Source organism: Actinacidiphila epipremni, from assembly GCF_012034175.1.
In the GTDB taxonomy this organism is placed as follows: Bacteria; Actinomycetota; Actinomycetes; order Streptomycetales; family Streptomycetaceae; genus Actinacidiphila; species Actinacidiphila epipremni.
Window position 1 is genome coordinate 56,945 of record NZ_JAATEJ010000024.1, and the last position, 102,747, is coordinate 159,691.

Annotated in this window: 67 protein-coding genes, 2 pseudogenes and 1 riboswitch (1 of these 70 running past the window's edge); of the genes and pseudogenes, 42 read left to right on the top strand and 27 right to left on the bottom strand. The window is 72.8% G+C overall.

The window, feature by feature from the left end:
* A protein-coding gene (locus HCN08_RS25740) for a P-loop NTPase family protein (RefSeq protein WP_167985632.1) crosses the window boundary here: on the bottom strand, positions 1 to 3,311 show its 5' portion. 268 nt of this gene lie to the left of the window's left edge; 3,311 of the gene's 3,579 nt are visible here — the first part of the coding sequence; the start codon lies at positions 3,309 to 3,311; the stop codon falls past the left edge of the window.
* A 134-nt stretch (positions 3,312 to 3,445) separates the two neighbouring features.
* Here HCN08_RS25740 and HCN08_RS25745 point away from each other — a divergent pair, with 134 nt between their 5' ends.
* The 7 genes from HCN08_RS25745 (at position 3,446) to HCN08_RS25775 (ending at position 12,424) form a co-directional block, all read left to right on the top strand.
* On the top strand, positions 3,446 to 4,285 hold the full coding sequence (locus HCN08_RS25745) for a YhjD/YihY/BrkB family envelope integrity protein (RefSeq protein ID WP_322974677.1): 840 nt from the start codon (positions 3,446 to 3,448) through the stop codon (positions 4,283 to 4,285).
* Positions 4,286 to 4,416: 131 nt separating this feature from the next.
* Entirely contained in the window at positions 4,417 to 5,376 is a 960-nt protein-coding gene (locus HCN08_RS25750) for a zinc-binding dehydrogenase (protein WP_167985633.1), read from the top strand.
* Between the two features lie 141 nt (positions 5,377 to 5,517).
* Entirely contained in the window at positions 5,518 to 6,432 is a 915-nt protein-coding gene (locus tag HCN08_RS25755; RefSeq protein ID WP_167985634.1) for a chlororespiratory reduction 6 domain-containing protein, read from the top strand.
* Complete coding sequence (locus HCN08_RS25760; RefSeq protein ID WP_167985635.1) at positions 6,422 to 9,220, top strand: CHAT domain-containing protein; 2,799 nt, start codon at positions 6,422 to 6,424, stop codon at positions 9,218 to 9,220. The genes HCN08_RS25755 and HCN08_RS25760 overlap by 11 nt, the downstream gene beginning before the upstream one ends.
* Positions 9,220 to 10,065, top strand: a complete 846-nt coding sequence (locus tag HCN08_RS25765) for a hypothetical protein (protein ID WP_167985636.1) — start codon at positions 9,220 to 9,222, stop codon at positions 10,063 to 10,065. The genes HCN08_RS25760 and HCN08_RS25765 overlap by 1 nt, the downstream gene beginning before the upstream one ends.
* Positions 10,066 to 10,409: 344 nt before the next feature.
* Positions 10,410 to 11,678, top strand: a complete 1,269-nt coding sequence (gene eno / locus HCN08_RS25770) for a phosphopyruvate hydratase (RefSeq protein WP_167985637.1) — start codon at positions 10,410 to 10,412, stop codon at positions 11,676 to 11,678.
* Positions 11,675 to 12,424, top strand: coding sequence for a 2,3-bisphosphoglycerate-dependent phosphoglycerate mutase (locus HCN08_RS25775; RefSeq protein ID WP_167985638.1), 750 nt, complete (start codon positions 11,675 to 11,677; stop codon positions 12,422 to 12,424). The genes eno and HCN08_RS25775 overlap by 4 nt, the downstream gene beginning before the upstream one ends.
* Positions 12,425 to 12,433: 9 nt before the next feature.
* Here the strand turns inward: HCN08_RS25775 and HCN08_RS25780 are convergent, their stop codons facing one another.
* The 6 genes from HCN08_RS25780 to HCN08_RS25805 all read right to left on the bottom strand — a co-directional run bounded on the left by HCN08_RS25780 (position 12,434) and on the right by HCN08_RS25805 (position 16,959).
* A complete protein-coding gene (locus HCN08_RS25780) occupies positions 12,434 to 12,619 on the bottom strand; it encodes a hypothetical protein (RefSeq protein ID WP_167985639.1) in 186 nt (61 codons plus the stop codon).
* Between the two features lie 2 nt (positions 12,620 to 12,621).
* On the bottom strand, positions 12,622 to 14,145 hold the full coding sequence (locus tag HCN08_RS25785) for a MutS-related protein (protein WP_167985640.1): 1,524 nt from the start codon (positions 14,143 to 14,145) through the stop codon (positions 12,622 to 12,624).
* Complete coding sequence (locus HCN08_RS25790; protein WP_167985641.1) at positions 14,142 to 15,680, bottom strand: MutS-related protein; 1,539 nt, start codon at positions 15,678 to 15,680, stop codon at positions 14,142 to 14,144. Before HCN08_RS25790 ends, HCN08_RS25785 begins: the two co-directional genes overlap by 4 nt.
* On the bottom strand, positions 15,677 to 15,907 hold the full coding sequence (locus tag HCN08_RS25795; protein ID WP_167985642.1) for a hypothetical protein: 231 nt from the start codon (positions 15,905 to 15,907) through the stop codon (positions 15,677 to 15,679). Before HCN08_RS25795 ends, HCN08_RS25790 begins: the two co-directional genes overlap by 4 nt.
* A gap of 43 nt (positions 15,908 to 15,950) precedes the next feature.
* A riboswitch (Fluoride riboswitch) is annotated at positions 15,951 to 16,016 on the bottom strand.
* Positions 16,017 to 16,132: 116 nt separating this feature from the next.
* Positions 16,133 to 16,678 (bottom strand): hypothetical protein, encoded by a 546-nt coding sequence (locus tag HCN08_RS25800; protein ID WP_206319243.1) that lies wholly within the window; start codon positions 16,676 to 16,678, stop codon positions 16,133 to 16,135.
* Entirely contained in the window at positions 16,675 to 16,959 is a 285-nt protein-coding gene (locus HCN08_RS25805; RefSeq protein ID WP_167985643.1) for a DUF211 domain-containing protein, read from the bottom strand. Before HCN08_RS25805 ends, HCN08_RS25800 begins: the two co-directional genes overlap by 4 nt.
* 369 nt (positions 16,960 to 17,328) lie before the next feature.
* Between HCN08_RS25805 and HCN08_RS25810 the strand changes: the two genes are divergently transcribed.
* The 10 genes from HCN08_RS25810 (at position 17,329) to HCN08_RS25855 (ending at position 37,264) form a co-directional block, all read left to right on the top strand.
* Entirely contained in the window at positions 17,329 to 18,123 is a 795-nt protein-coding gene (locus HCN08_RS25810) for a 2,3-dihydro-2,3-dihydroxybenzoate dehydrogenase (protein ID WP_167985644.1), read from the top strand.
* 92 nt (positions 18,124 to 18,215) lie between these two features.
* A complete protein-coding gene (locus HCN08_RS25815; RefSeq protein ID WP_167985699.1) occupies positions 18,216 to 19,877 on the top strand; it encodes a (2,3-dihydroxybenzoyl)adenylate synthase in 1,662 nt (553 codons plus the stop codon).
* Positions 19,878 to 19,892: 15 nt separating this feature from the next.
* Positions 19,893 to 20,525, top strand: coding sequence for an isochorismatase family protein (locus tag HCN08_RS25820; protein WP_167985645.1), 633 nt, complete (start codon positions 19,893 to 19,895; stop codon positions 20,523 to 20,525).
* Positions 20,526 to 20,735: 210 nt separating this feature from the next.
* Entirely contained in the window at positions 20,736 to 22,298 is a 1,563-nt protein-coding gene (locus HCN08_RS25825) for a tryptophan 7-halogenase (protein ID WP_167985646.1), read from the top strand.
* Entirely contained in the window at positions 22,295 to 23,506 is a 1,212-nt protein-coding gene (locus HCN08_RS25830; RefSeq protein ID WP_322974678.1) for an isochorismate synthase, read from the top strand. The genes HCN08_RS25825 and HCN08_RS25830 overlap by 4 nt, the downstream gene beginning before the upstream one ends.
* Before the next feature lie 91 nt (positions 23,507 to 23,597).
* On the top strand, positions 23,598 to 23,837 hold the full coding sequence (locus tag HCN08_RS25835) for a phosphopantetheine-binding protein (RefSeq protein ID WP_167985647.1): 240 nt from the start codon (positions 23,598 to 23,600) through the stop codon (positions 23,835 to 23,837).
* Entirely contained in the window at positions 23,834 to 24,694 is an 861-nt protein-coding gene (locus HCN08_RS25840; protein WP_167985648.1) for a siderophore-interacting protein, read from the top strand. The genes HCN08_RS25835 and HCN08_RS25840 overlap by 4 nt, the downstream gene beginning before the upstream one ends.
* Before the next feature lie 108 nt (positions 24,695 to 24,802).
* Complete coding sequence (locus HCN08_RS25845) at positions 24,803 to 25,801, top strand: ABC transporter substrate-binding protein (protein WP_167985649.1); 999 nt, start codon at positions 24,803 to 24,805, stop codon at positions 25,799 to 25,801.
* Between the two features lie 73 nt (positions 25,802 to 25,874).
* Positions 25,875 to 35,864, top strand: coding sequence for a non-ribosomal peptide synthetase (locus HCN08_RS25850; RefSeq protein WP_167985650.1), 9,990 nt, complete (start codon positions 25,875 to 25,877; stop codon positions 35,862 to 35,864).
* The gene (locus HCN08_RS25855; protein WP_167985651.1) at positions 35,861 to 37,264 is read left to right on the top strand and encodes a DHA2 family efflux MFS transporter permease subunit; all 1,404 of its coding nucleotides are present in this window, start codon (positions 35,861 to 35,863) and stop codon (positions 37,262 to 37,264) included. Before HCN08_RS25850 ends, HCN08_RS25855 begins: the two co-directional genes overlap by 4 nt.
* 16 nt (positions 37,265 to 37,280) lie before the next feature.
* Here the strand turns inward: HCN08_RS25855 and HCN08_RS25860 are convergent, their stop codons facing one another.
* The 12 genes from HCN08_RS25860 to HCN08_RS25915 all read right to left on the bottom strand — a co-directional run bounded on the left by HCN08_RS25860 (position 37,281) and on the right by HCN08_RS25915 (position 48,082).
* Positions 37,281 to 38,111 (bottom strand): amidohydrolase family protein, encoded by an 831-nt coding sequence (locus HCN08_RS25860; RefSeq protein WP_167985652.1) that lies wholly within the window; start codon positions 38,109 to 38,111, stop codon positions 37,281 to 37,283.
* Positions 38,108 to 39,682, bottom strand: coding sequence for an FAD-dependent oxidoreductase (locus HCN08_RS25865; protein WP_167985653.1), 1,575 nt, complete (start codon positions 39,680 to 39,682; stop codon positions 38,108 to 38,110). Before HCN08_RS25865 ends, HCN08_RS25860 begins: the two co-directional genes overlap by 4 nt.
* A 5-nt stretch (positions 39,683 to 39,687) precedes the next feature.
* Entirely contained in the window at positions 39,688 to 40,923 is a 1,236-nt protein-coding gene (locus tag HCN08_RS25870) for an alpha/beta hydrolase family protein (protein WP_167985654.1), read from the bottom strand.
* 45 nt (positions 40,924 to 40,968) lie between these two features.
* A complete protein-coding gene (locus tag HCN08_RS25875; protein WP_167985655.1) occupies positions 40,969 to 41,361 on the bottom strand; it encodes a VOC family protein in 393 nt (130 codons plus the stop codon).
* A 46-nt stretch (positions 41,362 to 41,407) separates the two neighbouring features.
* Positions 41,408 to 41,755, bottom strand: a complete 348-nt coding sequence (locus HCN08_RS25880) for a hypothetical protein (protein WP_167985656.1) — start codon at positions 41,753 to 41,755, stop codon at positions 41,408 to 41,410.
* A complete protein-coding gene (locus HCN08_RS25885; RefSeq protein ID WP_167985657.1) occupies positions 41,752 to 42,528 on the bottom strand; it encodes an ABC transporter permease in 777 nt (258 codons plus the stop codon). The genes HCN08_RS25880 and HCN08_RS25885 overlap by 4 nt, the downstream gene beginning before the upstream one ends.
* Positions 42,525 to 43,373: an ABC transporter permease gene (locus tag HCN08_RS36285; RefSeq protein WP_167985658.1), complete on the bottom strand. Its 849-nt coding sequence runs from the start codon at positions 43,371 to 43,373 to the stop codon at positions 42,525 to 42,527. The genes HCN08_RS25885 and HCN08_RS36285 overlap by 4 nt, the downstream gene beginning before the upstream one ends.
* Positions 43,370 to 44,152 carry an ABC transporter ATP-binding protein gene (locus HCN08_RS25895; protein WP_322974679.1) on the bottom strand — a complete coding sequence of 261 codons (783 nt, stop codon included), beginning with the start codon at positions 44,150 to 44,152 and terminating at the stop codon, positions 43,370 to 43,372. Before HCN08_RS25895 ends, HCN08_RS36285 begins: the two co-directional genes overlap by 4 nt.
* Complete coding sequence (locus HCN08_RS25900; protein WP_167985660.1) at positions 44,149 to 45,018, bottom strand: fumarylacetoacetate hydrolase family protein; 870 nt, start codon at positions 45,016 to 45,018, stop codon at positions 44,149 to 44,151. Before HCN08_RS25900 ends, HCN08_RS25895 begins: the two co-directional genes overlap by 4 nt.
* A gap of 66 nt (positions 45,019 to 45,084) precedes the next feature.
* Entirely contained in the window at positions 45,085 to 46,230 is a 1,146-nt protein-coding gene (locus tag HCN08_RS25905; RefSeq protein ID WP_167985661.1) for an ABC transporter substrate-binding protein, read from the bottom strand.
* Positions 46,227 to 47,111: a BKACE family enzyme gene (locus tag HCN08_RS25910; RefSeq protein WP_167985662.1), complete on the bottom strand. Its 885-nt coding sequence runs from the start codon at positions 47,109 to 47,111 to the stop codon at positions 46,227 to 46,229. Before HCN08_RS25910 ends, HCN08_RS25905 begins: the two co-directional genes overlap by 4 nt.
* 266 nt (positions 47,112 to 47,377) lie before the next feature.
* Complete coding sequence (locus HCN08_RS25915) at positions 47,378 to 48,082, bottom strand: GntR family transcriptional regulator (protein ID WP_167985663.1); 705 nt, start codon at positions 48,080 to 48,082, stop codon at positions 47,378 to 47,380.
* 163 nt (positions 48,083 to 48,245) lie between these two features.
* Here HCN08_RS25915 and HCN08_RS25920 point away from each other — a divergent pair, with 163 nt between their 5' ends.
* The 17 genes from HCN08_RS25920 to HCN08_RS26000 all read left to right on the top strand — a co-directional run bounded on the left by HCN08_RS25920 (position 48,246) and on the right by HCN08_RS26000 (position 65,482).
* On the top strand, positions 48,246 to 48,590 hold the full coding sequence (locus HCN08_RS25920) for a hypothetical protein (RefSeq protein ID WP_167985664.1): 345 nt from the start codon (positions 48,246 to 48,248) through the stop codon (positions 48,588 to 48,590).
* A 199-nt stretch (positions 48,591 to 48,789) separates the two neighbouring features.
* The gene (locus HCN08_RS25925; RefSeq protein ID WP_167985665.1) at positions 48,790 to 49,389 is read left to right on the top strand and encodes a hypothetical protein; all 600 of its coding nucleotides are present in this window, start codon (positions 48,790 to 48,792) and stop codon (positions 49,387 to 49,389) included.
* Between the two features lie 343 nt (positions 49,390 to 49,732).
* A complete protein-coding gene (locus HCN08_RS25930) occupies positions 49,733 to 50,527 on the top strand; it encodes an N-acyl homoserine lactonase family protein (RefSeq protein WP_167985666.1) in 795 nt (264 codons plus the stop codon).
* Complete coding sequence (locus HCN08_RS25935; RefSeq protein WP_167985667.1) at positions 50,524 to 51,393, top strand: SDR family NAD(P)-dependent oxidoreductase; 870 nt, start codon at positions 50,524 to 50,526, stop codon at positions 51,391 to 51,393. Before HCN08_RS25930 ends, HCN08_RS25935 begins: the two co-directional genes overlap by 4 nt.
* A complete protein-coding gene (locus HCN08_RS25940; protein WP_167985668.1) occupies positions 51,390 to 52,301 on the top strand; it encodes an NAD(P)-dependent oxidoreductase in 912 nt (303 codons plus the stop codon). The genes HCN08_RS25935 and HCN08_RS25940 overlap by 4 nt, the downstream gene beginning before the upstream one ends.
* Before the next feature lie 5 nt (positions 52,302 to 52,306).
* The gene (locus HCN08_RS25945; RefSeq protein ID WP_167985701.1) at positions 52,307 to 52,693 is read left to right on the top strand and encodes a cupin domain-containing protein; all 387 of its coding nucleotides are present in this window, start codon (positions 52,307 to 52,309) and stop codon (positions 52,691 to 52,693) included.
* Positions 52,694 to 52,704: 11 nt separating this feature from the next.
* Positions 52,705 to 53,118 (top strand): 4-carboxymuconolactone decarboxylase, encoded by a 414-nt coding sequence (gene pcaC / locus HCN08_RS25950; RefSeq protein WP_167985669.1) that lies wholly within the window; start codon positions 52,705 to 52,707, stop codon positions 53,116 to 53,118.
* Positions 53,111 to 54,058 carry an NAD(P)-dependent oxidoreductase gene (locus tag HCN08_RS25955; RefSeq protein WP_167985670.1) on the top strand — a complete coding sequence of 316 codons (948 nt, stop codon included), beginning with the start codon at positions 53,111 to 53,113 and terminating at the stop codon, positions 54,056 to 54,058. The genes pcaC and HCN08_RS25955 overlap by 8 nt, the downstream gene beginning before the upstream one ends.
* 80 nt (positions 54,059 to 54,138) lie before the next feature.
* The gene (locus HCN08_RS25960) at positions 54,139 to 54,924 is read left to right on the top strand and encodes a carboxymuconolactone decarboxylase family protein (protein WP_167985671.1); all 786 of its coding nucleotides are present in this window, start codon (positions 54,139 to 54,141) and stop codon (positions 54,922 to 54,924) included.
* Complete coding sequence (locus HCN08_RS25965; protein ID WP_167985672.1) at positions 54,921 to 55,802, top strand: enoyl-CoA hydratase/isomerase family protein; 882 nt, start codon at positions 54,921 to 54,923, stop codon at positions 55,800 to 55,802. The genes HCN08_RS25960 and HCN08_RS25965 overlap by 4 nt, the downstream gene beginning before the upstream one ends.
* The gene (locus tag HCN08_RS25970) at positions 55,799 to 58,204 is read left to right on the top strand and encodes a CaiB/BaiF CoA-transferase family protein (protein WP_167985673.1); all 2,406 of its coding nucleotides are present in this window, start codon (positions 55,799 to 55,801) and stop codon (positions 58,202 to 58,204) included. The genes HCN08_RS25965 and HCN08_RS25970 overlap by 4 nt, the downstream gene beginning before the upstream one ends.
* Positions 58,197 to 59,444, top strand: a complete 1,248-nt coding sequence (locus tag HCN08_RS25975) for a PrpF domain-containing protein (protein ID WP_167985674.1) — start codon at positions 58,197 to 58,199, stop codon at positions 59,442 to 59,444. The genes HCN08_RS25970 and HCN08_RS25975 overlap by 8 nt, the downstream gene beginning before the upstream one ends.
* A gap of 171 nt (positions 59,445 to 59,615) precedes the next feature.
* Positions 59,616 to 60,845, top strand: a complete 1,230-nt coding sequence (locus HCN08_RS25980; RefSeq protein ID WP_167985675.1) for an ABC transporter substrate-binding protein — start codon at positions 59,616 to 59,618, stop codon at positions 60,843 to 60,845.
* A gap of 88 nt (positions 60,846 to 60,933) precedes the next feature.
* Positions 60,934 to 61,806, top strand: coding sequence for a branched-chain amino acid ABC transporter permease (locus tag HCN08_RS25985; protein WP_167985676.1), 873 nt, complete (start codon positions 60,934 to 60,936; stop codon positions 61,804 to 61,806).
* Positions 61,807 to 61,849: 43 nt separating this feature from the next.
* Positions 61,850 to 63,730, top strand: a complete 1,881-nt coding sequence (locus tag HCN08_RS25990) for a branched-chain amino acid ABC transporter ATP-binding protein/permease (protein WP_167985677.1) — start codon at positions 61,850 to 61,852, stop codon at positions 63,728 to 63,730.
* Positions 63,727 to 64,452 (top strand): ABC transporter ATP-binding protein, encoded by a 726-nt coding sequence (locus HCN08_RS25995; protein ID WP_167985678.1) that lies wholly within the window; start codon positions 63,727 to 63,729, stop codon positions 64,450 to 64,452. The genes HCN08_RS25990 and HCN08_RS25995 overlap by 4 nt, the downstream gene beginning before the upstream one ends.
* Positions 64,453 to 64,735: 283 nt before the next feature.
* The gene (locus HCN08_RS26000) at positions 64,736 to 65,482 is read left to right on the top strand and encodes a GntR family transcriptional regulator (protein WP_167985679.1); all 747 of its coding nucleotides are present in this window, start codon (positions 64,736 to 64,738) and stop codon (positions 65,480 to 65,482) included.
* 124 nt (positions 65,483 to 65,606) lie between these two features.
* Here the strand turns inward: HCN08_RS26000 and HCN08_RS26005 are convergent, their stop codons facing one another.
* Positions 65,607 to 66,071, bottom strand: a complete 465-nt coding sequence (locus HCN08_RS26005; protein WP_167985680.1) for a Zn-ribbon domain-containing OB-fold protein — start codon at positions 66,069 to 66,071, stop codon at positions 65,607 to 65,609.
* Positions 66,068 to 67,219 carry a thiolase C-terminal domain-containing protein gene (locus HCN08_RS26010; protein WP_206319245.1) on the bottom strand — a complete coding sequence of 384 codons (1,152 nt, stop codon included), beginning with the start codon at positions 67,217 to 67,219 and terminating at the stop codon, positions 66,068 to 66,070. Before HCN08_RS26010 ends, HCN08_RS26005 begins: the two co-directional genes overlap by 4 nt.
* A gap of 156 nt (positions 67,220 to 67,375) precedes the next feature.
* Between HCN08_RS26010 and HCN08_RS26015 the strand changes: the two genes are divergently transcribed.
* The 4 genes from HCN08_RS26015 (at position 67,376) to HCN08_RS26030 (ending at position 80,578) form a co-directional block, all read left to right on the top strand.
* Positions 67,376 to 68,107, top strand: coding sequence for a GntR family transcriptional regulator (locus tag HCN08_RS26015; RefSeq protein ID WP_167985681.1), 732 nt, complete (start codon positions 67,376 to 67,378; stop codon positions 68,105 to 68,107).
* Positions 68,108 to 68,254: 147 nt separating this feature from the next.
* The gene (locus HCN08_RS26020) at positions 68,255 to 68,776 is read left to right on the top strand and encodes a type 1 periplasmic-binding domain-containing protein (RefSeq protein ID WP_167985682.1); all 522 of its coding nucleotides are present in this window, start codon (positions 68,255 to 68,257) and stop codon (positions 68,774 to 68,776) included.
* 262 nt (positions 68,777 to 69,038) lie between these two features.
* Complete coding sequence (locus HCN08_RS26025) at positions 69,039 to 80,027, top strand: LamG-like jellyroll fold domain-containing protein (RefSeq protein ID WP_167985683.1); 10,989 nt, start codon at positions 69,039 to 69,041, stop codon at positions 80,025 to 80,027.
* Positions 80,028 to 80,032: 5 nt separating this feature from the next.
* The gene (locus HCN08_RS26030; protein WP_167985684.1) at positions 80,033 to 80,578 is read left to right on the top strand and encodes an SMI1/KNR4 family protein; all 546 of its coding nucleotides are present in this window, start codon (positions 80,033 to 80,035) and stop codon (positions 80,576 to 80,578) included.
* 102 nt (positions 80,579 to 80,680) lie between these two features.
* Here the strand turns inward: HCN08_RS26030 and HCN08_RS26035 are convergent, their stop codons facing one another.
* Entirely contained in the window at positions 80,681 to 82,891 is a 2,211-nt protein-coding gene (locus HCN08_RS26035; RefSeq protein WP_167985685.1) for a tetratricopeptide repeat protein, read from the bottom strand.
* 13 nt (positions 82,892 to 82,904) lie between these two features.
* Positions 82,905 to 84,239 carry a hypothetical protein gene (locus HCN08_RS26040; protein WP_167985686.1) on the bottom strand — a complete coding sequence of 445 codons (1,335 nt, stop codon included), beginning with the start codon at positions 84,237 to 84,239 and terminating at the stop codon, positions 82,905 to 82,907.
* Positions 84,240 to 85,164: 925 nt separating this feature from the next.
* Between HCN08_RS26040 and HCN08_RS26045 the strand changes: the two genes are divergently transcribed.
* Complete coding sequence (locus tag HCN08_RS26045; RefSeq protein ID WP_167985687.1) at positions 85,165 to 89,181, top strand: carboxypeptidase regulatory-like domain-containing protein; 4,017 nt, start codon at positions 85,165 to 85,167, stop codon at positions 89,179 to 89,181.
* Between the two features lie 667 nt (positions 89,182 to 89,848).
* The gene (locus HCN08_RS36730; RefSeq protein ID WP_407648882.1) at positions 89,849 to 93,229 is read left to right on the top strand and encodes a discoidin domain-containing protein; all 3,381 of its coding nucleotides are present in this window, start codon (positions 89,849 to 89,851) and stop codon (positions 93,227 to 93,229) included.
* Positions 93,230 to 93,859: 630 nt separating this feature from the next.
* Here HCN08_RS36730 and HCN08_RS35730 read toward each other — a convergent pair.
* A pseudogene (locus HCN08_RS35730) lies at positions 93,860 to 94,587 on the bottom strand (transposase).
* Positions 94,588 to 94,841: 254 nt separating this feature from the next.
* Between HCN08_RS35730 and HCN08_RS26065 the strand changes: the two are divergent.
* The gene (locus HCN08_RS26065; protein WP_167985691.1) at positions 94,842 to 99,647 is read left to right on the top strand and encodes a putative T7SS-secreted protein; all 4,806 of its coding nucleotides are present in this window, start codon (positions 94,842 to 94,844) and stop codon (positions 99,645 to 99,647) included.
* 6 nt (positions 99,648 to 99,653) lie between these two features.
* Positions 99,654 to 100,079: a DUF7919 family protein gene (locus tag HCN08_RS26070; protein ID WP_167985692.1), complete on the top strand. Its 426-nt coding sequence runs from the start codon at positions 99,654 to 99,656 to the stop codon at positions 100,077 to 100,079.
* 131 nt (positions 100,080 to 100,210) lie between these two features.
* Here the strand turns inward: HCN08_RS26070 and HCN08_RS26075 are convergent.
* The 3 genes and pseudogenes from HCN08_RS26075 to HCN08_RS26085 all read right to left on the bottom strand — a co-directional run.
* Positions 100,211 to 100,442, bottom strand: a pseudogene (locus HCN08_RS26075) (transposase); the annotation flags it as partial.
* A 138-nt stretch (positions 100,443 to 100,580) separates the two neighbouring features.
* Entirely contained in the window at positions 100,581 to 101,111 is a 531-nt protein-coding gene (locus HCN08_RS36970) for a GP88 family protein (protein WP_167985703.1), read from the bottom strand.
* 167 nt (positions 101,112 to 101,278) lie between these two features.
* Complete coding sequence (locus HCN08_RS26085; RefSeq protein WP_167985693.1) at positions 101,279 to 102,709, bottom strand: hypothetical protein; 1,431 nt, start codon at positions 102,707 to 102,709, stop codon at positions 101,279 to 101,281.
* Between the last annotated feature and the right edge of the window lie 38 nt (positions 102,710 to 102,747).

The following is a 102,747-nucleotide window of genomic DNA, read 5'->3' on the forward strand; positions in this document are numbered from 1 at the left end:
AGGCGGTCGGCCTCCCAGCCGGGCCGGCCGGGGTCCAGCGGGGCCTGCCCGTGCCGGGCCAGGTCGGCGTCGAAGCCCTCGGGCCCGGGCCCGGTGGTGGAGTCCGGCGCGGTCAGCAGCCGCCGGGCGCCGGTCGAGGCCAGGGGCCGGGGGCGGGCGGCCCGGTCCTGCCCCAGCAGCGCCAGGCGTGCCTCGGCCAGCAGGGTCGCCGGATGGTCGCCGCCCAGGCAACCGCGGTGCAGGGCGACCGCCTTGCGCGCCGCCGCCTCGCCGGCACGGTCGCCCGCGCCGCCGGCCAGCGCGTGCGCCGCCCGGGCGTCCCAGGCCGCCGCGGCATGCACGCCCACCCCGCCGAAGGCGCGGACCACGTCCTCGGTGAGGGCGTCGAGGGAGGCCGGTGTCAGCGCGGCCAGGCCGCTGAGCCGGGCCGCGGCCAGCCGCCGGACCGCCAGGAACGGCGAGTGCGGGCCGAGTTCGCCGAGGGCCGCGGCGATCTCCCGGTTCGTGGCGGCCAGCGCCGCCGCGAGGTCGCCGCGGAACTGCCGCAGCCGGGTGAGCGAGGACAGCCGGATACGGGTCTCCCGGTCGTCCTCGCCGAGCCGCTCGGCCAGGGTCCGCCAGGCGCCCTCCACCAGCTGGAGCCCCCGGGTGGTCTCCCCGAGGTCGTAGGCGACCTCGCCGGTGTTGCACTGCTGGATGACCACGTCGGTGTCCTGGTGGTCCAGCCGGTCCCACAGCCTGTCGAGGCAGGCCCGCAACCGCTCGCCCGCCGGGCGCAGCCGCCAGAGCCGGTGGTCGCAGCGGGCGAGGTTGTTCTCGATGTTGTCCAGCATCGCGGCGTCGTCGGAGAGCGTGGAGCGGATGACGCCGGCGGCCCGCGCGAAGTCCGCGCGGCACTGGAGGTACAGGCCGCGCTCCAGCAGGATCAGGGCCCGGTCGTTGAGGAGCTCGCCGTACTTGTGGTCGCCCTCCGCGCCCGGACGCGCCCTGCGCAGCCGCAGGGCGGTGGCGAGCGACCGGTCCGCCCGCGCGAACTCCTCCTGGAGCAGCTGGAGGTAGCCGAGGTTGTCCAGCACCTCCACCCGGACCTCGGTGGTCCACGGCACCTCGCCCAGGCCGCCCACGGTGCCGGCCGACGGGAGGCTGCGGGGGACCAGCTCCAGGGCGCGCTCGGCGTACGCGACGGCCGCGGTGAGGCTGCAGTCGGCGAGCACCGGGGCGTTCTCGTTGATCCACCGCGCCGCGAGCAGCCGCGCCTCGGGGCTCGCGACCCGGCCGAGGTCGGCCGCCGGGACCACTTCGTCCAGGTCCAGGTCGTCGAAGAGCCCGGAGACGACACCCGACCAGCCGCGCACCGCCTTCGCCGCGGCCCGGTCGCCGTACAGCGCCAGGCCCAGCAGCCGGGTGCGGTAGGCGGCGCGCCGCGCCCCCATGTCGGCCAGGTGGCCGGCGGCCGGCCACAGGGCGCGGTCGGCGAGCGCCTGCGGTGCCCGCTCGGGCAGCCCGTCGTAGCCGTCCTCCAGCGCGTGGAAGACCAGGACGCAGGCCATGACCGCGGCGCTGACCAGGGAGGCGACGATCGGCCAGGTCGAGACGTCCTCGGGGTCGTAGTCCTCCATCAGCCAGGATGCCGCGCCGCCGACCCGCATGGCGGTGTCCGCGACGTCCATGCCGGGCTGGTCGCGGACGATCCGCGCCATGAGCGGATGGACCTGGAAGGTCTCGGTGTCCACCCCGGTCCTGATCAGCCCCTGGCGGCGCAGGGTGGCCACGGCGGCGTCCCGGCGGGTGAGGTCGGCGGCGAAGGGCAGCGTGGGCCGCTCGGGGAAGTCGTCGCCGAGCACGGCCAGCAGCCGCGCGGGCAGCGGCGCGGAGCCCGCGCAGGCCAGGACCCGCAGCAGGGCGGCGGCGTCCGGGTCCGCGTCGGCCAGCTGCGCCAGCCGCAGCCGCCATACGCCGGCCAGCCCGGCGGCGCTGTACGACGGGTCCGCCCGGTGCCGCTCCAGCCAGCCCGACATCGACACGCCCTCGGTGATCGCGACCGCGGCCTGTTCGAGGGCGAGCGGGAAACCGTCGAACAGCTCGGCGACGGCGGCGACCAGTTCCTCGGCCCGCGCGCCGGTGCGGGCCAGCAGGTACTCGGTCGCCTCGGACAGCGGCAGCGGGCCGAGCTCGACGACATCGGCGGCGGCCCGCCAGCGCAGCGACTGGGAGGTGACGATCCAGTGCAGGCCGGGCAGTTCCGGGAGCGCGGTGAACTGCTCGGGCCCGGGGGCGTCGTCCACGACGACCAGCGCCGGGGCGCGCTCGGCCAGTTCGGCCCACAGCCGGTCGGGCGCGGCGTCGTCGAGGCCCAACTGGGCCGCGAGCGAGGCGCGCGAGGACTCCCAGGTCGCCGCGTCGGTCGCGGTGAGCCAGCCGACCACCTGGTACTGGGGCGCCAGTTCGCGGCAGATCCGGGCAGCGAAGGAGGACTTGCCCATGCCCGACTCGGCGACCAGCGCCACCCGGGCCGCCCCCGCGGTGTCCGCGAACTGCCCGGCGGCCTGCGCCAGTTCCCGGCGCCGGGTGCCGCGCTCCGCGGGGCCGCCCAGGCCCGGGATGGCGAAGACCCGCCGGGCGGCGCGGCCCGGCGCCGGCTCCAGGGTGAGGTGGGTGAAGGGGTCCGGCCAGCCGGACAGCGCCCGCTCGTACAGGCGCGCGACCTCCTCCTGGTTCTCCACGCCCGGCGCCGGCCGCTCCAGGGCCCGGGCGATCTCCGCCGGCCTGGGTACGTAGATGCGGCGCAGCATGGCGTGCAGGCGTAACCGCCGGGAGGCCGTCGGGTCGCCCTCGTCCAGGTCGGCCAGCAGCTGGCGCGCGACCGCGTGCGTACCGCCCTGCGCGGAGCGCCGGAAGCCGGCGTTCGACGCCCTCAGCACGGCGGCGAGCGCGTCGGGGGTGTCGGCGAGCCGTGCGGCGTCGGTGAGGTCCCGCAGCCCCGGGGCGGTGTCCGGCACGGGCGCCGACAGCGGGGTGACCAGCAGCGCGGCGCCCCCGGGGTCGTCCTGCGGCCCCGCGACGAGCTCCACCGCGGGCCGGTCCAGCGGCGCGGGCAGCAGCCGTACGACCAGCCGCCGCAGGCCGATCGTGCTCAGCGCCGTCTCGACGGCCAGCTCCGGGCCGAGCCCGCCCGGCGCGAGCCCGACCTTGGTGACCGGGCCGCTCAACCCCAGCACCGGCCGGTGCGTGACGGCGCCGGCCAGGGCGACCCGCAGCAGGCCGCAGACCACCTCGTCCGGTCGCGCCCGGTCCTGCCCGCTCCGCGTCACCGCATCCCCTCCCCGCCCCCCAGCCCGCCCCCCGGGGGGCCGGCGTGAGCACACTCTAGAGCCGGCCCGGATTGCGTACTCGGCATTTCGTGTCGGGAGGCGAGCGGATACGGGCGAGGAGATAGGAAGAGGGGGTGAGTCACAAGGCCGAGGCCGCGTCCGGGCGGGGACGCCGATGGGAGCGCTGGAAGAAGCGCTGGGACGCGTCGTCCGCGGCGCTGGTCGTCCGCCGGGGCGTCGAGATGGAGCTGATGTCCCGGGCGCTGAGCTTCGCGGCCCTGAGCCTGCTCACGCTGCTGCCGCTGGTGACCCTCGTCGGCGCCGTCGACCCGCAGAGCGGCCTGGGCGCCGGCCGGTTCCTGGGGCGTGTGCTGGGTCTGTCCCCCTCGTCCCAGGCGCGGGTCACCGAGGCGGTGGTCAGCCCGACGCAGGCGCTGCGCCGTACCACCGCGTTCGGTCTCGCCGTGCTCGCCGCGTTCGGCCTCACCTTCGGGACGGCGCTCCAGACCGGGTACGAGAAGGTCTGGCAGCTCAAGTCGGCCCACTGGCACGCCCTGTGGCGGCATGTCATCTGGCTCGCGCTGTTCGTGGGCTTCCTGCTGATCGCCGTCGCGGCGCTCGGGCACGGCACGAGCCTGGTCCAGCAGGGCGTCGGGGGCCTGGCCACCGTCGCGGTCTCGCTGCTCTTCTTCTGGTGGTCCCAGCGGTTCCTGCTCGTCGAACGGGTGAGCTGGCGCGCCCTGCTGCCCGGGGCGGCGGCCACGACGCTGGGCCTGATCGGCCTGCGGATCTTCTCCGGCCTGGTCTTCTCCCCGCTGATCGCCTCGAACGCCGTGACGTACGGCCCGGTGGGCACGATCCTGGTCGTCCAGTCGTGGCTGACGGGCGTGGGCTTTGTGGTCTACGGCGGCGCCGTGCTCGGCCGGGTCCTGCACCAGCGCCACACCTCCCACGGCCGCGCCGGCCACACCTGAGCCGCCCCTCCCGCCTCACCCGAGCCGCCCTCCGCCACGCCTGACGGCGACTCATCGACCGCCGCACGGGCGGCAGTTGGCAGGGGCTAGGGTGTTGCCGTGGTCGTGGCGCGAAGTGCTCGGGGTGGTCGATGAAGGCGTTCCGGTTCGTGGCGAAGGGCGCCCCGCTGGTGAGTGTCGAGCTGCCGGATCCGGTGGCGGGCCCAGGGTGGGTCGTGGTGGACGTCGAGGCGGCCGGGCTGTGCCACTCGGACCTGCATCTGATCGACGGCACCATCGACCTCTCGCCCCGCCCGCCCTTCACCCTCGGGCACGAGGTGGCCGGCGTGGTGTCCGCCCTGGGCGAGGGGGTGTCCGGCTACGCGGTCGGCGACCGGGTGGCCGTGGCGATCGTCGCGCACCCGGAGGTGCAGGTGCAGTACGCGCCGGGTGTCGGGGTCGACGGCGGCTACGCCGAGCGCCTGGCGGCCCACGCCTCCACCCTGGTGCCGCTGCCCGACGCGGTCTCCGCGGTCCAGGCGGCCGTCGCCACCGACTCCGTCGTCACCGCCTACCACGCGGTCCGCACGGAGGGCCGGGTCGGGCCGGGCGAGGTGGTGGCGGTCGTGGGCCTGGGCGGCCTCGGCCTCAACGGCGTCCGTACGGCCGCCATCGCCGGGGCGGAGGTCTACGGCGTGGACGCCAACCCCGACACCTTCGAGGCCGCACGCGCGGCCGGCGCCCGGGACTGCTTCACCCGGCTGTCCGCGCTCGCCGACCTGCACCCCCATGTCGTCGTCGACTTCGCGGGCATGGGCACGACGACCTCCGACGCCGTCGACGTCGTACGCCGGCTCGGCCGCGTCGTCGTGGTCGGCCTCGGCTCGCAGACCACGACGATCTCCACCGGGGCCCTGGTCGGCAAGAGCGTGGAACTGCGCGGCTCGTACGGCGCGAGCAAGGAGGAGTACCGCGAGGTGCTCGGCCTCATCGCGGACGGCCGGATCACCCCCGCGGTGGAGGAGATCCCCTTCGCCGACCTCAACGACGGCCTCGAACGTATCCGCGCGGGAAAGGTCCGCGGCCGGCTGGTCACCCGGCCGGGAGCCTGACCCGCGGGGCCCGACCGGGAGCGACGGCCCCGGCCGCGTCCGAGCCCGGCGTTGTGGGAGAAAAGCCGCCACAGCCGGCCAGCACGTCTAAACTCCCCTTATCGACAGCGGACTTGACCGCTACGGGGGACGGGGGGACACGTGCCCGTATCACGTGGTGAGCCGGGCGGGGGCGCCGGCTCGCCCACCTTCCAGGAGCAGGTGGACGCGTTGTGCGTGCCGCAGGCCGACGGCACCCGGCGGGTGGACGTCAGCGCCTTGCGGGCCCTCGTGGCGGCCGATCCCGAGCAGACCGCGGCCACCTGCAGGACATGCGTCACCCGCGCCAAGGAGCAGGGCAGGACCTGGCGGGGGTACGCCCAGATGGCGATGACGCTCGCCGCGCTCTACGAGAGCGTCTTCGACGACGACATCCTGGCCGTATGGGTGACCGACGAGTTCGACCGCGCCGGGATCTCGGTGCCGAACCCCGCCGTCCGGGTGGTCGATCCCAGGACCGGCGCCCTGTCCGACCCCGACGAGCGACCCGAGGAGGGTCCGGTCCAGATCGCGGTCGAGCGGCGGTTCATCGACGCGTGCGACATCCGCCCGCTGGTCGTCCACCTCTCCCACCAGCCGGACGGGACCGGCCCGGAGCAGCTGCGACGGCTGCGTGGGCGCCGGGGCCGGGTGCTGATCACCTTCGACATCCCGGCGTCGGACCCCCGCGAGGTGTGGGAAGTCCCGGAGGTGCGCGATTACGTCGGCAGGCTCGCCGAGGCGATGCCTTACCTGCCCTACTACTTCCTGCCCCGCGACTTCGGCACGCTGTTCACCTGGCTGGCCTGCCTGGCCCCGCCCGAAGCCTGGTCGCCGAGCGGCATCCGGCTGCTGCACCCCGACGTCGTCCAGCAGGCCGCGCTGGCGGTGCACTCCGTCCGGAAGTTCGCCGCCTGGCTCGGCGACGATCCCGACGCGGTCGTGGCGACCGTCTTCTCCCCCCTGCCCGGGGAGTTCATGGCCTACGTCCACCGCGTCCAGGCCGAGCTGGACAGACGGCTCGGCGATGCCTCCTGAGGCCGCCGACGCGGTCGAGGCCGCACGGCGGGTGCTGGACGGCCGGTCGTCCATGGCCGAGGCGGCCGGCCTCCTGCGGCGCCCGCTGCCCTCCGCGGCGCACCGGCACGTCCGGCACGGTGAGGTGCAGCAGCTCACGGAGATGATCGACCGGGCCGAGGACGCCGGCCGGGTCGAGATGCTCACCGAACTCGCCGCCGCAGCCGCCGCACCCGTCGCGGACCCGGTTCGCGCGCAGGTCCTGGCCCGCGGCGCGACCCGGCTGATGGCACTGCACGCCCCCGAGCCGGCCGTGGCCCTGCTGGCAGCGGCCCGCCCGCTGCTGTCCGGCGACGAGCTGATGCAACTGGAGACCGACCGGCTCCGGCTGCACGCCCTCTGCGACCTCGACGACCGCGCCGCCTTCGAACGCGACCTGCCGGGCGTGGCCGGGCAGGCCGAGCGGCTCGGCAGCGACTCCCAGCTGTGCATGGTCCTCTACGACCGGGCGGTCCTGGCAGCACGCGCCGGGGACGCCCCGTGCGCGCTGGAGAGCGTGCGGGAAGCCCGCCGGCTGCGCGCCCGTGTGCCGACGGAGGACGCATACGCGCACGCTCCCGACCAGTTCGCCCTCCAGCACGCCAGGATCGCCCGGCAGAACGGCCGGTTGGAGGAGGCGCTCGGCGCCCTGGAGGACATGCGGAAGCTCGCCCTCGCGGCCGGCCGGCACACCGAGGCGGCGTGGGCGCGCAGCGAACTCGGTATCACCTGGGACCTGCTCGGCGACAGCGGGCGGGCCGGGAAGCTGCTGCGGAGCGCCGCGGCCGAGGCGGAGCAGGCCGGGCGGGGCGACCTGGCGAGCCACTGGCGGCATGAGGTCGGCGACGGCGCGGACGGCGCGGACGGCGAGGACGGCCCGTCCCGGTACTGGCAGCGGGCGTCGGCCCTCATGCTCGGCACGACGGGCCGGGCCGAGGAGGCCGTGCCGCTGCTGCGCAAGGCGATCGCCGACGCCCGCGACGCGCACCACGCGGACCTGGAGGCCGACGCCCGCAACATGCTCGCCGCCGCGCTGGAGGAGTGCGGGCAGCCCGAGCAGGCGCAGATGGCGCTGCGGACGGCGATCGCCACCGCCCGCCGGTCCGGCGACGCACTGCGCGAGGTCCGCTACGGCACCAATCTCGCACGCGTCCTGATGTTCGACGGCGGCGTCGAGGAGGCGCAGCAGGAGATCGAGTCCGTGCTCGCCCTGGGGGAGCGGCTGCGGGCGAGCGCCGCGACCGTCGAGCTCAGCCAGAGCGTGGCCATCACGCTGGCCCGCGCGTACGACACCGCGATCCTGATCGCCGCCGGGATGCACAAGACCGCGAGGGAACTGGGCGAGGACGCGAGCCCGCAGTTCGCGGCCTTCGCGCGCACCCGGCCCGACGCGCTGGTGCGGATGGGCCAGCGGGCCCGGGCCGCCACGATGACCGAGGCCCTGCGGATCGGCCGGGTCGTGGAGGCCGACGGGGGCTCGGCCCCGGAGCTGGTCTCGGCGATGCTCGACCTGCGGGCCGGCGAGGCGGCGGTCCAACTGGCCGCCGCGCGCGTGGAGGATCTCTCCCCCGCCCTGGCGGCGCGCGACCGGAGCGCCGCGCGACTGCGGGAGGCGGCCGGCTCGGCCGGGGTGTCCCTGACGGTCGGCTCGGTCCCGGTCGGGCGCGACGACCTGGCGGCTGCCCTCGCGCCCGACGAGGTCCTGGTCGACCTGCTCACCGTCCCCGAGGGCGTGGTCGTCACCATCCTCACGCCGGCCGGGGAGTCCGCGGTCGAGATCGTCCGGTGGCCGGAGGACGACCGGCGCCGCATGGTCAAGCAGATGGAGCGCGCCTGCCGCGAGCGGGTGCGCGCCCACCGCGACGACGTCGTCGAGACCCGGCTGGCGGTCGAGGCCGCCGTGGACGCCCTGGACGCGGTGCTGCTCACCACCGTGGCCGACACCGTACGGGCGGTGATGCCGATAGCGCCCCGGCGGATGCTGGTGAGTCCGGAGAACGAGCTCTTCCACCTGCCGTACTGGCGGCTGTCGGCCCGGCTCGACGACTGCACGGTGAGCATCCTGCCCACCCCGGGAGCGCTGCCGCTGCTGCGCGCCCGGCGCAGGGACGGGCGGCGGCCGTGGATCTCGGTGGGCGATCCGTCCGGGACGCTGCGCCACGCGGCGCAGGACCTCCCCGCCGGGCTCGGCTACCGGCCCTGCGCGCCGGAGACCGGCGCCCTGCTGCGTACGCTGCCGGCCGCCGGCCGGGTCCACTTCGCCTGCCACGGGCACTTCGAGCCGGGCAACTCGCTGCTGTCGGGGCTCGACGTCCGTGCCCCGGCCGGCCCGGCCGATCCGCTCGGGATGCCCCCGCCGGCCGGTCCGGACGCGCCCGGCCGCTTCACCGTGGCGCAGATCTCCGGCCGCCTGTACCTGCCGCACTGCTCGCTGGTGGTCCTGTCGGCCTGCACCTCCGGGCTGCCCCGGGTGCATCCCGCCAGTGAGTTCACCAGCCTGCCCGGGGCGTTCCTGATGTCCGGCGCCCGCAACGTCGTGGCGTCCCTGTGGTTCGCGCAGGACAAGGCGGCGGCGCTGCTGATGCGTGCCTTCTACGACGCGCTCGACGGCAGTCCGTCCGCCGCGCTGGTCGCCGCCCGGCGGCGGCTGGCCGCGACCGGCAGGGCGGAGGCGGCCGAGCTCCTGGGCACCGACGACCTCCCGCCCTTCGACCCGCCGTTCGCGGAGACCGTGTACACCGACTGCTTCCAGCACTACGGAGTCGACTGATGGCCGATCCTTCCCGTGCCTTCATCCGGGCCCTGAGCGGTGTGTGGGGCAGGGACTACTGGGTCACCTGGCATCCCTCGTCCCGCCGGGCCCTCGGCGACGTCGGCACGGTCGGGCCTTCCGGCCTGGTGCAGATCGCGACGCTGCCCGGCGCCGATGCCGTCCCGTCCGGCCCCGGCCCGGGCTCCGGCTCCGACCCCGGCCCCGCGGGACGGGACAGCCTGACCTGGTACACCACGGGGGCCGTCGACGTCACCTACGGCGGTACGGCGCAGGCGGCCGAGCCGACCGGGGCGCTGGCCGGTGCGCACGGGCGCGCGCAGGTGAGGTTCACCCGCAAGAACGCGCTGCTCGTGGCCTACCGGGGGCTGTCCGAGACCCGGCTCGCCGACCAGCCGCGCCTGGCCAGGGACTTGCTCACGCGTTACTGGGCCGGGGACTGGGACGCGGGCTGGTGCGTCGTCAGCCACCTGGTGACCGCGGCGTCCGGCACCGTACTCATGGCGGCCGGCAAAGGCGCCACGGCCGAACTCGCCGCCGGCGCCTCGCTCGCCGCCGGCCCCGCCGGACTCGCCGACCTCGCCGACCTCGCCGCGGAGGTCCGCGTGCACAGGTCGTCGGCCCTGCAATGCGAACTGGTCGGCCGCGGGCTGACCCCCTTCTACCGGGTGCTCCGGCTGCGCCGCCGCTTCCTGCGCGGCATCGAGGTGTCCTACGGGGACGTCCGCGGCCCCTCCGACCGCCCGCCGCAGGTGCCGCCGGACATCCTGGAAGAGGTCGAGGACACCCCGGAGGCGGCCCTGGAGTCGCCGCCGCAACCGGTGCCGCCCGCCGACGACGAGTGACGGCCGGCGGCCGACCCGGCGCCACCCGCCCGGCCCTGCGCGCGGAAGGCCGCCGCGCCGGACACGCCCGTTGACCGAGCCCCCGTACGCCGCGGTCGCCGCGTATTCTTGGTGGTGTCGTACGGCGGAGGGGCTCGCCGTCATCCGCGGCGTCGTGCCGCCAACGGTCCCTACCTTCACAGGTAGGAGAGCCATGCCCCCGTTTCCCACCCGCGCAGCGGCCCCAGCGCCGCGAGGCCCGCGCCTTGGTGCGCCCGGGGCCGGGCGCGGGACGCCGCGGCGCGGTGCGGGCGTGCGATCTTCCCCCGCCGGGTCTGCCCGGCTTCCTCGACGAAAGGCCGACCGTGTCCTTGCAGATCGTTACGCTGCGTGCTGTCGAAATCCTCGATTCCCGGTCGCGTCCGACGCTGTCGGTGACGGTGGGCCTGTCCGGTGGGGCGGTGGCGACCGCGGGGGTGCCGTCCGGGGCGTCGACGGGGTCGGGTGAGGCGGTGGAGTTGCGGGACCTGGACCCGGCGCGTTACGGCGGGCAGGGCGTGCGTACCGCGGTCGGGCATGTCAACGGGGTGATCGCCGACGCCTTGCGCGGGCGGGAGTTCGCCGATCTGGCCGCCGTGGACGGGGCGTTGATCGAGCTGGACGGCACGCCGGACAAGTCCCGGCTGGGTGCCAACGCGGTCATCGGGGTGTCGATGGCGGTGGCGCGGGCCGCGGCGGTCGAGGCGGGGGTGCCGCTGTGGCGGTATCTCGCCCCGGTGGGTGTCGCCCCGCGGCTGCCGGTGCCGCACTTCAATGTGCTCAACGGCGGGGCCCATGCGCCCAACCCGCTCGACTTCCAGGAGTTCATGATCGCCCCGCTGGGCGCTCCGGACATCGCGGAGGCGGTACGGGCCGGCGCCGAGGTCTACGCGGCCCTGCGGAAGAGGCTGCGTGATGCCGGCCATGACACCGGGCTGGGCGACGAGGGGGGCTTCGCGCCCGCGCTGTCCCGGCCGGAGGACGCGCTCGACGTCATCGCGCAGGCCATCGCCGACGCCGGGTACCCGGCCGGCCGGGACGGGGTCGCCATCGCGCTGGACCCGGCGGCCAGCGAGTTCCGGCAGAAGGACGGCCGCTACCGTGTCGACGGTGAGCTGCTGGACAGCGGGGACCTGATCGCCCGCTACCGGAGGATCGTCGAGGACTACCCCGTGTGGAGCATCGAGGACGGCCTCGGCGAGGACGACCGGGAGGGGTGGGCGAGGCTGACCACCGACCTGGGCGGGCACATCCAGCTCGTCGGCGACGACAACTTCGTCACCGACCCGGCGGTCATCTCCGCGGCGGTGTGCGACGGCATCGCCAACGCCTCGCTGATCAAGCCCAACCAGATCGGCACCGTGACCGAGACGCTGCAGGCGGTGGCCGTGTGCCGCGACGTCGGCTACGGGGCCATGGTCTCGCACCGCTCCGGCGAGACGGAGGACTCCTTCATCGCCGACTTCGCGGTCGCCACCGGCTGCGGCCAGCTCAAGTCCGGGGCGCCGGCCCGCGGTGAGCGCGTCGCGAAGTACAACCGCCTCGTCGAGATCGCCGCGGACAACCCGGACCTGCCCTACGGGCTGGGACGGTGACACCGCGGCAGCCGCCCGGCGTCCTCGTCCTGCTGCGCCACGGGCAGTCCACGGCCAACGCCGGCGGGGTCTTCACCGGCTGGATCGACGTGCCGCTGACACCGGACGGCCGGGCCGAGGCGCTCGCCGCCGGGCGACTGCTCGGGGCCGCCGGCCTGCTGCCGGACGTGGCGCACACCTCGGTGCTGCGCCGCTCCATCGTGAGCGCCGACCTGGTCCTCTCCGCGCTCGGCCGGGACTGGATCCCGGTCCGCCGCACCTGGCGGCTCAACGAGCGCCACTACGGCGCCCTGACCGGACGCCGCAAGGCCGAGGTGCGCGCGGAGGCGGGGGAGGAGCGGTACGCCCTGTGGCGGCGGTCCCTCGACGTCGCCCCACCGCCCGCCGTACCCGGCACCGCACCGCCGGCCGGCGACCCGCGCTACGCCGGCCTCCCGCCGGACGCCCGGCCCGCGACCGAGAGCCTCGCCGACGTCCAGGCGCGGCTGCTGCCGTACTGGGCCGACCACCTCGCCCCCGACCTGGCCCGCGGCCGTACCGTCCTGGTCGTCGCCCACGGCAACTCCCTGCGCGCCCTGGTCGCCCACCTCGACGCCCTCCCCCCGGAGCAGGTCGCCGCCCTCAACATCCCCACCGGCATCCCCCTGCGCTACCGCTTCACCCCCGACCTGCGCCCCGCCGAACCCGCCCAGTACCTGGACCCGGAAGCGGCGACCCGCGCGGCCGAGGCGGTCGCCCACCAGTGAACGCCCCGGTCACGCCGTCCGCGTACGCCCCATGCGCCGCACCCTCAGGAGCAGCGGCAGCGCGGCGGCCTGGACGACGACGGAGAAGACGACGGCCCCGCTGACCGACCGGTCGTAGAGCACGCCGCCTCGCCCTCCGATGAGCAGCACGAACCGGAAAGCCGAGCGACGCGCGTGGTCCTGCGGGGACGGCACGGCTACCTCGTCGACGACGGGGAGGCGTCGGGGCCGGGCGCTTCGCCGTAGATCTGGCGGTAGAGGTCGGCGCCGTCGGCGGTGGGTTGCGGGGGGCCTTCGGTGAGGTGGAAGGTGCGGGTGCCGTCGGGGCGGCGTTCGGCGCGCAGGAACAGGGCGTCGGGGCCGTACTGCTCGTGCAGGCTGGAGGCGAGGTCGTACAGGTGGGTGACGCAGACGATCTTCACGCCGGTCTCGCGCAGGGCGCGGAAGACCTGGCGGGCGATCTCGGAGCCCTCGCGTTCGTCGGTCGCGGCGAAGGACTCGTTGGACAGCAGGAGGCTGCCGGGGGTGAGGTGGTCGGCGATGGCGCTCATCCGGGCCAGCTCCTCGTCGAACTTGCCGCTGACCATCGCGGTGTCCTCCTCCCGGCGGAAGTGGGTGAACACCGCGTCGCGCAGGTCCGCGCGGAAGGCGTCGGCGCCGGTGAACATGCCGGCCTGCATCATGAGCTGGGCGAGGCCGACGCTGCGCAGGAAAGTCGACTTGCCTCCCTCGTTGGCGCCGGTGACGACCAGCAGGCCGCGCCCGTCGGCGTCGACGGTGTTGCCGACGACCGGCCCGTCGCGGCGCAGCGCCAGGCACACGTCGTACAGGCCCCGGCAGTTCAGCGCCGGGGTGCCGGCGGGCCGCGGCTGCGGGAAGCACACCGGGGAGTTCCGCGCGGCCAGCTCCTGGTGCAGGTTCAGGCAGGCGACGTAGAAGCCGAGTTCGCGGCGCAGCATGGTGAAGAAGCCGAGGATGTGGTCGGCGGACCGGGCCAGCGCGTCGGCGGCCAGGGCGATGCCGCGCCCGCGCAGCTCGCCGAGGAACTGCGCGCCGGCCTCGTCGCGGTCCGGGACGCGGTAGGTGTACGAGGTGGGGTGGCCGCCGGTGAGGCGTTCGCGCCAGCCGGGCCGGGCGGGCGGTTCGCGCAGGACGTACCCGGTGCCGGCCAGGCCGCGGCCGAGGTGGGCGCTGATGTGGACGCCGCCGCGGAATCTCAGCCGGGTCAGGTGCTCCTCGACGGTGTCGAAGTAGGCGTCGTCGAGGTCGTCGGCGAGCATGGTGAAGAAGCGGCCGAAGCCGGGCGAGGCGAAGTCGGCGGCGTGCTCGTCGCGGATGTGCCGCAGCCGGTGCAGGTGGTCCACGAACAGGTCGAGCACCTGGACCGCGCGGGACAGGACGGAGTCCGCGGTGTGCAGGAAGCTGCCGAAGACCCGCCGCTCGCGGGCGACGGCGCCGGCGGCGACCGCGTAGAGGTCGCGTACGACGTCGGGCCGGGCCAGCGCGTCGGCCAGGACCCCCTGGCGGTGCGCGATGACGCCGGCGTCGGGCACCGAGGTGAGCAGCACCCGGGAGGCGATGTCGCGCAGGTACGCGTCACCGCCGCCCATCGCGTCCAGCAGGGTGTCCAGGTCCAGGTCCCGGGTCAGGTCCGCCAGCTGCACGGGCAGTTCGGCCTGCCAGTCCGCGTCGTGGCCGGGGTGCAGCAGGAGCGTTTTCATGACGCGATCCGTGCCTTGAGCTGCCGGTAGGTCAGCCGGTACTTCTCCGCGACGGACAGGGCGTGGGCGAGGCCGTCGGCGGGCCTGCGCACGACGCGGTACGTACGGTGGCCGGGGTCGTCGGGCGCCACGGTGCTGACCATGCTCACCGTGCTCGGCCCGAGCGAGGCGAGCTCGTCGACGAAGGTGACGCACACGCACAGCAGGTCGCGCGCGACGACGGCGCGCAGGACGCTCGTGCCCAGGAGCACGGCGTCGGCGAGGGTCGTCGAGGTGAAGACCTCGTTCATCACGACGACGCTGGACGGCGTGGCGCGCTGGAGGATCTCGTGGGTACGGACCAGGTCGTCGTACAGCTTGCCGCTGAGGTCGGCGAGGTTCTCGCCCTGCTCGAAGTGGGTGAAGACCTGGTCGCACAGGAAGAGCCGGGCCTGCGTACCGGGGACGGGGCACCCGAGGGCGGCCAGGTGGTGCAGCTGCCCGAAGGCGCGGGCGAAGGTGGTCTTGCCGCCCTGGTTGGGCCCGGAGACCACGATCACCCGCTCCGGGCCGGACAGCTCGACGTCGTTGAGCACCACCGGCGAGCCCTCGCGGACCAGCTTGGCGGCCAGGGCGAGGTCGAAGGTGTCGCGGACCAGGGTCTGCTTGGCGGTGTCGTCGACCTCCGGGAGGCAGAAGGCAAGACCTGCGGCCTTCAGCGGGGCGGTGAAGTCCAGATAGGCGAGATAGAACTGGATCTCCCGGTCGAACGCGGTCACCACCGGGTCCAGGAAGTCCCGGTGCGCCGCGAAGTGCGCGTCCAGCGCGGCGAACGGCTCGGGGAAGAGCCGCGCCACCCGGTCCAGTACGGCCTCCTCGACGTGGTTCATGGCCAGGTTCGGGGCCGGCGGCGCCCGGTGGCCCGCGGTGTCCTCCTGCCCGAACCGCTCGAAGACCGCCACGACCCGGGCGCCGTAGTCGGCCTGCTCCTCGTATCCGCTCACGCGGACCCGGCCCCCGCTGATGTGCAGGCTGTAGCGGATCTCCGCCAGCCGCGCCCGCAGCGCCGCCGTGGACTCGGCCAGCGCGGTGAATCGGGCGTCGCCCGCATACGCGGCCAGGTACTCGTGCACCGCGCGCAGCCCCGCCGAGCGCAGGTCCCGGCCCGCGAGCAGCGCGGTGACCTCGCGGACCGCCGCGCAGTAGGTGCCGATCGCGTCGACGAGCAGGCTCTCGCGCTGGTAGGGGTGGTGCAGCTCGCGCGCCTGCCGGACCTGCTGCCGCATGGCGCGCAGCCCCGCCCCGAAGGCGGCGAGCCCCGCGGCCAACTCCGGGTCCGCCAGGTCGCGGAAGACGTCCTGCCGGTGGGTGACGGTGGCCAGGGTGCGGATCGGGGTGTGGAAGAACGGCGCGAGCGCGTACTCCCCGCGCCCGGACACCAGCGCGCCGACCACCTGGTCCAGATGCAGGTCGGCGAAGAACGCCGGCTCCTGCGTCCGGGGAAGTTCCGCGTCAGCCGCGTCGGTGAACAGCACGCTCGGCGGCGCCGCGGTCATGCCCCGCCCCCGGGCAGCAGGACCCCGACCTCGTCGCAGGCCGCCTGGCCGGCGCCGGTGGGCTCGTCGAGCCGCGGGAGGACGGGCACCGCGATGAGCAGCGGCACGGTGAGGGAGGAGCAGGCCATCGCCGGCACCGGCGCCGCGAGGAAGAAGGGACCGGCAACCACCCGCCGGACGGCGGAAGTCCCGGCCGCGCCGTCGTATGTCGCGCGCAACGCTCTCATCGGGGCCTCCACCGGGACACGGGCACCACGAACTCGGTGCCCTTGATCGGTAGAAGCCATCAGCGGCGCACAACCGCGGTCGAAGGCGGGCCTCATCGCCTGCGTTCCATGCTGGGCGCGGGCCGTGGCACTGTCAACGCCCCCGGGGGCGTGTCGCGCGGATCGGCCGCCGCCGGGCGCTGTCGCCGCCCGGCACCCCGGGCTCCCGTAGGGTCCGGCCCGGCCTCAGGCGATGTCCAGCCAGACGCCGATCCAGGCGATGGCGACGCCGCCGATGCCCATGGCGACGGTCCAGACGGCCACCCGGCCGGCGAACAGCCGCCCCAGCAGACCGCCGAAGGCCGCGAGGGCGAGCACGCCCAGCACCACGACGATCCATGACACGTCCGGCAGCGCGGCCCCGACCAGCAGCGGCACGGCGGCGCCGAGGAAGCTCGCGGCGCAGGCCACGGCGGTGGCGGCCAGGGACCTGGTCGCCGCGATACGGCCGAGCCGGGTGGTGGCCAGGTGCCCGCGGGCGGTGAGGTTCAGCTCGCGCGAGGCGCGTACGAGGTTGGCGCGGCCCTCGGCGTACTCGGCGACGAAGACCGAGAACGCCGCGGTCACCAGCGCGGCCCCGCCGACCCGGAAGGCCAGCCCGTACGTGACGCGCGAGCCGCCGCCGACGAGCGAGCCGGCCGTCAGCGTCAGCGCGTTGAGCAGCCCGTCCACGGTCCCGAGCGTCAGGGGCAGCAGGAAGCGGGCGAGCAGGCGGCGCACCGGCTGGCTCATCGCGAGCGCGGCGTCCCGTTCAGCAGGTAGTCGCCGGCCACGATCTCGTCGAAGCTGTGCACCACCGCGCCGGTGTGCTCGATCGCCCGCACCAGCGCCTCGACCTCGATGTCGTCCCCCTCGACCGTCATGTTCGTGCCCACGGTCTCGATGTCGATCTCCGTCACGGTGATGTTCACCGCGTTCACCCCCGGCAGCGCCTCGACGATCCGCGCGAGGTCCACCAGATCGGGCTCACTGATCGCCTTGTCGACATCCATCACGAGCCGTCGGACCGGCATGCGCGCGCTCCTCTTCTCTCCCGCCCGGGCGAACCCCGGCACGAGCGGCCCATTGTCCGATCGCGCGGCGCCGGCGCCGGCACGACACGCCAGGAAGCACTTAGCAGGGCCGGCGGACGGCAGCCGCGGTCGCGGGCCCCCGCTTGCCCCGGGCCTTGCACCCGCCGCTACGGCGCCGGATCGCGAAGGTGACCCGGCGTCATCGACACGGCACCAAAGTATGGTTAGGCTAACCTAAGTTCCTGACGTGGTGTCGAGCCGGCGGGCCCTGCCCGTCGTGCGATCTGGAGGACTTGACGTCGTGGTGAGCCGCTCTTCGATCCGTTGTGCCCGCCGGCGCGGCAACGCCGGGCGAGAGGCGGTGGCGCCGTGAGCCCCGAGCGGGAACTCTCCGGCCGGGTCGCGCTCGTGACCGGGGCCGCCCGGGGGATCGGGGCCGCCGTCGTCGAGGCGCTGGCCGGCCGGGGCGCGCGGGTGCTCGCCGCCGACGTGGACGCCGAGCGGGTGGCGGCGCTGGCCGGCCGGAGCGAAGGCCGGGTCGTCGCCCGCGCGTTGGACGTGACCGACGCCGCGGCGGTGGAAAGCGCGGTCGCCGAGGCCGAGCGGACCCTGGGGCCTTTGGACATCGCCGTCAACGTGGCGGGCGTGCTGCGTATGTCGCCCGTGGTGGACCTCAACGACGCCGACTGGGCGGCGGTGTTCGCCGTCAACACCGGCGGTGTCCTGCACCTCTCGCGGGCCGCCGCCCGCCGGATGGTCGCCCGGGGCCGCGGCAGCATCGTCACCGTGGCCTCCAACGCGGCCGGCGTGCCGCGCAGCGGTATGGCCGCCTACGCCGCCTCCAAGGCCGCCGCGGTGATGTTCACCAAATGCCTCGGGCTGGAGGTCGCGCCGTACGGAGTGCGCTGCAACACCGTCTGCCCGGGCTCCACGGCCACCGACATGCAGTTCGCCCTGTGGGAGGGGACGCCGGGAGGTGCCGGCAACGGGCGGCGCGCGGTCATCGAGGGGGACCTGGCCTCGTACCGCACGGGCATCCCGCTGGGCCGGATCGCCGAGCCCTCCGACATCGCCGACGCCGTCGCCTTCCTGGCCTCCGACCGGGCCCGGCACATCACCCTGCACGACCTCTACGTGGACGGCGGCGCCACCCTGCGCGCCTGACCGGCGCGCGGCCCAGCCGTCCGCCCCGAGCCGTCCGCCGCCAGCCGTCCGCCACCGAACACCGCGGGAGCTTCGCTGTGACCACAGAACCCATGCCGGCCCGGCCCAGGGCGGTCCCGGCGCTGACCCCTGGCGTGGACGCGCCCACCTGGCCCGAGGAGTTCGCCGAGCGCTACCGCCGGGCGGGCCACTGGCGCGGCGAGACCCTCGGCGGCATGCTCCGCGCGCGGGCCGCCGCCCACCCCGACCGGATCGCCCTGGTCGACCCGCAGCCGGAGCGCCGCAGCTGGACGTACCGGCGGCTGGACGAGGCCGCCGACCGGCTCGCCGCCGGGTTCGCCGGCCGCGGGATCGGCCCTGGCGACCGGGTCGTCGTCCAGCTCCCCAACGTCGGCGAGTTCGTCGAAGTGGTGTTCGCGCTGTCCCGGATCGGCGCGCTGCCCGTCTTCGCGCTGCCGGCCCACCGCGACACCGAGATCGCGCATTTCTGCTCCCTGTCCGGGGCCGTCGCCTATGTGGTCCCGGACGTGCACGCCGGCTTCGACCACCGCGAGCTCGCCGAGCGCGTCCGGCGGCGATCGCCCGCCCTGCGCGAGGTGTTCGTGGCCGGGGAGCCCGGCGCGCACACCGCGCTCGCGGACCTGCCCCGCGACCCGGCGGGGCCGCTGCCCGGCCCGGAGCCGCACGAGCTGGCCTTCCTCCAGCTGTCGGGCGGCACGACGGGCATGTCCAAGCTGATCCCGCGCACGCACGACGACTACCTCTACTCGGTGCGCGGCTCCGCCGGGATCTGCGGCGTCGGCCCGCGGACCCGCTTTCTCGTCGTCCTCCCCGCGGCCCACAACTTCCCCATGAGCAGCCCCGGTTGGCTCGGCACGCTGTACGGCGGCGGCACCGTCGTGCTGTGCCCGCAACCCGACCCGGCCACCGCCTTCGCGCTGATCGGGCAGGAGCGGATCACCATGACCGGGCTGGTGCCGCCGCTCGTCGCGCTGTGGACGGACGCCGCCGCGCGCGGTACGGGCGACCTGGGCAGCCTGGAGCTGGTCCTGGTCGGCGGCGCCAAGTACGGAGAGCAGGCGGCCCGCCGGCTCGAACCGGCGCTCGGGTGCAGGCTGATGCAGGTCTTCGGGATGGCCGAGGGACTGGTCAACTACACCCGGCTCGACGACGATCCGGAGACGGTCGTCACCACGCAGGGCCGGCCGATCTCGCCCGACGACGAGGTCAGGATCGTCGACGACGACGGCCGGGACGTACCCGAGGGCGAGTGCGGGCAGCTGCTCACCCGGGGCCCCTACACCATCCGCGGCTACTGGCGCGCCCCCGAGCACAACGCCGCGGCCTTCACCGCGGACGGCTTCTACCGCACCGGTGACCTCGTGCGCCGTACGCCCAGCGGCCATCTGGTGGTCGAGGGCCGCGCCAAGGACCAGATCAACCGCGGCGGGGAGAAGTTCGCCCCGGGGGAGATCGAGGACATCATCCTGGCCCACCCCGCGGTGCGCGACGTCGCCCTGGTCGCCGTGCCCGACGAGTACCTCGGCGAGCGCACCCTCGCCCATGTGATCCTGCGCCCGGACACCGACCCGCCGACGCCCGCCCAGATCAAGGCGTTCGTACGGGAGCGCGGCGTCGCCGCCTACAAGATCCCCGACCTCGTCCGCTTCGTGGACGTCTTCCCGCACACCGGTGTCGGCAAGGTCAGCAGATCGGGGCTGCGGTCGGCCGCGGCCTCCCGCGAACAGCGCTGAAAGGCCGGTCTCCGCATGGCACTTCCCATCATCGCCTCCTACCCGTTCCCGGACGCCGGCCGGCTGCCGGCCAACCGGGTGTCCTGGACCGTGGACCCGCGCCGCGCGCTGCTGCTCGTGCACGACCTCCAGCAGCACTTCCTCGCGGCCTTCCCCGCCGGCGCGCCGCCGCTGCCCGGCATGCTGGCCAACACCGCCCGGCTGCTGGCGCGGGCCCGCCGCGCCGGGGTTCCGGTGGTCTACTCGGTGCAGCGCGGCGGCCAGACGCCCGAGGAACGCGGGCTCCAGCTCGACTTCTGGGGCCCGGGGGTGGCCGACGACCCCGAGGCGCTCGCGATCCCGGACGCGGTGGCCCCCGGGCCCGGGGACACGCTGCTGACCAAGTGGAAGTACAGCGCCTTCGTCCGTACCGATCTCGCCGAGCGGATGCGGGAGCAGGGACGCGACCAGCTGGTGATCGCCGGGGTGTACGCGCACATCGGCGTGATGACGACGGCGTGCGACGCGTGGATGCGCGACATCCGGGCCTTCGTCGTCGCCGACGCCGTCGCCGACTTCTCCCGCGAGGACCACGAGATGGCGCTGCGCTGGGCGGCCGGCCGCTGCGCCGTGGTGACCACGACCGATGAGGTCGTCGCACGTCTGTGACCCCGGCCGGCCCTGCCGTCCCCTCGGGCGCATTGACCACCCCGTTGCGGATCAACTAAGGTAAGCCTTACCTAAGTTCGATCACGGCTTGTGCGACACCCGGCCTCCCGTGCCGGCGGGCACGGGCCCTGTGCCAGGAACGACGGCCGCCTGCTGGCTCGGGCAGCCCATGAACCATCTGCCCCGGTGTCGACCCCAGGGAGAAACCTCATGCCCACCCCCGAGCACGTCCCCAGCACCACCACGGCCGGCACCGCCGGTTCCTACGACGTCGTCGTGGCCGGCGGCGGACCTGGCGGTTCCACCACCGCCGCGCTGGTCGCGATGGCCGGCCACCGGGTCCTGCTGCTGGAGAAGGAGTCCTTCCCCCGCCACCAGATCGGCGAATCGCTGCTGCCCGCGACGATCCACGGTGTCTGCCGCTTCCTCGGGGTGACCGGCGAACTGGAGAAGGCCGGCTTCATGCCCAAGCGCGGCGGCACCTTCCGCTGGGGCGCCAACCCCGAGCCGTGGAACTTCCTGTTCGCCTACTCCCCGCTCATGTCCGGGCCGACCTCCACCGCCTACCAGGTGGAGCGCATGAAGTTCGACAAGATCCTCCTCGACAACGCCCGCCGGGTCGGCGTCGAGGTGCGCGAGCAGTGCACGGCCGTGGCCGCGCTGCGCGAGGGCGGGCAGGTCGCCGGGCTGCGCTGGACGGACACCGACGGCCGGGCCCACGAGACCCGCGCCCGGTACGTCGTCGACGCCTCCGGCAGCAACAGCAGGCTCGCCCGCACGGTCGCCGACCGCCACTACTCCGACTTCTTCCGCAACGTGGCCCTCTACGGCTACTACGAGGGCGGCAAGCGGCTGCCGGGACCCGACGCCGGCAACATCCTGTGCTGCGCGTGGGACGACGGCTGGTTCTGGTACATCCCGCTCACCGACACCCTCACCAGCGTCGGCGCGGTCGTCAACCGCTCCCAGATCGGCGCCCTGTCGCGCGATCCGGAAGCCGCCATGGCCCGGTTCGTCGAGCGCGCCCCGATGATCAAGGACTACCTGAAGGACGCCGTACGCGTCACCGACGGCCCGTACGGCCGACTGCGCGTCCGCAAGGACTACTCGTACGCCATGGAGCGCTTCTGGCAGCCCGGCATGGTGCTGGTCGGCGACGCCGCCTGCTTCGTCGACCCGGTCTTCTCCACCGGCGTCCACCTGGCCACCTACGGCGGCCTGCTCGCGGCGCGCTCGATCAACAGCGTGCTGGGCGGGGGCCTGGCCGAGGAGCGCGCCTTCGGCGAGTTCGAGCGCCGCTACCGCCGCGAGTACGGGGTGTTCTACGAATTCCTGCTCGCCTTCTACGACATGCAGCACAACGAGGAGTCGTACTTCTGGCAGGCCCGCAAGGTCTCCCGCGCCGAGGCCACCGACCTGCGCGCCTTCGTCGAGCTGATCGGCGGCGTCTCCTCCGGCGAGTCGGCGCTGATCGACCTCGACACGCTCAAGGAGCGCTTCGGCAGCTCGTCGAAGGACCTCGCGGACGCGGTGACCCGCACCGGGCCGGCGCAGAGCGAGAGCGGGGAGCGGATGGGCGAGCTGTTCGGCACCCAGGTGGTCACGGAGGTCATGCAGGGCATGAACGAGATCCAGGCCCGCGCCTCCATGGGCGGCGTGACCACGCTGGAGAAACCGCTGTTCGAGGGCGGCCTGGTGGCCTCTCCCGACGGCCTCGGCTGGGCCCTTCCCACGCCGGCCGGTACCGGGGCCGAGCCCCAGGCCGGTGCGTGAGCCAGGTGCCCGTGTCCACGCTGACCCGCCCCCGCCCCGTGCACCGGCCCGCCGAGCTGCTGGCGGCCTATCTCACCGGCTCGTTCTACTTCTCCTCGCCGTACGGGACGCTGCTCGCCGACGGTGTGCGCACCCGGGTGCACGGCAGTCCCCGGCGGCGGGCCGCCGCCGCGGCCCGCGCCCTCGACGAGGCTGCGGCAGGCGGCGTGCCCGACCCCGTGGTGGTCGGCGCCCTCGGCTTCCGCCCGGACGCCGAGGCCAGCCTGCTGGTGCCCGCGGTCGTACGGCGGGCCGCCGCCCCCTCGGCTGCCGCGGCCCACCCGCCGGGCGGGCAGGCCCCCACCGGATGGACGGTACGGCTGCAGCCCGAACCCGACGGCTACGTCGGCGCGGTGGGCCGGGCACTCGACCTGATCGGGCAGGGGGCGCTGCGCAAAGTCGTGCTGGCCCGCTGCCTGAAGCTCACGGCGGCCGACCCGGTCGCCGTGACGTCCCTGCTGGCCGGGCTGGTGCGGGCCAACCCCGCGGCCTACGCCTTCGCCGCCGATGTCACCGCCCCCGGGGACCGCGCCCCGCGCACCCTGGTCGGGGCCAGCCCCGAACTGCTGGTCGCCCGCAACGGCGTGACCGTCACCGCCAACCCCCTGGCCGGCTCCGCGCCCAGGGCCGGCGAGGCGTCGGTCGACCGCGCCAGGGTCGCCGCGCTGCGCGACTCGGCCAAGGACCTCGGCGAGCACGCCCACACCGCCGGGCATGTCGCCGACGTGCTCGGCCGGTTCTGCACGGACCTCGACGTACCCGAACGCCCCGAGGTGATCGGCACGCCGACCATGTGGCACCTGTCCACCCGGATCAGCGGACGGCTGCGCGATCCGGCGGACCCGGACTGCTCGGCCCTCGGCCTGGCCGAGGCACTGCACCCCACACCGGCCGTCGGCGGGGTGCCGGCCGACCGGGCACTGACCGCCATCGCCGCCCTGGAACCCCAGGACCGCGGCTACTACGCCGGGATGGTCGGCTGGACGGACCGGCACGGCGACGGCGAGTGGGCGCTGTCCATCCGCAGCGCCGAGGTCTGCGACCGGACGGTACGGCTGTTCGCCGGCGCCGGCATCGTCGCCGACTCCGATCCGCGCGCCGAACTGGCCGAGACCGCGGCCAAGTTCCGCACACTGCTGGGCGCCCTCGGCTTCGAGGACCCGGTATGAGCACCCGCCGGGGACCCCGCCCGTCCCGGCACCACCCCTCCCCCCTGCCGCGCCGCCCCACCGCGGCGCCGCCACGAGTAGGAGCCCACTGATGAGCGAGGGCCTGACGCCCGACCGTATCCGCGCGGACGTCGCCGAACTGCTCGGCTGCGACCCCTCCGACCTGGCCCCGGGCGAGAACCTGCGCGATCTCGGCCTGGACTCGGTGCGCCTGATGACCCTGGTCGAGCGGTGGCGCGCGGACGGCGCCGGCGAGCTGGAGCTGCCGGACCTGGCCGAGCGCCCCGAACTGGACCACTGGCTCGCCGTCCTGACGGGCCGTACGGCGTGACGGACACCGGGCAGGGGCAGCGCCACCTGGAGCGGATCGCGCAGGTCCTGGCCGGGCGCCGCCCCGAGAAGGTGCGCTACCCGATCCGCATCCGCCGTACGGAAGTGGTCCGTACCGCGGCGGTCGGCGCCGGCCTGCTGCGCGTCACGCTCGGCGGACCGGGCACCGCGGGGTTCGAGGCGCACTCGCCGATCGACCACGTCAAGCTGCTCTTCCCCGACCCCGACGGCTCGCTGCGCCTGCCGGAACCGGACGGTGACCTGCTGCGCTGGCCGCGCCCCCACCCCACGTCGCGGGAGTACACCGTACGGCGCCACGACCCGGTGGCCGGCGAGATCGACATCGACATCGCCCCGCACGAGGGCGGCCTCGCCTCGGACTGGGCCCAGGCCGTACGGCCCGGAGCGGTCCTGCATGTGGCGGGTCCGCCGGGCGGCCTCATCGTCCCGGCCGCCTACGACCGCTACCTGCTGGCCGGCGACATCACCGCGCTGCCCGCGATCGCACGCTGGCTGGAGGAGCTTCCCCGGGACGCCAAGGGCTGGGCGTTCGTCGAGGTCGCCCGCGCCGCGGAGGAGATCGAGCTCGCGCCGCCCCGGGGCGTCGAGGTGCGCTGGCTGCACCGGGGCGACCGCCCGCCGGGCACCGGCGGCGCGCTGGCCCGGGCGGTCACCGCGCTGACCGTCCCGCCCGGCGAGCGGCTGTACGCCTGGATGGCCGGCGAGGCGGGCCAGGTCAGGCCGCTGCGCCGCTGGGTGCGCGACGAACTGCGCCTGGAGCGCAGCGACTACGAGATCACCGGCTACTGGAAGCGCGGCGTCGCGGACTTCGACGACGACCAGGAGCACGAGCACTGACCAGCGGTGCCCCCGCGCAGATCCCCTCCCGGCGCCCTGCCGGGAGGCCATGGACCACGACGGGACCCGGCCGAGCCGGCCGGCCCCGCCCAGCAGAAGGAGTCGCACATGTTCACGCGCAGATCATCGGGCCTCGTCGGTGCCCTGGCACTGGCCCTGGCCCTCAGCGCGTGCGGGTCGTCGGACAACGGCACCGCGGCAGCGCCCCAGAAGGTCGAGACCCGGGTGTTCACCGCGGACAACGGCAAGGTCACCATCCCCGTCCACCCCGAGCGGGTGGTCGCCACCGGCTACGCGGTGCCCACCCTGATCGAGGCCGGCGCCCCCCTGGTCGGGATCTCCTCATGGCAGCGGGGCGAGGCCATGATGGACGCCGACGAGCTCGCCACCTACAAGAAGCTCGCCAGGGTCGCCGGCGAGCAGGCGTCGGAGACCAACTACGAGGCCATCGCCAAGGCCAAGCCCGACCTCATCGTCCTCGGGGTCCCGCTCCCCGCCCTCGGCGACATCGACGTCAAGCGGCTGACGGCGATCGCACCGGTGGTCGCGGTCGGACCGATGCTGCCCACCCAGTGGCGCGAGGTGTCCCGCAAGCACGCCGACGCCGCCGGGGTGCTCACCAGGTACGAGAGCGCGCAGGCCGCGTACGAGGCCAAGGCCGCGGAGCTGAAGAAGAAATACCAGAACGTCCTGCCGGCGCTGAAGCTGGGCCACGTCGGCGCCTACGGGGACACCTCCAAGGGCACGTTCCAGCGGGAGTTCAACGGCTCGTGGGGCACCAACGTGGCCCAGGACATCGGCGCGAACTACTACGGCAAGGTGAAGAAGCCGGGGCCCGGGTCCAAGTCGGTCAGCGAGTACCCGTCCATGGAGCAGCTCGGCGACTCCCTCGGCGAGGCCGACGCCATCACGTACTCCGTCAACTGCGACGGCAGCCTCCCCGATTCGGTCAAGGCCGTCGTCGGCTCCCGGCTGTGGCAGAACCTGCCGGCGGTCAAGAAGAAGATGACCTTCCCCATCGCCTGCACCGAAGCCGCCACGTACGGGGACGCCCTGAAGACCCTGGACGCGATCGACACCTCGTTCGCGCCGCTGCTGGAGAAGTGACCGGCCCCCGGCATCCCCCGCGCCGCCGGTGACCGTGGCGATCGTCGACCGGAGACATTGCAAGGAGAGTGAGTTGACCACCCCACCCGTCCCCGCGGATCGACTGCTTCCCCTGACCGGTGCCCAGCTGGGCATCTGGCACGCGCAACGCCTGGAGCCGGAATCGCCGTACTACGTCGTCGGCGACGTCGTCGAGATATCCGGCGGCGCGGACCCGATCGACCCGCGGGCGCTGGCCGAGGCGGTCCGGGCGACCACCCAGGAGGCCGAGAGCCTGCGCCTGCGGGTGTACGACACCCCCTCGGGGCCACGGCAGGCGGTGAGCGACGCCCCCGTCGGGCTGCCCCGGATCGTCGACCTCGGCGGCAGCGGCGACCCGGCGGCCGAGGCCGCCGCGCTCGTCGAGGCCGAGCGGGCGCGGGCCGCCGAGACCTGCCGTGCGATGGTGGACCGTCCCCTGTACTCGCCCGTCGTCATCCGGCTGTCCGACCGCGAGGTCTGGTACACCCAGATGGGCCACCACCTGGTCATCGACGGCTACAGCGGGGCCATGCTGGCGCGCCGCACGGCGGCCCACTACACCGCGCTGGTGCGGGGGACCGAGCCGCCACGGCCGCTGTTCGGCACGATCGAGGGCGTCGTCGCGGCCGACCGCGCGTACCGCGACAGCCAGGAGGCGGCCGTCGACCGCGCCTACTGGGTCGACCGCTTCACCCCCCTGCCCGACCTCGGGGAGACGCGCCCCCCGGCCGGCCCCTCCGGCCGCTCCCTGAGCGCCGGCACCGTCCTCGGCCCCGCCGGCACGGCAAGGCTGCGGGCCTTCGCGGACCGGGCGAAGGCCACCTGGGGCGAGGCGCTGATCGCCTGCTACGCCGCCTTCCTGCACCGCATGCTGGGCCGTACCGACGTGGTCTTCGCCCTGCCGCTCATGTGCCGGACCGCCTCCGTCGAACTGCGCACGCCGGCCATGGCCGTCAACGTGCTGCCCCTGCGGATACGCGTGCACCCCGAGGACGGATTCGCGGAGCTGACCGGGCGGGTGGCCGCCGCGCTCCGCGAGACGCGCAGGCACCAGCGCTACCGCGGTGAGGACCTGCCCCGCGACCTCGGCGCTCCCGGGGCGGGCGCGCTGCTGCACGGCCGCGGCATCAACCTCAAGGCGTTCGACCTGGCCATGGACTTCGCCGGCGCGACCGGGCGGATGCGCAACATCGCCGGCGGGCCGCCCGAGGACATGGGCCTGGCCGTGCTGCCCACCCCCGACGGCGGGCTGCACCTCGGCTTCGAGGTGGACGCCCGCGACAACGACCAGGAGTCGGTCGACGGCAAGCTGGCCGGCCTGTGCACACTGCTGGACGGCCTGCTCGACGGACGGCCCGTGGGCCGGATCCCCATGGGCGGCAAGGCGGCGGAGATCCCGGCCCCGTGGGTGCCCGAGGCCCTTCCCGGCACGCCGCTGCTCGTACCGGACGCCTTCGACGCCATGGCCGGCGCGGCCGATCCCGGGCACACCGCCCTGGTGTGCGGCACCGACCGGCTGACCGCCGGGGAACTGGCCGGGCGGGTGCACCGGCTGGCCCGCGCCCTGCGCGCCCGCGGTATCGGCCCCGACGACCTCGTGGCGCTGGCGCTGCCCCGCTCGGCGGACCTGGTGACCGCCCTGCTGGCGGTCCTGGACGCGGGCGCCGCCTTCCTGCCGCTGGACACCGCCCATCCGCCGCGGCGGCTGCACGACATCCTCGACGACGCCCGGCCGGCCCTGGTGATCACCGCGGGCGCGGTCGACGGAGTCCCCTGGGAGACACTGCTGGACGAGGCGGAAGACCTCTGCGCGGCGCCCCTAAACCTCGGTGAACTCGCCGCGCCCCGGCACCCGGAGCACCTGGCCTACGTCATCCACACCTCCGGGTCGGCCGGCCGGCCCAAGGGCGTGCTCGGCCGGGCCGGCGGTCTCGCGGCACTGCTGCACCACCAGCGCGCCACGGTCGTCGCCGAGGCGGAACACGCCGCGGGCCGGCAGCTGCGTGTCGCCCACACCTACTCCTTCGCCTTCGACTCGGCCTTCGACCACCTCGTGTGGCTGCTGTGCGGGCACCGACTGCACCTCTACGACGCCGACACCGTCCGCGACGCCGACGCCCTGCTCACCGCCTACGCCCGCGACGGCATCGACGTCGTCGACACCACACCCTCGATGGCCGCCGCCCTGGTCGACGGGGGCCTGCTGGACCTGCGGCCGACCCTGCTGGTCCTCGGCGGCGAGCCGACGCCCCCCGCGCTGTGGCGCCGTATCGCCGCCTGCGCGGTCACCGCCCGCAACATGTACGGGCCGACCGAGGCGACCGTGGACAGCACCACGGCGGTCGTCGCCGGCGACGAGCCGACCATCGGCGCGCCGCTCGCGGGCACCCGCTGCTACGTCCTGGACCACGCCTTGCAGCCGGTTCCGCGCGGCACGGCGGGCGAACTGTACCTGGCCGGGCCGCACCTGGCCCGCGGCTACCTCGGCGCGCCCGGCGCGACCGCGGAGCGCTTCCCGGCCGACCCCTACGGGCCGCCCGGGTCGCGGATGTACCGCACCGGGGACCTGGCCCGCTGGGTGACCGGACGCGGACTGGACTACCTGGGCCGGGCCGACGGCCAGGTGAAGGTCCGCGGCCACCGGATCGAGCTGGGCGAGGTCGAGGCCGCGCTCGCCGCCGTACCCGGAGTGGCCGCCGCCGCAGCCGCCGTACGGTCGGCCCGGCTGGTCGGCTACGTCGTGTCCGCCACCGTCACCGCCGAGGCGGTGCGCGCGGACCTGGCGGCGCGGGTGCCGGAACACCTGGTGCCCGCCGCCGTGGTCGTGCTCGACACGCTGCCGCTCACACCCAACGGCAAGCTCGACCGCGCCGCGCTTCCGCTGCCGGCGGTCGCGGGCGGCGGAAGGGAGCCCCGCACCGAGCGGGAGCGGCTGCTGTGCGCCGCGATCGCCGAGGCGTTCGAGGTGGAAGAGGTCGGCGTGGACGACGACTTCTACGACCTCGGCGGGGACAGCATCACGGCGATCACGGTCAGCAGCAGGCTGCGGGCAATGGGGCTCGAACTGCGGCCCCGCGATCTGCTGGCCCGCCGCAGCTTCGCCTCGCTGGCCGCTTCCGCCGGCCGGGTCGAGCAGACCGGCGAGGCGCCCGACGACCCCAGCGGGCCGGTCACCGCGCCGCCCATCGTGCGGGGCCTGCTCGACGCGCACCAGGACGTGGACACCGTCGCCGGCTACGCCCAGTGGACGGTCCTGCGCGTGGACGCGCTCTCCCCGGACACCCTCCGCGCGGGCGTACGGACCCTCCTCGACCGGCACGACGCGTTGCGGCTGCGCGTCCACGACGGCGGCCTGGAGATCCTCCCCGAGGGCTCGGTGCCCGCAGTCGTCACGGAGGCCCGGGGCGTGGACGCCGCGACGGCCGCCCGGCGGTCGGCGGGCCGGCTCGACCCGCGGCGCGGCGACCTGCTGCGGGCCGAGCTGATCCGCACCGAGGACGGCGAGCCGGACCAGGTGGTCCTCGTCGTGCACCACCTGGCGATGGACGGCGTCTCCTGGCGCATCCTCGTACCCGACTTGTACGCGGCCTGCACCGGCGGCGCCCTGGAACCGGTCGGCGCCTCCTGGCGGCGGCACACGGCGCTCCTGGCCGAGCAGGGCGCCACGGGGGCACGCCGTGGTGAACTCGCCCACTGGCAGGACGTCCTCGGCTCCGCGACCCGTATCGGACCCCGGCCGCTCGACCCGGCCCTGGACACGGTCGCCACCGCCCGCCGGACGGTCACCCTGGCCTCCCCGGCCGTCACCGAAGCCGTCCTGACCACGCTGCCGTCCGCCTACCGCGCCGGCGTCGACGAAGTGCTGCTGTCCGCGCTCGTCCTGGCCCTGCGCGAGTGGGGCGGCTTCCGTGACGCGGTCACCGTCACCCTGGAGGGCCACGGCCGCGAGCACCTCGACCTGGCCCGTACCGTCGGCTGGTTCACCAGCGAGTACCCGGTGCGCGTACCGGCTGCCGGCGACGTGCGGGAGGTGCTGCGCGCGGCGAAGGAAGCCAAGCGGGCGGTGCCCGGGCAGGGCCTCGGCTACGGCGTCCTGCGCCACCTCGACCCGGCCGGCGCGGGCCTGGCCGCCGTCCCGCCGCCCGACGTCCTGCTCAACTACCTGGGCCGCTTCGCCGCACCGCCCGGCACCGGATGGCGGCTGCCCGAGCAGGACGCCTTCCGGGTGCTCGAACCCGGCGCCAAGGCGCTGGAGCAGGTCCTGGCACTCAACTGCTTCGTCCACGAGGGCGACGCGCCCCGGCTCGCCGTCGAGTGGACGGCCGCGACCGGCGTCGTCACCCCCGAAGCGCTGGCGGCCCTGCACGAGGCATGGGGCCAGGCGCTGGACCTGCTGGCCGGGCACGCCCGGCACGCCACCGGCGGACTGACACCGTCGGACCTCCCGCTGGTCGCGCTCGACCAGGCCGCCATCGACCGCCTGGAGCGCGCCGGCCGGATCCAGGACGTGTGGCCCGCCACCCCGCTCCAGGTGGGGCTGTCCTTCCACACCCTGGTCCGCGACGACCAGGACACCGACGTCTACGTGGTCCAGGCCGTGACGACACTCGAAGGCGCACTCGACCGCGACCGCCTCGCCGAGGCCGCACGGGAGCTGCTGCGCCGCAACCCCTCGCTGCGTGTCCACCTCGCCCAAGCCGGCGACGAGGTCGTACAGGTCGTCCCCGCCGGCGTCACCCTCGAATGGCGTCAGGACGACGACTTCGACACGGCCGCCCGCGCCGAACTGGCCCGCCCCTTCGACCCGTCCCGGCCACCCCTCATCCGCTTCCTGCTCTCCCGCGTCGGCCCGGCCACGCACAAACTGGTGATCACCAACCACCACGCCCTGCTGGACGGCTGGTCCATGCCGCTGGTCGGCCGGACTCTGCTGGGCATCTACGCCGAGCTGGGCGGCGGGCCCGCCGTGCCCGCCGGCCCCGACGTCGCGGAATACCACCGGTGGCTGGCCCGCCGGGACCGCGAGGCGTCCCGGGCCGCATGGCGGCAGGCACTCGACGGCGTCGACGGCGCGACACGGCTGGCACCCGCGACCGCCAGGACCGCCCTCGCCCGGCCCGAACGGGTGGCGGTCGAGCTGGGCGCCGACTTCAGCGGACAGCTGCGCGCCTTCGCCCGCGAGCAGGGCGTCACCTTGACCACGGTGCTCCAGACCGCGTGGGGCCTGCTGCTGAGCCGGCTCACCGGACGCGACGACGTCATCTTCGGCTGCCCGGTCTCCGGCCGTCCCGCCGACGTGGACCGCGTCGAGCTCATGATCGGGCAGCTCGGGACCACCATCCCGGTGCGCGTGCGGTGCACCCCGGGGGAGACGGCGCACGACCTCATGGCGCGCGTGCACGCCCACAGCATCGCGCTGGCCGACCACCACCACGTCGGCCTGCCCGAGATCCAGCGCCTCGCCGGCGCCGGCGAGCTGTTCGACACGATGCTGGTGATGGAGAACTTCCCGCTGTCCGACCGCAGCCGCACCCCGCTCGGCCCCGGCCTCGACCTGGCCGCAGTGGACATCACCGACGCCACGCACTACGCGCTGACCGTCATCGTGCTGCCGGGGCAGGACATCACGATCGGGCTCGGCTACCAGCCCGGCGTCCTCGGCGAGCAGCAGGTGCGCGACTACGGGCGCTGGCTGCACAACCTGCTGCGGGAGATCGTCCGCGACCCGCGGCGGCCCGCCGTCGCACTGCCGGCGCTGGACCCCGCCGAGCGGGAGCGGATGCTGCGGGCCGGCGCCGGCCCGGTGCCCGCCGAGCGGCGCGGCCACTGGCTGGCGGAGTTCGCCTCCTGGGTGCGCCGCAAGCCCGACGGCCAGGCGCTGGTGTGCCGCGACCGCAGCCTGACCTACCGGGAGCTGGACCGGGCGGCCAACCGGCTCGCGCACGCCCTGATCCGGCGCGGCGTCCGGCCCCAGGACCCGGTCGCCGTGCTGCTCGGGCGGGACATCGAGATGACGGTGGCGCTGTTCGCCGTGGCCAAGGCGGGAGCGGTGTACGTGCCGATGGACGCGAGCTACCCGCGCGACCGACTGGCGTACATGCTCGGCGACATCGCCCCGGCCGCGGCGGTGACGACGGACGCGGGACTGCTCGCCGGGCAGGACATCCCGGTGGTGCGGCCGGACGACCCGGCCGCCCTCGCCGGCCTTCCCGACACCGACCCGGCCGGAGCACGCGCCGCGCTCACCGACGACGCGCTCGCCTACGTCATCTACACCTCCGGAACCACCGGACGGCCCAAGGGCGTCGGCATCACCCACCGCGGCGTCCCCGACCTGATCGCCCTCCAGGAGGACGTGGTCGGGATCACCGAGCACGACCGCTACCTGCACTTCGCGTCGACGGGCTTCGACGTGGCCTTCTGGCAGACCATGGTGCCGCTGCTGTCCGGCGGCACCAGCGTGATCGCCCCGGAGGAAGTACGCGTCCCGGGCGACGAACTGCTCGACTACATCGTCGAGCACAAGGTGACCGGGGTGAACCTGCTGCCGTCGTTCCTGGCCGCGATGCCCGACGACCGGACCGTGCACCCCGACGTGCTCTTCGTCGTCGGCGCCGAACGCCTCGACCCGGAGCTCGCACGCCGCTGGGGCGCCGGGCGGCGGGCGCTGTTCAACGCCTACGGGCCCACCGAGGTCACGATCAACTCCGTGACGTGGGCGTACGACCCGGCCGATCCCGGTCCGCTGCCGATCGGCCGCCCCGACCCCGGCGTCCGCGCCTACGTCCTGGACCGCGGCCTCCAGCCGGTCGGCTTCGGCGTGACGGGCGAGCTCTACCTCGCCGGGCCGAGCCTGGCCCGCGGCTACCTCGGCCGGCCGGGCCTGACCTCGGCCGCCTTCGTGGCCGATCCGTTCGGTCCGCCGGGGGAGCGGATGTACCGCACCGGGGACCTGGTGCGGTGGCGGCCGGACGGACAGCTGGTCTTCCTCGGCCGCGCCGACCACCAGATCAAGATCCGCGGCTTCCGCGTCGAGCTCGGCGAGATCGAGTCCGCGCTGACCCGCCACCCCGAGGTGCGTGCCTGCGCGGTGGTCATGCGGGAGGGCCGGCTCGTCGGCTACGTCATCCCGGCCGACGGCGCCCGGCCCGGCCCCGCGACGCTGCGTGCCCACCTGGCCGGGCTGCTTCCCGACCACATGGTGCCCAGCGCCCTGGTGACGCTCGACCGCCTGCCGCTGAGCCCCAGCGGCAAGCTGGACGCCGCGGCCCTGCCCGCCCCGCAGACCGCGGCGGCGCGGCGACGGGATCCCGCGACCCCGGCCGAGACGGTGCTGCTCGGCGTCCTCAAGGACATCCTCGCCCGCGACGACATCGGCCCCGACGACGACTTCTTCGCCCTCGGCGCGGACAGCATCGTCTCCCTCCAGGTGGTCTCCCGAGCCCGCCGCCAGGGCCTCGCGCTGACCGCACGGGACGTCTTCGAAGCAGCGACGGTCGCCGGGATCGCCGCCCGGGCCCGCACCCTCACCGAGACCGACAGCCCGGCCGTGGGCGACGCGCCGCTGACCCCCGTCATGCGGGACATGCTGCGCCGCGCGGGCGCCACCGCCGGCGGGTTCTGCCAGTGGACCGAGGTGTGCGTCCCGCCCGGCGGCGACGAGGACCTCTGGCGGACCGTGCTCGGCAAGATCCTCGCCCGGCACGACATCCTGCGTGCCCACCTGGCCGCGGACGTCCTGCGCATCCCGCCGGCCGGCGCGGTGACCGGCGCCGACGTCCTGACCCGGGTCCCGGTGCCACCGCACCTGCCGGCCGGCGAACTGCGCGCCCTGATCGACCGGCAAACCACCCGGGCGTGCGACGCGATGGACCCGCGCACCGGACCGCTGCTGCGCGCCGTCTGGTACGACGCCGGGCCCGACCGGCCGGGCCGGCTCGTCCTGGTCGCGCACCACCTCGCGGTGGACGGCGTGTCCTGGCGCATCCTGCTGGACGACATACGCGACGCCCACGCCGGCGGAACACCCGCCCGGCACGGCGTCTCCTTCCTGGCCTGGGCGCGCTCGCTGCGCGCGGCCGACCGCAAGGACGAACTGGCGCACTGGCAGCGGATGGTGCCGACCACGGCGCTGGCGGCCCGGCCGCTCGACCCGGACCGGGACACCGCGGCCACCTCCGCGCACCACGAGATCCACCTCGACGCCGCCACCACCCGCGCCCTGATCACCACACTGCCCGCCGCACTGCGCACCTCACCGGACGCCGTACTGCTCAGCGCGCTGGCCCGGGCGGTACGGGACTGGCGCGGTGCCTCCCGGGTGCTGGTGGCCCTGGAGAGCCACGGCCGCCCCGACCACGCCGACCTGTCGCAGACCGTCGGATGGTTCACCGCCGTCCACCCCCTGCTGATCGAGGCGGCCGACGACCCCGCGGCCGTCGCGGAACGGCTGCGGGCCCAGGGCGACGGCCTCGGCCACGGCATCCTCACCTCGGCCGGCCTGCTGGACCCGGTCCGGCCGGAGATCGCCTGGAACTACCTCGGCCGCTACCCGGGCGCCCCGGCCACGGAGACCGCGTGGCAGGCGCCGCCCGACGCCGGCCCGCTCGGCTCCGGCGCCGCGGACACCATGCCGCTGCCGTACGCCCTCATGGTCAACGCCCTGGTGCGCGACGACCGGCTCGGCATCCGGCTGACGTGGCCCGGCACGCTGCTCACGGCCGCCGAGGTCGAGCACCTGGGCGAGTGCCTGCGGACGTCCCTGCTCGCCGTCGCCGCCGCACCCGAGATCAGCGCGCTGGGCGATGGCCGGGCGGTCGCCGGCGTGCAGCCGCTGACGCCGCTGCAGGAGGTGATGCTGCGGCACTCGCGCACCGAACGGCCCGACCCCTACACGGTGCAGTCGGCCTTCTCCTTCACCGGATCGCCGGACGTCGGCGCCCTGCGCGCGGCGGGCGTGGACCTGCTGGCCCGGCACCCGAACCTGGGCGCCGCCTTCCCGGCCGGCTTCGCCGTCATCCCGCCCGCGCCCGAGCCCGGCTTCCGGGTGTGCGACGGGCCGGCCGAGGCGGTCCTCGCAGCAGACCTGGCCGAGCCCTTCGACCTGAGCACCGGCCCGCTGCTGCGCCTGACCGTGATCCGCCACCGCGCCGACCGGTTCGACCTGGTCCTGACCAGCCATCACGTACTGTCCGACGGCTGGTCGGCGCCCCGGATGCTCGGCGAGCTGTTCGCCCTGTACGCGGCGCGGCTGCGCGGCCGGGAGCCGTCCCTGCCCGCGCCGGTGCCGTTCGCCGACTACCTCGCCTGGCGGTCCGCCCACGACCCGGACCTCACGGTGTGGGCCGAGGAGCTGGACGCGCTGCCCGAGGGCGACTACCTGAGCGCCGGCGACCCGGGGCCCGCCTGGCAGGAGCCCGCGGTGATCACCTTCGACGCGGAGCTGGTCGCGGGGCTCACCCGCCTCGCCGCGGAACGGGGCCTGACCCGCAGCACCTTGGTGCAGGGCGCGTGGGCGATCCTGCTCGCCCGGGCCTGCGGCCGTGACGATGTCTGCTTCGGCGCCATGGTCGCCTGCCGGCCCCCGGAGCTGGCGGGCGTCGAGGAGATCATCGGGCTGCTCGCCAACACCGTGCCGGTCCGGGCGCGGCTGACCGGCACCCTCGCCGGCGTCCTCACCGGATTGCAGACCCGGCAGCAGGCCCTCGCCGAGCACCACCACGTGTCCCTCACCGATCTGGAGCGGCTGACGGGACGGCGCAGGCTCTTCGACAGCCTCGTGGTGTTCGAGAACTACCCCGTCGACCGCGACCGGCTGCGCGAGCCCGCCCCGGGGCTCACCCTCGTCGGCACCCGCTTCCGCGAGGCCACCCACCACCCGGTGACCCTGACCGTCATGCCGGACGGCGACACCTGGACCGGCGTGCTCGCCCACCGGGCCGGGGTCCGCGTCGACGGGATCGCCGGGGAACTGCTCGACCTGCTGCGCTCGCTGGGCGACCACCTCGACGGCGACATCCGCACCCTCCTGGAGCGACGATGACCAAGACCACCGCCGCACCGGCCCAGAAGGTCGACGCGGCGCTGCTCCGCGTCGCGTTCATCCTGGTGCTCGGCACGTTCATGGCGTCCGTCGACGCCACGATCGTCAGCGTCGGCATCGACACCCTGGCGCACGAGTTCGACGCCTCCGTCGCCGGGATCCAGTGGGTCAGCACCGCGTACCTGCTGGCCGTCGTCACCGCCGTGCCCGCCTCCGGCTGGCTCGCCGACCGCCTCGGCGGCCGGCGGGTCTGGCTGGTCGCGGTGGGCGTGTTCCTGCTCGGGTCCGCGCTGTGCGCGCTGTCCTGGTCGGTGCCGAGCCTGATCGCCTTCCGCGTCGTCCAGGGCCTCGGCGGCGGTCTGCTGCCGCCGACCGGGCAGGCGCTGCTCGCCCGGATCGCCGGCCCCGCCCGCACCGGCCGGGTGATCAGCGTCGTCGCCGTCGTGCCGCTGCTGTCGCCCGTGCTCGGGCCCATGGTCGGCGGCGGGCTGCTCGCGGTGGCCTCCTGGCAAGTGCTGTTCCTGGTCAACCTCCCGATCGGCGCCGCCGCGGTGCTGCTCGCCCGCCGCCACGTCCCCGTGGTGCCGCCGACGCACCGGCGCACGCCCTTCGACGTCCGCGGCGCGGCGCTGCTGTCCCCGGGCCTGGCCGTCCTCGTCCTCGGCCTGACCGAGGTCGCCCACGGCCGTACGCTGCCGGCCGCCGTGGGAGTGACCGCCGGGCTGCTGATGCTGGCCGGCTTCGTCGCCCACGGCCTGCGGACCGGCGGCACCCCGCTGATCGACCCGCGGATGTTCACCAGGCCGCCCCTGGGCGCGGCGGCCCTGGCCCTGCTCGTCCTGGGCGCGTCGGTGTTCGGCACCACCTTCCTGCTGCCGCTGTACTTCCAGGCCGGGCGCGGCCTGTCGGCATGGCAGACCGGCCTGCTCCTGGTGCCCCAGGGGCTGGGGGCCGCCGCCGGCTCGGTGCTGGTCCACCGCACGATCGACGCGGTGGCCCCGAGGACGCTGGTCATCACCGGCGTCCTGCTGGTCCTGGCCGGGACCGTGCCCTTCACCCAACTCGACCACGGCCTCCCGGACTCCGCGCTCGCCGCGGCGCTCGCCGTCCGCGGGTTCGGGATGGCCATGATCAGCGCCCCGGTGATGAACATCGTCTACAGCCGCATCGAGCCCCAGCAGATCGCCCGCGCCTCCGGAGCGCTCAACCTGCTCAACACCGTGGGCGGCTCCCTCGGAACCGCCGCCCTCGCCCTGGTGCTCCAGACCCGCCTGGACGCCCACCACCAGCACGTCCCCGCCGCCTTCGCCGACACGTTCTGGTGGGTCGTCGCCCTCGCCCTCCTGGCCGCCGCCGGCACCACCCGCCTCCCCAGGACCCGCCCGACGAGCAGGCCCTGACCCCGGACGGCGGCGGCTACCGCGCCGGCCAGCCGAGCCATTCGCTCAGTGCGCCTCCCGTCAGCAGCGCCACCACGTCCTCCGGCAGTCCCAGGGCCTGCGTGAAGAGGTGGACCGACTGCCGGTAGGTGCAGGGCAGCCGGGTGAGGTCGCTGCCCCAGAAGACGCGTCGCGGGCCGAAGGCGTCCAGCAGGCCGTGGACGAAGCCGTGCACGGAGCGGAACGGGTAGCCGTCGTCGGCGTAGCTCGGCAGGCAACTGGCCTTGAGGGCGACGTTGGGCAGGCGGGCCAGCGTACGTACCACGGCCAGCGCCGCGCCGAGGTCCGCGCCGCGGGCCCCGAGTGCGAGCCCGGCGTGGTCGACGGCGACGGGCAGCTGCGGGTGGCGCTCGGCGATCCGGCGGACCGCCGCCAGGCTGCCGGGCGCGTAGAGGGCCAGCGGGGTGCGGCGGGCGGCCAGCAGCGGCCAGAGCCAGTCGGCGGTGCCGTCGTCGAGCCAGGAGCGGGCGGCGCCGCGGGTGAACGTCAGCCGGACGCCCACCACGCCGGGTTGTTCCAGCAGGGCGTCGAGCTGCGCCGGCGGCAGCGGCGCGGCCGGCGGGAGGCGGACCATCACCGCCAGGCGCCCGGGGTGGGCGGCGGCCGAACCGAGCACGTAGTCGTTGCGGTCGCCCTCCCAGCCCGGCGGTACGAGCACCGCCCGGTCCACCCCGGCGGTGTCCATCTCGGCCAGCAGCTCGGCGACGCCGAAGGACCGCCGGTGCGCGTAGCCGGCGCCGCCCGGCGCCCAGGGGCGGGAGGGGGTCTCGGCCGGCCAGATGTGGACCTGGGCGTCGGTGACGGTCATCCGGCCGGCTCCCGCCGGGCCCGTACCGCGGCGGCGGCTGCGGACCCGGCGACCCGCCCCGAATACAGGCACGGCCCGAGCATCGTGCCCTCGATGGCGCCGTGCCCGTTGATGTGCCCGCCGCCCATGCCCGCGACCTCCCCGGACGCGAACAGGCCGGTGATGGTGGAACCGTCCGCGCGGCGCACCGCGCACACCTCGTCGGTGTGCACACCGCCCAGGTTCTTCTGCGCCAGCGGGAAGAACTGCACGACGTGGAAGGGCCCGCGGGCAATCTCCCGCAAGCCGGCCAGCGGGCGGCCGAACGCCGGGTCGTGCGCAGCCCCCTCCGCGATCCGCGCGTTGAACGCCGCCACGGTGGCCTCGACAGCACGGCCCGGCAGCCCGGCGCGGTCCGCGGCCTCACACACGGTGTCACCGGTCGCCGCGTACGGGGACTCCCGCAGGAACTCCGCGGTCCGGTCGCGGTCGACGTCGTCGCCGGAGGCGTAGTAGCGGTCGCCGCGCAGCAGCAGCGTCCGCACCTCGTCCGCGTCGAAAACCGCCCAGCAGGTCTGGCCGGGCTGCCGGAAGATCGCCCGGCCGCCGGAACCGCCGCCGCTGAGCGCCTCGTTGTGGAAGCGCTCGCCCCGCCGGTTGACCCAGATCGCGTTGCCGAGTCCGCGCACCGCCAGGCCCCTGGCGCTGGTGCCGCCGCCCAGCCGGTAGTTGGGGGTGCCGAACGGGTAGAACCAGACCTCGCCCATGGCCGTGAACTGCGCGCCCGCGTCGGCGAGCAGCCGGTGGCCCCGGCCGTCGGCGTGCGGAGCGCCGCCGCTGAGGAACCGGGTGTCCTCGGGCAGGCCGGTGTGCGTGCGCACGGTGTCCGGGTTGTTGACGAACCCGCCGGTCGCGACGATTGCGGCACCGCAGCCGACCGTCTGCTCGGACCCGCCCCAGCGGACGGTCACCGCGCTCAGTTCTCCGCCGGGCCGCCCGCCGCCGTCCGGCCCCCCTGCCAGGACCAGCCCGGTCACCTCCGCTTCCAGGGCCGCACGCACGCCCAGCCGTCCGAGGTGCCCGACCAGGCACGCGGCGACCGCCTTGCCGCCGCCCACCGTACGGTGCCAGCGCGGGACCGAGTTGCCCTCCCGCCAGGACACCTCCGTCCAGTGCAGGCCCAGTTGCTCGAGCCAGCCGTACACCTCGCGGTTGCCGGCCTCCAGATAGCGCCGCGCCCAGCCGGTGTCGACCAGGTCGCCGCCGGCGGACAGCCAGTCCTGGTAGGCCAGTTCGACGCTGTCCTCGATGCCCTTCCTGGCCTGGAGCGGGGTGCCGGCGATGCAGATGCCGCCGCCCGCCACCACCGCGGCGCCGCCGAGGGCCGGCTGCGCGTCGACGAGCAGTACGTCGGCTGGGTCGAGTCCGCCGGTGGTGACCGCCTCGATCGCCGCGCTCAGCCCGGAGGCGCCGCCGCCGACGACCAGCAGCTCGACGTACGCGGGAAGCGGCCTGACGCGCTCGGGAAGTGCCCGGGTGCCGGCGGCGGACCGGCCGTGTCCCGCGGGACCCTGGGGGAGTGGGATGCTCATCGCCGTCAGCCCTCGTACCAGTGCCGCTTGGCCGGCGCGTCCGGGCTGTACGGCCCGGTCCGCCCGCTCTCCAGGTACAGCACCTCGCCGGCGTGCGGCTGCGGCCTGCCGTCGAAGCGGTCGCGCAGCCAGTCGCAGGTGGTGGCGTGGACATCCGCCTCCCACAGCGCGCGCCGGCTGCCGCCCGACATCGAGGTGTGGTGGAACTGGTCGGCGTAGACCCAGAGCTCGGCGGGCGCCCGCATCGCGTCGTACATCTCGTAGACCGCTTCGAGGGGGCTGCGCGGATCGTACTCGCCGCTCACCAGCAGCGTCGGGACGGTGATCCGGCCGACGTGGTCGAGCAGGGTCATGCGGGAGGTGACCGCGTCGAGTTCGGCCTCGTCACGGGCCTGGGTGAGGTAGGCGAAGAGCTGCTTGAAGCGCGGGGACTCCTGCGTCATCAGGTAGTTCAGGTCGCAGTACGTCGCCCAGGGCGCGGCCACCGCGGTGATCCGGTCGTCGAGCGCGGCCAGCCGCAGCGCCCAGAACGAGCCGAAGCTCAGGCCGTAGACGCCGATCCGGCTGATCTCCGGGCGGGCCAGCAGCATGCCGACGGCGGCGGAGGCGGCGTGCTCGTAGCTGTCCGCCTCCAGCTTGATGCCGCGCAGGTTGCTCTCGCCCTGGCCGGGGCCGTCGAAGGAGAACACGTGCATGCCGCGCTGCGCGGCCTGGTTGAACGCGGGGTTGGGCCAGGACTCCTTGGTGACGTCGCAGCCGGGGATGAAGAAGACGCAGGGCGCGGGGCCCTCGGCCGGCGCCAGGTGCAGGTTGCCCGAGACCGTCACGCCGTTCCACTCCACGTCGATGTGCTCGATGCGGTAGGGGGCGTGCGAGCGTACCTGGTCGTAGCAGCGCAGCAGCGAGCCGTGCAGGTGGATCTTCTCCGGGCTGTTGCCGAACACGGTGTGCTGGGCCGCCATGAACGACAGCGCGGCCCGGTAGTAGAGGTCGGCCGCGGTGTGCTGGTGGCCGGCCGCGGACTCCTCGTGCGCCAGCTTCTCCAGCCGCGCGCCGGCCTGGCCGAGGTGCTTGGAGATCATCGCATGGCTGCGCACCGCGCGCGGAAGGTCGCCGCGGCCGTCGGGCTGGAAGTGGTAGACCCGGCCGGTCTCCTTGACCATCCAGTCGAACACCCATTGCTGGTTGTCCCGTTGCAGCGCGATGCGCTCCATCGGTGTGCCGGTGTCGGGGTCGTTCATCTTCGGTCTCTCGCTTTCTGTTCCGGTCGGTGGGCGCCCGGCGGCTCACGCCGGGCGGGACAGCAGCTCCACCCGCACCTGGTCGGGGCCCTGGACGAAGGCCACGAAGACGCCGGGGCGCAACTCGCGCGGCCCACTGCTGATCACGGCGCCGCGGGCCCGCAACTGCGCTACGGCGTCCGGCACGCTTTCCACCCGCAGCCCCATGTGGTCGGAGCCGAACCGGGCCGGCCCCGGCGGGCCGAGCGATTCCCCGGCCAGCCGCGGACGCAGCAGCACCGTGACACCGCCGAGGTCGAGGGCCACCGTCGGCGCGGCCGGCGACCCGCGGCGCTCGGTCACCCGGGCGTCCAGCAGATCGACGAACCAGCGCTCGCTGGCGTGGATGTCCGTGCAGTAGACGTGCACGTGGTCGAACGAGTACCTCAGGGCTGCCATGGGGTTGTCCCTCCCTCGTCGCGCGCCGCCGCCCGGTCCGGCCCGGTCAGCTCTCGCCGATCGTCTTGACCTGCTTCACCCAGTACAGGTCGGCGATCGTGTGCACCTGCGCGGCACCGATGTCGAGCACCTTGACGCTGGTGCCCTTGACGCCGGCCAGCGTGCCCAGTGACTGGAGCTTTTGGATGTTGAAGTACTGCGGGCGCAGCGTGAGTTCCACCTGCACCGAGTAGGAGGGCTGACCCGCCCTGAGCTGCTCGCGCAGCGCCGGGCTGATCCGGGACGAGGACGTCAGGCGCCCGTACAGCGGCAGGGCGCCGAGGACCACCACGATCGCCAGCACCGGCAGCGCCAGCCGGACCAGCAGCCCCGTCACCGCGCGTCTGCGGCTCATACCTGCCTCACCGTCCCCCAGCGCTGCACGGTCCGCCGTTCGATCGGGGCGAGGACGGCCATGTCGATGACGATCCACAGTGCGCCGATGACGATGATCCCGGCCAGGATCTGGTCGCCCCTGGCGTAGTTGCTCGCGTTGTAGATCAGGTAGCCGAGGCCGCTGGTGGCCGCGGTCAGCTCGGCGGCGATCAGCGCCCGCCAGCCGAAGCCGAAGCCGCCGCGGATGCCGGACATGATGAACGGCAGCGCGCCGGGCAGATACACCTGGAGGACCAGTTCGCGGCGCCCGCCGCCCAGCGTCTTCACCGCGTTCTCCAGCACCGCCGGCACCGAGCGGACGCCGAGCACGGTGTTGAAGAAGATCAGGAAGAAGATCGAGTTGACCAGGACGAAGGTGACGGTCACCGTGCCGAGGCCGAACCAGACGATGGCCAGCGGGATCCAGGCGATACCGCTGATGGAGTTGAAGAACGACACCAGCGGCAGCAGGAAGTCCGAGACCGGCCGGTTCAGCCCCGCCAGCAGCCCCAGGCCGACGCCGAGCACCAGGCTGACGGCCATCGCCAGCACCAGCCGCAGCAGGCTGGTGACGATGTCGTCCTGGAGCAGGCCGCGCGAGGCCAGGTCGGTGGTGGCCCGCCACACTTCGGGCGGCCCCGCCAGGACGTTGCGGTGCACCACGCCGGTCGCCGTGACCAGCCACCAGACCAGGCCGAGTACCGCGAACGGCAGCACGCCGAGCAGTTTCTCCGGATTGCGCAGTGACCTCATCGCTGCTCCATCCCCCACCGGACGACGGTCTGCTGCTCGATCGGCCGCAGCAGCGCCCGGTCGATGAACACCCAGATCACGCCCATGAGGATCATTTCGAAGACGATGACCGGAGTGTTCCGGGCACCGCCGGACTGGAAGAGGAGATAGCCGAGCCCGCCGGCGTTGAGCACCATCTCGGCGGCGATCAGCGCCCGCCAGCCGTAGGCCAGGCCGAGCCGCGCGCCGAGCAGGATGCTGGGCAGCGCGCCGGGCAGCCATACATGGGTGAACAGGTAGAACCGGCCCGCGCCCATCGTCCGCAGCGCGTTGCTGTAGGCGATCGGCAGCGTCTGCACGCCGACCATGGTGTTGAAGGCGACCGGGAAGGTCACCGTGTAGAGGATCACCACCAGGACGGTCCGGGAGCCGAACCCCAGCCACCCGTTCACCAGCGGCAGCCAGGCGATGCCGGACAGCCCCTGCATGGTGTTGAGCAGCGGCCGGAAGGTCATGCTGACCAGCCGGTTCGAGCCGAGCAGCAGACCGATCGGGGTGCCCACGGCGATCCCGATGGCACCGCCGAGGGCGATCCGCTCCAGGCTCTGCGTGGTGTAGTCCACGAGGACGCCGCTGCGGATCAGCGGGCCGACCGAGCGCACCGCCTGCGCCGGCGACGGCAGCACCGAGACGCCGAGCCCGAACACTGCCTTGACCGCCCACCACACGGCGACCAGTGCCACGAAGGGCAGCAGCGTCCTGCGCAGCGCGAGGAACGTCACGCGCCAGGCGGTTCGCCGGCGCGGGCCCGCCGGCAGCGCCGCGGTCGCCGACGAGGTGGCCGGCTGCGGCGCGGTCCCGGTCACCACAGCTCCGCCCGCACCGAGTTGGTGATCTCCACCCGCAGCGCGTTGAACGGCTCGTCGTGGGCCAGCGCGTCGTAGTCGCGTTCCTCGCGGGGAATCGGGACGTCGATGATCTCCTTGACCCGGCCGGGTCTGCGGGTCATCACCATGACCCGGTCGCCGAGGAACGCCGCCTCCTCCACACTGTGGGTGACCAGCACGATGGTCTTCCCGGTCTGCATCGAGATCCGCAGCAGGTCCTTCTGCAGCGTCACCCGGGTCTGCGCGTCCACCGCCGCGAACGGCTCGTCCATCAGCATCACCGTCGGATCGGCGGCGAGCGTACGGGCCAGCGCGACCCGCTGCTTCATGCCGCCGGACAGCTCGTGCGGATACCGTTCCTCGAAGCCGCCCAGGCCGATCATGGCCACGAACCGCGCGACCACCTCGTCGCGCCGCGCCCTGGGGACGCGGGCGATCTCCAGACCCTGCCCGATGTTGCCGTTGACGGTGCGCCACGGCATCAGGCCCAGCTCCTGGAAGACCACACCGCGGTCCGCGCCGGGCCCGCGTACGGTGCGGCCGTTCACCAGGACCCGGCCCTGCTGCGGCCTGGCCAGCCCGGCGATGAGGCTGATGAGGCTGGACTTGCCGCAGCCGCTCGGCCCGACGACGCACAGCAGCTCGCCGGCGCGCACCTCGAACGACACGTCGGTGAGCGCCACCACGGGCTCGCGCTCCTGGCTGCGGTAGGCGAAGTGCAGCCCGTCCGCGACGATCTTCGTGTCCGCGGTGCTCACAGCGCCACGCATGCGTTGCGCAGCCGGCCGATGCCGGCCACATGGGTCTCCAGCACGTCGCCGGGCCGCAGATACTCCTGCGGGGTGCGGCCGTTGCCCACTCCGCCCGGCGTGCCGGTGGAGATGATGTCGCCCGGCTGGAGGGTCAGCACCTGGCTGATGTCGGCGATCAGGGTGGGGATGTCGAAGATGAACTGCGAGGTGTCCGAGTCCTGTTTGAGCACGCCGTTGACCGAGCAGGTGATCCGCCGGCCGCCCGGATCGCCGACCTCGTCCGCGGTGACCAGCCAGGGACCCATGGGGGACGAGGCGTCGATGCTCTTGCCCTTGAACCACTGGTCGCCGTAGCGGTGCTGGATGTCGCGGGCGGTCACGTCGTTGAGTACGCAGTAGCTGTGGATGTGCTCCATCGCACGCTCCTTCGGGATGTGCCGGCCGGGTCTGCCGATCACCACGGCGAGTTCGGCTTCCCAGTCGTGCTTGCCGGTGAGGCTCAGATCCAGGCCGATACCGTCGGCCGGCCCGCACAGGCTGGTGACGGCCTTGGTGAACCACGCGGGGTGCTCGGGCATCCGGCCGTCGTTGCGGCCGTGGCTCGCGCCCTCCGCGATGTGCTCGGCGTAGTTGCGGCCGACGCACAGCACGTTGCGGGGCGGCACCGGGATCGGCGCCAGCAGCGTCACGTCGGCGAGGTCGTAGCCGCCGGACCCGGCGGCCACCGCGTCCTGCAGGCGGGCCGTGGTGCCCGCGTCCGCGGTGATCAGGTCCAGCATGGTCGGGCCGAGCGGTGTGACGTCGACGATCCGCTCGCCGACGACGACACCCACCCCCGTAAGGCCCTTGTAGTCGTAAGTTGCCAGGCGCATGGGAATCCTCCGTGATCCCGCCGCGCCGCCCGGTGCGTCAGCCGGCCACCGGGCGGCACGCCGTCGTCACAAGCTGGGGCAGGACGACGGGATCGGGGCCAGATCGGAGAACAGCTCCGGATACTGCTGCTGCGCCTTCTGCATGAAGGACACGTCCATCGTCGACGCCGCGTCGACGTTCGCGGTGACGGCCTTCTGGTCGTAGAGCTTCTTGTTCTCGGCGTTGAAGCCCTGGACCGTGCAGCCGCTCAACCGCGGGTCGAAGTCCAGGGTCTTGATCGACGCCTGGGCGACGGTGACCGGCAGACCGGACACGAAGTCGGTGGCGATCTCGGCGGCGGCGTCGGGGTTCTTGCGGGTCCAGGCGTCGGCGTCGGCGATGGCCGCGGTGAGTTTCTCGATGACGTCCGGGTGCGACTGCACATAGCTGCGCTGCGAGGTCAGGCCGACTCCATAGGCGACGTAACCGCCGCCGCGCGAGATGAGCCGGGCCTGGGCGCCGAGCTGCTGCACGATCTGCGTCCCGTACGGCTCGGCGGTCGATATCGCGTCGACCTCACCCTGCTGGAGCGCCACGAGCTGGTTGCCGAGGGCCAGGTTGATGATCTTGACCTTGCCGAGGTCCACGCCCTTCTTGGCCAGGTACGTCCGCAGGTAGTCGTCACCGGTGCCGCCGACGAAGTCGCCGATCTTCTTGCCGACGAAGCTGGACGGGTCGTCCGCGGTGATGCCGCTCTTGGCGCTCGCCACCAGCGCCACCGACTTGTCGTCGTACGGGATCGTCGCGTCGCCCAGGATCGGCGCGTAGTAGACGACGTCGGTACCGCCGGCCGAGGTCGTGGTGACCGTGGTGTTGGCCGACGAGGTCGCCTGCACCGTGCCGGACTGGAGCGCCTTGCTCACCGCCGCGCCGTTGGCGAAGATCTGCAGCTTGGCGCGGATGCCGTACTTGAGGAACGTGCCGTTCTCGATCGCGGCGTAGAGGGCTACGGTCGACATGTTGCCGACGGCGCCGATATCGACCGGCACCGGTGCGGACGACGCCGCACCGGACGACGTGCCGCCCTTCGAGGCCGCGGCGGACGCACCCGGCGTGCCGTCCGAGCCGTCGGAGCCGCACGCGGCGGCGGTGAGCAGCGCGGCCGTGACCAGGCCGGCGGCGAGTACCCGCGGGAGGTGCGAAAGGTGCCGGAGTCGTGAGGGGGAGGTCATGACGTCGGCACCTCGGCTCTGGCCGGCGACAGCCCCAGGATCTCCCGCGCCTGCGCGGGAGTTGCCACCGGACGGCCGAGGCGGGTGGCCAGATCGGCCATCATGGCGACCAGTTCGGCGTTGGACGAGGCGCGGACCCCGGGCCGGATCTCCGGCCGGTCCTCCTTGCCGGTGCGGACATGACCGCCCTTGAGGATGGCGTAGGTGAGCAACCGGGTGTGCTCGTCCGGCGTGGTGGGCGTCACGACGAACTGCTTCTGCGGGTGGGCGAACGCGGTCAGGTGCCAGAGCGCGCCCTCGGGCAGCAGGTTGATCCGGTAGTCGACCTCGGCCATCGTGCGCGGCGACCAGCCGCCGCCCTCGTGGTAGAGGCAGATGTTCACCCAGTACGGCGCCCGCAGCACGCCTTCCTTGATGAGGTAGTACAGGTTCCAGGCGGCACCGGCGTGGAAGACCTCCACCTCCGGCAGGATGTCGTGCTCCAGGCAGAATCCGGCCATCTCGGTGAACTCCGAGCGCTCCCGGTGGTTGGCCGGGATGCCCTGTGACAGGAACTTGTCGTTGTCGCTCAACGTCATGGACAGCATGTCGATCCCGACCGCGTTCGCCAGCGCGATCCGGCTTTCGTTGGTCGCGGTCGTCTTGCCGACCTGCACGATCGCACCCGGGCACCGCTCGCGCACCCCGCGGATCACCTCGGTGCTGCGCTCGATGTCGAAGGACAGGTACTCACCGGGCCTGGCCGGCTTGAAGATGAGGTGCAGGTGGATGATGGCGGCGCCCGCACGGTACGCTGCTGCCGCCTCTTCTATGATCTGTTCCACCTGGTCGGGGCCTTCCGGCACCTGCGGGTCGTTCGATGTGATGATGAGTGGTCCCATGTGCTGTGCTCCTGACGTCACGGCCCCGCGGCACGGGCATGTGCCGGTACGACGCCGCTGAACCGGCGTCCGGGGGATGTGAACACGGTGGAGGGATAGGCGGATCGGGCATCGCTCCCGCCGGGCATGGCGGGTGACGACCGGGGGGTCGGGCGGCGGCGCGCTGGGAAGGTGGCGTCCGTCCGACTTACTGGGTTGTCGGATTGCTGGGTGGCGGCGGCCCGCTGGGTGACAACTCACCGGGTGGCGGAGCCGCGCGGTCGCGGCTAGCCGGTGGGCTGTGCCGCTTGCGCGGCTTCCCTCGCCCTGGCCCTGACGAGCACGAGCGTCGGCTCCTTGTGCCGGCGGACGGCCGCCTCGATGGCTTCGCGGGGTGCGTTCGAGCGGATCAACCGGATGAGGTCCTGGTGTTCCTGGACCGACTGGTGCGAGCGCCGCTGCACGTCGAAGAACAGCGAGCGGCGGCCGATGTACGCGCGATCTGCCGTTCTGTGCAGCAGGTCGAGCAGCCACGCGTTGGGGCAGCGCTCGTAGCACGCGTGGTGGAAGCGGCGGTTGTGCCGGCTGACCTCGGCCAGGTCCCCGGCCTCGTCGGCGGCGATCATCGCCTCGTTGACGGAGTCGAGGACGGCGAAGTCGTCCTCGGTGAGAAACGGAGCGGCCAGCGCGGTCGCCGAGCCCTCCAGGATCGCCAGTGCTTCGAGGGTCTCACTGAGCAACTGGTAGTCCATGCCGATCACGGTGGCCCCGACATTGGCCTGATACGAGATCAGGCCGTCGGCTTCCAGCCGCCGCATCGCCTCGCGCACCGGGCCGATGCTGATCCCGGCCTCCGACGCGACCTGGCTCGCGGTGACGCGCGCCTGGGGCGGGTAGCGCCCCGACAGGATCGCGGACCGGAGAAAACGCAGGGCCTGGATGTCCTTGCTTTCTTTGCTCTCCCTGCTCATGGTCACCCGGTCGGCGGTCACGCGGCTCACCTCCCGGGGCGGATGTTAGAAGATTTTGTTGAAGGCGACGTTAGGACTGCCCTTCGAACGTGTCAACGGGTCGGTCCGAACAAGGTGTGAAAGCTGACGGGGGAGCCGGGCCACGGGGCCGCACCTTATGTGCCGCTGCGCTCGTTACCCGTGCATGAAGAAGCTCCTCATCGCCTCTGTGCTGACCCTCGCCACTGTCGCCCCGGCGGTCCCCGCGTACGCCGCCTCCGCCGGTGGTTCCGCCCCGAGCAAGAGCCTCAGCAGCGGCGCGGGCAAGGTGCCGAAGTCGACGTCGGTCGCCGGCGAGCTGAACAGCGGCATCCAGGGCGTGAGCGCGGAGATGTTCATCGGCATCAAGGACACCCTCGTCGAGATCTGGGACCAGGCCGGAACGAGCTTCCCCGACGACAATTTCGTCGTGGCGATGGCCAAGGAGTACGTGTGCGGCGTCAAGCGCCACTTCGACCTCGTCCCGAGGGACAGCCGCTGCAACAAGTGAGGCACCCGGTCGCGTCGGCCCCTGCCGACACCCGGCCCACACCTCCAGCCGGCTCGGCTACAAGGATCCCGACGGTCCGTACGGCATCCACCGGCAAGGGCGCCGCGCACCGGCTGTAGGGGCTTGGCCGGGCGCATGACGTCCTGGTGGCGCGGAATCCCATGCCGGGTCTCGCAGGCGTCGTCTAGGGTCGGGGAGCATGCGGCTGGTCGAGACGGAGATAGCCCGGCAGGTCTGGAAGGGCATGTCGTGCGGGTGCGGCGACTCGGCAGAGCACCTGGCCGGGGATCTGCTGCAACTCGCAGGCGGGAGATTCCGTCAAGAGCCGAGCCACGTCGGCTTCGAAGGGCATGTCTGGTCTCCGGCGGTCCTGTGGGAGCCGGCCCCCGCGGTGACGGCCGTCGCCCTCGCCGCCCTCGCGGACGATGTCCCAGCAACGGCACGCGAGTGGTTCCTCGACCTCCTCCAGCGCATGGTGGCGGGCGAGGCCACGGATCACGCGTCCGCCCGACGGGGACTCGACCTTCCGGAGCTGTGCCGGGACCTTGCCGTACGAGGTCTCTGGCTGCTTTACGAGGAGGTGATGTCGAATCGGTCCTCCGGGTCTGCCGGCACCGCCTTCGAGATCCTGACAGTGGTGGAGCCCGACAGGGCTCGCCTGCACCATGTCCGGGAGATCGCGGCCGACTGGCTGCCCCTGTGCTGCCGGACCGGCCAGTGCGACGACGCGTGGCGCCCAGTGGCGGCAGCCGGCCGGGAGGGGGATCCCGGCGCGAAGGCCGGCCCGCCGCCGCTGTGACGTGTCGTGCAGCTGCCTTGACGTGGCCGCCGAACCGTTGGTTTTCCGTGAGCCGTACGGGCAGAGGCCCGAAGCGCGCCGATCGGATGGTCTGACGTTCTCTTCACGCTGCCCTGTCAGCGGCTGACGGCGGTTGCTCGGGTGCGGGGTGACCGGGTCACCCCGTCCTGTCGACGATGACGAACTCGCCCGCACCCCGGCCCGCCCGCGTCCGACCCCTTGGCAGGATTGTCAGACAGTCATATAGTCAGGCAATCGATCGCGGGAGCCGAGCCAAAGGGGGCGATATGGCGATCAGTCATGCCATCCCGTCGGGGTACATCACCGGCGAGCGGAGGCACCCGTGACCGAGTACGAGATCGTCGTCGTCCGCTACGGGACGCGGCAGACGGTCCGCAGTGAGGTCTTCCTCAACTACGGCCTCTACGGCGAGCCGGACGCGCCGATCGGCATGGACTACTTCTTCTGGATCGTCCGCAACGACGAGCACACCTTTGTCGTGGACACCGGCTTCAGCCGGGCCGGCGGGGCGAACCGCAAGCGCACCACGCTCATCGACCCCGTCGAGGCGTTCGGCGCGCTCGGTGTCCAGCCGGCCGACGCGCCCACGGTGATCGTGACGCACGCCCACTACGACCACATCGGCAACCTCGACCACTTCGACCGCTCGCCGGTCGTGCTGGCCCGCGCGGAGGCCGAGTTCTGGGCCGGGCCGCACAGCCGCCGCGTGCAGTTCCACCACTCCGTGGAGGACGCCGAGCTCGCCGGGCTCGCCGCCGTCGTGGACAGCGGCCGGGCCGTCCTCTTCGACGAGCGGACCACCGTGGCCGACGGCATCGAGGTCATCCGCGTCGGCGGCCACACCCCCGGCCAGAGCGTGGTCCGCGTCCGGACCGCCGCCGGCCCCGTGCTGCTCGCCTCCGACGCCGTCCACTACTACGAGGAGAGCGAGAAGGCGATGCCCTTCGTGTCGGTCGCCAACCTGGTCGACATGTACGCCGGCTTCGACACCGTCGAGGCGCTGGCCGCGGGCGGCCAGGTGGTCAGCGGCCACGACCCGGGCACCCTGGACCGCTTCGGCCGCGACGGCGGCCCGCTGGGCGACGCCACCGCCGTGATCGGCAGGGCGCGGATATGAGCGGGGCACGCTTCGAGGGCAAGGTCGCCGTCGTCACCGGCGCCGGGGGCGGCCTCGGCCGGGGCAGCGCGCTGCGGTTGTCGCAGGAGGGCGCCCGTGTCGTCGTCGTCGACATCGACGAGGTCGCGGCCCGCCGCACCGCCGCAGAACTGCCCGGCAAGGCCGTCGCCGTGGCCGCCGACGTGGCCGACGAGGAGGCGACCGCCCGCTGGGACGCCGCCGCCGTCGACGCCTTCGGCCGGGTGGACCTCTACCACCTCAACGCCGGGATCTTCGGCACCTTCGCGCCGCTGCCCGAGCTGAGCGCGGCCGAGTTCGACCGGGTGCAGGCGGTCAACGTGCGCGGCCAGTTCCTCGGGCTGCGGGCCGCCTTCCGGCGCTTCGCCGCCCAGGGCGGCGGCGGGGCGATCGTCCTGACCGCCTCCATCGCGAGCCTGACCGGAAGCGCCGACCTGCTGGCGTACCAGACCTCCAAGCACGCCACGCTCGGCCTGCTGCGCGGGGCCGCCCTGTACGGCGGGCCCATCGGGGTGCGGGTCAACGCGGTCGCCCCCGGCATCGTGCCCACCGACCTGTTCGCCGCGGCGGCCGGCGCGGTCGGCGGCAAGAACGACATGGAGCGGCGGGCGTCCACCACGCCGCTGCGCCGGGCCGGGACCCCGGCGGACATCGCGGCGGTGACCGCGTTCCTGCTCAGCGAGGACGCGGCCTACATCACCGGCCAGGTGGTCTCGGCCGACGGCGGCGCCAGCGTCGTCAACACCGTGCGCCCCTCGGGCGGCGCCGGGGCCTGGCCCACCCACGAACTGGACGAAGCGCTGTACGGCACCGCGGTGCCGGCCGGCGCAGACGGAGGGACGGTATGAGCGGACGGATCGGATTCATCGGCCTGGGCAACATGGGCGGGCGGATGGCCAGGCGGCTCGTGGAGAGCGGGCACGAGGTGCTCGGCTTCGACATCCGGGAGGGCCTTGCCGCCGACGTGGGCGCGCAGCCCGCCGCGAGCGCCGGCGAGGTGGCCGCCGCCTGCCGCACGGTGCTGCTGTCGCTGCCCGACAGCAAGGTGATCGAGAAGGTCGTCGGCGGCAGGGACGGTGTGCTCGCCCACGCCCGCGACGGCCAGGTGGTTGTCGACCTCAGCACCGCGAACCCGGCCTCCACCCGGGAGCTCGCCCGGCAGTTCGCCACCAGGGGCGCCGCCTTCCTCGACGCAGGCATATCCGGCGGCGCGGCTGCCGCCGACAAGGGCGCGCTCACCCTCATGGTGGGCGGCGACCCCGAGGCGCTGGAGGAGGTCCGCCCGGTCCTGGACGCCTTCTCCTCGCAGATCTTCAGCCTCGGCGACAGCGGCGCCGGGCACACCGCCAAGGTCCTCAACAACTTCCTCAACGCCGTCGCGCTCGCCTCCACCGCCGAGGTCATGGTCGCCGGCAAGAAGGCGGGCCTGGACCTCGCGGTCCTGCTCGACGTGCTCAACGCCAGCTCCGGCGTCAACTTCGCCACCCTCAACCGCTTCCCGCGGATCATCACCGGCGACTACCTGGAGGGCGGCCTGACCAACGCCCTGATGATGAAGGACGTCACCCTCTACGCCGACCTCGCCGCCGCCCTCGGCGTCTCCTCGCTCAACGCCGGCGGCCCGCTGGCCAGTTTCGGGCTGGCGAACGGACTCGGCTACGCCGACCGGATCAGCAACACCGTCGTGGACGCGATCGGCGACATCTGCGGCGGGGTGCGGCTGCACACCGCGCCGGCCGAAGGGGGAGCGGCGTGATCATCATGCCCGGCCGCTCGGCCCAGCTGCCCGACTCCGCGCAGAAGTCCGACACCTTCACCGGCACCGTGTGGGCCGACCCGGTGCTGCCCGCCACCGACGGCGTCGTGATCAACACCGTCTTCTTCGCCCCCGGCGCCCGCACCTTCTGGCACCACCACGAGCACGGCCAGATCCTGCACGTCCTCGCCGGCTCCGGCCTGGTCCGCAGCGACGGCGGCCCGGTGCAGCCGCTGCGACCCGGCGACGTGGTGTGGGTGCCGCCCGGCGAGCGGCACTGGCACGGCGCCGGCCCCGGCTCCTATCTCGTCCATCTCGCCATCTCGCTCGGCACCACGGTGTGGGCCGAGGAAGTCGCCGGTGCCCAGGGCGCCGGCCCCTGCCCCATGTGAGGACTCCTTCGATGACGACACAGGCAACGCACGCCGAGACCTACGAGCGCGGGCTCGACCTGCGCCGCGCGGTGCTGGGCGCCGAGCATGTCGACCGGTCGCTCGGCCAGGTCAGCGACTTCACCCGCCCGGTGCAGGAACTCGTCACCGAGTACTGCTGGGGCGCGGTGTGGGGCCGCGAGGGCCTGGACCGCAAGACCCGCAGCCTGCTCAACCTCGGCATGCTCACCGCCCTGAACCGCTCGCACGAACTGGCCGTCCATGTGCGTGGCGCCCGGACCAACGGCGCCTCGGTGGCCGAGATCCAGGAGGCACTGCTGCAGACGGCGATCTACGTCGGCGTGCCCGCGGCCCTGGAGTCCTTCCGTGTCGCGGAGCAGGTGCTCAGGGAACTGGGCGAGGTCGGGGAGGCCGGCGATGAGTGAGGCGCACGAAGAGGCCGGGGGCTCCGCGGGAGCGGGAGCCGCGGGCGCCGGGGGATCCGACGCGGTGGCCTTCGTCGGCCTCGGCAGGATGGGCCTGCCGATGGCCTGCCGGCTGGTCCGGGCGGGCGTGCCGGCGGTCGGCTTCGACGTCGGGCCCGTAGCCCGCGACGCCTTCGCCGCCGCCGGGGGAGCGGTGGCGGACTCCGCGGCTGCCGCGATCGCCGGGGCCGGGACCGTGATCCTGATGCTGCCGGACTCCGGCGTGGTCGAGTCGGTGCTGGGCGACCCGCAGGTGGCCGCGGCGCTGCGGCCGGGCACGACCGTGGTCGACATGAGCTCCTGCGAGCCCGCCCGCACCCGGGCGCTGGCCGAGCGGCTGGCCGCGGCCGGCGTGGCGATGGTCGACGCGCCGGTCTCCGGCGGCGTGGCGCGGGCCGTCACCGGCGAGCTCGCGGTGATGGTCGGCGGGCAGGACGCTGACGTGGCGCGGGTCGAGCCCCTGCTGAAACGTTTCGGCACTCTGTTCCGCTCCGGCGGCATCGGCAGCGGCCACGCCGTCAAGGCGCTCAACAACCTGATGTCGGCCACGCATCTGCTGGTCACCAGCGAGGCCCTGCTCGCCGGCCGGCGGTTCGGCCTGGACCCCGCCCGGGTGCTGGAGATCGTCAACGCCTCCAGCGGACGCAGCGGTTCCACCGAGAACAAGTGGCCCCGCTTCGTGCTGCCCGGCAGCTACGACTCCGGCTTCGGCCTGCGGCTGATGCTCAAGGACATGCGGATCGCCGTGGACCTGGCCGAGCAGGTCGGGCTGCCGAGCCGGCTGGGCGCGGACGCCGTCGCGGTGTGGACCCGGGCCGCACAGGAGCTGCCGGCCGACGCCGACCACACCGAGATCGCCCGCTGGCTCGACGAGCACGCCCCGCCGTCCCCGGCCGCGTGACCACCGTCCCCGTACCGGCAGCCCCGGCGGCCCCCTTCCCGACCGGGCCGGGGCGCCCACCGCACGAGAAAAGGCACACCATGACACTCACCGCCCGCCAGGAAGAGATCAAGGCGCGGTTCATCGAGGTACGCGGGACATGGAGCCCGAGCTGGGAGTCGGTCCTGCGCCTCGACGCCGAGTTCCTCCTCGCCTACCTCGACTTCTCCGCCGTCCCCTGGCGGCAGAACCACCTGACGCCCCAGGTGAAGGAACTGATCTACATAGCCGTCGACGCCAACGCCACCCACATGTACCTGCCCGGGGTGCGCCAGCATGTGCGCGCCGCCCTGGACGCCGGCGTGCCGCCGGCCCAGATCATGGAGGTGCTGGAGCTGTGCGCCACGCTCGGCATCCACGCGATGAACATCGGCGTGCCCGTGCTGGTGCAGGTCCTCCAGGACAAGGGCCTGCGCACCGGGCCCGCCCCGCTCACCGAGCGGCAGGAGCAGATCAAGGCCGACTTCACCGACAACCGCGGCTACTGGAACCCCTTCTGGGACGACATCCTCGAACTCGACCCCGAACTCTTCGCCGCCTACACCGAGTTCTCCTCGGTGCCCTGGCGCAGCGGCTCGCTGGAGCCGAAGGTCAAGGAACTCGTCTACATCGCCTTCGACACCGCGGCCACCCACCTCTACACCCTGGGCCTGAAGGCCCACATCGAGAACGCCCTGGGCTACGGCGCCACCCCCGAGGAGATCCTCGAGGTGATGGAGATCGCCTCCGTCCTCGGCATCCACGCGGTCACCGCCGCGGCGCCTATCCTCGACGAGGTCGTCGACGAGGTACGCACCTCGCAGCGCGGCGGCGGGACCGGGCGATGACGGCGACCCCGACCGGCCCCGCGGCCGGCCCCGCCGACCAGGCCGGACCCGCGCAGCAGGGCAGCGGCAAGAAGCAGCCCCCCGCGGACCTGTCCGGCACCGCCCCGATCCTCCTGACCCGGCATGGCGACCGGATCGCCCGCATCACCCTGAACCGGCCGCACAAGCGCAACGCCCTGGACCGGCAGGCCCGCCAGGCGCTGCGGGACGCGCTGGAGCAGTGCAGGGACGCCAGCGTGGTGGTGCTCACCGGAGCCGGCGGCACCTTCTGCGCCGGCATGGACCTCTCCCAGCTCGCCACCAGGTCCCGCGGCGACGAGGACGAGCTCAACCACAGCTGGCGGATGGTGCAGGAGGACATCCGGCACCACCCCGCCATCGTCATCGCCTCGGTGGCCGGCTACGCCCTGGGCGGCGGCGCCACCCTGATCAACACCTGCGACCTGGCCGTCGTCGCGGAAGACGCGCGGATCGGCACCCCCGAGATCGGCTTCGGCTTCTACCCGGGCCTTGCCGGGCCGGCCGCCCAACTGCGGCTGTCCGCCAAGCGCGCGGCATGGATGGTGCTCACCGCCGAGCGCATCGACGGCCGTACCGCCGAGGCGTGGGGCATGGCCAACCTCGCCGTGCCCGCCGACGAGTTGGACGCGCGGACCCTGGAACTGGCCGAGCGCGTCGCCGGGTTTGACCCGGTCGCCCTGGAGTGGTCGAAGAAGGCGCTCTGGCAGATCCCGATGCAGATCGGCGAGTGGCGCGCGGCCCTGGAGTTCGGCGCGTACGTCAACGCCGAGATCCACGCGCGCACCCGCTCCCACGAGGGCGCCCTGGACGGCTTCCTCGGCGGCGTCCGCCACCCCGGGCAGGGGGCCGACCGATGACCGCGGAACCCACCGCCCCCGCGCCGCCGCGCCCGCTGCGGGTGCTGGAGCTGACCGAGAGCGTCGCCGGCGGCGTGTGCGGGCGGCTGTTCGCCGGCCTCGGCCACGACGTCGTCCGCGGCGCCACCGACCCCGCCGACCCGCTGCGGCACCGCACCCCGGTCAACCCCGACGGCCTGTCGCTGGAGTTCGTCGCCGTCCACGCGGGCAAGCGCGGCCTGACCGCCGTGGACCCGGCGGGCCGGCTGCTCCCGGACGCCCGCGGCCTGCTCGACGACGCGGACGTCCTGGTGCTCGACGCCACCCCGAGCCGGGCCCGCGCGCTCGGCGTGGACCCGCACGAACTCGCCGCCGCCCACCCGGAGCTGGTCGTCGTGTGGATCACCGGCTTCGGCCCCGGCAGCCCGTACAGCGACCTGCCCGCCGACAGCCTGCTCGCCGAGAGCTACGGCGGCCTGGCCACCATGATCGGCGAGGCCGGGCGGCAGCCGCTCGCCCTCGGCGGCGAGCAGGCCGCGCACTGCGGGGCCGTCACCGGCTTCCTCGGCGCGATGCTGGCGCTGCTGCGCCGCGATGCCGGGCAGGGCGGCGACCTCGTCGAGGTGGCGCTGTGCGACGTGGCCGCGTACATGGACTGGAAGGGCGACGTCAACTGGTCGATGACCGGCACCGCCCCGGGCCGCGCGGTGCGCGACGAGGGCGACTGGCGGCTGGTGCGCGCGGCGGACGGATGGGTCGGCTACATCTTCCTGCCCCGGCACTGGCCCGCGGTGGTCGAGCTGGTCGGCGACCCGGCGCTGCGCGACCCCGCGCTCGCCTCGCAGGACGAGCGCACCGCCCACCCCGAGCGCTGGTGGCCGGTGATCGAGCGGTGGACCGCGCAGCTGCCCGCGCAGGAGGTCTACGCCCGCGCCCAGCAGCTCGGCCTGCCCTTCGGCTGGGTGGCTCGCACATCCGACCTCGCCACCTGCGAGCAGCTGGCCGGCCGCGGCTTCCTCGACCAGGGACCGGCCGCCCGCGCCGGGAAGGTGCCCGCCGTCGGCGGCCCGCTGCACGGCGCGGGGCTCGGCTGGGCATCCGGCCCGGCACCGGCCGCGAACGCGGGCACCGCCGGCTGGCTGCCGCGCGAGGAGCCCGCCGCGCACCCGGCCGCGGCCGGCCGGCTGCCGCTGGAGGGCGTCGTCGTCCTCGACTTCGGGACGATCACCGCGGGCGCCGCGGTCACCCGGTTGCTCGCCGACCACGGCGCCACGGTGCTGAAGGTCGAGTGGACCGACCGGCCCGACACCTTCCGCACCTGGAAGCTCACCGAGTCCCAGCTGCGCTCGGGCACGCCGCCCACCTCGCCGTACTTCCCCTCGAACAACGTCGGGAAGCTCGACGTGGCGATCGACCTGAAGACCGCCGAGGGGCAGCTGCTGGTGCGCGAACTGGCCCGGCACGCCCACGTGGTGGTGGAGAACTTCCGGGTAGGCGTGACGCGCAGGCTCGGCATCGACGCCGCGACGCTGCTGGCGGAGAACCCGCGCCTGGTGTACCTGTCGCTGTCCAGCCAGGGGCAGCAGGGCCCGGAGTCGGGCAACCGCTCCTTCGGCTCGACGCTGGACCTGCTCTCCGGCCTCGCCTCCGTCACCGGCTACCCCGACCGCGGCCCCACATGGTCCTCCTACGAGGTCAACTACCCCGACCAACTGGTCTCCCTCATCGGTGCGGCGGCCGTGGCCTACTGCGTGCAGCAGGATGTCACCGGGGCCGCACTCGACCTGTCCCAGCGCGAGGCGGTCAGCTGGACGCTGTCGGCGCAGATCGCCGACCACGTCGTCAACGGCCGCGACGCGCAGGTGACCGGCAACCGCAGGCCCGGGGCGGCGCCCCACGACACCTTCCCGGCCGCGGGCGAGGACCGCTGGCTCGCGGTCGCCTGCACCACCGACGCCCACCGCGCGGCACTCGCCCACTGGCTCGGCCGCCCCGGCCTCGCCGCGCGCGGCACGCACTGGTGGGACGGTCCTGAGGCGGCCTCGCTGGTCGCCGCCGCGACGGCCGCGCTGCCGCGCGACGAGGCCGTGGCCGCGCTGCTGGCCGCCGGCGTGCCCGCCGTGCCGGTGCTCACCGCCGCCGACCGGGCGGCGACCGCGCGGTTCACCGAGCGCGGCGTGACCCTCGGCGGCGACGGGCCGCCGGTGAAGGGCTCCCCGATGGTGTTCGCCCGCTACGCCCCGGCCGTGCGGCCGGTGGCGCCGGCGATCGGCGAGCACACCCGGGAGGTGCTGACCGGACTGGCCGGCCTGGCACCCGGCGACGTACGGCGCCTTGAGGACGCCGGCGCCGTCCACTGCGCCCGGCCGGCGGTGCCGGCCGGGGAACCGACGGACGCAAGGAAGGTGAGAGCCGGTGGCTGACGCGACGAGCACCGTGCGCGGACTCATGGCAGCGGAGATGACCGCCGTCCCCGCCATGGTGATCCGGGGCGGCACCAGCAAGGGGGTCTACCTGCGCGGGCGCGACCTGCCCGCCGACCGCTCGCTGTGGGGCCCCTACCTGATCGACATGTTCGGCGCCCGCGACACCCGCCAGATCGACGGGATCGGCGGCGCGATGCCGACCACGAGCAAGTGCTGCATCGTCGAGGAGAGCGCCCGCCCGGACGCCGACGTGGACTACACCTTCGCCCAGGTCGGCATTGGCGAGGAGCGGGTCTACTGGGACTTCAACTGCGGCAATCTCACGCCCGCCGTGGGTACGTACGCGATCCTGGCCGGCCTGGTGCCGGCGGTCCCGGGGCGCACCAGCGTGCGGGTCTACCAGACCAACACCCGCATGCTCCTGACCGTCGACGTCCCGACCGGACCGGACGGCAGCCCCCTGGTCGCGGGCGACTTCTCGATGGCCGGGGTGACCGGGCCGGGGGCGCCGGTGACCACCGACTTCTCCCGGGCGATCGGCGCTTCGCTGGGCGGCGGGCTCTTCCCGACCGGCCGGCGCACCGATGTGATCACGGTGCCGGGCGTCGGCGAGGTGACCTGCTCGATCCTGGACCTGGCGAACATGTGCGTGTTCTTCCGGGCCGAGGACGTGGGCCTGACCGGCCTGGAGATGCCCGCGCAGGGCCCGCTGGGCGTCGCCGAGCGCTTCCACGCGGTGCGCCGGGCCGCCCAGGACCTGCTCGGCGTGGACCACGCCACGACCACGCCCTGGCCGGTCGGCTTCACCGCGGCCCGGGACTTCACGCTCTACGGCGGCGGGGACCTCGCCGCCGCGGACTACGACGTCGCGGTGCGGTTCGCCGGCATCCAACCGATGCGCGACACGCTCCACGAGGCGTTCCCGGGCACCGCGAGCTGCTGTACGGCGGTGGCCGCGGTGGCCGAGGGCACGGTCGTCCACGACCTGTACCCGCGGCGCAAGGAGGGCAGTGTGCTGCTCGCCCACCCCTCGGGCGTCTCGGTGGTCGAGGCGGCTGCGCACGAGGAGGGCGGCCGGTGCGTCGTCGACGCGGTCCGGATCGCCCGCACCGCCCGGCCGATCATGCGCGGGGAGGTGTTCGTGCGGAAGGCGGAGGTCGAGCGGCTGTGCTCGGTGATCCCCGCCGAGGACCGCATCCGGTCGGCGGTGCCGCCCGCCGGGTCGGCCCTCGGGTAGCCGCTGGGCCATCGCACCACGTCAGACCTATTGCTGTGCCTCCGTCCTGGGGCTACAGTCGGCACACTTCATAAATTGTCAGCCTGTCAGACAATCTCTCAATCCTTCCCCATCCTCCCCCATCCTTTCCAGGGACCTCGATGGGATGCGAAAGTCCACAAGGAGTCGGTGATGGCAAGACGTCACAGCGGACGGGTCGGTTCACGGCTCGCCGCAAGCGCCCACGAGCGGTCCGGCACGCGCAGGGGCGTGCTCGCCGCCGTCGTGGCCGCCGCTGCCCTGGTCCTGAGCGCCTGCGGCGGCTCGGGGTCGGGCTCGGGCAGCTCGGCGAGCGGTGACATCACACTGGGCATCTCGGTGCCCCTGAGCGGCGCGGTCGGCTCCAGCTGCGCGCCGATGAACAAGGCGATGCTCGCCTGGTTCGACCACGTCAACGCCCAGGGCGGCATCAACGGCCACAAGATCAAGGTCGACAACCGTGACGACGGCTACGACGCGGCCCGCGCGGTCACCAACACCAAGGCGTTCATCGCCGAGAAGGTCGCCGCGGTCACCGGCCAGTGCGGCAGCCTCCAGCCGCCGGCCCAGCTGCCGCTGCTGAACGCGGCCAAGATCCCGTTCATGTACGTCTTCGGCGCCTCGACCACGCTGCTGAAGCCGCTCAGCCCGATGTACTTCAACCTCATGCCGACCTACGGCAGCCAGCTGGTCGCCGAGATCCCCTGGGTCTTCCAGCAGCACGGCCCCGGCACCGTCGCCCTGATGAGCACCGTGACCCCGGACTCGCCCACCACCGCCAAGCAGGTCGAGGCCGCGGTGAAGCAGGCCGGCGGCACCTTCGTCGGCGACTACACCGCCCCGCCCGGCACCGCGGACTTCTCGCCCCAGGTGCTGAAGATGAAGCAGAAGCACCCCGACTACGTGGTGCTCGACCAGATCCCGCAGGACGCCGCCCGGCTCACCCAGGCGATGACCGACAACGGCTTCGCACCCAACAAGTTCCTGGTCGGCTCCAGCGCGGTCTCCCAGCAGACGTTCCTGGCCGGCGTCTCCGCCGCGCTCCAGCCCAAGCTGCTGGTCGCCTCCGACACCATCGCGCCCGCCAGCGCCGAGGGCACCGACTGCGTCACCGTGCTCAACGCCGCCAAGATCAAGGTCGAGGGCGTCACCCTGCGCGGCTGCGGCACCGCCCAGGTCGTGGAGTCGGTGCTCAAGGCCGCCAAGCAGCCGGTCTCCAGCCAGAGCGTGGTGGCGGCGATGGAGAGCATGGCGCAGGTGAAGGCGTCGGAGATCTACCCGCCTGTCTCCTTCTCGGCGACCAACCACGTGGGGGTCTCCGACCTCTACGTCTTCGGCGTGAAGAACGGCGCCTTCTACCAGGCCGGCTCGATCGGCGGATGACGGACCGAACGCAAGGACGCACGGCGGCGCGGCGGTGCGGGCCCCACCGGGACCCGTACCGCCGCCCCCGGCGAAGTGGGAGAACGACATGGGACTTGCTCTATCGGTCATCGTGAGCGGCATCGCCTTCGGGCTGCTCATCGGCATGCTGGCCTTCATCCTCGTCTTCCTCTACAAGACGACAGGAGTGGCCAACTTCGCCGTCGGCAACATCGGCATGTTCGAGACGTTCATCGTCTACGAACTGTGGAAGGACGGCATGGGCCTGTGGCCCGCGGCCGGCATCGGCCTGGTGTGCAGCGCCGTGTTCGGCGTACTGGTCTACCAGGTGGTGCTGCGGCCCTTCGGCGGCGGCCAGGCGAACACCCTGGTGCGCACCGTCGCGCTGTTCCTGCTGCTGGCGGCGATGGCGGACGTGTTCTTCGGCCGCGACCAGCCGTACCACTTCCCGTCTGTGCTGCCCGGCGGAGGCACCAAGGTCGGCGGGGTGCTGCTGCGCTGGTCCGACCTGATCACCGTGGGGATCGTGCTGGTGATCGTCACCGGCTTCGTGGCGATGTTCCGCTACACCCGCACCGGCCTGCAGTTCCTGGCCGTCGCGCAGCGCCCGGAGACCGCGCGGCTGCTGGGCGTGCGCGCCCAGCGCCTCTCGACGATCGCCTACATGCTCGCCGGCTGCCTGGCCCTGCTCATCGGCCTGCTGCTCGCCCCCAAGCAGCTGCTCTTCTCGCAGATGATGAACCCGATCCTCCTCTTCGCCTTCGCGGCGGCGGTCGTCGGCGGGTTCACCAGCCTCGCGGGCACGTTCGTCGGCGGCATCATCATCGGCGTCGCCACCGACCTGGTCTCCACCTACTGGGGCAGCGACCTGACCCTCGCCAGCGCACTGGCGATCATGCTGCTCACCCTCGCCGTACGCCCCAACGGGCTGTTCGGCACCGCCCAGGTGCGGCGGCTGTGACCGCGCGCACCCGAAACCGCAACGACCACCGGGGAGTTGAACCATGCTGACGCGAGCCAGGGACGACGTGGGACGGCCCGCGCTGCTGCTTCTGCTGCTGCTGGCGCTCGCACCGCTGGTGGTGACCGGAGTCAGCGACCAGGGCATCCTGGTCGTCGCCATGATCTACGCCGTCGGCGCCGTCGGCCTGGACGTGCTCACCGGCTACTCGGGGCAGTTCTCCTTCGGCCAGTTCGTGTACTTCGCCATCGGCGCCTACGTCATGGCCGCCGTGCGGGTCCACGCGCACTGGCCGTGGGTGCCCGCCATCATCGCCGGCGTGCTGGCCGCCGCGCTGGTCGCCGCCGTGATCGGTTCCCTCTTCGTACGGCTGCGGTTCTTCGGCTCCGCGGTCGGCACGTTCTTCCTGGGCGCGGTCGCGGTGGACCTGATCAGCGGCTCGCGGCTGTCGCACTGGACCGGCGGCTCCAACGGCCTGGCCGTGCTGCCCGTCACCATCGGCGACCACAGCCTCTCCGAGGGCGACTGGCTCTACTACACGGTGTGGATCGCGCTCGCGCTCAGCGTCGCGCTGTGCCTGCGCTACACCAAGGTCCGCGCCGGCATGGCCGCCCGGGTGGTCAAGGAGAACGAGGTCGTCGCCGCCGTCCTCGGCGTGCGGGTCTTCCGCGAGAAGGTCCGTGCGCAGGCGCTGGCCGGGGCGGTCGCCGGGCTCGGCGGGTGCATGCTGGCGCTCGACGTCGGCTACCTGTCGCCCGACACCTTCGGCATCAGCCAGTCCATCGAGCTGTTCGCGATCGTCGCCGTCGGCGGCACCGGCAGCATCGTCGGACCGGTGCTGGGCGCGGTGTTCTTCTTCAGCCTCGTCAACGGCTTCGCCTCCACCTCGGCGTCGGCCTCCCAACTGCTGTTCTCCCTGGTCGTCCTCGCCGTCGTGGTGCTCTTCAACCGCGGCCTGTACGACTTGGTCGAGCAGGGTGTGCGCAAGCTGCTCGCCCTGCGCGGGAAGGGGGTGCCCGTCGCCGAGCCGGCCGCGGGACCGGAGGCGCAGGCCGCACCGGCCGCATCAAGCGGACCGGCCGCAGTCGCCGGGCACCCGGCGCCCGCCGTCCGTACCGAGGTCCGCCCGCGCGAGGCCCGCCCGGTCCCGCAGGGTCCGCCGCTGCTCCTCCTGGAGGACATCGGCGTCGACTTCGGCGGTGTGCGGGCGCTGGGCGGGGTGGACCTGAGCGTCGCCCGCGGCGAGGTGCACGCCATCATCGGCCCGAACGGGGCCGGCAAGACCACGCTGCTCAACTGCATCAGCGGCATCCAGCCCGCCACCGGCCGGGTGGTCCTGGACGGCGACGACGTGACCGCGCTGCCGGTCTCCGTGCGCCGCGCCCGCGGCATCTCGCGGACCTTCCAGCACCCCTCGCTGGTCGCCGACCTCACCGCGCGGCAGAACGTCGAGGTGGGCGCCTACGCCACCCACGACGGCTCGGTCCTGCTGGAGATGGCCGGCCTGCCGGTCACCCGTAAGCGCGACCGCGTCGCCCGCGAACGGGCCCTGGCCGCACTGGAGCTGCTGGACTTCCCGAAGTCCCGCTGGGACGTGCACGCGGGGGAGCTGACGATGGGCGAGCAGAAGCACATCGACATCGCCCGCGCGCTGGCCAACGAGCCCGAGCTGCTGCTCCTCGACGAGCCGACGGCCGGGCTCGGCGAGGAGGAGATCGGGGCCGTCGCCGGCGCCATCGAGGGAGTACGGCGGGCGGGCGTGACCGTCCTGGTCATCGCCCACCACGTCGGCTTCGTCCGCAGGATCGCCGACCGCTGCACGGTGCTGGACTTCGGCCGGGTCCTCACCTCGGGCACGGCCGCCGACGTCCTCACCGACGACCAGGTCGTGGACGTGTTCGTAGGAGCCGGAGGGAAGTCATGACCGCGGTGAGCGAGGAGAAGGCGCGCCAGGAGCAGGCGGGCGCGGGCCTGAGCATCGAGGACCTGCATGTGCGCTTCTCCGGCGCGCGGGTGCTCGACGGGCTCTCGCTCGCCGTCGCGCCCGGCGAGATCGTCGGCCTGGCCGGCCGCAACGGCGCCGGCAAGACCACCACGCTGCGCGCCATCTCGGGCCTGGCCACCCGCAACCGCGGAGTGGTCCGGCTGGACGGCACCCCGCTGCCGGCCCGGCCGGAGGCGGTCGCCCGGGCCGGCGTCGCCCATGTCCCGGAAGGGCGCGGGATCTTCGCCGACCTGACGGTCGAGGAGAACATCCGGCTCGGCATCGTCCGCAAGGTGCCCGCCGAGCAGACGCTGCGGGGCGCGCTGGAGGAGGCGTTCCCCGCGGTCGTGCGGCTGCGCGACCAGAAGGCCGGTCGGCTCAGCGGCGGCGAGCAGCAGATGGTCGCCCTCTTCCGCGGCCTGATCGGCAGCCCCCGGGTGCTGCTGGTGGACGAGATGAGCCTCGGGCTGTCGCCCCGCGCGCTGCGCACGGCGATCGAGGCGCTGGCCGCGCTCGGCCGCGCGCACGGCATCGGCGTGCTGGTCGTGGACCAGAACAGCCGGATGCTGCACGAGCACTGCGACCGCGTCTACCTGCTGGGGGACGGGCGGGTGCGGCTGTGGGAGGACGCCAGCGACATCGCGTCGGCGTACTTCGAATGAGCGCACGGGAGCCGTCGCCGCCGGTGGCTGCCGCGTCCGCCGTGGAAGGGCGGCGGAGCGGGCAGCCGCGGGTGGCGGCCACGGACCGCGCAGGCCCTATGCTGGGTGGGCGCACCGGCTCATTGTCAGACAATATTTGAGTGCAGCTCGGCGTCCCCGGATCCGCCCGCCGGCACATGGACGCCGGCACGCGGGTGGCGGCACATGGAACGCCGGCACCAAGGCGCCGAGGCCTCGGGACGAAGGACACGGCCGCAGAAGGCCACCGTTGGGAGGACACAGCGTGGGATCGGACAAGAGCACGGCGGGCACCGCGGTCGGCAGCGCGGCCGGCGCGCCCTTGACGGGCGCCCGGATCGGCCGCGTCGCGGCCCCGATCCGCGAGCAGGTCCTCGATGTGATCCGGCAGGGCATCCTCGACTTCCAGTTGCGGCCCGGACAGCGGCTGATCGAGCGGGAACTGATCGAGCAGCTGGGCGTGTCGCGGCCGACCATCCGCGAGGTGCTCTCCCGCCTGGTCGCCGAGGGGCTGGTCACCATCCAGCCCCAGCACGGCGCGACCGTCGCGGTGCTCTCCCCGGTCGAGGCCGAGGACATCTACGAGATGCGGGTCCCGCTGGAGGTGCTGGTCATGCAGCGCTTCGTGAAGCGGGCCACCGACGAGGAGATCGCCCAACTGCGCGGCGCCCTGGGCCGGATCGAGGAGATCACCGAGGCCGGCTCGGAGACCCAGAGCCGGCTGCGGGCCAAGGACGACTTCTACCAGATCGTCTTCGAGGGCGCCCGCAGCCCGGTCCTCGCCCAGACGCTGCAGACCATGCAGGGGCGCATCCGGCTGCTGCGCGCCACCTCGCTGGCCACCGCCGGGCGCCCGGAGGCGTCGCTGGAGGAGATCCGCCAACTGGTCGGCGCCATCGAGCGGCGTGACCTGGACGCGGTGGCCGCCGCGGCGACCGCCCATGTGCGCAACGCCGCCGCGAGCGCGCTGAGCCAACTCGCCGAGAACGAGGCGGAGACCGCCCAGCGCTAGGTGTTTCTGTCCGGGGCGGACGCCTCCGCCGGCAGGCACCCGAAAGCCCCCAGGGGCGGCGGCTCGGGAAGCGGCGGCCCGGCATCGTGCCGGGCCGCCGCTCCGCCCGCTCGGCGCCCCCCGCTCAGCCGTCGGCCGACGGCGCCCAGCGGACGAAGGTCACCTCGTCGTCGGCCGGCTCGAACACGGCGGTGACCGCGCGGCCGATCACCATCTCGGCCGGGTCGCCGCGCATCAGGCCGTACATCTTCAACCCGCAGGTGAGTTCCACCAGGCCCACCACATAGGGCAGTTCGTCGGCGAAGGCCGGGTCCAGGGCGCGGTGGTAGGTGGCGTAGCTCCACAGGGTGCCGGCCGGCTCCACCTCCTCCCACGCGAACTCGGCGTGCTGGCACTGCGGGCAGACCGCCTCCGGCGGCCACAGCCGGTAGCCGCAGGAGGTGCAGCGCGGGACGGTCAGCCGGCCCTCGCGGGTGGCCGCCCAGAAGGGCGCGGTCACCGGGTCGCAGAGGTCGGGCAGGGGCTTGGCCGGCCTGTCGGCCTGCTGGGACGACTTGGACGGCTGGGACGGCTGGGACGTCGCGCTCATACCGCACTCCGGGTGGACAGGATGGTGGCGGCGCCCTTCCAGAAGTCGTGCGTCTGGGCGTGCAGGGCGACTTCGGCCCCCGGGACCTGCCGGTCCCCGGCCTCGCCCCGCAGTTGGGCCACCGCCTCGTACAGGTGCATCCAGTTGTGCGTGTAGCTCTCGGAGAGCTGCCCGCCGTGGGTGTTGACCGGCAGCCGCCCGCCGGGGCGGGTGTGCCCCTCGGCCAGGAACGGGCCCGCCTCGCCGAGGCCGCAGAAGCCGTACCACTCCAGCATCTGCAGCACCCACACCGAGGTGCCGTCCTGCAGGTAGGCCAGGTCCATGTCGTCCGGTCCCAGGCCCGCGTTGCGGTACACCTGCCCGGCGATGGAGCCCAGCCACGGGCGCATCAGCTTGTCCTCGTTCTGCTCGTTGCGGATCGCCGAGCGCTGCGCCATGCCCAGCAGGTGCACCGGCTTGGCGTGCAGATCGGCCGCGCGCTGCGAGGAGGTCACGACGAAGGCGGCGCCGCCGTCGGAGATGACCGTCAGGTCGGCCCGCCGCAGCGGCTCCACGACGTAAGGCTGCGCCAGGTAGTCGCCGATGCCCATCGGGGAGCGGAAGACCGCGCGCGGGTTGAGCGCCGCCCACTCCCGCTGCGCGACGCTGACCCACCCCAACTGCTCCTCGGTCGTCCCGTACAGGTGCATGTGGCGCCGGGCGGCCATCGCGGCCGGGCCTGCCACGTGCAGGAACCCGGTCAGGGCCGCCCACTGCGCCGAGCCGCCGATCGGGCGGGAGAAGCCGATGCGCGCGCTGCGGGCGTTGGTCCCGTAGGTCAGCAGCACCGTGCTCGCCAGGCCCGAGCGGATCGCCATCGCGGCGAGGTGCAGCGAGAAGCCGGCCATGCCGTAGTCGAGGGTGGTGCTGTAGTCGGGGTTGATCCCGAGCAGCGGGCCCATACCCTCGTCGGTGCCGTGCGCGGTGAGCGGCGCCTTGCAGGTGATCAGGCCGTCCACGGCCGACTTGTCGATCCCGGCGTCCTCCAGCGCGGCCACCGCGGCCCGGACCGCGATGACTTCGGGTGACTCACCGGGAATCTCCCCTTGCTCCGTGGCGCCCGCGCCGATGATTGCGGCCCCGGGGGGCGGCCCGATTCCTGAACCCACACCCGACTCCCTCTGTCAGTTCGTCCGACTGTCAGACGATAATATCGGCAAGGGTCCCGCCGGCACCATGCCCGAGCGGGAATCCATGGGCGGTACGCCGCAGGTCACGGCCGGGCGGCGGCGCCGCGACCGCCACACGCCACGGGGGTGCAACGGATGACATCGGACGAACCGCACACGCCACCGGCGCCGGGCGCCGCGCCGGACGGCTGGCGGCCGACCGCCATCGGCCGCGTCTCCACACCGCTGCGCAACCAGGTGCTCGACATCCTGCGCCGCGAGATCCTCGACCTCCGGCTGCGTCCCGGGCAGCGGCTGATCGAACGCGAACTCATGGAGCGGCTCGGGGTGTCCAGGGCCACGGTCCGCGAGGTGGTGGTCCGGCTGGAGTCCGAGGGCCTGGTCACCTCCGTCCCGCAGCGCGGCGCCATCGTCACCGTCCTGACCGTGGGCGAGGCCGCCGACATCTACGAACTACGCGGCGTCCTGGAGATGCTCGCCGCCCGCCGCTTCACCGAGCGCGCCACCGGCGCGCAGGTGCGCCGGTTGCGGGAGGTCTACGACGACCTCGCCGCCGCCTCCGCGCCCACCGACGACACCCTCGGCCCGCTGCGCGCCAAGGACGCCTTCTACGCCGTGCTGCTGGAGGGTGCCGCCAGCCCCGTCCTCACCTGGACCCTCACCGGCCTGCAGAGCCGGGTCCGGCTGCTGCGGCAGACCTCCTTCTCCGTGCCCGGCCGCGTCCAGCAGAGCCTGGCCGAGATCCACACGCTGCTCTGCGCGATCGAGGCCCGCGACCCGGACGCCGCAGCCGAGGCCAGCGCGACCCACATCCGCAACGCCGCCCGTATCGGCCTCGCCCGCATGTCGCACACGCCACCGCCGTAGCCGCACGGCGGTGGACCTGCCGTCGTGGAGCCCACGCGGACCGCCCCGTTGAGGCGGCTCCTGGTCGAGGTGTGCGGCCTGAGCGTGTGGTGGGCCGTATGCTGCGTGGCTCGATGGGGCGGTTCGCGGGAGCGGGGGAGGGGTGCCGTGAAGGTGTGGGTTGCGGGTCACAGGTGGTGGGTGCTGGGGGCGGGGGCGTTGGTCGTCGCCGCCGCCGTCGTGGTGGGCGTGGTGCTGGCGGGCGGTGGGGGCTCGCACGGCCGTACGCTGCCGCCGGCCCGGGCGCGGGTGTATACGGACCAGCAGGCGTGCCTGCTCACCGGGGAGAAGGGGACGGCCGACCCGGCGGCGGCCCCGGTGTGGGCGGGGATGCAGGACGCCTCCCAGCGCACCCGGGCGAAGGTGACGTACCTGGCGATGGCGGGGGAGCAGAGCGTGGGCGCCGCCGGGCCCTACCTGGCGACGCTCGCCGGCCGGAAATGCACGGTCGTGCTGACGGTGGGCACCGCGCCGGACGGCGCCGTCGCGGGAGTCGCGCCGGAGTATCCCGGGATCCGTTTCCTGGTGGTCGCGGCAGCCGGCGGCGGCCACGACGGCGCCAACGTCACGACGGTCGCCGGGACGCGTACCGCTGTCGGCGCCGCGGTGGAGGCAGCCCTCGGGCGGTGAGCCCGAACGCCCCGCGGCCAGGCCAAACCTGACGCCGCGTAAAGATCGCCCGTGGATCTAACCGGACATCGGGGCGTATTTCCCCCTCTATTGTCATGTGCCGGCAAAGAGTGTCACCGGAAAGCTTCTCCGGTCTAGTCCACGGGTGAGCGCAACAGGCAGGATCTGCGCGTTTTCTGTGTCGATTCTGTCAGGAGCCTGTGTCGTGCGCGCATCCTCCGGTCGTCGCCCGAAGCGCCGTTCCGCCCTTCGCCGTGGGTGGGTGCGGGGCACCGCGATGCTCGCCTTCGTCGCCCTGGCGTTCATGCTGACCACCAGCCAGGCCGCCGCCGACGGCGCGACGCTGCCGGCGCTGTCGATGCCGAGCCTGTCGTCGCTCGGCGCGTGGCTGAAACACCCACCGCACTGGAAGGACGTCCCGCAGCAGCAGAGCGGCACCGCGGCGGGCAGGAGCCACCGGGCGACCGCCGCCGCCACCCGGGCGCGCGGCGGCGCCGGCCGCAAGCCCGGCAGGTCGCCCAGCGAACTCGACCCCTACCAGCCCTACGCCAAGGTGTCGACGTCCGGCCGCAGCGCCGTCGTCGGCGGCTTCTCCGCGAAGACCAGCAAGCGCGACGCCGCCGCCTCCGACGCGACGACGACGGTCTACGACAACGCCGACGGCACGCACACCCGCCGGGTCTCCCAGACGCCCGTCAACTTCCGCGACGGCAAGGGCACATGGCAGCCCATCGACACCAAGGTCCGGCGCGGCCCCGACGGCCGGCTGCACGAGGCGGCCAACTCCCGCGGCGTCGACTTCGCCGGCGACAGCGCGGACGCCGACCTGGCCACCTTCCGCCTCGACACATCCCACAGCGTCAGCTACGGCCTTCAGGGCGCGGCGAAAGTCACCGGCACGGTGGCCGGCTCCGAGGTCACCTACGCCGGCACCCTGCCGCAGACCGACCTCGTCCTCGCGCCCTCCGCCACCGGCGTCAAGGAGTCCGTCGTCCTGCACTCGGCGCAGGCCGGCAACTCCTGGACCTTCCCGCTCGCGCTGCACGGCCTGACCCCGGTCCAGCTCGCGGACGGCTCGATCGACCTGCGCGACGCGGCGGGCAGGAGCACGGCCCAGATCCCGCGCGCCTACGCGTACGACTCCAAGGTCGACCCGCGGTCCGGCGATCCGACGACCACCTACGCCGTCACCTACCACCTGGTGCACACCGCCGCCGGCACCGCGCTGAAGGTCACCCTCGACCCGGCGTGGCTGCACGACCCGGCCCGGGCCTTCCCGGTCACCGTCGACCCGTCGATCGTCGACGGCTGGACGACGACCTATGCCGAGTCCGGCAACAACGGCGACCACTCCTTCGAGCAGACGGTCAAGGTCGGCTCCTACGACTCCGGCACCCACTCGGCGAACTCGTTCGTCAACCACTGGTACAGCGGCTGGGACGGCTCCGGCGTCACGGTCACGGCGGCGTCGCTGCACCTGTTCGACACCTGGGCGTCCACCTGCACCGCCGAGCGCTTCGACGTCGCGCTGGTCACCTCGGCATGGACGCCGACCGGCGTGACGACCTACCCCGGCCCCTCGAAGGGCGCCTCGGTCGGCAACCTCACCCCGAGCGTCCCGCACGCCTGCGCCAACACCGCCGCCGACCGCTCCGTCGGCGACTGGGTCCAGGTCCCGCTCACCACCGCCTCGATCCAGGGCTGGGTGAACGGCACCACACCGGACTACGGCCTGGCGGTCTACGCGGCCACCACCGACAACCTGCACTGGAAGCAGTTCGGTTCGTTCGCGGACCCCGGGCTCGGCCCGTACATCGACGTCACGTACACCGGGACGACCCCGCCGCAAGTCTACCAGCAGTACCCGAACAACAACGCGGTCGCCTCCACCACCACCCCGGAACTCACCGCCTGGTCCGGCGGCGCCAACTCGCAGGCGAACACCACCACCAAGTACGACTTCCAGGTCTACGACAACACCGGCACGAAGGTCGCCGACTCCGGGCTGCTGGCCGCCGGCGACTGGACGGTCCCGGCCGGCAAGCTCAAGTGGGGCCAGACCTACGACTGGACGGTCCAGTCCTACGACGCGGGCCTGTACTCCGGCGCGGTCTGGTACGCGCTGTCGATCGAGGTGCCGCAGCCGCTGATCACCTCAGGGCTGTCGCAGAACAGCAGCGACCACGGCTTCGACGCGTCGATCGGCAACTACACCACCTCCGACACCGACGCGAGCATCTCCGTGGTCGGCCCCGGTCTTGACGTCGACCGGTCCTACAACTCACGCGACCCGCGCTGGACCGGCGCGTTCGGCACCGGCTGGTCGAGCGTCTTCGACGCCCGCACCACCGACCAGTACAACGCGGCGGGCACGGTGACCTCCACCGTCGTCAGCTACCCGGACGGCTCCCAGGTCGGCTTCGGCAAGAACGGCGACGGTACGTACACCCCGCCGTCCGGCCGCTTCGCCACCTTCAAGGCGGTCTCGGGCGGTGGCTACACGCTCACCGACAAGAGCGGCACCGTCTACGCCTTCACCCAGCTGCTGAGCACCGGCACGTACGGCATCAGCTCGGTCACCGACGCCGAGGGGCACGCGCTGAGCTTCGGCTGGTCCGGCGGCCACATCACGCTGATGACCTCGGTCACCGCCCAGCGCGCCCTGCACCTGACCTGGCAGACCCCGGCGGGCGCGAGCGCCGCGCACATCAGCAGCGTCGTCACCGACCCCGTCGACCCCGCCGCGCCCACCAGCGCCCGCACCTGGACGTACGGCTACACCGGCGACCAGCTCACCTCGGTGTGCTCCCCGATCTCCACCACCAAGTGCACCGGATACGGCTACACCGCCGGCTCGCAGTACCAGAACGCCTCCCTCGACCTCGGCCCGCACGCCATGTGGCCGATGTCCGAGGCGTCCGGCACGACCGGCAAGGACGCGGTCCTGGCCAACCAGGGCGCGGACAACCTCACCTACAGCGGCGTCACTTTCGGGGCCGCCGGCCCCATGGCGGGCTCCTCCGCGACCGCGATCGGCTTCAACGGCACGAGCTCCTACGCCACGCTGCCGTTCGACATGGGCAACAACACCGACTCCGGCGCCCTCTCGCTGTGGTTCAAGACCTCCGCCGGCCCCGGCGTCCTCTACTCCTACGCCTCGCAGCCCGTCACCGCGGGCGACTCGCCCGGCGCGTACACCCCGGCCGCGTACGTCGGTACGGACGGCAAGCTCAAGGCCGAGTTCTGGAACAGCGGCGGCATCGCGCCGATCAGCACCACCGCGTCGGTCGCCGACGGCAAGTGGCACCACATGGTGCTCTCGGCCGCGGGCAACTCCCAGACCCTCTTCCTCGACGGCGCCAAGGTCGGCTCGCTGTCGGGCACCATCGGCATCCAGCCCGGCCTCGCCTTCGGCAAGAACCAGCCGTACAACACCCTCGGCGCCGGCTTCCTGGGCGGCAAGTGGCCCGACCAGCCGCACTCCAGCACCACCGACCCGACCGGCACGGCCACCTACTTCAACGGCCAGATCGCCGACGCCGCCTGGTACGACCGCCCGCTCGTCGCCGCCGACGCGACCGCCCTGCACAACTTCGGCACCCATGCCGCCGGCCTGCTCAGCACCATCACCCGGCCCTCCGGCAAGGCGTACCAGTCGATGACGTACGACCCCGCCACCACCGCGCTGACCCAGCTCACCGACGAGAACGGCGGCGTGTGGAAGCTCGGCGCCCCCACGGTCGCCGGCTCCAGCCAGACCTACCGGGCCGCCGTCCTCGGCGGGGCGCCCGCCACCTACTTCCGGCTCGGGGAGGCAGCGGGCGCCGCGACCGCCGTGGACGAGACCCGCGGCGGCAACGGCACGTACAACGCCGTCACGCTCGGCGCCGCCGGCCCCTTCAGCGACCAGAAGGCCGCCACCTTCAACGGCACCAGCTCGTACGTCAAGGTCCCGGACGCGCAGACCGGCGACACCTCCGCGTCCGCCGAGATGTGGTTCAAGACCACCCACCCGACCGCGATCCTGCTCAACGCGCAGGCCTCCGCGATCGGCACCACCCCGCCCTCGACCACCCCGCAGCTGTGGATCGGCAGCGACGGCAAGCTCCACGGCGGCTTCTACACCACCGCCGGCTCCGTCCAGCTGGGCACCACCGGCACCGTCACCGACGGCAAGTGGCACCACGTGCTGCTCAGCGCCGGCCCCACCAGCCAGACCCTCTACCTGGACGGCACGCAGGCCGCGACCAAGACCGGCACCGCCGCCCTCACCACCGGGGCGCGCAACCTCGACTACCTCGGCGCCGGCACCACCGGCTCCGGATGGGCCGGCCTGACCACCGGCACCATCGCCTACTTCAACGGATCCCTCGCCGAAGCCGCCGTCTACCGCACCGCGCTCACCGCGCAGGACGCCGCCGCGCACTTCGAGGCCGCGAAGAACTCCACCGGCCTGCTGCCCGTGGAGACCGTCAAGGTCACCTCGCCCGCGCCCTACAGCGCCGTCACGACGTACAAGTACGACCTGCTGAACGACGAGCGGGAGTTGAGCGAGACCGACGGGCTCGGCTACACCACCAGCTTCGGCTACGACACCGGCGGCTTCGAGCACACCGTCGTCGACCCGAACGGCGCGATGACGGTCACGGGCCACGACGTACGCGGCAACGTCGTCTCCTCGACCACCTGCCAGGACCAGGCGGCCCAGCGCTGCTCGACGGAGTACTACACCTACTACCCGGACGACACCACCGCCCAGCTGACCACCGCCGACCCGCGCAACGACGTGCTGCTCACCGAACGCGACGGACGGTCCGCCTCGGCGACCGACCCCACGTACCTGACCACGCACACCTACGACACGGGCGGCAACGAGACCGGCGTCACCACCCCGCCCGTCGCCGGCTTCCCGCACGGCCGCACCGAGACCATGGCGTACAGCGACGGGACCAGCGCCTTCCCGGCAGTCGGCGGCGGCAACGTGCCCAAGGGCCTGCCGGTGACGACCACCACCCCCGGCGGAGCCGTCAGCACCATCGGCTACTTCCAGAACGGCGACGTCGCCTCCACCACCGACCCACTCGGCCTCGTGACGTCCTACACCTACGACGGCCTCGGGCAGGTGCTGACCAAGAAGATCGTCTCCGACACCTACCCGGCCGGCCTGACCACCGCCTACACCTACGACCCGGCCGGCCAGGTCACCGAGGAGAAGGACCCGCCGGTCACCGACCGGGTCACGGGCGCCGTCCACACCGCCGACTCCACCACCGTCTACGACGCCGACGGCGACGTCACGTCCCAGACCGTCGCCGACCTCACCGGCGGCGACGCGCCCAGGACCGAGACGCAAGCCTACGACCAGTACGACCAGGTCCGCACCGACAGCGACGCGAACGCCGCAGCCGGGCTGCCCAACGGCAACACCACGACATACGCCTACGACCACTCGGGCAACAAGCTGAGCGAGGTCACCTCGTCGGGCACCACGACCCAGTACACCTACGACGACGACGGCCACCTGCTCACGCAGGGCATCCTCTCCACCGGCGACCCCGTGAACCCCCAGCCGGCGACGCTGCTCATCGAGTCCTCGCGCGCCTACGACCCGGCCGGACGCCTCGCCTCGATCACCGACGCGATGGGCAACACCACCAAGTACACCTACACCGACAACGGCCTCACCGCGAAGATCACCAAGACCAGCGCCGACGGCGCCGGCACCAGCGTGCTCACCGCAAACACCTTCGACGCGGCGGGCAACGAACTCAGCGAGACCACCGACAACGGCGCGACGGTCACCAACTACACCGTCGACGCCGCCTCCCGCACCACGAGCACCACCGTCGACCCGACCGGCGTCAACCGCACGACCTCCGTCTCGTACACCCCCGACGACCTCGTCGCGACCGAGACCGACAGCGACGCGAGCGGGAACCGCACCACCACGGCCAACACCTACGACGCGGCCGGCGACCAGCTTTCGGAGAGCGTCTACGGCGACTCCTCCGGCCACCCCGCGGGCTGGTGGAAGCTCGACCAGACCGGCGGCGGCACGGTCACCGACGCCTCGGGCAACGGCAACAGCGCCTCGGTCGGCTCCGGCGTGACGTGGTCGCCCGACGGCGCCGCCACCTTCACCCCGTCCGCGGGCACGAACGGCGTCATCGCCACCAACGGGCCGGTGCTGGACACCTCGACCTCCTACACCGTCTCGGCGTGGGTCGACCTCACCGACACCTCCACCTTCCGCACCTTCGTCGCCCAGGGCGGCACCAACCGCGCCAGCTTCTACCTCCAGTACAACCCGGCCGCCAACTCCTTCCGCCTGCACACCAGCAACGCCGACACCGCCTCCCCGACCTTCTTCGACGCCAACGCCGCCGGACCCGCGGCCCTCAACACCTGGACGCACCTGGTCGGCACCTTCGACGTCACCACCGGGGCGCTGCGCCTGTACGTCAACGGCACGCTGTCCGGCTCGGCCACCGACACGTCCCCGTGGACCGGCACCGGCCCGCTGACGATCGGCGGCGCCGAGATGGCCGACGGCAGCGTCCACGACGTGGTCGGCGGGTCCGTCGCCAACGTGCAGGTCTACCCGCGGGCCCTCAGCGCCGCCGAGGTGGCCACGCTGTACGGCGGCAGCCGCACCGGCGGAACGGTCGGCTCGTCCACCGCGCAGGTCACCAAGTGGGCCTACGACAAGCGCGGCCTGCCGACGTCGATGACCGACGCGGACGTGCAGACCACCGACTACAGCTACGACGAGGCTGGCAACCTCGCGGTCACCACCGCCCCCGCAGTCCAGGTCGAGACCGGCGGCGGCACCCCGTCGGCCCAGCGGCCCGTCACCACGAGCGGCTTCAACACCTACGGCGAGGCCGTCGAGGAGGTCGACCCCGACGGGAACCAGACCACGACGGTCTACGACCCGGACGGCAACAAGGTCTCCGAGACCCTGCCGCCCTACACCCCGGCCGGCTCCAGCACGCCGCTCACGGCGACGTCCACCTGGGCGTACGACAGCGACGGCAACCAGATCAGCGCCACGACACCGCGCAACGAGACGACGCACTTCCTCTTCGACCAGCTCGGCGACGTCGCCCAGACCACCGAGCCGGACGGGTCGGTCACCCACGCGACCTACGACGCCAACGGCGAGCAGCTGTCGATCACCGACGCCAACGGCGCCGTCAACCAGGCCACGTACGACTACCTCGGCCGCCAGGTGACGTCCACGGCCCTGGAGCGCTTCCCGACCGCGCGCACCCTCACCACCACGAACTCCTACGCGCCTTCGACCGGGAATCCGTACGGCGCGTACCTGACGTCCACCACCACGCCGGGCGGGGTCACCACCAGCTACGGCTACAACCGGGTCGGTGAGACGACCTCGGTCACCGACGGCGCCGGCAACACCACGTCCTACGCGTACGACTACCAGGGCGACCAGACCCGCACCACCGAGGCGGACAACACCTACTCCACCACCGAATACGACGCCTCCGGACGCCCGGTCTCCACCGAGCAGTACGACGCCGCCGGCACCCGGCTCAACCGGGTCTCGCAGGTCTACGACGGGGTCGGCAACGTGCTGGCGTCGACCGATGCCAATCAGCACACCTCCCACTTCACCTACGACGCGGCGGGCACCGTCACCCAGGAGGTGCAGCCGGTCTCCGACACCGAGTCGATCACCACCAGCTTCGGCTACGACGCGGCCGGCAACCAGACCCGCTTCACCGACGGCCGCGGCAACTCCTGGTACTACACCTACACGCCGTGGGGTCAGCAGGAGACGGTGCGGGCCCCGGCGACCGCCGACCACAGCTCGCCGGCCGACTCCACCACCACCAACGTCTACGACCTCGATGGGCAGCTGACGTCCAGCACCCAGCCCGGCGGCGTCACCACGACGATGACGTACGACCAGGTCGGCAACGTCAAGACCGCCTCCGGCAGCGGCGCCGACGCGGCCACCGCGACCCGCTCGTTCACCTACGACGGCGACGGCCAGGTCAAGACCGCCGCCACCAGCGAGGCCGGCGCCGCCACCGCCCGCGACCACCAGGCCGCCACCGCTGAGTCCTTCGGATACGACGACCGCGGTGACCTGCTGTCCGCCTCGGGCTCGGCCGGCTCGTCCTCCTTCAGCTACGACGACGACTCCGCCCCGCTGTCCCGCACCGACGCGGCCGGCACCACCGCCTACGGCTACGACACCGCGGGCCGGCTGTCCACGGTCGACGACGCGTCGTCCGGGACCCGGCTGACGTACGGCTACAACACCCTGGAGCAGGTCTCCTCGGTCAAGTACGGCGCCACCGGCCAGACCCGCACCTACACGTACAACACGGCACACCAGCTCACCGGCGACTCCCTCGTCCAGGGCGCGACGACGCTGTCCGGGATCACCTACGGCTACGACGACAACGGCAACCTGACCAGCAAGACCACCACCGGCGTTGCGGGCGCGTCCGCCAACACCTACAGCTACGACCAGGCCGACCGGCTCACGTCCTGGAACAACGGCACGACGACCACCGACTACAGCTACGACGCGTCCGGCAACCGGATACAGGTCGGCTCGAACGTCTACACCTACGACGCCCGCGACGAGATCACCTCCGACGGGACCCACTCGTACGCGTACTCCGCGCGCGGCACGCTGACGTCGGACACCTCCACCGCGGACGGGACCGTCCAGTACACCACCGACGCCTTCGGCAACCAGATCACCGCCGGCGACCACTCCTACACGCTCGACGCGGTCGGCCGGAACATCACCGACAGCAACGCCGCCGACCTGACGAGCCGCACCTTCCAGTACTCGGGCGCCGGCGACACCATCGCCTCCGACGGCAGCTATACCTACTCCTACGACCCGTCGGGCGGGCTGACCGGCGTCAACGCCGGTACGTCCCCGGGCGGCGGGCTGCTGGCCGTCACCGACGCGCACGACGACGTCGTCGGCACCTTCGCCTCCGGCGCCACCGCCCTGTCCGGGTCGGCCACCTACGACCCGCTGGGCAACGTGACCGCCGTGACCGGCGTCATGGGCCACCTCGGCTTCCAGTCCGGCTGGACCGAGGCCGACACCGGCAAGGTCGGCACCGCCTCGCGCTGGTACAACCCGGCGACCGGCACCTTCATGAACAAGGACTCGGTGTCCCTGAACCCGGTGCCCGACTCGGTGGAGGCCAACCCCTTCGCCTACGTCGACGACAACCCGCTGGGCGGCACCGACCCCTCGGGGCACTGGGGCTTCAAGAGCCTGGTCCACAAGGCCACCCATGCCGTCAAGAAGACCGTCCACAAGGCGGTCTCGCACGCGACGGCGTTCGTCTACCACTACACGCCGCCGATCGTGCACAAGGTCGTCAAGGCCGCCAAGCGCCAGGTCCACAAGGCCGTCAAGAAGGTCCAGGACGTCTACCACGCCACCGTGCGGCGGGCGGTACGCGTCTACCACTACGCGGCACGCCATGTGAAACGCGCCTACCACACGGCCGTCCGTAAGGTCACCACCGCTTATCACGCGGCGAAACGCAAAGTGAAACGGGTCGTCAAAAAGGCGAAGAAAGCTGCTCATGCCGTCGCCAAGAAGGCGAAGGCGGCAGCTCATACGGTGGCGAGCGCGAGCCGGACCGCCTACAAGGCGTCGGTCAAGGCGGTGAAGACCGCCGCCACCTACACCAAGAACCACGCGGCGGCGATCACGTCGTTCGTGGTGTCGACGGCGGTCTTCGCCGGCTGCGAGGCGGCGACGGTCGGCGTGGGCACGATCGGCTGCGCCGCGATCGCCGGAGCGGCGGGCTCGCTGGTCGAGCAGGGCTTTGCCTGCGCGGACCAGGGCGGCGCGGCATGCAGCGCGGGGGCGTTCGCCGCCTCGGCGGTGACCGGCGCGGTCGCCGGCGCCGTCGGCGGGGCACTCGGTTCCCTGGGCGGCAAGGTACTGGGCAAGCTCGCGCCGAAGGCGATGGAGGCGGTCGGCGGCCTGTTCGGCAAGGGCGCGAGCGAGGCGGCCGAGTCGGGGGTCGCCGACGCCACGGACGAGGCGGCGGCCCAGACCGAGGCAGCAGGCGCACGCTCGGAAAGCGAGGGCGCTGGCTGCAAGGCCGGGGTCCCGCACAGCTTCACCGGCAACACGCCGGTGCTCATGGCGGACGGCACGGCCAAGCCGATCTCCCAGGTGAAGACCGGCGACGTGGTGGCCGACGCCGTCCCCGGCACGGCGGGCGTGCAGGCACACAAGGTCACCGCGGTGATCGTGACGACAACCGACCACGACTTCGTCGACCTGACCGTGGCAGCAGCGAAACCCAGGGCGAACAGCACGGCCCCGGCCGGCCCCGCCGCAGCCACCCCGACGACCCCGGCTCCCAAGAGCTCGATCGTCCGCAAGGCGCTGCACCGCGCGGCGCTGACACTGGCGGCGTCGGCGGCGGTGCTCGGAACCCTCCAGCCGGGCCACCACCCGGAGCCGCCGACGGCCCCGGTGGCAGCGGTCTCCGCCGCACCGGCCTCAGCCCCCGCCACCCCGCCGGCGCACCTGACCACGACCTTCCACCACCCCTTCTACGACAAGACCCAGGCCGCCTTCGTCGAGGCCGCCGACCTCCACCCCGGCGACCTCCTCCAAACCCCCACCGGCAGTGCCCAGGTCACCGCCGTCCACCTCTTCCACGCCCACACCACCACCTACGACCTCACCATCGGCACCCTCCACACGTACTATGTGGAAGCCGGCTCCACACCGGTCCTGGTGCACAACTGCGGACCTGACACCTATGACTACGACGGTTCCGTCCGCTACCACGGCCTGGATGACGACGGACGGGCAACAGGTGTGTCGGCCACGATCAGGAAGAGCATGTTGAAGAAGGGGACACCCGCCAACAGGAGCGTCAATCCCTCCGGGTGGAACGGACACGGAACCCTTTACAACGAGGGGCGGGGACACCTGCTTGCCGATCGTCTCGGGGGAGACGGGGACCTGGAAGAAAACCTGGTCACCCTGACCCAGGATCCGACGAACACCCCGATCATGCGTGATGAGGTCGAGGGGCGGATCTTCGCCGCGGTCAAAAAGGGAGAGGTCGTTCAGTACACCGTCCGTGCCATCTACGCGAGGGGCGGATCGGACATGGCCCCGATGAAGCTGCTGATCGAGGCGTACGGGAACAGGGGTTTCAGTCTGCGGAGAGAGCTGGAGAATCCAGCAGGAATGTTCGGAATCGACAACTAGGGCACATGATGACGGAATTGGATGAACTCGTTCGGCTCGTTCCACCCCCTGACGATGTCGTGCCGTGGACGGGCTGGCGGGATCTTGAGGAACGACTGGGAACGGAACTCCCGGACGACTACAAGGCGCTCGTCGGACGTTACGGTCCCGGTTCGTTCGACAACTTCCTGCACGTGCTCCAGCCCGTCTGCGATTTTGGGCCGATCCTGATCGAGCCGTCCGCGACCCGATCCGCCGAAATCCTCGAACAGCTGCGCGCCGGTGGCGAGGAGATGCCCTACGCGCCGGACGCACTGCTGCCCGCGGCCAAGACGGACAACGGCGACACCGTCTACTGGCTCAGGGAGTCGTCCGCCGCACGACCGCAGGACTGGACGATCACCGCCAACGCAGCGCGCGGTACCGACTGGCCGACTTTCGGGGGAGGGCTTGTCGCTTTCCTGCTGGATACGCTGTCCAAGCGTTCCCACATGCCGATCTTCCCCCGTAACTTTCCCAGTGAGAAACCCGAGTTCGTGCTGTACCCCCCGAAGGGGGCGAGACGCCGCTGACCTGACACTTTGTGGAATGCGGTGCGACAGCTCCGTTGCAGTGGTGAACGAGGACCGGGGTGCCGCCGGCCCCGGGGCAGGGCCGGCGGGGGCAGGGGGGTGTCAGTGGGGGTCGAGGATGTGGTTGTGGCAGGCTGCGCGGTGGAGGAGGGAGTCGGGTTCTTCCGGGTCGATGGCCAGGACTTGGTCGAAGTCGGCGATGGCCGCCTGCCAGTTGCCCAGCGCCTCGTTGACCGAGCCGCGGTTGAAGAGCATCGCCGGGTCGGGCCTGATCGCTATCGCGCGGTCCAGGTCGGCCAGCGCGGCGGGCAGGTCGCCCTGGTCGTAGTTCACCGCCGCCCGGGTCGCCCACGCTTCGGCCATCGTCCCGTCCAGGCCGATGGCGGTGTCGAGCGCGGTACGGGCCGTGTCCGGGTCGCCCGACTCGTGTGCCAGGCGGCCACGCAGGCCGTGCAGGTGCGCATGGTCGGGCGCCAGTTCCAGCGCGGCCTCGACGAGGGCGCCGGCCTGGGCGAGTTCGCCCTCCTCGACCAGCAGGCCGGCGAGGTTGACGTAGGCGTCCACGAACGTGGGCTCGATCTCGATGACGTAGGCGAAGTCCGCGACGGCGCCGGGTATGTCGCCCGTCAGCGCGCGCAGGTCGCCGCGGTTGTAGTAGACCTCGGGGAAGGGCGGGGAGAGGCGGATCGCCGCGTCGTACTCCGACAGCGCCTCGTCGGTGCGGCCGAGCTTGCGCAGCACCGCAGCCATGTCGAAGTGGTATTCCGCGTAGTTGGGGTCCGCCTCGACGACCGCCCGGAAGTCCGCGAGTGCTTCGTCGAGCCGGCCGAGGGCGTTGAGCACCTGCGCGCGGTTGTAGCGCAGTACGGACCGGTGCAGCCGGTGCTCGTCCGCGTCCAGGTCGCCGTCGAGGCGTTCCAGGCCCTCGGCGACCAGCCGCAGCGCCTGGTCCGGGTGGGCCAGGTGGTTCTCGATCAGCGCCCGGCCGTTCTTGTGGAAGACCGTGTTGAACGCCCGGTCCTTCGGGTCGGGCAGCAGCTCGGCGATCGCGATGGCCTCGTTGATCCAGGCCATCGCGCGGCGGTGGTCCTTGCGGTCGTCCTCGTGGTGGCGGGTGTAGAGCATCGCGGTGGCGTAGGCCGCCTGCATGTGGATGTACGGCGACGCGGTGAACGCCCGCGCCTCGTCGTAAAGCGCCTCGGCCTCGACCGGCCGGCCCAGGGCGGCGAGCGATGTGGTCATCTTGGTGGTGAACGCCCACCACTGCTCGAACGACTGCTCCCAGTCGATCAGCGCCCTGCCGCGCTTGCCGTAGTCGACGGTGGCCTCGTAGAAGCCGAGGTCGATGCAGTAGTTCAGGGCGTGTTCGAGCGCCTTGGCACCCGACGTGGCCGGGTGCGCGCCGCGTTCGCGGTGGTAGGGGATGGCGCCGAGGCGCAGCGACTCCATGTCCAGGGCTTCGAGTGCGTCGGCGCGCTCGTCGTGCAGGGCGCGGCGCTCGGCCTCCGGGAGGCTTTCGTAGGCGGCCAGCAGCTCCGGGTCACCGCTGAGGCACTCGGCGGCGACGTGGCGGCGGGCGGACGAGGTGCGGTGGTCGTCGTCACCGCAACCGGAAGGCGTGGGCGTGCTCTGCGGCGGTGCGGGCGGCGCCAGTAGGGCCAGTGGTGCCGCCTCGACCCGGGTCGCGTACCGTGCCAGCATCGCGGGCAGGTCGCCGTCCTCCGGGAGGTCGCCGCGCGTGGTGACGACCAGGGTGATGCGCGCCGGGTCCAGCCGGCGTACGAGGACGCCGAGGAACTCCCGGTCCAGGCTGTCGGCCTCGTCCACCGCGTCGAACCACAGCGACACCGGTCCCTCGGCGACGGCGCCGACCATGTCCCGCAGGCACTCGGTCAGCCCGTGGGCGATGCGCAGGGTGCGCAACCGGGAGTAGAACCTGGTGCGTTCGACCGGAACGGCCAGGGACGTGAGCGTCTCCCGGGTGGCCCGCACCGTCGCGCGCAGCTCGGGCGCGACGGTCAGCAGCTCCACGTCGTGCGCGGCCACCACGTCAGCAGCCGCCTCGGCCACCCGCGGGTAGAGCTCCCGGAACAGGGTGCCGGTGGCGGTGTACGGGCCGCGCAGGCGCCGGTGCGCATGGATGGGCGGCAGCAGCGGCGCCGGCAGGTCCGGCCGTCCGGGAGCCACGAGCGACCAGTCGGCCGGCGAAGCCGGCGCCACCGGCGTACCCGGCGTGACCGGCGCGGACGGGGCAGCCGGGCCGGCCAGGCCGTCCGGCCCGTGGATCCACCAGTGCTGCGATTCCCCGGACATGCGATTCCTCCAGTCAGGACAAGGTCGTGGCAGTGGCGGCGGTGCCGGCGGTGGCACCGGCAGTGGCGGCCGTACGGGCGGCGCGACGGCTGCGCTGTGCCCGGACCGCCAGCCAGAGGGCGAAGCAGAGCTGCGCGAGATTGAGGGAGAGGAACACCGCGCTGTCGAGAAGCCCGCTGACGCTCTGCGCGCCCGGATCGTCCAGACGGCCGCCGACCTTGGAGAACACCCGGACCGCGACCGGGATGATGATCAGGCCCAGCGAGGCGAACGAGAACGTCCACCCGGCCAGCAGCAGCCAGGAGTACCAGCGGGCCACCGACCGGTCGCGCGGATGCCACACCGCCGGGTCGGTCATCCGCTGCGGCGTGCGGCGCAGCCGGTACCAGCGGTTGCGCAGCACCGCGCGTGCGGCCCCCTGCAGGTCGACGCAGCCGAGCACGGTGACGAACACGTAGTAGAGGTCCGTCTCGATGTAGAAGAAGAACTGCCAGAGCAGCCGCAGCACCGTGGTGTACGACAGGGCCAGCAGGATGCCGCCGGTGAGGCTGAGGCTGCCGTCCGCCCGCCGGGTCGCGTCGGCGCACACGGTGAGGACCATGATGACCAGGACGTCGGCGGTCATGCCGGCGAGCATCGGCAGGTAGCGCTTGCGGCGTGGAACGGTGACCAGTCCGTCCATCTCGGTCAGGAACACCACGTAGTACAGCCGCCGTCCGACCGACAGCCGGGAGGCCAGTCCGAGGCGGCGGCCGGCCAGCGCGTGGAACGACTCGTGCAGCAGGAGCAGCGGGAACTGGCCCAGGAAGGTGACCAGTTCCATCACCGTCATGTAGCGGGTGAAGAAGAGGTCGTGGTTGCCCGGCACCAGGTCCCGGTGGCGGACCATCAGCGCGGCGGTCAGCGCGGCCAGCGCCAGGAAGCACAGCCCGGACAGCGGGGAGAAGACGATCCGGCCCAGGCGCGCCCAGCGCACCGGCGGGGGCGCGGCCGGAGGGCGGCCGGCGGTCCGGCCGGCGGTGTCCTCGGCGGTGGGGCCGGCGGTGTCGACGAAGCCCAGGTCGACGATCGCTTCGAGGAATTCGGCGAGGTCGACCGTTTCGCCGTACGTCTCCCGGTACCAGTCCGCCGCCTCGCCCAGCGTGCCGCCCTCGCCGAGCCTGCGCAACAGCCCGGCGCCGTCCTCCGGCAGCACCGCGTAGGAGTTCGTGGCGGCGCAGCCGACGGTCACCTCGTCGCCCTCGGTCAGGTACGTCAGCGGCAGCAGCCTGATCCGGGCGTCCGGGTCGAGCTGCGCGGGCGCCGGCCCGGTGGCGGCGTCGCCGTCGTCCGCTGCGATGGTGGGCATGCCACTGCTCCTCGACACCTCTCGGCTGTGCACTGTCAGGTGGCCGGCCACCCGGCGCGACTGCTGCGGGGTGGCCGGCGACGCGGGCTCGCCGCGCGCGTACCGCGGGAGCCGGGACCGCTCTCGCGTCGTACTAGAACGGGCCGTTGTTGGTGTTGCCCCCGCAGCTGCCGTACAGCGCAGCCGCGACGCTCGTCAGGCGCACGGCGCCCGGCTTGCGGATCACGATCTTCTTCATCGATTCACCCCCTTCGCGAGGTCGGCCGGTCGGTGCCGCAACCGGCGGCTACGACGCAACCGCGTCGTCTCAGCCCTGGTTGCCCCCGCAGCTGCCGTAGAGCGCAGCCGCGACGCTGGTCAGGCGCACGGCGCCCGGCTTGCGGATCACGATCTTCTTCATCGGTTCACCCCCTCGCGACAAGTCGTCCCGGTCGTCCGAAGAGCAGATCAACGCAGCGCGGATGCGCGGCTCCGCGGACCAGGACCACCTGGACTCACACAGGCTGATCAAGCTCCGGAAGCCATTCATCTCAGCTAACGCCTGCCGGTCTGGAACGTAGACCCCGGGCCTCACACGGGTCAACGGACGCAACTGAACTGTCCGAAAGCCATGTACGGGGCGGTTGTGCATACAGATGCACGATGAACTGATCGCGCTGGTGGGCGCCGCCGCCCGGGAACCAAACCTGGAATCACGTCGATCCGCCCCGGACGGGATCCGGACGCGATCCGGACGCGATTCGGACGGGATGCAGTCGGGCTCCGGCCGGGCTCCGGCCGGGCGCGCGGTCCGATTATCCTCGAAGCTGCCCAAATCCCTTTTATCCCCGCTACATTGTGGCCTCTGCCGACCTTTCAGCCGCGGCAGACGCCCCCGTGCCGACGCCGTGCGGCACTCGGGGGCCGGGGGTAGGGGGAGGAACGGGTGCGCAGATTCACGCTCGGATTCGCGGTGCTTTCCGTGCTGCTGGCCGGCCTCGTCGCGCAGCCGCCGGCCGCGCACGCCGCCTCGGCCGACCCGGTGTCGGTGACCGCGGTCGTGCAGGGCCTGAACGTCGCCGTCACCTGGCAGGACGGCGACACCGCCGGGGTCACCGGTTACACCGTGACGACCTCGCCCAAGTCGGCCGGCAGCACCGTACCGCCCGGCGCGACCTCCGCGGTGCTCACCGACCTCCAGCCGGGGCTGGCCTACACCGTCTCCGTCGCCGCGCAGACGGCGGCCGGCACCGGAGCGGCCGTCACCGCACCCGGAACCGTACGGACGACGGCGCCCGGCGGCTCCTTCACCGGCCTGACGCCCGCCCGGCTGCTGGACACCCGCAGCGCGCTCGGCGCCCCGAAGGGACCGACGACCTCGGTGATCCTCGCCGTGACGGGCCGCGGCGGCGTCCCCGCCACCGGGGTGTCCGCCGTCGCGCTCAACGTCACCGTCACCGCGCCCACGGCGACCGGCTTCGTCACCGCCTACCCGGCGGGTGAGCCCAAGCCGAACGCGTCGAACGTCAACTACGTCCGGGGTGAGACGGTCTCCAACGCCGTGGTGGTCCCGGTGGGCGCCGGCGGCGCGGTCCAGCTGGCCGCCACCGGCTCCACGCAGCTGATCGCCGACGTGTCCGGCTACTGGACGACAGCCGCCGCGGCCTCCCCCGCGACCGGCCGCTTCCACGCCCTGTCCCCGTCCCGCCTGCTCGACACCCGCAGCGACCTGGGCGGATCGACCCCGAAGGGCGGCGGCACCGTCGACCTCCAGGTGACGGGGGAGGGGCCGGTGCCCGTGTCGGGCGTGTCGGCCGTGGTGCTCAACACCACCGTCACCGGCCCCACCGCGAACGGCTACGTCACCGTCTACCCGACCGGCAAGCCGCGCCCGGCCACTTCGTCGCTGAACTTCGCTCCGGGCGCCACGCTCGCCAACCGGGTCGTCGTACCCGTCGGCGCCGGCGGCAAGGTGTCCTTCTTCAACCACGCGGGCACCACCCAGATCGTCGCGGACGTCACCGGCTGGTACACCGACGGGTCCGACCCGTCCGCCGGCGGCTCCTACTTCGTCGCCGTCACCCCGCACCGGCTGGTCGACACGCGTACCGGCGCCGGCGCCCCCAAGGCGCCGCTCGGCGCGAACGGCGTGCTGCCGGTGCAGGTGGCGGGCGAGGACGGAGTGCCGCCGGCCGGCACCGACACCCCGCCGACCGCCGCGGTGCTGACGGTGACCACCGTCGCGGGGGCGTCCCACACCTTCCTGTCGGTGTACCCGTCGCTGGCCGCGCTGCCCCCGACGTCCGACCTCAACGCCCCGCCGCACGGCGCGGTGCCCAACCTCGCGCTGCCGGGGCTGGGCGTCGACGGTGCGGTGGACGTCTACAACCACGCCGGTGACGTGGCCGTCGTGGTGGACCTGTCCGGCTACTTCATCGGTGACGTGCACACCCCTGCCTCCACGGTGACCGCGCCGGACGGGGCGATCACGGCGGTGTCCACCGGGCCCGACGGCCCCGAGCAGATCACCGTCGCGCCCGGCGCCACCGCCCCGCGCGTCGGGCAGGTCATCGCCTCCGGGGTCACCCCGGCCACCCCGCAGGGCCTGCTGGCCGAGGTCACCGCCGTCAGCACCGACGCGGGCGGCGGCACGGTCGCGGCGGTACGGCCGGCCGGCCTCCAGCAGGCGCTGGGCGACAGCGACATCGCCCTGTCCGCGCCGCTCGGGGCGGACGACGTGGTGAGCGCCGACAGCGCCGGCCCCGCGGTCGTACCCCACGCCCCGGGCACGACCGGCCCCGGTCCCGCCACGGCCCCCACCGCCCCCACGGCCGCCACCGCCCCCACCGACCCGGCTCCCCTCGACCCGGCCCAGTTGCGGGCGCGGGCCACCGGGCACATCGCGTCCCGCGCGATCAGCACCGCGGGGACACAACACTGCGACGGCGACACCGGCTCCACCGTCTCCGTCACCGCCGCCTTCACCCCGACCCTGGTCTTCGAAGCGGCCATCGGCCACTCCGGCTTCCGGCCCACGGTCACCGCGAAGGCGGGCGCCGAAATCGGCGAGTCGACGAGCCTGTCCGTCGCCTTCGGCGGCAAGGTCGCCTGCACCTGGAGCGCGAAGCTCGCCACGTACACCTTCCGGCCGGTGGAGTTCGCCGTCGGCGGCGTCCCGGTGGTGATCGTCCCGGTCTTCACGGTCACGATGACCGGCAAGGCCGGCGGCTCCGCCCAGCTCAGCACGTCCGTCAGCCAGACCCTCACCGCGCGGGCCGGGATCCAGTACGCCAACGGCTCGGTGAGCCCGTACTCCGGCGTCACCCACACGACGTCCCACACCGGTCCGGCGGCCGGCGCCGCCCGGGCCGACGCCTCGCTCTCGCTGACCGGCGACCTCGAAGGAAAGCTCTACGGGATCGCCGGACCCGAGGCGTCGGTCACCGGGACGCTGTCGCTGAACGCCGACCCGGCCGACGACCCCTGGTGGACCCTCGGCTTCTCGCTCACCGCCGAGGCCGCGCTGCACATCAGCGTGCTCTTCCTCGACGTGGACGCCAGCGCCCGCTTCGGCATCCTCGACCTGACGCTGGCCCGGGCCGCGGCCGGCCCGACCGGCTCGCCGCCGGTCATCACCACCACCCGGCTGCCGGACGCCACCACCGGGCACCCCTACAGCGCGCAGCTGACCACCGCCGACCACCGGGCCGGCAGCTGGGCGCTGGCCGGCGGCGCGCTGCCCGCCGGGCTGACGCTGTCCGGCTACACCGTCTCCGGGACGCCGGCCACCGCGGGCACGTCCCCGTTCACGCTGCGCTTCACCGACACCCACGGCCACACCGTGCAGGCGGCAGGCACCCTCACCGTGTACGCCGGCGGCACCGCCCCGACGACCGGCACGGTCACCGGCCGGGTCACCGACACGCAGGGCCACCCGCTGGCCGGCGTCGAGGTGGAACTCCTCCAGTGCAGCTGCGGGGGCGCCCCGGTCGTCGACGCGGCGACCACCGCGGCGGGCGGCACGTACACCTTCACCGGCGTGCAGCCCGGCGACTCGTACGGCGTCTGCTTCACCCCGACCGACGCCACCGGCGGCATCTCCGACACCACCGGCTACGTCTTCCAGTGCTACGGCGACCACGGCGGCTCGTACCAGGTGCCGGTCACCGCGGGCGGCACGACCGCGGGCATCAGCGCGGTGGTGGCCGCCGGCGGGGCGATCAGCGGCAAGGTCACCGGCCCCGGCGGCCTGCCGCTCGGCTACGGCGACGTCTGGGTGCTCGCGTGGGACGGCGGAGGCGGCCTGATGCCGCACCGCGACGCGGGCGACTGGACCCACTCCGACGGCACGTACCTCATCAAGGGCATCCCCCAAGGGGAGTTCCCGCTGTGCTTCCTGGGCTCGGCCCCCGCCGAATACCCGGACGGCACCGGATTCGCCGCGAACTGCTACGGCGGCCACCCCCTGTCGGACCCGGCCTGGTCGTTGCGGGTGACGCCGCGGGAGACCGACCGCGGCTTCAACGGCCAGGTCGGCCGCGGCGCGGCGCTGTCCGGCCGGGTGACCGACACCTCCGGCGCCCCGCTGGCCGGCGTCCTGGTCGACGTCGAAGGCGTCTCCGGCGCCGACCCGGGCGGGTACGCCTACGAGGACCTCCACACGACCACCGACAGCAACGGCGAGTACGCGGTCGCCGACCTCACCCCCGGCACCGACTTCCAGGTGTGCTTCAACGGCTTCGGCGCAACCAGCACCTCGGCTCCCCGCGGCTACGGCAACCAGTGCTACAACGGTGTGCCCGAGGACTCCGGGAAGGCCACCCTGATCCGCCAGTCGGCCGGCCAGTTCCGCACGGGAGTCGACGCCCGCCTCCCGAAGACCCCCACCTCCGCGCTCGCCCCAGCCACCCCGCCCGCCTCTTCACGGTACGTCCGACGGCAGATGGGCGCCGCCGACCGGTAGGCACCGGGGCAGTTCGGCGACCTCGCCGGGCACGACGACCCGGTCGTGCACCTGCACGTCACCGATGTCACCGTGCCACCGGTCACGGTAGCGGGCGGCCCCGCGGGCCCGCCCTCCCCGGGGCCAACTCGCCGGCACTCGCAGCGTCACATCTCTTGACACAGCGTTCTCCTCGGGCCCACGATCGCGCAGCAGCTTTGGGAGAGCGCTCTCCCCGAGCACCCGTCCATGCCCCACTCCTCCGTCAGGAGAGTCGATGGGAACGCCGATGTCCCGTGCCGCCGCGGCGGCCGTGGCCGCACCGACCTGCCTCCTGCGTGCCGCGGTCGGCGGTATCACGATCCAGACCCCGGACGACGGCGCGACCCGGACTGACGTCCACTCCGCGACAACCGGGACCGGTGGCGCCCAGACGCTTCCCGTAAACGCTTCCGGGCGCACTGTCCGCGTGCACGGCACCCGGCGGGACAGCGGGCAGCTGCGCATGACGCCCAGCGGCCGGGCAGGCCGCCTTCACTGAGCGGACGCCGGACCCCCCACCCCGACCAGCAGCAGCCATAGGAGAGCCGTGTACACACGAACGCAAGGCCGCCCCCACCGTCCTCCGGGGTTCGCTCCCGTACCCCGGAAGACCGGCAGAACCCTCTGGACGGCGGCCCTCGCCGTCCTGGCGCTGATCACCGCTCTGCTCGTCTCCGGCGCGACCACCGCGAACGCGGCCCCCACGCTGCTCTCGCAGGGCAAGGCCGTCACGGCCTCCTCGGTAAACGCCGGCAACGCCGCCGCCAACGCGGTGGACGGCAACACCGGCACCCGCTGGGAGAGCGCCTGGAGCGACCCGCAGTGGCTGCAGGTGGACCTGGGCTCGACCGCGACGATCAGTCAGGTGGTGCTCCAGTGGGAGACCGCCTACGCCAAGGCGTACCAGATCCAGGTCTCGGCCGACGGGTCGACCTGGACCCCGGCCTACTCGACCACCACCGGAACCGGCGGCACCCAGACCCTCAACGTCACCGGGACCGGCCGCTACATCCGGATGTACGGCACCGCCCGCGGCACGGGCTACGGCTACTCGCTCTGGGAGTTCCAGGTCTTCGGCACCCTGGGGACCGATGGGGGCGGAACGACCTGCGGCACGCAGAACGCGGCGCTGAACCAGCCGGCGACCGCCTCCTCCACCGAGAACGCCGGCACTCCCGCCGCCGCGGCGGTGGACGGCAACACCGGCACCCGCTGGTCGAGCGCCGCCGCCGACCCGCAGTGGCTCGAGGTCGACCTGGGTTCCACCCTGACGATCTGTAAGGCCGCCCTCAGCTGGGAGGCCGCCTACGCCACCGGTTTCCAGCTGCAGACCTCGACGGACAACACCAACTGGACCACGATCTACTCCACCACCACCGGAACCGGCGGCACCCAGACCCTCAACATCTCGGGCACCGGCCGCTACATCCGGATGTACGGCACCGCCCGGGGCACGGGCTACGGCTACTCGCTCTGGGAGTTCCAGGTCTTCACCGGCGGAACCGGCGGAACCGGCGGGACCGGAGGCAGCACACCGCCGCCCACCGGCGGTTGCGGCACCACCAACGCGGCCCTCGGCCACCCCGCCACGGCCTCGTCGGTCCAGGACGCCAACCCGGCCTACGACCCGTTCTACGCCACCGACGGCAGCACCCTGACCCGCTGGTCGAGTGCGATCGCCGACCCGCAGTGGATCGAGGTGGACCTCGGTGGCAGCCTGTCGGTGTGCCAGGTGGTGCTCCAGTGGGAGAACGCCTACGCCTCCGGTTTCCAGCTGCAGACCTCGACGGACAACACCAACTGGACCACGATCTACTCCACCACCACCGGAACCGGCGGCACCCAGACCCTCAACGTCACCGGGACCGGCCGCTACGTGCGGATGTACGGCACGGCCCGCGGCACGGGCTACGGCTACTCGCTGTGGGAGTTCTCCGTCTACACGGTCGGGAACCAGACCGTCACCATCCCGCCGCCCCCGCCGCAGCCCGCACCGGGCAACTGCCCATGGATCAACGAGCCCAACGTGGCCGTCTCGACCCGCGTCGCCCAGCTGATGGGCGCAATGACGCAGGACCAAAAGGCCGGGATGCTGCACGGCGACGGCTCGAACGTCTACATCGGGCAGATCGCCGGCCAGCCCGCGCTCTGCATCCCGGACGTCAACCTGGAAGACGGGCCGACCGGCGTGGGCGACGGCCTGGCGGGCGTCACCCAGTTCCCCGACGGCGAGACCTCCGCGGCCACCTTCGACCCCGCCTACGAGCACGACTTCGGCGTCGCGGTGGGCCAGGAGTTCGCAGGCAAGGGCGTCAACGTCTCGCTCGGCCCGACGATCAACATGGTGCGCGACCCGCGCTGGGGCCGGTCCTATGAGACCTTCGGCGAGGACCCGTACCTCACCGGCGAGATCGTGAGCGCCGACGTCCAGGGCATGCAGAGCCAGGGCGTGATGGCCATGGTCAAGCACGCAGCCGCGTACAACATCGAGCAGCCGTCGGCGCCCGGGAACGAGATCGTGGACGGCCGCACCCTGCAGGAGATCTACCTGCCCGGCTTCCAGACCGCCATCGAGAAGGGCGGCGCGGCGGCGCTGATGTGCGGCTACAGCATGGTGAACGGCGCCTACTCCTGCCAGAACCCGCAGATCGAGAACGTGCCGATGTACCAGCAGGCCGGGTTCCAGGGCTTCATCTGCTCGGACTGGGGCGGCATCCACTCCACCGCGCCCTCGGCCAATGCCGGCGAGACGATCGAGATGCCGTTCGGCGGGTTCTTCGGCACCGATCTGGAGCAGGCCGTCGCCGCGGGCCAGGTCACCCAGGCGACCTTCGACGCCATGGTGTCCCGGGTGCTGACCCAGATGTTCCGCTTCGGCATGTTCGACAAGGCGCCCAGCGGCTCCACCACCGCCATCGTGGCCACGCCCGAACACCGCGCGGTCGCGCTGCGCGGTGACGAGGAGGGCTCGGTCCTGCTGAAGAACAACGGCGTGCTGCCGCTCAGCCCGAACGGCGGCGAGTCCGTCGCGGTCATCGGCACCAACGCCGGCGCCGGCGTGATCACCGCCGGCGGCGGCAGCGGCACCGCCACCAGCACCGGCACCTACAACCCGCTGTACGGGATCCAGCAACGCACCGCCGGCACCAACGTCAAGGTCGCCTACGACGACGGGACCGACCAGAGCAGCGCGGTCGCGCTGGCGAAGTCCTCGAACGTCGCGATCGTCTTCGCGGCCGACAACTACGGCCACGAGGAGTCCGACAACCCCACGCTCAACCTGCCGAACAACCAGGACGCGCTGATCTCCGCGGTCGCCGCGGCCAACCCCCACACGATCGTGGTGCTCAGCGACAACTCGGCGATCATGATGCCGTGGCTGAACCAGGTCGCGGGTGTGTTCGAGACCTTCTACCAGGGACAGGAGTTCGGCCAGGCGATCGCTGCGCTGCTGTTCGGCGACGTGAACCCCTCCGGGCACCTGCCGATCACCTTCCCGGCCTCGCTCGCGCAGGTGCCGGCGAGCACGGCCGCGCAGTGGCCGGGTGTCAACGGCACCGTCCAGTACTCGGAAGGGCTGGACATCGGGTACCGCTGGTACGACGCGAAGAACGTCACGCCGCTGTTCCCGTTCGGCTTCGGCCTGTCCTACACCGGCTTCTCGTTCGGCAACCTCAAGGTCGGGGCGCTGAGCAACGGTCAGGCGACGGTGACGGCCACCGTCACCAACACCGGAAGCCGGGCAGGGACCGAGGTGGCCCAGCTGTACGTCGGTGATCCGGCCCCGGCCGGCGAGCCGCCGCACCAGCTCAAGGGCTTCCAGCGGATCACGCTGAACCCCGGTGCGTCCGGCACGGTCACGTTCACGGTGACCGCGCACGACCTCGCGCACTGGGACACCGCGTCGGGCAACTGGATCGCCTCGGCGGGCAACTACCAGATCCTGGTCGGCGACAGCTCGCGCAACCTGCCGCTGACCGGCAACCTCAACAACCCGAACGACGTCACGGCCAACGCCATGGACTGATCCGGGACCGCCCCTGAGGGGCGTGAGGCGCTGCTGCCCGGCCACGGCAATGGAACCTCACGCCCCTCTCACGCGCCACGGCGCTGCGCGCTCCCCCGGGGGCCGTCACGAGCCAGGGCGGTTGCAAGTTCCGAGATCGCGTAGACCGTCCGCGCGGAGAGGGAGTCGACGCGGGAACAGCACAGGCACGGGGTCGGTGGTCATCAGGGTGTCTACGCCAGCTGATCACATCGAGGTCCTGTGCCTGCCGCTCCATCCTCCCCGATCCCTGTCGCCCTGGTGAAACCGGGCCGTGGTGGTGGCGCGCTGTCCCCACTCGGCGATGCCGCCACGTGCTCGGGCGTCGACACGCCACTTCCCATGCGACCCTCACCCGGCTCCTGTCCGCCCTCGACGGCAATGCCCTGGATGCCGCGCCCGGCGCCCATCCGGCTGCACACCACCACATCGCTGCTGGCGACACCGGCCCGCCGCCGCGGCCGGCGATCGCAGCGGCCGGCAAGGCGCTGCCCGGCTCCGCGCACCAACAGCAGCGCCACCGGCACCTGCTGTCCGCCGTCACCCACGCCCCCACCGTCGCATCCACCGACGCTGCCAGGAGTCCGGAAAGCGGCAGACCCGCGAGACCGTCTACGCCGACACCAGCCTCGACACCCACCAGGCCAGCCCTGGTGACCTGGGAAGATACGTCCGCGGGCACTGGGCAGTCGAAAACTCCAGCCACCACGTCCGAGACGTGGTCTTCGCCGAGGACTCCTTCACCGTCCACACCGGCAGCGCACCGCGGGCGATGGCCTCGTTACGGAACCCGGCCATCGGCAGACTGCGACGCTGGGAGCGAATGCCGCGTCGGCGCAGGTGCTCGCGGATGGCGCGTGAGGAGTAGGCTTTGTCGGCCAGGACCACGTCCGGTCTGGTGCGGGGTCGTCCTCGCGGCCGGGGAACGCGCAGGGCGGCCATCACGTCGGGGGAGGCCGGTGTGTCTCCGGCCTGCCCTGCGGTGAGGACGAAGGCCATCGGCCTGCACCGGTCGTCGGCGGCGAGGTGCACCTTGGTGCTCAGACCCCGCGGGACCGTCCGATGGCATGATCTGCCGGCTCGCCGACCTGGGCCATCAACGCGGTGAGGACCCGCTCCCACGTGCCATCAGCGGCCCACATCCGCAGTCGGCTGTAGACCCCGCGCCAGTTCCCGTACCTCTCCGGCAGATGGACCCACTGCGATCCGGTCTGGAACTTCCAGGCGATCGCATCGATCACCCCACGGTGGTCCCGCCACCGCCCACCCCGCCTGGGCGTCCGGTCCGGCAACAACGGCTCGATCCGCGCCCACTGCGCGTCACTCAACGGCACACTCAGAACAACGATCAGATGATCCGAACGAAACGGCCTAGGTGCTCTGTCCGGGGAGGTTGTGGACAGTGCTCACGTGCCGCGGGGCCGGCCGGTGACGGGGATTGGCGCTCGGACTCACCGACCTTCCCGCCGCTCGGTCGTGATGCGTTGCTGGAGGCTGTTCCGCGAGCGGCCCCTGCTCTGGTTGCGAGGGTGACGTGACCGCGACGGATTGTTAGGTTTGGCGGACTGTCGTACTGCCTTGGGGGGTCGGACGGATGGGCTTCAAGTCGTTCGTCAACAAGGTCGGGGACGGGATCGAGCACGGCGTCGACAAGGTCAAGAAGAAGGCCGGCGAACTCGTCGACGACGGTGCGCACATCGTCGGGGACGGCCTGGACCACGTCGGGCTGGACGACGCCGCGGACTGGGTGGAGGACAAGGGCGATCACATCGCCGACCACCTCGGCGCGCACGTCGCCGAGCAGCAGCTCGGGCAGACCGATGACCCGAAGGAGCTGCTGCACGGCGACCCGGACAAGATCCGCAAGGTGGTCACGCACCTGGCGAAGTTCGCGGTGGCCTTCGACTCCGGCCACACGGGCCTGTCGCACCTTGATCCCGGCGACTGGGACGGCCTGGGTGCCGAGGCATTCCGGGCCACGTTCACCGCGCAGCCCGCGAAATGGGCCCGCGCCGCCACCGCCTGCGCGGACGCCGGCCTGGCCCTGGAGTCGTATGCCGAGACGCTGGTATGGGCGCGCGGCCAGGCCGAGGAAGCAGTACGCCTGTGGAAGCAGGGTGTGGCTGCGCGCAAGTCGGCCGCGCAGGCGTACAACGCGACCATCGACCGGTACCAGGACGACGTCAAGGCATACAACGACAAGGTCGACGGCGGTGAGGACCCCGGCGCGATGCCGACCGCGCCACCCGCCTTCTCCGACCCCGGCGCGCACGACAAGCAGGCGGCGAAGGACATCCTCGACGCCGCCCGCAAGCAACGCGACACCGCCGCGAGCCACGCCGAGGCGGCGGTCAGGACAGCGACCGAACTCGCCCCGCCCAAACCAGAGTTCACCGACCGGATGCAGAACGACTTCGGCGACGTCGGCAAGGCATTGCCCATCGCGGGCGAGCACTTCGTCGGCGGCCTCGTCCGATCGGGCACCGACATCCTCAAGTTCGCCCGCGGCCTGAATCCGTACGACCCGTACAACATGACCCACCCGGCGCAGTACCTGACGCACCTCAACGCCACCGCTGCGGGCCTGGTCGACATGACCCAGCATCCCGAGCGCCTCCCCGCCGCCGTCCTCGGCACCGGCTGGGGCTCCGACGGCTCCGAGGCCGGCGGACGCCTCATCGGCAACATCCTGCTCACCATCGCCACCGACGGCGGCGGGACCGCAGCCAAGGCGGCGGCGGAGAGTGCCGCCAAGAACGCGGCCAAGGACGCCGGAGAAGGGGCAGCCAAGAACGCCGCGACCGCTGCCGCGGCGGATCCCGCCAAGACGGCCATCGAGAACGCGGCGAAGAAGACCGTCTCCGACCCGATCGACGTCGCCACCGGTGACATGGTCCTGTCGCAGACCGACATCGCCCTGGCGGGCACGGTCCCGCTGGTACTGACGCGCACTCACCTGTCCTCGTACCAGGTCGGCCGCCTCTTCGGCCGCTCCTGGGCCTCCACCCTCGACCAGCGCCTCGAACTCGACGACAACGGGGTGGCGTTCGTCGGTCAGGACGGGCTCATCCTGCTCTACCCGGTGCCGCAGGCCGGCGTTCCCGCGCTGCCCGTCCGTGGTCCCCGCTGGCCCCTCCTGTGGGACGGCACCCCAGGATCACCGCTGTGCATCACCGACCCCGGCACCGGCCGCGTCCAGCACTTCGCCGCCGTCTCCGACGCGCTTGCCGCACCGGGCGGCGGCACGCTCCTGCCCCTCACCGAGGTCAGGGATGCCAACGGCAACGGCTACGAGATCAGTCACGACGCCCACGGAATCCCGACCGAGGTCCGCCACAGCGGCGGCTACCGCGTCGCCCTGGACAGCCAGGACGGTCGCATCTGCGCACTGCGGCTCCTCGATCCCGCCGGTGGGCCGTCCGTCCTGGTCGCCTCCTTCGGCTTCGACGCCGCCGGAAACCTCACGGAGACCGCCGACTCCTCCGGTGTCCCCTACCGGTTCACCTACGACAGCGGGGCGCGGCTCACCTCGTGGACCGACCGCAACGCCAGCACCTACCGCTACCAGTACGACGCCCGGGGACGCTGCGTGGCGACCCACGGCCCCGGCGGTTTCCTGAGCAGCACCCTCGACTACGACGACACCACGCGCACCACCACGTTCACGGACTCGCTCGGACACCGCCGCACGTACACCCACAACGCCGCCTACCGCCTGATCGCCGAAACCGACCCGCTGGGCAACGTCACCCGCTACGAGCGGGACAGCGAGGGCCGGCTGCTGTCCACGACCGACGCCCTCGGCCGCACCACCGCGTACCGGTACACCGGGAGCGGGTACGTCTCGGAGGTGGTACGTCCGGACGGTCGGCGGACGTGTTTCGAGTACGACAAGGGCAACCGCCCGGTCAAGGTGACCAGGCCTGACGGCAACTCCACGTGGGAGACCTACGACGAGCGGGGCAATCGCACCTCGTCCGCCACCCCCGCCGGCCAGGTCACCCACTACACGCGCGACGCCGCAGGCCACCTCACCGCCGTGACCGACCCGCTCGGCAACGTGACAGCGGTCCGATGCGACCAGGCGGGCCTGCTCGTCGAGGTGGTCGACCCGCTCGGCGCCGTCACCCGCTACGACCGCGACGCGTTCGGCAGGCCCGCCGCCATCACCGATCCCACCGGCGCCGTCACCCGGTTGGAGTGGACGGTCGAGGGAAGGCTCGCCCGGCGAAGCGCTCCTGACGGGACCACCGAGTCGTGGACCTACGACGGTGAGGGCAACCGGGTCAGCCACCATGACGCGACCGGCGGCGTCACCCGGTTCGAATACACGGACTTCGACCTGCTCAGCGCCCGCACCGATCCCGATGGCGTGCGGCACGAATTCGTCCACGACACCGAGCTGCGACTGACGCAGGTGATCAACCCCCAGGGACTGAGGTGGAGTTACCGCTACGACCCGGTGGGGCGGCTGATCGAGGAGTCGGACTTCGATAACCGCAGGATCAGCTACGCCCACGACGCGGCAGGTCAACTCACCTCTCGTACGGACAGCCTCGGTCAGACCATCACCTACCAGCGCAACGCGCTCGGACAGGTCATCCGCAAGGAGGCCTGCGGCAAGGTCACGACCTACGCATACGACCTCACCGACGAGCTGGCCCGGGCCGAAGGACCGGACGCGGTCCTTTCCCGGGTACGGGACCGGTACGGTCGCCTCCGGTCCGAGACCGTCAACGGTCGGACCCTCACCTACGCGTATGACAGCCTGGGCCGTCGCACCGGCCGGACCACCCCGACCGGGACGACGACGCACTGGGCGTACGACGCGGCCGGCAACCACCGGCGCATGGTCGCCTCCGGGCGGACCATCGACTTCTCCTACGACGCCGCGGGACGTGAACTCTCCCGCCGGATCGGTGACTTCGTCACGCTCACCAACGAGTTCGACGAAGCGGGGCGGCTTGCGACCCAGTCGGTGACCTCGACCACCGATGCCGCCACCGTGCAGCGCCGGTCCTACGCCTACCGCTCCGACGGCCATCTGACCGGCGTCGACGACCTGCTCACCGGGCCGTCGCGGCTCGACCTGGACACCACGGGCCGGGTCACCTCCGTCCAGGCGCAGAACTGGTCCGAGACCTACACCTATGACGCGGCAGGAAACCAGGCGTCCGCCTCCTGGCCGGCCGGGCACCCGGGCTCCGAGGCGACCGGTCCGCGCACCTACGCCGGGACGCGTATCACCCAGGCGGGCCGCGTCCGTTACGAGCACGACGCCCTGGGACGCGTCACCCTGCGCCAGAAGTCCCGGCTGTCCCGCAAACCGGAGACCTGGCGGTACGAGTGGGACGCCGAAGACCGGCTGACGTCCGTCACCACGCCGGACAACACGCGGTGGCGCTATTCCTACGACGCACTGGGGCGCCGCACGGCGAAGACGCGGCTCGCCCCGGACGGTGAGAGCGTCGTCGAGGAGACCCTCTTCACGTGGGACGGCACGACGCTCTGCGAGCAGACCACGCTCGGCTCGGAGGTGCCGCGCCCGGTGACGCTCACCTGGGATCACCAGGGACTGCGTCCGGTGGCCCAGACAGAACGCGTCACGGCCGCGGGCCTGCCACAGGAGGAAGTCGACACGCGGTTCTTCGCGATCGTCACCGACCTCGTCGGCGCCCCGCGCGAACTGGTCGACGAGCACGGCGGCATCGCCTGGCGTGCGCGCAGCACCCTGTGGGGTACGACAGCTTGGGCGACCGGAAGCACCGCCTACACCCTGCTGCGCTTCCCAGGCCAGTACTTTGACCCGGAAACCGGGCTCCACTACAACTACTTCAGGCACTACGACCCGGAAACGGCGCGCTATCTCAGCGTGGACCCGCTCGGCCTGGAGGTCGCGGCCAACCCCACCGCATACGTGCACAACCCCCTGACATGGAGCGATCCGCTCGGCCTGGCTCCCTGCGGGCCGATCCAGGACTACCGGCCCTCCGCCCCCAGTTTCGCCGTCGGCAGTGACGGTGTGATGCAGGATCTGCGCTCGCTCGGACGCCCGGACAACGAGTTCGTCTACAGCGGCCACGGCGGGATACGGGTGGGGGACGGAACGCCGGTCACCGTCCCCGAGGGCACGACCCTCCACATGTACAGCCACCACGGTGAGACGATCTCCGACCGGCTGGGGAACAAGATCGAGACCGGCTCGCCCACGCCCGTCGAGGTCTACGGGCCCGGCGAGCGGCTGCCCAACTACACGCTCTTCCCGCCCGACGGCCTGAACATCCTCGGATCCCCCAGGAATCTCACCGTCACCAGACCGTTCAGCCTCTCCGAACTGTTGCAGCCTAATATGGGCAACGTCCACTGGGCGGCCTGCAGAAGCGTCATCGGTATAGGATAAGAGAACGTGGCAATTTACAGCGATCTGTCCGCGTACGTATACGCGGAGGAAACGGTTCCGTCCGGCGTGCGCGCGCTGAACGTCGGATGGCTCGGCGAGGGTGCCGATTTCCCCCAAGGGGAGGTGCCGGAAGGTTTTCTCGACGCCTTCCTCTCCCTGGCGAGGGACCATCCCTCGGCGAGGATGCGCGGGTGGCATGCCTGCACGCTGCCGCACGGCGAGGACGCTCTCCCCTACCCCTTTCGCGCGCAGGCCGGTGACACCGGCATCGCCCTCGGGTCGGCGGAAGTCCGCGTGCTTTCTGCGTCAGGAGACGTGCTGATCGCGCCCGATCTCGCATACCACTACGTCAAGGACCACCGTTACCTGCCACCCGGCGAATTCGTCGAGGGCGTTATGGCGCGGCGGTATGCCATCGAAGCCCCTTCGTGAACGTTCCGGTGGACCTGTACGACAGATCTGGAGCCGCAGGTACGGGACGGGGCCGAGGCGTTCCGGACGGCGCAGGGATCGGCCGGCTGCGCCTGCGGGGGAAGGCTGCCCGGACAGCTGTGGACACGGCAGGCGGGCACGGGTGCCTTCCAGCGCATGGTCCAGCGTTTGCGGCCCTTGCCGGCCGGGTCCAGGCTCATGAGGGCGGTGAAGACGCACGGCCGCGGCCTCATCGGGGAAGGGGCCGCGGGCGCGTACGGCCTTGTGGATGCGGGCGTTGACGGACTCGATGGCGTTCGTCGAGCAGATGACCTTGCGGATCTCGACGTCGAAGGAAAGGAAGGGCACGAACTCCGCCCAGGCGACCGGGCCTTGACCCCGGATTCGCAACTGGGCCCGGGACGCTGGTGCAAGTCGGCCTCGCGGTCGCCGGGCGGCCGTACCGGCCGAGCCGCCGACGCCGCTGGAGGCGGAGAACGCTGCCCTTCGGCGGAAGGACCGTCAACTGGAGGAGGAACGCGAGATCCTGCGCAGGGCCGCGAAGTATTTCGCCGGGGAGACGCGCTGGTGAACCGCTTCCAGTTCGTCGCAGACCACCACCGCTACGGCGTGAAGCGGCTGTGCACCATCCTCGGTATCGCCCGCTCCAGCTTCTGCTACTGGCGGTCGACGGCCGCCGACCGGGCCGCTCGACAGGCCGCGGACGCCGCACTCGCAGCCTGGATCCGGGCTGTGCACGTCGGCGTACCGGTCGCCCGGGCGGACCAAGGCGTCCTGCTTGCAGCCGAGGCTGTAGCACCAGCGGAAGTTGGACGGCGCCTCGTCTTCCACCAATTCTTTGAACAGCGTGACCTCCTTCGTGCAGCAGTAGAAGTCGCCGGCCGCGTGAATGCGCACTGTGCGGCCCGCGTAGCGCTTGTGCTGGATCTCCTCGCCCATTTGTTCGAGGCGGGGCAGATCCAGCGTCAGCATCAGATTCCGCATGTGCGCCGCGCGGACGGACGCAAGATTGTACGTCTCCGCTCGGAGCAGAGCAGGACGACATCACTGAAAAGATGACTGATCTCGGGGGTGCGTTAACGGATGGGTCACCTACTTCAGTGATGTTTCGAGTCGCCGCCCGCGCGGTGCTGGGTACCCAGGGCCGAGTCCCATGGGAGTTGTCGTCAGCGGTGAGGGCGTTGCTGGGTGGGGATGGGTCAGTTGTCGACCTCGACGATGTATGCGTCGCCGGTGATCATCCGGTTGTTGGTGTACATCGTCCCGACCGCCGTACCCACCGCCCGGTTCAGGTCATTGGGTACGTGTCCGCGCTCGCACGGTTGTGCTCCGACGTTGCCGTGCAGCAGGTAGATGACCCAGGACCCGTCGCTTTTCTGCAGGGCGATCGTTTCCAGGCAGGACGCGCCCGTGAAACCGCGTTGTGCGCCGCTTTGCTGGCTGGAGGCGAACGGGTATTCGTCGCAGCTGTCGTTCGGCACCAGGATGAGGCTCGGGAAGAACGAGCTGTCGCAGATGGCGTCGCGGTTGGGGTCGGTCACCGAGGGGTTACCTCGGGTCAGAGGCGCTGCCACGGTGCCGTAGGGCTGGTTGAGGTATTTCTGGCCGATCGCGACGTTCACGGCCGCAGCGCCGTAGACGGACACCGACAGATTCAGTGTGGGTCCCTGCTGCGGGAAGACGCAGCCGGGCGACCGCGGGGCCAGCATGTTGTCGCACCTGATCGCCTCGGGCGAACTCCAGCTTATGCTGTCGCTCCCGACGAGTTGGTCCAAGAAATCCATGCTGAGGTTGTAGAAGGTGTCGAACGTGTCCTTCTGCCCGAGGGCGGGAGCGTCGGAGTACGAGAGAGTGAAGTCTGCGGTTGAGCCGATGTTCGGGAGCGAAATTGCGTTGGCGGGGTTGTTGGTCAGGCATTTAGAGCCGCAACTGGAGGCGAAGTGCACGATCACCCAGTCGGCTGCGAATTCCCCTGTCCCGTGGTCACGGGTGATGGTGTCCTGCTCGGTGATGCCGGGGCCGTTGGTGTTGAGGATGATGTCCTGGTTCACGAGGAAGTGCTGTGTCCCGATGACGGGTCCGTTGGGGTACCTGATGTCCGCGGTCAATCCCCAGCTCTTGATGCATGCGGTGGTGCGGTCTACCTCCCACACACCGGTCTTGTTGAGGCAGTTTGATCCGACGAACGTCTTGGGCGTGACCGACCCTGCAGCCGTCTGCGTCGATGCCGACACGGCGATCGGGTCTGCGGTCAGGCAGACCACCGGCTTGCCAGCCTGCGCAGCGTTCTGCTTGACGTGGGCGCCAGAGGTGGGGCAGGTGCTGGAGGCGACCGGCTTGACCTGCTTCGGCTTCTTGGTGGTGGGCTTTGCGGGCAGGTTCAGCGGCACCACGGCCGCGCCGGCCGCACTCGCCGCCCCCGTCCGTGCGACGCTCGGCGAGGCGGCGGCCGTCCTGCCGGGTGTGTCCAGCGGCGCGGCGGTGGCAGGCGCTGGAACGGGCGCGCGGCTGGATACTGCGACGGGTGTCATGCCGGCCGACCCGGTGGCGGCGACACTCGCGCTGGCGGTGAAAGCCAGCGCAGCGATCAGGACGGCATTGAGACGATGTTTCGACTTTTTTATGGTCATGGAGTGCCTCTCTTTGTCTCACAGCTGGGCGATGCCGG

Excerpts from the sequence above, each read along its gene's own strand:
- HCN08_RS25945 (WP_167985701.1), top strand. The coding sequence starts at position 52,307 with ATGCCCGGCCGCTCGGCCCAGCTGCCCGACTCCGCGCAGAAGTCCGAC.
- HCN08_RS25925 (WP_167985665.1), top strand. The coding sequence starts at position 48,790 with ATGCGGCTGGTCGAGACGGAGATAGCCCGGCAGGTCTGGAAGGGCATG.
- HCN08_RS26085 (WP_167985693.1), bottom strand. The coding sequence starts at position 102,709 with ATGACCATAAAAAAGTCGAAACATCGTCTCAATGCCGTCCTGATCGCT.
- HCN08_RS25805 (WP_167985643.1), bottom strand. The coding sequence starts at position 16,959 with ATGCCGGTCCGACGGCTCGTGATGGATGTCGACAAGGCGATCAGTGAG.
- HCN08_RS25835 (WP_167985647.1), top strand. The coding sequence starts at position 23,598 with ATGAGCGAGGGCCTGACGCCCGACCGTATCCGCGCGGACGTCGCCGAA.
- HCN08_RS25845 (WP_167985649.1), top strand. The coding sequence starts at position 24,803 with ATGTTCACGCGCAGATCATCGGGCCTCGTCGGTGCCCTGGCACTGGCC.
- HCN08_RS25880 (WP_167985656.1), bottom strand. The coding sequence starts at position 41,755 with ATGAGCCGCAGACGCGCGGTGACGGGGCTGCTGGTCCGGCTGGCGCTG.
- HCN08_RS25865 (WP_167985653.1), bottom strand. The coding sequence starts at position 39,682 with ATGAGCATCCCACTCCCCCAGGGTCCCGCGGGACACGGCCGGTCCGCC.
- HCN08_RS25910 (WP_167985662.1), bottom strand. The coding sequence starts at position 47,111 with ATGGGACCACTCATCATCACATCGAACGACCCGCAGGTGCCGGAAGGC.
- HCN08_RS25965 (WP_167985672.1), top strand. The coding sequence starts at position 54,921 with ATGACGGCGACCCCGACCGGCCCCGCGGCCGGCCCCGCCGACCAGGCC.
- HCN08_RS26015 (WP_167985681.1), top strand. The coding sequence starts at position 67,376 with ATGACATCGGACGAACCGCACACGCCACCGGCGCCGGGCGCCGCGCCG.
- HCN08_RS25920 (WP_167985664.1), top strand. The coding sequence starts at position 48,246 with ATGAAGAAGCTCCTCATCGCCTCTGTGCTGACCCTCGCCACTGTCGCC.
- HCN08_RS25825 (WP_167985646.1), top strand. The coding sequence starts at position 20,736 with ATGCCCACCCCCGAGCACGTCCCCAGCACCACCACGGCCGGCACCGCC.
- HCN08_RS25790 (WP_167985641.1), bottom strand. The coding sequence starts at position 15,680 with ATGACCGCGGCGCCGCCGAGCGTGCTGTTCACCGACGCGGCTGACGCG.
- HCN08_RS25785 (WP_167985640.1), bottom strand. The coding sequence starts at position 14,145 with ATGAAAACGCTCCTGCTGCACCCCGGCCACGACGCGGACTGGCAGGCC.
- HCN08_RS26030 (WP_167985684.1), top strand. The coding sequence starts at position 80,033 with ATGATGACGGAATTGGATGAACTCGTTCGGCTCGTTCCACCCCCTGAC.
- HCN08_RS25995 (WP_167985678.1), top strand. The coding sequence starts at position 63,727 with ATGACCGCGGTGAGCGAGGAGAAGGCGCGCCAGGAGCAGGCGGGCGCG.
- HCN08_RS25820 (WP_167985645.1), top strand. The coding sequence starts at position 19,893 with ATGGCACTTCCCATCATCGCCTCCTACCCGTTCCCGGACGCCGGCCGG.
- HCN08_RS25875 (WP_167985655.1), bottom strand. The coding sequence starts at position 41,361 with ATGGCAGCCCTGAGGTACTCGTTCGACCACGTGCACGTCTACTGCACG.
- HCN08_RS26005 (WP_167985680.1), bottom strand. The coding sequence starts at position 66,071 with ATGAGCGCGACGTCCCAGCCGTCCCAGCCGTCCAAGTCGTCCCAGCAG.
- HCN08_RS25860 (WP_167985652.1), bottom strand. The coding sequence starts at position 38,111 with ATGACCGTCACCGACGCCCAGGTCCACATCTGGCCGGCCGAGACCCCC.
- HCN08_RS25815 (WP_167985699.1), top strand. The coding sequence starts at position 18,216 with ATGCCGGCCCGGCCCAGGGCGGTCCCGGCGCTGACCCCTGGCGTGGAC.
- HCN08_RS25985 (WP_167985676.1), top strand. The coding sequence starts at position 60,934 with ATGGGACTTGCTCTATCGGTCATCGTGAGCGGCATCGCCTTCGGGCTG.
- HCN08_RS25900 (WP_167985660.1), bottom strand. The coding sequence starts at position 45,018 with ATGCGCCTGGCAACTTACGACTACAAGGGCCTTACGGGGGTGGGTGTC.
- HCN08_RS25980 (WP_167985675.1), top strand. The coding sequence starts at position 59,616 with ATGGCAAGACGTCACAGCGGACGGGTCGGTTCACGGCTCGCCGCAAGC.
- HCN08_RS25870 (WP_167985654.1), bottom strand. The coding sequence starts at position 40,923 with ATGAACGACCCCGACACCGGCACACCGATGGAGCGCATCGCGCTGCAA.
- HCN08_RS25795 (WP_167985642.1), bottom strand. The coding sequence starts at position 15,907 with ATGAGAGCGTTGCGCGCGACATACGACGGCGCGGCCGGGACTTCCGCC.
- HCN08_RS25855 (WP_167985651.1), top strand. The coding sequence starts at position 35,861 with ATGACCAAGACCACCGCCGCACCGGCCCAGAAGGTCGACGCGGCGCTG.
- HCN08_RS25765 (WP_167985636.1), top strand. The coding sequence starts at position 9,220 with ATGGCCGATCCTTCCCGTGCCTTCATCCGGGCCCTGAGCGGTGTGTGG.
- HCN08_RS25750 (WP_167985633.1), top strand. The coding sequence starts at position 4,417 with ATGAAGGCGTTCCGGTTCGTGGCGAAGGGCGCCCCGCTGGTGAGTGTC.
- HCN08_RS25885 (WP_167985657.1), bottom strand. The coding sequence starts at position 42,528 with ATGAGGTCACTGCGCAATCCGGAGAAACTGCTCGGCGTGCTGCCGTTC.
- HCN08_RS25760 (WP_167985635.1), top strand. The coding sequence starts at position 6,422 with ATGCCTCCTGAGGCCGCCGACGCGGTCGAGGCCGCACGGCGGGTGCTG.
- HCN08_RS25955 (WP_167985670.1), top strand. The coding sequence starts at position 53,111 with ATGAGTGAGGCGCACGAAGAGGCCGGGGGCTCCGCGGGAGCGGGAGCC.
- pcaC (WP_167985669.1), top strand. The coding sequence starts at position 52,705 with ATGACGACACAGGCAACGCACGCCGAGACCTACGAGCGCGGGCTCGAC.
- HCN08_RS25990 (WP_167985677.1), top strand. The coding sequence starts at position 61,850 with ATGCTGACGCGAGCCAGGGACGACGTGGGACGGCCCGCGCTGCTGCTT.
- HCN08_RS25800 (WP_206319243.1), bottom strand. The coding sequence starts at position 16,678 with ATGAGCCAGCCGGTGCGCCGCCTGCTCGCCCGCTTCCTGCTGCCCCTG.
- HCN08_RS25935 (WP_167985667.1), top strand. The coding sequence starts at position 50,524 with ATGAGCGGGGCACGCTTCGAGGGCAAGGTCGCCGTCGTCACCGGCGCC.
- HCN08_RS26040 (WP_167985686.1), bottom strand. The coding sequence starts at position 84,239 with ATGCCCACCATCGCAGCGGACGACGGCGACGCCGCCACCGGGCCGGCG.
- HCN08_RS26035 (WP_167985685.1), bottom strand. The coding sequence starts at position 82,891 with ATGTCCGGGGAATCGCAGCACTGGTGGATCCACGGGCCGGACGGCCTG.
- HCN08_RS25940 (WP_167985668.1), top strand. The coding sequence starts at position 51,390 with ATGAGCGGACGGATCGGATTCATCGGCCTGGGCAACATGGGCGGGCGG.
- HCN08_RS25970 (WP_167985673.1), top strand. The coding sequence starts at position 55,799 with ATGACCGCGGAACCCACCGCCCCCGCGCCGCCGCGCCCGCTGCGGGTG.
- HCN08_RS26065 (WP_167985691.1), top strand. The coding sequence starts at position 94,842 with ATGGGCTTCAAGTCGTTCGTCAACAAGGTCGGGGACGGGATCGAGCAC.
- HCN08_RS25905 (WP_167985661.1), bottom strand. The coding sequence starts at position 46,230 with ATGACCTCCCCCTCACGACTCCGGCACCTTTCGCACCTCCCGCGGGTA.
- HCN08_RS25960 (WP_167985671.1), top strand. The coding sequence starts at position 54,139 with ATGACACTCACCGCCCGCCAGGAAGAGATCAAGGCGCGGTTCATCGAG.